Genomic DNA, 115,343 nt, shown 5'->3' with positions numbered 1-115,343 from the left:
TATTAGTTAATTGCTGTCTTTGCCTCCTTTACTGTTGTTAAAATAATCCGATAAATTTTTTCCTGTTTTAATGATCGCCAAAAACGTTCAATAAAAATATTATCTAAGGCTCGTCCCTTACCATCCATACTAATCAAGATATTATGTAGCTTTAGCATACTAATAAAATTCTCCGAGGTAAATTGTACTCCTTGATCAGTATTAAATATTTTTGGCATACCATATTTTTCTATAGCGTCTTCAAGGGCTGTTACACAAAATTCACTTTCCAAACTAATGGAGATTCGCCAACTTAGAATATAACGACTATACCAGTCAATAATAGCTACTAAATATACGAACCCTTGGCTCAGTCTTATATACGTTATATCTGTACTCCAAACCTGGTTTGGCAATGCTATTTCTAATCCTTTTAGTAAATAAGGATATATTTTATGTGCCTGATTCCTCTTGCTTAAATTTATTTTAGGATAAACAGCTTCAAGACCCATTATCTTGTAGTAATACCAATTCCCAAATTTAATTTAGTATAAAGATGAGAAAAATAGGTTATAATGTAAAAGATAGACAAAATTAGGAATGTAATGGGTACTCATCAAAAATTAATAACAGAAGATTTATACAAACAGGCTATAGCTCAACTTGCAAGTACGAACAAAGAGAATAGGATCGCTATTAGGTTAAGAGCTATAGTAGCTGCAAAAGAGCATGGTATTGGTATGGTGTCTAAAATATTTGATATCACAACTAATACGCTAAGAAACTGGATAAAAAGCTTTGCCCAAGGCGATGATAAAAATCTTGAATATAAAAAAGGTAGGGGAAGGAAAAGCGATTTAACGGAAAGCTGCTATGAAGCAATAAACAAATGGATACAAGAAGATTGTAACATAACAATAAAAAGTATCGTCATAAAACTTAAAGAAAATTTGGGAATTAATGTAAGTAAATCGGCTGTACACAGGGCATTGCACAAGCTTAAGTTTGCGTACATTACTCCAAGACCAGTGCATTACAAACAGAATAAAGAAACTCATGAACAGTTTAAAAAAAAATTCAAGAAAAAATAACAAGCAATCCAAGAAGTTTTTTGTATTTCTTTGATGAATCGCGTTTTGGAACTCATTCTAAATTAGGTCATGGTTGGTTTCGCAAAGGTATCAGAACTCAAGTTAAAATCAAAATAGGTTTTCAGAATTTTTATGTTTACAGTGCTGTTAACCCAATAACAGGAGATGATTTTAGCTTAATGATGCCAAATGTTAATACTATGTCTTTGAACATGTTTCTTGCGGAAATGTCTAAACATATAGGCGATCAAAAAGCCATTATTGTTATGGATTGTGCTGGATGGCATAAGGCTAAGGACTTAGTGGTTCCTGCTAATATAGAAATTCTTTATTTGCCACCATATTCTCCTGAATTAAATCCTGCGGAGCGATTATGGGAACATTTAAAGTCTGAGACTATAAAGAATAAAGTATACAATACAATTGAACAATTAGAAATAGTAGTATCTTCCTCTATTAAAAATTTAAATACCTTGCTAATTCAATCTATTTGTTGCATGAATCATTTACTAAATTAAATTTGGGAATTGGTATAACGTCTAACAGCTTTACGACCTACCGAAAAACCTTGGGCTTGTAAATATTTAGCCATCCGCCGCATACCATAATATGGATGCATAGTATAGGTCTCATCAATTATTGCCATAATCTTGATATCTTGTTCACTAATACCAGTAGGTTGATAGTAATAGGTTGACCTGCTAATATCCAATAACTTACACTGTTGTACAATTGTTAACTTATTATGATTAGGCTCTATCATATTACACCTAACCTTTAATTCCAAACAATGCAGATTTTTTTTGAGCCAGTCACACTCAACGCTTAACTGACCAATTTGCTCATATAGATTCTTGATTAACCCCTGCTGATTTGGGTCAGCACTCTGTGTTTTATTCTTAAAACCTTGTACTAACAACTCAAGACCTTGTTTTTTCCAGTTACTTATCTGTGTTGCATGAACACCATACTTACTGGTTATCTGGGCTATTGTTAGCTCTCCCTTAATTGCTTCTATGACAATTTTGGCTTTCTCCTCAGCACTATATTGCCTTACTTGTTTTTTCATCTCTAGCTCTCCTTGTTTGCTAAAGAATTCTATCTCATTTTTCTTATTTTTCTGTCCAAAATATTGGAACCATTATACTATTTTCGGAAGCAATAAACAAATTTTTTAGCAACATCGCCGATTATAAATATAGGTTACGTACCTTAATAAATGATAACTTCCAAACTATTACTGTTAACCATTTCTGCAACTCTTCAGGTTAATTGAGTATATATTAAATAGTTTAAAGATTCACCACATCAATCTGATATTCTAGTGCCACTTCCTTGCCGCAAAAAGCCATAGCAATTTTGATAATTTTCTGAACATGAGAGTGTTCTTTTATTTTAGTCTCATATTTTTTTCTCATGATTTGATCTAGCCCATCTTTGGCAACAGATTCTAAAATATCAGGAGATTTACATATTTTATATTCAATAATAATAGCATTGTCACCTTTACCTATCTTGGGTAGTAGCACAATGTCCGCCCTACCGCTACCGGTTTCTCTTTCACTGTCTATTATATAGCCAAGAGATAACGTGTTAATTAAACCTAGCATAAAGCCACTATAAAATAGCTCGGCTTTTTTCTCGCCAGTTTGATGAAAACTAGTAGCGTTTAGTAATAATTCTTGCAACCTTTCTTTAAATTCTTCTATTTTACCTGCCGGCAGCAAACTAGCAAATGAATAATATAAAGAACTATCCATTTGTAACTTGTTGCTCACCCACTGCAATAATCTTGCATTATATATGTGTTTTACCTCTTTATTAGGAGCAGATAATTGATAAATATCCTCTTCTGACTCGATTACCATTGGGTTTAAATAACCACTAAATAACAATAGACTAAATAGCCCTGACCGTGTGTTAATATCACTGAAACTAATTTGTCTGGTAATAGGGGAGATAATATTTTTGCCACTAGCGAGTAGCTGAATATCTTGTTGCATTCCATCTGACAATAATGCTTTATCAACAAGACCAGTTCCCCCACTATCAAGCCAATAATGGTCAAGCTTGCCTTTATGAGCTAAACATTGCATAATCGACCATGGATTATAGATGATTTCTCCGCCAAAATTATAACCATTATACCAAGCTTTAATTTGTTCAGGATTAGTTGCTGTTGGTACTTTGGTTAATAACTCATCAACTTCTGCTTGAGTAAAACCATAGAACTTAGAATATTTTTCATCAAGCAAGCTATATTCACTAACATTATTCAAATCCGAAAATAAATTAGCTTTAGCAACTCGTAATATGCCGGTTATTACCCCTTTTTCTAAATAAGGATTAGTTTTTAAACTACTGCCAAACATCCCGCGGAATATTTTTAGTACATCATCAAATTCTTTTAATTTATCACCAAATTCAATATACGAACTATTGATCGGCGTGTCGTATTCATCGATCAATATATAAACTTTTTGACCAAAATGTTTGTACAGTACTTCACTCAAAACCCGTAAACTATCTTTTAAGTCATTTCTCTCAAGTTTCCCATCAAAATATCTCCTTAGTTTTTCTTTTTGGGCATTATTTAATAGTCCTGTATCTTCTGTTACATGATGATTTAAGTAATGATGACTTGCAAATAATTCTATAATTTGATCCTTTATACCTAGTTCTATTTCTTGATAACTACTACCTTTTACATCTTTAAGATTGAGCAAAATCACCGGAAATTGACCTTGGTACTCAGATATTACATCTGGGTACTGAGCTATTTTCAACTTCTTAAGTAACTTTTTTCTACCTGTTGCTAGTCCTAAATCTACTTCACCCCCGATAAATAGCTTGTTATTTACTCTATCTTCTGTAGGGAAAGGAACACCATTTTGATCCACCTCTATCTCAAAAAATTTCTGGAGCATGTTCATATTCAAGCTCTTACCCCAACGTCTTGGTCTGGTGATTAGGATAACCTTACCATTGTCCTCTAGTAATTCTTGAATCATTAGACTTTTATCAACAAATACATCACTATTAACAACCAAGTCATAGAACTCATCCGTACCTACTAGCATTCTTGGCGGCTTATTTTTACCTTGAATGGTACTAATATCTTTAACTGTTGTATTAAGATCAGAAAGTTTAAAGGTCATATTATTATATTATATTTGAGAATTACTATAAATATTTGCTTTAAGAAAGTGTAGCATAAATAAGCTAACAGCACCAGCAATTATCTTTTTGACAAATATCTTAAGTATCTATTGTTGATGGGTTTTGTTTTGGATATAACTAAAGGAACAATAACGCGGCTTTTAAATTGTTATTGAATAATTGGATGATTTAATTATGAGCGAAGAACTTCTGCAACGAGATTTAATCAAGAATCCTGAAAAAATAGGGACTTGGAATTTTTATAATATTGGTTCAACAACTATTAGTGCTTTAAAAAAATCTGATATAATAAGAAGTATAGATTATGGGAATGTATCAAACAAGAGAGTTGATGCCATTATCACCAAACAAAAAGAAGTTATTGCTATTGTGGAATTTAAATCACCTGAACATTTTAATACCAAGGATAAAAAAAATAATGCCATTCTGCAAGAAATTGAGGTTGCCAAAAAACTAAAAACAAAATTAATTATTGCAACTGATACCAAAGAGACGGTATGGTTTAATGTTGCTACTGGTAATACCGTGAAAACCCAAGAAGCTAATGATTTTAAATATCCTTTTGATTCTAAAGATATAAACTTACCAAAAGTTATCAATGAAATAATACAATCAATAAATGAGAAAAATGATAGAATCTTACCAAAAGAACTAGTCAATCCAACAGATTTAGCAAAACAAATATGGCAAGATGTTTGGAGTGTTAGCGGTGCAACCCCTGATAATTGCTTATACACATTTGTTGAATTATTTATATTCAAATATTTAAGTGATTTAAAAATATTGCAAGGTACTTATAATTTTTACACTTTACTTGGGATGTATGAAGAAGGCAATGAAACTAATACAGTTTTACAACATTATGCAAATATTATCAGGCCACAAATAAAAGAGCTGTTTCCTGAAAATGCTTTAGACAAGACCACCATAATAAATGGTAGCATATTTATCAGCAAAGAACAAAAAGCTGTTGATGGTTACGGAATAGTCTTTAAAAAAGTTCTACAAAAATTTAAAAATTATGGAAAACTTGAACATATTGACCATGATTTTAAAAGTAAGTTATTCGAGAGTTTTTTAAAAGAAAGTATCAGTAAAAAGAATTGGGGGCAATTCTTTACTCCGATTAAAGTTGTCCGTGCTATCAATGAAATGGCAGAAGGTGAGCTAAAAGAAGGAATGACTATTTGTGATCCAGCCTGTGGAGTGGGGAAATTTCCATTAGAATTTATAAAGAACGATCTTGATAAGCTCTTTAAAGTTGAAAACAATAAAATAATACAAAAAGTTAAAATAGTTGGTTTTGATAAGGGTTTTGATAAAGATGAGCAGAAAACCATCATTTTAGCAAAAGCCAATATGCTTATTTATTTTTGTGAACTGATAAAAGATAATATTGGATTAACTAATACCAATTCCCGAATTTAATTTAGTAAATGATTCATGCAACAAATAGATTGAATTAGCAAGGTATTTAAATTTTTAATAGAGGAAGATACTACTATTTCTAATTGTTCAATTGTATTGTATACTTTATTCTTTATAGTCTCAGACTTTAAATGTTCCCATAATCGCTCCGCAGGATTTAATTCAGGAGAATATGGTGGCAAATAAAGAATTTCTATATTAGCAGGAACCACTAAGTCCTTAGCCTTATGCCATCCAGCACAATCCATAACAACAATGGCTTTTTGATCGCCTATATGTTTAGACATTTCCGCAAGAAACATGTTCAAAGACATAGTATTAACATTTGGCATCATTAAGCTAAAATCATCTCCTGTTATTGGGTTAACAGCACTGTAAACATAAAAATTCTGAAAACCTATTTTGATTTTAACTTGAGTTCTGATACCTTTGCGAAACCAACCATGACCTAATTTAGAATGAGTTCCAAAACGCGATTCATCAAAGAAATACAAAAAACTTCTTGGATTGCTTGTTATTTTTTCTTGAATTTTTTTTTAAACTGTTCATGAGTTTCTTTATTCTGTTTGTAATGCACTGGTCTTGGAGTAATGTACGCAAACTTAAGCTTGTGCAATGCCCTGTGTACAGCCGATTTACTTACATTAATTCCCAAATTTTCTTTAAGTTTTATGACGATACTTTTTATTGTTATGTTACAATCTTCTTGTATCCATTTGTTTATTGCTTCATAGCAGCTTTCCGTTAAATCGCTTTTCCTTCCCCTACCTTTTTTATATTCAAGATTTTTATCATCGCCTTGGGCAAAGCTTTTTATCCAGTTTCTTAGCGTATTAGTTGTGATATCAAATATTTTAGACACCATACCAATACCATGCTCTTTTGCAGCTACTATAGCTCTTAACCTAATAGCGATCCTATTCTCTTTGTTCGTACTTGCAAGTTGAGCTATAGCCTGTTTGTATAAATCTTCTGTTATTAATTTTTGATGAGTACCCATTACATTCCTAATTTTATCTATCTTTTACATTATAACCTATTTTTCTCATCTTTATACTAAATTAAATTTGGGAATTGGTATTAGACAGTAATGTATCTGTACGCAAGCAAGCTCTATTGCTATCGATATGCAGATCGGGGCTTTATTATAAATCTATAATTAACGATTATGCAGAAACTGCTAATTTGCTCAATGAAATATATTTGGCTTCTGATTGTCGTTATGGGTATAGAAAAATTACAGCGGAACTCAAAGCTTCTGGTGTAGAAGTTAATAGTAAAAAAATACTTAGAATAATGCAAGATATTGGGTTGCAGGGCTTATATCAAAAGAAACAATGTAATCCTAGTATCAAGGAGAAGGCACATAAAATATATCCATATTTACTTACTGGTTTAGTGATTGACAGAGCTAATCAAGTATGGGCTACTGATATTATATATATTGCCATTGAAGGAAAGTTTATGTACTTTATTGCAACAATTGATTTATATAGTAGATATATTATAACTTATGAATTGTCGCCATATATTGAAGCTGGATTTTGTGTATCTACACTTAGAGAGGCGTTAACAAAGCACAATCCTGAGATTTTTTAATAGTGATCAAGGGGTGCAGTTTACTAGTAATGATTTTATTAAAGAGTTAAGTTCTAGAAATATAAAAATTAGTATGGATCACAAGGGGAGATGCTTTGATAATATATATGTTGAGAGGCTTTGGAGAACCTTGAAACAAGAAGCGATATATTACTATAAACCAAGTAGTATTAGGGAATTAGAAATAGTAATAAAAGATTTTGTTAGTTGGTATAATTACCAAAGACGACATCAAAGTTTACAGTATAAAATACCAGCTGAAGTGTATTATACAGTGTAAAAAAAGATATCTGTATTTTATAGATAAAAAAATTAAAAAAACGGATCATTTATGAAAATTTGGTCTAGACAAATGGGGGTAGTATAAGGAATAGATATATAATGGATTCACGATTATTCCCTTTAAAACAAGGATTTTTTGGAAATGAAATAGAACCAATCATAGAGAAGAATTATATTTGGAAAGGACGCCCCCAAAGATTAGCCATTATAAGGTATTTTGTACAATAATGTATGTGTTAAGAACCGGGATACTGTGGAGGGATTTACCAAAATGCTATGGATGTTGGTACACCATCTACCAACGCTTTAAAAGAGGCAGCGAAAAAGGAATATGGTGGAAAATCTTAATAATCTTACAACAAAGTAAAAATTATTAATTAACATAGTAATTACGGATAGCACAACCTTTAAACTATATCGACACAGTGGTGGGTTAAAAGGGGGATGCAAAGCAAAGGAAAAAGTAAAGGAGGAATGAGTACAAAATTACATCTTGCTATGACTACGTCATGGCACATAAAAAGGATTTTTAACTGCTGGCAATAGGAACGATATTGCTGTAGCAGAATAGTTAACTGCAGACATCGTTGGATGTGATGTTATCCAAGATCGTGGATATGATAGTAATAAAAATAGACCAAACCTTGAGTCTCAGAATAATATTACCGTTATCCCTGGCAGAAAAAATAGAAAAACAGAAATTGTTTATGATAGAGAAAAATACAAACTTAGAGGAGCTATTGAAAGATTCTTTGGAAAAATAAAAGAAAATTAGAGGCTTACTGTCTGATATGAAAAAGATGATCTTTCTTTCCTCTCGTTTATCGCTCTTGCTGCTATTAAATTATACCTTTGTTAACAGTATCTAGCAAGGGTGGTGTTTACGGTACTCAGTTCAGGCAATGATTATACCGAGAGTAAAGTTTGTAGCTAAAGAATTGGTACAAATAGTTGACGAGATATTATAGGTAAGTAGAAATTTAATAGATTCTAATCTGGAATATGCGAAAGAATGATAATATTGATGGTAAATAAGACAAACCTTAGCTTATGAAAAAACTGAACTGGACAATGGCTCTTTAGAAGTAGAAAAGATGATAAGTATAAGTTTGTAAGCCAGCGAATTCCATCAGGGCTATAGGGTAAATTTAAAGTGATTTATTAACTATAAGCCTGATACATGGTTGCATTCGATTGTTTGCTGTTATATATTATTTTTTTCTTGCATTATCGGGTAGGTCCATACATGTTCAGAATACGACAGTGATAGGCAATAAAGGATATGATAGTAGTACGTTTGTAGAAGCAAATAAGGGATGTGAGGTTGTTATACCACCAAAATCTAATCGTAAAGTACAACGTGAATATGATAGACATATTTATAAAGAACGGTACTTAAATTGAATGTTTCTTTGGTAAAATCAAACATTTTAGGCTTATGTTTTCTAGGTTTGATAAAGCCCCAACCACCTTTTTAGCTTTTTTAAATTTCGTTGGCTCTTTAATATGGTTACGTTAAAAATTTTGTCAACAGAACCTAATTATGGTTTTGTAAATTACATAATACATGAACATCGGGATAAGAAGTTCCAGAAGGTAAGCGTTCACGGTTTTCTGCTATTTTCTTATGATAAATAAAAAATCTGCTCGCCAAGCGTCTATTAGTGAGGAGACACTTGGCGGCGACGCGGTAATCCATAAAATGACCAATAATGGATTACTTTGTTGCTACTAAAGTAGCTCCTCGCAATGACGTTTTGTACTTTAACTTTTTTCCGTGAACGCTCACTAAATTATTTAGATATCTATTTAATCTTACAATATTTTCATTCTGTTTTATTTTACCTAATCTTCTTTAATCAAAGAGCGTATCAATGCATTAACCGCTTGTTGATGTGCAGGGTTACGAATTTTCATAAAATTTCTTGACACTTCTATACACATACGCTGGTGTTGAGTATGTACAGGTTCAACATTATCAACCTCTTCTAAACCATTATAAAAATAATCGATATTTTTTTCTAGTGCTTTAGCAATAAGAATTAGCCTGCCCATTGGTATTCTATTGACCCCCTTCTCATATTTTTGTAACTGCTGATGTGTTACTACTATTACCCTTGCAAGTTGTTGACGCGACAATCCCTTGGCAAGCCTTAGAGAATAGATTTTCTCACCTATAAATTTGTCAGCTTTTTCGATAAAGTCATTCTTTCGTGCCATAATTAACTCCCTTATGAATGAATTATTAAATTTTTGCAAATATATATTATTAACAAATGCAAAGATTACTGTCATATATTATATAACCTAGAAAGGCAACAATTAAAATAGGTTTATTGCCATATAAACTAATCCACTATCAGTAAATAGCAATATATTGTTCGTTTACATACAAGTAATACTTAATATTATTTAACTTTTATATATCATAATGATCTTATAGATACTTACCTATCTTGTAAATTATAATTTTATTTTTATTGGATTTTTTAAGCATAGTACCCTACAATTTTTGTTATATAAGTGTCACAACAGTATAAAACATCAATAGACCTCTTTCGAAACTCTACTTCTGCTGGTAATTTGTGCGTGATACCTGTACTCTGCTCCTCACGTACATTTGTGTAAATTGTAATGATCTTTTGCCCCCTTATTGTAATCAACTATTGACCCCTCTAAACCTATAAAAAAATTAGTTAATTTTAGTTAAACTTTAGATAAAATTCTCTAAAACTCTCGATAATTTTTAATTAATGCAATAGTCTGTTATCTCAATCTTTAATCTACATTCCTTCCTCCCCTAAAACTTTTATTACCAGTTTCTATGATTTGACAATGATGGGTTATCCTATCGATAATTGCCTTTGTTGCTTTAGGATTAGCAAACATATCTCCCCATTCTTCAAATCTTAAATGGGTTGTTATAATCAGCGAAGACTGTTCATATATATTTAGCAAACAGCTCAAATAATAAGAATCTAGACTCGGGTTTTATTGGCACATATCCCAGTTCATCTGTCACAATAAGGTTGAACCTCTTAACTGAATCGATGAATTTTATCTCATAGTTATGTATTCTTGCATTGAGTAATTGGCTAGCTAATTCATTTAAAGTATAGAACCTTACCCTGTAATCCTTTTCAACTGCAGTAAATGCTAAACCAATTGCTAAATGAGTCTTGCCTGTTCCAGAACCACCTATTAACATTATATTGTGGTGATTATCAACAACTTTTTGTATATCACAGTTGCTAGACACTGTTAACAAATATCTATAAATATATAGAAGAAGATATGATATATTTAAGATATATTAAGAAAAAAGGTATGATATATAATGGATTCGCGATTATTCCCTGTAAAACAAGGATTTTTTGAAAACGAAATAGAACCAATCATAGAGAAGAATTATATTTGGAAAGGACGCCTCCAAAGATTAGCCATTATAAGGTATTATGTGCAATAATGTATGTATTAAGAACTGGGATACCGTAGCAGGATTTACCAAACTATGGATGTTGGTACACCATCTACCAACGCTTTAAAAGAGGCAGCGAAAAAGGAATATGGTGGAAAATCTTAATAATCTTACAACAAAGTAAAAAATTATTAATTAACATAGTAATTACGGATAGCACAACCTTTAAACTATATCGACACAGTGGCGGGTTAAAAGGGGGATGCAAAGCAAAGGAAAAAGTAAAGGAGGAATGAGTACAAAATTATACCTTTGTTAACAGTGTCTAGCTGAGCAAAAAATTATTAGTCAATCAGGCTATTCTTATTTTCCATTTTTTGTAACGCGGTGGGTAAAAGAAGAAGGTGAAGTATATGGCTATGCTCCGGCTCATCATGTGCTACCTGATATTAAACTACTCAATAGTTTAAGACAAATTACCCTAAAAGTAGCCCAGAAACAACTAGACCCACCATTATTAGTGCCAAAAGATTGATATTACTTACCGCTTTATACTACACCTGGTAGTGTTAATTTCTACCGTAATGGTATGGCAGATAAAATAATACCACTAACTGGTATGGAAAATATCTTACCTACTGAGATAGAGCAAAATCAATGTCGTGATGCCATATATAAGGCGTTCTATATCGATATATTCAGGATGCAAAAGGAAAATAAAGAAATGACTGCCACCGAGGTACAAATTAGGACAGAGGAACAATATCGTTTAATGTCTCCAATGGTTGGTATAATCGAGAGTGAGTTGTTAAATCCGTTAATTATGGCGATATATCAGACATTGATTAAATATAACAGAGTACCAATCTTAGAGGGAACAACAAGCCAGCCTGAGATAGAGATTGAATATGTTTCACCATTATCCAGGGCCCAGAAAACATCAGCAATATCAAGCGTTGAGCAAGTATTAGGTTTCTTCCAAAGAAGTGGAATCAGTAACTTTTTTCCTGAGATTTATGATAATACCAATTCCCAAATTTAATTTAGTAAATGATTCATGCAACAAATAGATTGAATTAGCAAGGTATTTAAATTTTTAATAGAGGAAGATACTACTATTTCTAATTGTTCAATTGTATTGTATACTTTATTCTTTATAGTCTCAGACTTTAAATGTTCCCATAATCGCTCCGCAGGATTTAATTCAGGAGAATATGGTGGCAAATAAAGAATTTCTATATTAGCAGGAACCACTAAGTCCTTAGCCTTATGCCATCCAGCACAATCCATAACAATAATGGCTTTTTGATCGCCTATATGTTTAGACATTTCCGCAAGAAACATGTTCAAAGACATAGTATTAACATTTGGCATCATTAAGCTAAAATCATCTCCTGTTATTGGGTTAACAGCACTGTAAACATAAAAATTCTGAAAACCTATTTTGATTTTAACTTGAGTTCTGATACCTTTGCGAAACCAACCATGACCTAATTTAGAATGAGTTCCAAAACGCGATTCATCAAAGAAATACAAAAAACTTCTTGGATTGCTTGTTATTTTTTCTTGAATTTTTTTTAAACTGTTCATGAGTTTCTTTATTCTGTTTGTAATGCACTGGTCTTGGAGTAATGTACGCAAACTTAAGCTTGTGCAATGCCCTGTGTACAGCCGATTTACTTACATTAATTCCCAAATTTTCTTTAAGTTTTATGACGATACTTTTTATTGTTATGTTACAATCTTCTTGTATCCATTTGTTTATTGCTTCATAGCAGCTTTCCGTTAAATCGCTTTTCCTTCCCCTACCTTTTTTATATTCAAGATTTTTATCATCGCCTTGGGCAAAGCTTTTTATCCAGTTTCTTAGCGTATTAGTTGTGATATCAAATATTTTAGACACCATACCAATACCATGCTCTTTTGCAGCTACTATAGCTCTTAACCTAATAGCGATCCTATTCTCTTTGTTCGTACTTGCAAGTTGAGCTATAGCCTGTTTGTATAAATCTTCTGTTATTAATTTTTGATGAGTACCCATTACATTCCTAATTTTATCTATCTTTTACATTATAACCTATTTTTCTCATCTTTATACTAAATTAAATTTGGGAATTGGTATTACTGCCCAGCTGGTTTAAAAACTATAGGTTGGGGGCATGTGATAAAAGAGTATGAGCAACAACAAATGTCTAATGGTATATCGCGAGAACACGCTGATTATTTATTAGAGCAGGACATAGAGCAAGCTAAATATGCCATTTATCGACATTGCCGCGTACCATTAAACTACTCCCAAGAGGGAGCATTGATATCATTTGTCTTCAATTGCGGGGCTGGTGCCTTTCAAGCTTCCAGTTTAAGACAAAAGTTATTACGAGGTGAATATTTATCAGCTGCCGATGAATTCCCTAAATTGGTTTATGCCCGAGGTATTAAGCTTAAGGGTTTGGTAAGAAGGCGATTAGTAGAGAGAGAAATATTTTTACAGAACTAGATATGACAGGTAATTTTGTCGTCAAAATTAAGCGGGGGAATCCTCACATACGCTTTAGTATGCTGCGGTTTTTCGCTTAATTTTTCCTAAAACTTCCTCTGTCATATCTAGTTCTGCTATTTATGTAAGAATTTTATAAACAAACAGCATCATGCAACGAGGATGAAAAAATGAAAGCCGCAAGGATAAAAATAGAGAGAAATCAAGAACAATATCAAAATATTGTCAATTTAAGCAAGAAGAAAAATAAGCCTCAAGAAGTTGTAGTAAATGATACTATACAACAGACTCCCCTTGCCTCTGAGGTGATGCCACAAACTACGTCCCAAACTATGCCGCAAACTGTTGAGCAGGCAAGGAAACATTATGCTATTTCTTCTAGTAATAATATTGATAGCCGAAATATCATTGAAGCAAATGAGTCAATAGCTGAAAAAGTGAAAGAACTGCATCAGTTGGAAGAGATGCAACAACATCTACTCTGCAAGGAAGATAGTATAAAGCTAGAAGTGATGAACTATATGCAATTCCATATTTACCTAAAAATGGGGGATAATGTTCTTGTCTCGTGGAAAAACTGCACCCGCAGAACATTTGACCTAGCAAAGTTCAAAGGTGATTATCCTGAAATATATAGTGAATATGTCAAAGAAATTTCCCCCAGATTGTTTAGGCTTTATTAATCTTTGGGGGTATTATTAAATAAACTTTATTATTTCCACTTTTAATATTATTTTCTTTTTGCTATCATTAATAGTTGGTCTATTGATGGTAAAAAAATGATAGGGTATCCTCAAGAACAAAAAGGTTTATACAAAGAACAAACAAGTTTAAACAAAGAACAAAAAGAAGCTGTGGGGTTACTATCAATAGGAACTACCCTTGAATATTTTGATTTGATGATCTATGTTCACATGGCAGGGTTTCTTAATGAATTATTTACTCCAAAAACTGACTCACACACTACTGCTTTGTATTCTGCAACTATTTTTTGTGTAACTTACATACTTAGACCATTAGGAGCTTTAATATTTGGATGGATAGGTGATAATATAGGGCGTAAGGCAACAATTATCATCACAACTTTTATGATGTCATCTGCTTGCATTGTTATGGCTAATCTGCCTACTTATGAGCAAATAGGAAGTGTAGCGATGTGGGTAGCGATTATCTGCCGGGCTGTTCAAGGCATGTCTTCTATGGGTGAAATAGTAGGAGCAGAACTTTATTTAACGGAAATGCTTAAACCACCAATACAGTATGTAAGTGTTGGATTGATAGGGGCTTGTTCTGTCCTAGGAACATTAGGGGCTTTATCCATTTCTTTACTTGTTGTTTGTTATGGTATTAATTGGCGTATAGTATTTTGGGTGGGTGCAATAATTGCCTTTGTTGGTTCTGTTGCAAGAACAAAACTTAGAGAAACCCCAGAGTTTGCCGATGCCAAACGTCGAATAGAAAAAGTTTTTGAAAAAACTAATACCGATGTAAATATTTTACAAGATAATCCCATTTGGCAAGAAAAAGTTAATAAAAAAACTGTAATAGCTTTCTTTTTATTACAATGTGCCTTACCGGTATGTGTTTATTTGCTTTATATATATTGTGGTAATATTTTAACAACTAGCTTTGGTTACACAGTAGCCGAAATTGTTCAGCATAATTTTATTGTCTGTCTAATGGAGCTGTTAATCACCTTAATATTATGTTATTTAAGTTTATAAAGTATATCCATTATTAATCATAAGAATTATACTGCTAATATTTTCTATTTTTATGATATTCTGTCCGTATTTATTGAATAATCTTAATTCTCCTGATCAGTTATTTTTTATTCAATTCTTTATCATCTTATGGAAACAATGCTTAAACGCTGCTACTCCTATTTGTTTAAAAAGTTTTCCTATATTTAAACGTTTTACCTATGCTAGTATGACATTTTCTATATCTCGTGCTATGATATATGTTATTAGCTCTTTTGGTTTTGTCTACCTTACTGAGTGTTTTGGCAATTGGGGAATATGGTTTATTATGATCCCTATAATAATTGGTTTTGCTTATGGATTATTGCATTTTGAAAATCTGGTGAAAATCCCTAAAATCATCCACTCAGAAAACCGTATAATTTAGAGCAGGTCTGGAGTTAATAGGCAAATTTTGGTAACATAGATTTATTAATTGTTGCTCGACTATTGGTATTTCCAAGTAAAAACAAAAAGTTACAAAATATCCTATAGTTTCTTTAACTATCTTCAGTGCCTTTTCCTGTGATTTAGCTCCTAGTGTTTGTAGATTGTGAATGCGGTCAAATAATTTAATAAATACCACGTCAAACCTTTTTTGTTGAGATAATAAATACAAAGTTTCTTTGGAGCTAATCTTGCCATAAGGCTTGATTCTTGTTAGAGCTTCCACTTGGCTAGCAACTTGACTACCAAAAATTCGAGCTATCATCTCTTCAGTAAGTATTGTATCTTCGATCGTGTCATGCAATAAACTGGTAACGATCATGTCAGTCTTAAACAATATGGGAATTTCTTGGGCTGTGAATTCAGCAAACATATACGCTACTTCTATTGGATGAGAATAATAGGGGTCGCCGGATTGTCGCATTTGACTACCATGATATTTCTTAGCATAATAGATAGCTTTGGTAATTTCTTTGATATTTACTGGATGAGGTACCTTGTTGTTTAGTAAAATCAATTTATTAAGTAACTTATCAGAATAGTCACAACACTCAAACTTTGCCTGCCAATTGGCAATATCTTCCATAAATACCTAATTCATTATTTTAATGGTCAATATAGACTAAACTAAAAATTAAAATAGTTCTATTAAGTTTTGATACATTTTTTTAAAAATTGTTGTAGCTAACCTACGTAAATTTTTCATGAAACTAATTGCTGTGATTATTTTGTTACTTTATTAAAAAATAAATGATTTTCTTAACTTTTTTATTTGCACAAATTTTAATTTTCATTCATCATATTAAAATAGCTGTCAAAATGGTTTGCCATTGATTGATTTAGTATTTTGGTCTGTTCTCTAGATATTTAGGCTTACATACAAGGTTTATTGGTAAAGATTAAGGTTGTTTTAGGTCTTTAACAAGCTCATTAATATAACTAAGTACATTTGAAATATGTATATCTAGAATAAGAAAAACAGAATTAGGCTATTTAATTTTCACTAAGGGCTATTTAGAATAATGTAATATTAATTAATTTTATGAGGTAAATATTATGGATACACTTACTGAAGTTATTGAAGATTTGAATGCAGGAAAAGATGTTAAGGAAATAGATTTGTGGAGCAACGAGATAGGCAATGAGGGAGCAAAAGTACTAGCACAAGCCTTACAAAACAACAAAACTGTGACAAACATAGATTTGCAGAAGAACCAGATAGGCGATGAGGGAGCGAAGGCACTAGCACAAGTCTTACAAAACAATAACACTGTGACGAGTATAGCTTTGAATGAAAACCAGATAGGCGATGAGGGAGCGAAGGCACTAGCACAAGCTTTACAAAACAATAACAGTGTGACAACAATAGATTTGAGCAACAACCAGATAGGCTATGAGGGAGTGAAGGCACTAGCACAAGCCTTACAACACAATAAAACTGTGAAGACAATAGATTTGAACGAGAACCAGATAGGCGATGAGGGAGTGAAGGCACTAGCACAAGCCTTAGAACACAATAAAACTGTGAAGACAATAGATTTGAACGAGAACCAGATAGGCGATGAGGGAGTGAAGGCACTAGCACAAGCCTTAGAACACAATAAAACTGTGAAGACAATAGATTTGAACGAGAACCAGATAGGCGAGAAGGGAGCGAAGGACTAGCACAAGCCTTACAAAACAATAACACTGTGACGAAAATAGATTTGCATTGGAACCAGATAGGCGATGAGGGAGCGAAGACACTAGCACAAGCCTTACAAAACAATAACACTGTGACGACAATAGATTTAGGTGACAACCAGATAGGCTATGAGGGAGCAAAGGCACTAGCACAAGCCTTACAAAACAATAATACTGTGACGACTATAGATTTAGATTGCAACCAGATAGGATATAAGGGAACGAAGACACTAGCAAAAGCCTTACAAAACAATAACACTGTGACGACTATAGATTTAGATTGCAACCAGATAGGATATAAGGGAACGAAGACACTAGCAAAAGCCTTACAAAACAATAACACTGTGACGACTATAAAGTTGTCCGGGAACCAGATAGGCTATTGGGGAACGAAAGCACTAGCAAAAGCATTACAAAACAATAACAGTGTGACAATTCTAGATTTGCAGCACAACGATATAGGCGATGAGGGGGCGAAGGCACTAGCACAAGCCTTACAAAACAATAACACTGTGACAACTCTAGATTTGCAGCACAACGATATAGGCTATAAGGGAGCGAAGGCACTAGCAAGAGCCTTACAAAACAACAGTGTGACGACAATAGATTTGGGGTGGAACAAGATAGGCGATGAGGGAGCGAAGGCACTAGCACAAGCCTTACAAAACAATAACACTGTGACGAAAATAGATTTGTGGAACAACAAGATAGGCGATGAGGGAGCGAAGGCACTAGCACAAGCCTTACAAAACAATAACACTGTGACGAAAATAGATTTGCATTGGAACCAGATAGGCGATGAGGGAGCGAAGACACTAGCACAAGCCTTACAACACAATAACACTGTGACGACTATAGATTTGAACTTGAACCAGATAGGCGATGAATTACGAAATGATATATATAAACTATTAGAGAAAAACAAATTACAAGCAGAAGAATTATCTAAGAAGATCGAGCAAGGAGTAGATTCTGTACAAGAAAAATTGGTTTCTGGCGATAATATAAAAGCAGAAGAGAGGCAAGAAATTTCCAAAAGAATACAGCAAATTAAAGAAATCGTACAAAAGCAGAAATTAGAACAAAAAGAAGATGTGGATGATGCGATACTTGCTCAAATAAATAACTATAAGAATGATGTTCTGAAAGCAAGGGGTGATAAAGAAATACAACAGCTTGTTAAGGAATATAAGAATGATGTTATGCTAGTAAAATTAAAGAAAATGCAACAATCACAACAAACAGAACATAGCTCGGGAACAAAAATTATTAGTGATTATAATCTTAAGTTGTTATTGTCTAACGTAAGTAATTCCGCTGATTTGTATGAAGTGTTAGAGAGTTTGTTAATTGGAGATATTGAGCCTCTATCAGAAGGCGTTTAGGGATTTATTACAAAAACCTGAATAAATATTAAATTAGTTGTTATTATTCAGGTTTTTGTATTTATTAGAGATAGTGTTAAACTATAGCCCTCTGCCCAATTTTTTGTTGTGGATATCTAGAGCCTTAGTTAACAACACTTCTACTTCATAACTAGTATTCTCACTTTCCAACTCTGTAAAATCTATTATTATTTCGCTTGTAACGTTATCGGACTCTAGAATTTTCACCAGTTCCATCGCCCCCTTGTCAGTGATATAGTTATAGCTAATATTTATTCTGCTAATGGTTCTATTGATTTCCAAAGCTTTAACAAGCTGAACAACCCCAACATCACCAATATTATTAATAGATATATCTATTTCCTTGATAGTTTTATTGTTTGCTAAAAATTCCGCTAGTATTATTGCTCCTTGATCATCAATATTGTTACACACAAGCTCTATATTAGTCAAACTGCGATTAGTCTCTAATGCTTTGACCAACAAACTGACTTCCTCAGAACCAATATCGTTGTCGCAAAGACTTATTGATGTTATCAGTTCATTATCTTCCAAAGCTTTACCAAGTATCTTAGTTCCTTCTGCACCTATCTTGTCATCGGCAAGATATATGGAGGTTATATTATTGCTCTGCAAAACATTTTTAAGTATTTGTCCAGCAATATTAGTGATATTATTTATTTTTTCGTTTGTTGAATCATTTTCTTGTTGATTTTTAACATTGTTAGTCATAAAATTAACTCCTATTTTTGTCATAGAGAATAGACACCGAGGTTAGTTTACATTGGTGGTCCTAACCTCGGTGCTTGACCCCACCTCACGTGGCATCCTATCGCATATTCTATCATTAGTCTTATACTTATTAGCTGCCATATTATTAATCTCGTCATTGTTAATATCTTCAGTTGACACTAATGTTACCGGCACTTGTATAGTAAAGGTTGTCTTCTTGCCTTGCTGGCTGCTAATGTCAATTGCACCATTCATATCTGCAATAAATTGTTTGACTAAACTTAGACCTAATCCTAATTTTAAATTTGATGCTGAGCTTGAGTTAGACTGCAATTCCTCACCAATAGCTTTGCTAGTCGATTTAGTAAAAGTGGAGCTATCGAGACCGTTTAATTGCTCATAGATATATTTTTGCTGTTCTTCAGACATACCAATACCTGTATCATGCAGAATGAATTCTAAAACATCTTTGGCTTGCTTAGTTTCTGTAGCTTCTTCTTGTAATAGTGTGGTGCTTGCAAGAAAAATTTGGCTACTTAAGAAAACGCTACCCTCCTCAGTGAAATTAATAGCATTAGTAATTAACTGAGTTAATATCGCTTCAATTCGGTAACTATCACCAATGAGGATATTTGGGATGTCTCTATAGAAATTATTTACCAGCCTTATACCTTTATGCTTCGAGGTTAGCATTAGTCTATTAATAACATTGTCTACTAACATTTCAGGCTTGAATTTCCTAGAGATTGTGGGTAGTGGTATTAAGCTTGTGGTGGCAGTTGGAATTGGGTAGCTAGTGAAATTTGTTATATTTCTAGAATAATACATTAACTCCTTAGCAAAAGTGGTAATCTCAGCTATAGCGTTCTTTTTGTTGGGCTTTTCCTCTCCTATATGTAGCATCGTAGAAAGGGCAAAAATATTATTACAAGATTTGTTTAGGCTAATGGATATAGTTCGTATAAAGTCTTGGTGGATAAAATTAGCTAGTTCTAGATTTCTCCTAGCTTGTTGTAACTCAACAATAATATCACTACTGATATTATTTTTTTCACATGTTGTAGATTTATTTTGTTGATTTTTAATATCGGTAGGCATAGAATTAACTCCTGTTTTTCTTAGTTGGGAAATAGACACTGAGGTTAGAGAAAAATTTGGTGATTCGTATCTAACCTTAGTGCTTGACATTTACACTACGTAACGTCTACTAACAAATATCCTAGTTTTTTCCCATAGTAAAGCGGTTTTTTCACGGTTAGTAATTTTTTTATAAAAATTTTTTAGAGTAGTGTTAAACCAGAGACAGTTAGTAAAATTATTATTTACAATTGAGGGCTAAATGGCTGATAAGTAAGCCGTAAATTAGCTATTTAAACAAGCTGCCTAATGCGGTTAATTGAATAAATAGCTAATTAGCTACTTGTATTTTAAGGCAAATATGAGCCTAAAATTGTATCAGGTTTTTTTGCACCAAACAAAACCCATTACTTAGCAAAAGCAATGGTGTACTTTCATTGACTGTGACTTTTAAAACGCCATTTTTACCAATATACCGATAATTCTTATAGAATTTCTGTGATATTTATGATACAATAAGTGAGATATTTATGTACTTGAATAATGAACACTTATCATCATGACTACTACTAAAAATAAGCCGTTACCATTTTTTAACTGGGTTGGTGGTAAAAGAAAACTCACCGATCAATTGATACAATATGTTCCTGTTACCTTTAATAATTATTATGAGCCTTTTCTTGGCGGTGGGGCATTATTCTTTAAAATAAAGGATAGGTATAATGGTTCCAATATTTTGGACAGAAAAATAAGAAAAATGAGATAGAATTCTTTAGCAAACAAGGAGAGCTAGAGATGAAAAAACAAGTAAGGCAATATAGTGCTGAGGAGAAAGCCAAAATTGTCATAGAAACAATTAAGGGAGAGCTAACAATAGCCCAGATAACCAGTAAGTATGGTGTTCATGCAACACAGATAAGTAACTGGAAAAAACAAGGTCTTGAGTTGTTAGTACAAGGTTTTAAGAATAAAACACAGAGTGCTGACCCAAATCAGCAGGGGTTAATCAAGAATCTATATGAGCAAATTGGTCAGTTAAGCGTTGAGTGTGACTGGCTCAAAAAAAATCTGCATTGTTTGGAATTAAAGGTTAGGTGTAATATGATAGAGCCTAATCATAATAAGTTAACAATTGTACAACAGTGTAAGTTATTGGATATTAGCAGGTCAACCTATTACTATCAACCTACTGGTATTAGTGAACAAGATATCAAGATTATGGCAATAATTGATGAGACCTATACTATGCATCCATATTATGGTATGCGGCGGATGGCTAAATATTTACAAGCCCAAGGTTTTTCGGTAGGTCGTAAAGCTGTTAGACGTTACTACAAGATAATGGGTCTTGAAGCTGTTTATCCTAAAATAAATTTAAGCAAGAGGAATCAGGCACATAAAATATATCCTTATTTACTAAAAGGATTAGAAATAGTATTGCCAAACCAGGTTTGGAGTGCAGATATAACGTTATATAAGACTGAGCCAAGGGTTCGTATATTTAGTAGCTATTATTGACTGGTATAGTCGTTATATTCTAGGGCGTGTCATCAATTAAGTAATATTACAGAAGAAGCCAAATAAATTGCTCCCAGAAAATTCTGAGCTAGTTTATCATAACGCGTAGCAATGCCTCGAGATTGTTTAAGTTTTGCAAAGAAATTTTCAATTAAATGACGATACTTATAAAGCTCTACATCATATTCTACAGGAAATTTACGATTCTTCTTGGATGGAATTACAGGAGTGCAATTCTTATCTTTTATCTTATTCCTCATTCTTGCCTTAGCATCATAAGCCTTATCTGCAATTACGGTATCCGCTTTTGTCAAAGTTTCCATTAAAGCATCAGAACCTTGTAAATCATGCGACTGACCAGGGGTTAAATAAAAAGCTGTCGGATTTCCTAAAGCATCAACAGTTGCATGAATTTTAGTTGATAAACCACCTTTACTACGACCTATTGCTTGGTCATCTACTATGACTTTTTTTTAGCTCCGGCACTATGTTGATGTGCTCTAACAATCGTTGAATCAATCATACTATATTCATTATCTGCATCTTGTGCAAGTAGTTCAAAAACCTTCTTCCATACATCTTTTTGGCTCCAACGTGTATGTCTTGTATGAATTACTCTAAAATCTCCAAATCTTTCTGGTAAGTCTCTCCACGGTATACCAGCACGATATCTATATAATACAGCTTCTACGAATAATCTATTATCTTTGGCACTTGCTCCTACGTCTCCTTCTTTTCCAGGTAAAATATCCTTTATCCTTTCCCATTGATCATCTCTTAAAGCATATCTGCGCATTGGTCACCTTCTTATTTTTTTACCAATATCTAATTTGCCTCATCCTAATATTTATGTCAACTTAATTGATGACACGCCCTAAGTTGGCGAATCTCCATTAGTTTGGAAAGTGAATTTTATGTATGTGAATTATATCTCTATTTATCTAAATTTTTGTCTAGACAAAGGGGACCACCTTAAGGTGTCAGAAATGTTTTCTATCTGATATTAACCTGGAGTTAATTACCAGCTACAATGCTGTAAAAAAGAATCCAACAGCAGTGAGCGATTTATTTGCCACCCATAAAGAACATCACTCGAGAAAATATTATTACCGCGTACAAAAACGTAATGACAGCAATGACCCAACTAGCATAACTGCTAGGTTTCTCTATTTAAATAAATATTCTTTCATGGGTATGTATCGAGTTAATAAGAGTGGTAAGCTTTGTTTGTCCTTTTCTTCTAAGAAATATGATAGTGCTAATATGGATAAGAAGCTACAACAATGTAGCAACTTTCTAGGTGATGCCTCAATTTACGTCAGCGATTTTTCATTTATCGAACCTAAGGAAAATGATTTTGTGTATTTTGACCCACCTTATTACCAAGCCGGGGAGAGATTTTACACTAGGTTACCCTTTGACCAGAATGAACAAATTAGGCTAAGAGATTTTGTTAAAGAACTAACTAGCAAAGGTGTAAAACTAATGATTTCTAATAGCAATACTGACTTTATCAGAGAAATATACCAAGATTTCACCATAAATACTATTGACGCCAAATATGCCCTAACCGGACAGAAGAAAATCACTAGAGAGCTTGTAATTACTAATTATGCGAGATAATCAGTAATTACACACTTTACATTGCCCTTGCGTTTTGCACATATTTAAGCTCTCTTATTTGTTGTTTGGTTCCTCTATCTTTCGTTGTCGTGCTTCATTTTCCCTTTGTTGCGTTTCAATATTATCAGCAATTTTTGTTTGAGAAGTTACTGTATCTTCTGGCAACATTAGGTTTTGTATAGCTTTTTCCATAAACTCTTTAACTTCAGCCTGATCACTCTCTGTAGAATCATATATTTTTGTTGATCTTATATCTTTAAGACCTAAAGCCTGCATTATTCCCTCTTTATTTGCTCCAGCTTTACGTATTAAACTACCGTATGTTCTCCTTAAATCATGAATTCTTAAATTATCAATACCAGCCAATTGACAAATTCTCTTCCACGCTCTTTTAGGCTCTTGTAAATGAGTACTGCTATCATTTCCAGGAAATACCCATATTGATTCAGTATGATTGTCCTTTTGCCTTCTTTCCAATATGGTTATGGCATCTTTCACTAAATAAACTTTTGTTGCCTGGTCACGTAGATACCATTCCCTATTTTCAAAATTAATATCCTGCCATCTCATAGATAAAACCTCACCTTTCCTAGCTCTAGTGAATAACAGCATTAAGAAAAAATCTGCCATTTTCCTATTGGGTTCGGCATTAATCACCTCAAAAAACTTTGACATTGCTTCTTTAGTACCGATAAATCTTCTCCTGATTTCTTTTTTATGTACTTCAATATTTCGTGTTGGATTCTTTTCTATAGCTTTGTTAGTAAAATGAAATAAAGGGTTTGTCATATGGTGTTACCTACTTAATTATGTTGTTGGTGTCAGTAGTGTTTTTGTCAAAAATATTATTGGCTTTATTCATAAATTCTCTAACAGGATCAATAGTTAATCGTGCATAAATTAACGTTGACTTAGGGCTTTTATGGTTGAGAGCTTTACCAATTACATACTGACTTGCTCCAGCAATAGCCATCCAACTTCCCATAGTTCTACGAAGATCATGTAACTTAAAATCTTTAAGACCAGCTTTTTCCCTAATCCTGTTCCACGCTCTTTTTGGGTCTTCTAGGTGTCCACTTTTACTATCATGATCACTTGGAAATACCCAAGGACATTGGGGATCACGTTGCTCATTTCTTGCCTTTAAGATTTCCATTGCTTTTTTTGATAAAGGTAGTAAATGAGATTCACCATTTTTAGTCTCAATACCAGGTATGTCCCATGTTTCATCAGTTAAATTGATATTATCCCAACACATTGCCAAAACATTACTTCTCCTAGCTGCACTATACAAATGCATAAGAATAACATCTTGTATTATTTGAGGTTCTTCTTTTAAAGCCTCAAGAAAACGTTCTTTCTCTTCAGGAAGTAAATACCTATCCCTTGACTTTTCCGGATGTTTTTTAATAGCAGTTATCGGATTGTTTGCTAATATCTTACATTCAAAGGCTCTATTAAATATTCCTTTGAATCTCTGAACACATTTATTAGCCATAATTTTCTTGCCATCTTTGGTAAGGTCATTAAAAATCTTTTGTACATCATCTCTATTTATGGTAGATAGTTTTTTGGTATAGAGATGATGTGCTTGCCTATCAATATCAGCAACAACGTTCTTCCAACGCTTTATTTGGTGTTTGGCGTAATCTTCAATATATTTATTATCAAAAAATTCTTTAAAGGTCATTTCCTGTTGTTCTTGTTTTTCCTCTTGTAACTCTTGAATTTTGGACAAAGTAGGATTTATCCCTTTGACAAGCTGATTTTTTAACTCTGCCGCTTTTGTTCTTGCTTCCGCAACAGAAATATCATCAGGCAAAGGATGTAGTTTATTAGGAAAAGAGCCTAGTCTAATTTTATAAGCTGTACCATTAATTGTTTTGCTTAGAAAAAAACTCTTAGTTCCTAAATATGATACATTCAGGACTAGCCCCTTTTCTTTGGTATCAACATAAACATGTTGAACAATTTTAGGGCAGATAATTTTGCCATTACCATCTTTTTCTGCTTTAGGTGGAATAATTTTTTCTATAAATTCTTTAGTAAAGTTCAGTGAATTAGTTGCCATAGATACCCCTTAAATTATATTTATTAGGTAATAAAACTAACCTAGCTTAGTCTAATTATCTTAAAGTTAGTTAAATAATTAATTAATTTTATACTAATCATAATTAAATTATTACCGCTGATAGAAATGCTTTGCAAGAATTAATTTATAATAATGAGAATTAAAATAAGGAAGTATTTAAAAGTGGTATTTTGACAACTTGAATTATATTTTTAGTAATTAAACTAGGTTAGGCAATTATTTTAAAATGGCAAAAAATCAACTTTAGATTGACTCAGTGTATTATTGACGATAGAAATAATTAACTATTATTTGCTAAATATTTCAATAAATAAAGTACTAAAAAATACTAATTTTGTATGTGCATGATATGTGTTTTTTTGTCAAAATAACCTACAAAATTATTGTAAATTGACAGATAATGCAATTTCTTATACTATTAAAGTTTAATCTAATTAATCGGAGGGAACACTATGAGTATCAGGCTTTTAACAAAAATATTGCTAATGAGTCTTGGCGGGAGTGACGGGACTCGAACCCGCGACCTTCTGCGTGACAGGCAGACGCTCTAACCAACTGAGCTACACCCCCTTTATTAATATCTATGGCATATAGACAGCAATATATATAAAGTCAACTCTTCTGTCAAGAACTCATCAGGCATTGCCTAAAAACAGTTGACAAGATATCTGAAGGTTTTTAAAAATAATAATTAGTACAAACAATTTAACCTCTTAAAACTTGTTTTACAATTTCAGGTTCCTTTTGAATAATCTTAAGAAGTACCTTTGCTGCACCAGTTGGTGATCTATGCCCTTGTTCTCAATTACGTAGTGTTGCAATGCTAACTCCAAATGCTGTAGCAAATTGTTTCTGAGTTAGTTTGAGGTGATATCTTGCCTCATGTATACTACTCATAAATGAAGGGTTGCAAAGATAGGAGAGATATTATAGAGTATATGAGATTATGAGCAAGAATGTATTGACAGAAGACCAAAGAGAAAAGTTGAAGGAACGTTATAAGACAGAATGAGACGGAAGGATACGTGATCGTATTAAGACAGTTTTGATGTATGACGATGGGTATAATAATGTAGAGATTGCTAAGGTACTACTCCTGAGCCACGAAGCGATAAGAAAACATATTGTTGATTATCAAAAAGCCAATAAGCTTAATACCACAATGGAGGTAGCACAAGCAAATTAAATGATGTTGAGCAGGCAGAATTAGTGAATCACCTAGAAGCAAATAATTATGTTTATGCTAAAGATATCATGCATCACATTGAGAACAAATATGGTGTGACATATACGATAACGGGAGTAACAAAATTACTATACAAACTGGGGTTTGTTTACAAGAAGCCGAAAGTAGTACCAGCTAAGCTGGATTTTGACAAGCAAGAATTATTTAAGTTAAATTACAGTTTACTAGGGTATGTCGTCACGAGATTGTGATTGCATAATTTTATGTGATTTGTTATTATAATTGTAGTAATAAAAATAGGCGATAAGAAGCAATGAGTTTAGCACATAGAAGACATGATATAAGCGATGAGCTTTGGAATAAGATAGAAAGTAATTTACCTGGTCAGAAAGGTTGTTGGGGAGGTATTGCAAGAGACAATAGAACTTTTATAAATGCAGTGATGTGGATATTTAGAACGGGAGCTCCATGGAGAGATTTGCCTCCTGATTATGGCAATTGGAAGAATGTACACAGAAGATTCTGTAGATGGCGTGATAATGGGATATGGGAGAATTTGCTAAATATTTTTATAAATGCTCCTGATTTTGAATGGTTAATGATAGATTCTACATTTGTAAAAATTCACAAAGCAGGACTTGGAGCGAAAGGCGGGAATCAAACGGTTAGTCGCACAAAAGGGGGCTCAATACAAAGGTACATATGGCCGTGGATGCGTATGGTATGCCGGTCAGAATTATTGTTACAGAAGGTTCCAGAAATGATTGTACTCAAGCTTGTGAGTTAATCCAGAATATGGAGGCACAACATCTTATGGCTGATAAAGCTTACGATACAAACGCCATAATAGAATCGGCTGTGAATGCAAACATAATTCCGTAATACCATCAAAAAGAAACATGAAGATTCAAAGAGAGATAGATAAATATCTATATAAGCTAAGGCACATTATTGAAAATACATTTCAAAAATTTAAAGAATGGCGTGGTATAGCAACAAGATATGCTAAAAATACAAAATCATACATGGCGGGTCTTTGTTTAAGGGCTTTACTAATGTGGGCTCAAATCTCGTGACGACATACCCTAAAAGGGAATCTCAGAGATAAGGAAGCCATATATTTTATGGACGGTGTTCATCCTCAGTATCAAGCAAAGGCAAGGTGCGGTTGGATAAGAAAGAACCAAGATAAGACCTTACCAACATTCAGTGGCTGGAGAAGAAAGCACATGATTGGTGCTATTAACCTAGTTAATTTACAGTTAGTAAGCACAGAGAGTCCCAAAATAAATGGGGAGCAGATAGTTGATTTCCTACAGAGATTGGAAGAGGAGAATAGTGACAAGGAAAAAATATATTTAATCTGTGATAATGCTAGTTACCACAAATCCAAGAAAGTGAAATAGTATAATGGTTCCAATATTTTGGACAGAAAAATAAGAAAAATGAGATAGAATTCTTTAGCAAACAAGGAGAGCTAGAGATGAAAAAACAAGTAAGGCAATATAGTGCTGAGGAGAAAGCCAAAATTGTCATAGAAGCAATTAAGGGAGAGCTAACAATAGCCCAGATAACCAGTAAGTATGGTGTTCATGCAACACAGATAAGTAACTGGAAAAAACAAGGTCTTGAGTTGTTAGTACAAGGTTTTAAGAATAAAACACAGAGTGCTGACCCAAATCAGCAGGGGTTAATCAAGAATCTATATGAGCAAATTGGTCAGTTAAGCGTTGAGTGTGACTGGCTCAAAAAAAATCTGCATTGTTTGGAATTAAAGGTTAGGTGTAATATGATAGAGCCTAATCATAATAAGTTAACAATTGTACAACAGTGTAAGTTATTGGATATTAGCAGGTCAACCTATTACTATCAACCTACTGGTATTAGTGAACAAGATATCAAGATTATGGCAATAATTGATGAGACCTATACTATGCATCCATATTATGGTATGCGGCGGATGGCTAAATATTTACAAGCCCAAGGTTTTTCGGTAGGTCGTAAAGCTGTTAGACGTTACTACAAGATAATGGGTCTTGAAGCTGTTTATCCTAAAATAAATTTAAGCAAGAGGAATCAGGCACATAAAATATATCCTTATTTACTAAAAGGATTAGAAATAGCATTGCCAAACCAGGTTTGGAGTACAGATATAACGTATATAAGACTGAGCCAAGGGTTCGTATATTTAGTAGCTATTATTGACTGGTATAGTCGTTATATTCTAAGTTGGCGAATCTCCATTAGTTTGGAAAGTGAATTTTATGTATGTGAATTATATCTCTATTTATCTAAATTTTTGTCTAGACAAAGGGGACCACCTTACACACTCAACGCTTAACTGACCAATTTGCTCATATAGATTCTTGATTAACCCCTGCTGATTTGGGTCAGCACTCTGTGTTTTATTCTTAAAACCTTGTACTAACAACTCAAGACCTTGTTTTTTCCAGTTACTTATCTGTGTTGCATGAACACCATACCTACTGGTTATCTGGGCTATTGTTAGCTCTCCCTTAATTGCTTCTATGACAATTTTGCCTTTCTCCTCAGCACTATATTGCCTTACTTGTTTTTTCATCTCTAGCTCTCCTTGTTTGCTAAAGAATTCTATCTCATTTTTCTTATTTTTCTGTCCAAAATATTGGAACCATTATATCAATACCAATATCGGGTATAATATTAGTTCATCTCATTAACTTGTAATTTAGATTTCTCTAAGTATTTTAATATTTCTTCATGTAACTTAGTCCATTTGATTTGTTTTTTCATAAAAGGCATAAATTCTTTCTTCCATACTTTTATGTATTGCTGAGAATATTCTTGTTCGAATTTTTGGAATTCAGAAGAAATATTTTCTTTAAACATAGCTATTAAATTTGAAACCTCAGTAATTTTATGAGCTTCTAAAGATTCCAAAGATAAAATGTCTTGTTGTAAAATATCTATTTTATTTAATATATTGCTCTTAAATGTACCATATAGCAAGCTCATGTCATACCTTAAATCGGAATTATAATATATTTCCATTTTATATATTAGACTATTGAACGCTTTGCGTGATACCTCTTGTTCATAATTTGTAAGGGATGTTAATAAATATTTATAGTCTTTTTCATTTAAATCATGTGGTTTAACAAGCATATGAATTTTGGAGTATAAATTGTTAAATTCACTATAAATACTATCTCGATACTTATCTATAAGCTTAGGAAATACATCTTGTTGTTCAAGTTTTAAAGGTAAATCCTTCCTAATTTCTATTGGGAGATTATGTATCGAAAACTGATATACTACCCACATAAAACTCTCATCAAATTCATTTGAATAATTGATACGATCATCAGGCAAAACTATCTTACCCTCTTTATCATTCCAAGGTCGTATCTTATAAAAAAATCTATTCAGTCTTTCTTTTAATTTTAGAATATCTGTGTTTTTATCTCCCATTTTATATAATACTTTATCCATTAAACGTTTAGCCTCGTTGGATTCTATTCTATTATTTATATGAAGACCTATATTATTTCTTTCCAATAACTCCCAATCAAATAATCTATGCGGATCAACTTTACGTAGCACATAACTGTCAAATGCTTTACTGTACAATATTGTTCCTATTTCAGAATGACTAAATATCATATCTTTTCTTATTTTAAAACGTTTCATAAGATATAGGAGCAATTCTTTTACAGATTCCATTTGCTGTTGTGAAAACAATTCACGCCCAGTATTCACTATTTCTATGCCGATAGAATAATTATTTAAAGCAGTTAATTCTTCAAATCGTTCACCCATTTTAATTTTAGCATAACTAATACCAGCATGGTATGCTCGCTTTTCTAAAGGAACCGTTAACGTAATACTGCCATCCTTATCTACAATAAAATGAGCAGACAGACCTATTTTGTTTAGCAATTCTTTTGTATCTTTTAATGTTGATATACCAGTATGGTGAACTATAACCATTGATACTTTTTTACCTTCTCTGTCACCATAATTTGCAACTGGCACAGGGGCTAGGAAAAGTAAGTTTTTCTTTTGCAATACAGGAAGTTCTCTTTGTAAATGAGCAAAATCATTTTGAAAGCTTACAATATCAGGATGTGACTTAGATAAAGCACCAACTTTTTTATGGGAACACCCAACATTTAACAATGCAACTATTATAACAAGATAGTATCTTGAAAAAATCTTAAAAGCTTTATTGGTCATACAAATATAAAATCACTAAATAAAATATATTAAAAAATTAAGTACTTATCTTTCATTTTAGATTATTCAATGGTAAATTCAAGGGATTAATTAGTATCACCGTAATTCAGGGCGATTTAAAAGTTACACTATAACTTTTAAACTACTATGGTTGCATCTAATATAAAATAATTATAGAAATGCAAACAATTTAATGCTATAAGTAAGCGGTGCTATGGTCATATGATTTGGAGAGGTGGCCGAGAGGCTGAAGGCGACGGTTTGCTAAACCGTTATACGGGTAACCGTATCGAGGGTTCGAATCCCTCTCTCTCCGCCATTCGGCACAATTTGCTACTTTTTGCATTTCTGTGAATGGAAAAGCCAGAACGTAATGCAGCTTACAGCCCTCGAGTGTTAGGTTCGAAAACATAAAATTTAATAATTCCCTTTTTTCAACAATTGTCGAACCTTTAAAAGTTTCGTGAGGATAAGAAGCTAGAGTTATTAGCATTGTAGCTGTATCAGTAAATTTATCGTCTGCTTCATATAATACGAATAAGCATCAGCACTCTTATGATGAATATTTAAGAAATAATCATACTTATAATGATAGAATATACTTTTAAATAGACTATTTTTATTAAGGATACCGTCAGAGTCAGGCTGACATACTGAATTATCTTCATCTACAATCAGAGTTTCTTCAGTAACAAGAGGTAAAGGTACGTTTATTTTCTGGTGATTTGGTATAAGGTAACTTTTTATTATTAGAGTTAATAGATGCATAAAATGCCATAGAGACTAAATTCGCTAACTTTTCTTCTTGTTCTAAAATCTCAGGTAACACTTTCCAATATGATATAGTTATCAACTTATTTGAACTATTATATGTAAATGGTTCAGAAACAAAAGATTTTAAATACTCAACTACTTTGTTATCTATTTTAAAGTACAACTCATTTCTTGCAACTATTCCTATTATTACTCCATCTTTATATATACCATAACTACCAAACATTGCACGAGTAGTGATTTGACCAAAAGGGGCTAGTATATCTTTAATATATTCAATAAATTCATTACTTTTCATAATTAACCTATCGGTTGTTCTGTACGAGAAATTACCACAAGATATTATACGAACTTTACTACACTGCAATCGATTATCCCTTATTTTATATAGCTAAGTCGAATAAGTTCTGATATTGTTGTTATAAGTTTAGATTGCTTCATCGCTACTAAACTATCTCCACTAATAGACAAAGGAGTTATCTAGAATCTTAACGAGTTAGCTATATTCCAATGCATAGTATCATTTGAGTATAATTGGTAATTGAGATTAAAACAATGCAACTTTTCAATTTAACAGGCAAAACAGCCCTCATTACAGGAGCAAGTAGTGGTCTTGGAGAGCAATTCTCTCGCCTTCTTTCTAGCGTAGGAGTACGAATCATATTGGCTAGTAGAAGACTAGATAAACTGCAAATTTTAGCCTCTGAGCTTAGCAATGCTATTGCCCTAGAAATGGATGTGGCAGATAAGAACTCTGTCCAAAGAGCCTTTAATATATTAAAACAACAAGGAGAACTCATAGATATCTGCATTAATAATGCCGGAATTGCAAAACCTACACCAATCTTTACATCATGTGAACTAGATGATTTCGAGTCTATTATGCAAACCAATGTACTGGGAATTTGGTACGTTACCAAGAAAGTTGCTAATCACATGAGAAACCATGGAATCCATGGGAGTATTATCAATATTAGTAGTGTCAATGGAGCCAACCGTTTAAGCGAAAATATCGCTGGTTATTGTGCATCTAAAGCATCTGTTATCCAAATGACAAAGTCATTAGTCGGAGAGTTGGCAAAAGCCTATATCCGGATTAATTGTATTATACCTGGTATATTTCATACACCGCTTACAGATTACAAATTAAATACAGAAGAAAAACGTAAAGCAATAGCAGAACTTACACCTCTAAATTTTATAGCGGAACCTAGTGACCTTGACGGTGCAATTTTATACCTTGCCTCAAACAAAGCATCTTGCTATGTTACAGGCTCATGTATTACCGTTGATGGTGGCGTTTCCTGGGGAGGCAAGTAACACTAACAACTATCTTTGACTTATGCAGAAAGTCTAGGTGTATAGTTCCATGGGGTGGTGGTTAGGGTTAATAATAAATTTATTTGGATCAGATGTCCATGTTTTCATGATAAATTCATAAGGAATTAAACCTTTAAGAGCTTTAAGTTTTCTTGCCTAAAACGTTTCTTATCACTTGGCAATAACTTATTTTGTTCCCATTCTTGATAAATTTTATAAAAATTATCTACTAAATAATAAACAGTTGTGATACATTTATTCATGTTGAGAGTATATTTTTTTGAATAATTCTTATATACCTCAACACTTCCTTACTTACAACCCTTATCATTCCTATACTCTCATTGATAGTATAGCTGCACGCGTTCAACATTCATTTTTAAATCCAATGCTTGAAATCATTTTTGGGAGAATTTTAACCGCACTACTTTCAAGTTCTATCATAATATTGCTGTTGGGATGATGTCTTTAGCATTTTGGGTGCTATCTTAGGTACTTCATTGTTTATGTTCACATGACGTTTTAACTTATTTTGAATTTGCTTTAATTCATCATGCATTATAACGTCACTTGCCTCAGGGGGCATAATGGTTTGTGATATATTAATATTACATCCTTTATTTTTTGCTACTTCCTGCATCATTGATTCATATTGACCTTTTGTTACAGGAATAGTGTAAATATTTTTTCCCCTTTGTATATAGCCTATAGCATCTTTATCATCACCGGTAAACTTTAATGATAATGGGTTGGTTATTTCTACTAGTTTTCCTTGCTCGTTATAGTGAGTAGTAAAATACAGTGCCTTCGAGACCTCAATATTCTCACCTTTCTCGTTTTGCACTGGAAATGAAAGATGCACGGCTGTACCAGATGGTTTGATGGCTAATGGCAAATTAATATTGCGATAATTGCTAATCTCTGTTTCCGTTACTCCATCTTCTAAAATTACTTTAGTAGAGGTTTTAACCTTAGTTTCTGTTAATTTAAATAATTCTTCATCTTTGACTTTAATAACCCTTGACCTGGTGTCAGTGGTATTGTCTATTGGTGGCTGATTGCTCCAAGTTAACGGTTTGAAATTATTAGCCTGATGGATTTTTGCATAGCTTTGCACTTCATCATTCATTGCTTGAGTCACAGTACTCTTTGTAATAGAGTTAGCCCAGGTTTTTTGTATTAATTCGTTATTATTTTCTACAAATTCTTTAAATTGCTGAGAATTAATAGCAAGATTAGCCCCTGAGATTGCTGTAATATTTGCTTCAGTAAGGATGTTTTTTAATGTTGTTTGTTGCTTAGCAATAATTTCTTGCCTAAAAGCTAATGTTACCAAATCTACTTTAATCGGGGCTACTATGGCTGGGACTATTTCAGATGGAGCTACTTTGTAGGGTTCAGTAGTTTGAGCTTCAGTAGTTGTTGTTATCGCACCACTAATATGCATAACATCTAGTGCTTTTTTAGATATTGTTACAGATAGATCAGTTCTTTCTAAAGTAGAGTTTGTTAGTGCTTTTTTTTGCTCTTTTACTATTTGAGCTATTTCTTTAATTAACAGTACTTCTTGAGTTTTATTACCTAAAATATATTCAATATAGTTTCCCTCAGTTTTCTTCTTCAATTCTAGTCTTTTCCTTTGGTCGATTATATTGCTAAAATAATCGAAGTGTTCTTGAACTAATTTTTTTAATTCTGGCTTGTTAATTTTTCCTTTTTTTACTAAAAGACCGAGTTTAATTTGTAACCCATATTCTTTTAATGATTGTTGTCTCTTTTGCATAGTTTCTTTAAGAGCATCTTTAATATCAGTAATCTTTATATTTTCTGGAGATATATTGTTAAATTTTTGGCTCATTGCCATTTTTGCCCAATTTGCTAGGGCTTTATCACTATAATATTTTGATAATTCAACGAAGCTATGGTCAATAGTATTGTTTAAATCAACTTGTGCAGTATCAAGTAAACCTTTTACAAATAAATCATTATACTTTTGGGTACTTGGAAATTCTCTAAAATGATTAGTTGGTCCTAGTAAGGGTAGATGTCTAGACCAAGAATGTGGACGTATCTCATCATCTAATTGGTCAAAACTTCCAGCAAAATCTAACCTAACTAGTCTAGGAGGAATAGTAGAATTGTTAGTATCTCTTACAACTCCTATATTACCTGTATGAATATCAAAATCGCCTATTAATAAGCTAGTTGGAGCTATTTTATCAAAATCGCTATAATGCAGTTCTTCAAAAGCTTTAGTTAAAGTACTAGATAGTAATTCTCTTGTTCCCATAAAAAGCGGTCTTCCTCCGTCTTTTCGCAACCAACCGCCAGGCTTAGTTTTTTTAGACATGTGGTTATCCATGTCAACATACATGTCTCCACTGTAATTCTTAAAAAATTCAGATTGCACATATACTTCAGAACCATCATTTTGCAGACCTCCTGCTTGATCTACTTTCGTGGTAAGATGAGTAGGTACAATGAGCGAAACTTTGGCTCCATGCTCTGGATTTGTTGCTTGAAAAATTTGGGAACCCAAAAACTCTGATATATTTTTTTCAGGCTTATTCTCCTTTTTAACCATAGACAGAACATTATCTTGACTGCTATATATCCCACCTAACTCTCCAGCTTCATTAGCCCCAAATTCCTTTCTTTTATAATATTGCAAATTGGTAAATTCTGACATTTTTTTACCCTATTTAGTTAACCTGAATTTGATATAACCAGCTATTGCAAATTCTGTTATATCTATAAATATAACAGATTTTTATGCTCCACTAATAGCTATTTTCATTATTTTTGCGGTATTGCTTATTTTTTTCATTAAACTCTTGCAAATTTTCTTATGATAATAAAAATCTGCTCGCCAAGCGTCATTGCGAGACCTACGGTCTCCTCACAATGACGTTTTATACTTTAACTTTTTTTCGTGAACGCTCACTCTCATATACCAAGAAAGTTTAAAAAATCTCGCAATTCTTGACGAGCAGCTACATGAGATATACTAAGTGTTTTACCATGATTAGCTGTTGTTAAGTCAAGTAATGTTAGCCCTTGTAAAAATAATTCCCGAAAAATTACTCTTTCACTAAAACCTGGAGCAATCTTAAAGCTAATTCTTTTTGCTAATTGTTCAAGAGCAGCTCCCACTTTTCTTTTATTTAATGCATCCAAGTTGCTTAATCGATTACGCATAACAATCCAGTTAATTGTCTCGCCATTACGATTAGCTTTCTGCATCTTTTGCTCCCAAATCATTTGACTATAGATTGATGGGGCAATAATTGACAAATTGTCAGCGTTAACTTTGGCTAATACATCAAAATCAAGAAAACTGTCGTTAATTGGGGTAATTACCGTATCAGCATAAGAATGGGCTAATCTAGATAAGAAAGAGTAGCTTCCTGGCGTATCGATTACTAGATAATCAGCATTTTTTGTCTGTTCAATTATCTGTTCAAACCTAGTTCTTTCGTCCTCTTCTTTAAGTGCAACGACTTGTTCTTGACTTTCAGTCAAATGAAAATGCTGAGAAGTTTTAACCGTATGGTCCGGGTTTTTAAAATTGTAATCATCTCTGTTCTTTAAATAATTTGTTAAAGACCCCTGACGTGAATCAGTATCAATACTAGCCACCGTATAACCATTATACAATAAACCGGTAATTAGATGCATGGAGCAGGTACTTTTACCAGCTCCACCTTTTTCAGCCCCAAGTACAAAAACACGATTTGTTTGATTATTTTTCATAGTGATATTGAATAAATTGATTAAGAAGTCTTACACCATAACCTACTGCTCCTCTAGGACCAAGGGGATTACCTTTTTTATTATAGGCAACACCGGCAATATCAAGATGTGCCCAAACCATACCTTCTTTAATAAAATTCCCTATAAACTGAGCTGCTGTACAACTACCAGCGGCTCCAGGGATGTTACCAATATTAGCAAGATCAGCAATGTCTGACTTTATCATCTCATCAAAATCTTTATGTAGAGGCATACGCCATAATTTTTCATTAACTTTATTGCCAACATCTATTAGCTTACCAGCTAATTCATCATTATTGCTAAAGCACCCAGCATAAGTTTTACCAAGAGAGACAACAATAGCTCCAGTAAGGGTAGCCAGATCGATTACACATTGAGGCTTAAACTTTTCTTGAGTATACCAAATTGCATCAGCCAAGACTAACCGACCTTCTGCATCAGTATTATCCACCACCACTGTTTTTTTGGACATAGTGGTTACTACATCTCCTGGTCGTTGAGCATTGCCTGAAGGCATATTTTCTACCAGACCAACAACCCCGACCACATTAACTTGTGCATTACGACTAGCCAAAGCCATGATTGCTCCAACTACTGCAGCTGAACCGGCCATATCATATTTCATATCTCCCATATTGGCTGCTGGTTTAATAGAAATTCCACCACTATCAAAAGTAACCCCTTTACCAACAAAAGCGACAGGTGGGGTATCATCATCCAAGCCATTATATTGCATTACTACAAGTTTGGATTCATTTTGTGAACCTTGTCCAACACCAAGTAAAGCTCCCATACCAAGATTTTTCATTTCTCTTTCACCGATAATGATAATTTCAACTCCTAGCGGTTCAAGATGTTCTAATATTTTTTCAGAGTAAGATTGAGGAGTTTTTATATTGGCTGGTTCATTTATCATATCTCTGACAAAAAATACTGCCTCAGCTAATGATCTTTTATCATTAAACAATTCCTCTGCTTTAGACTGATCATCTATAGAAATCTCAAGAGAGTCTACAACAAATTTTTCTCCTTCACTTTGAGTAGTTTTGTATTTATCAAATCTATATGAAGCAAGCAAACAGCCGCTAGCTATAAGAGAAGCAACAATAGCTGGTTGATGTTGTCCGATATTATGAGAAATTTTTATACCAATAGTGCTAATTTTATGGCAAGTGCTACAGGATAAGATTTTTGCCCCAAGCTCTTCAATGCAAGAGGTTGTTAATTTTGTTTCATCACCAATGCCAACTATGATTAAATATCTTATCTCCCCATCCTTACCTATAGAGTTAACAATTTTAATTTGTCCAAATTTTCCAGTAAATAGTAGTTTATTTTGAATAGTTTTAGAAATTAAACCATGATGTTGTTGATCAAGTAGTAATAAATTACTGTCTAATTTCAGCTGTTCACTAATAAACACTATAGTTGCTTGATTATTTGATAATTCCTTACTGATAAAGTTAATGTTATTGAGCATAAATTCCTCTTATAATTTAATGGTCTAATTCTATTGATGTATATTTACTTTGCAACTATAAAAATCCTACAGCTAAAAAGAGATTACTCAAGTTTTTGTAGTATACTACAAAATTCTTTTTCACTAAGTGAAAAAATGATAAAATCTAATTGTTAATCTTGTATAAGAGTTTGTCCACAAAATAAAATCAAGGTTATGATGAAGTGAATAAAGTATTATGTTAAGCGTTCACGGAAAAAAGTTAAAGTACAAGACGTCTATTAAGTTACTTATTTTTTAAACATTATCTCCTGTAACTCGCACTATATTTGCCCCACAGTTACTTAATTTTTTTTCCAATGTTTGATATCCACGGTCTAAGTGGTAGATTCGACGTATTTTTGTTGTATCATTGGCGGCAAGTCCAGCTAATACTAGAGATACAGATGCTCTGAGGTCGCTTGCCATAACTTCAGCTCCCGTCAGAAAAGGTACTCCGTGTATTATAGCACTATTTCCTTTAATTATTATATTTGCCCCCATTCGGCATAATTCAGGAACATGCATAAAACGGTTTTCAAAAATATTTTCGGTGATGGTAGAAGAACCGCTGCAAAGGGTCATAAGACTCATAAACTGAGCTTGAGAATCTGTTGCAAAACCTGGATATGGACTTGTATGAATATCCACAGGATTTAATCTATCTACGTAAGAAACTCGTAAACCATTATCAATAGGCTCAACTTTTATACCAGCTTCAACAAGTTTTAATACTATATTTTCAACAATATTGCCGTTAATTCCATAAATATTTAAACTGCCTTTAGTAATGGCAGCAGCCATCATGTAGGTACCAGCTTCAATACGATCCGGCATGATCGAATAGTTGGTATGTTTTAAATAAGATTTACCAATAATTGTTATTTCACTTGTACCAATTCCATTTATTTCTGCCCCCATTTTGTTAAGGCAATGGCATAGATCAACAATTTCTGGTTCTCTAGCACAGTTAAATAATATCGTTTCTCCTTCAGCCAAAGTAGCTGCCATTATGGCGTTAATTGTTGCTCCAACAGATATTTTTTTAAAAACAAAATGTGTAGCTTTTAATCTACCTTTGATTGTAGCATTAATATAACCATGATCAACATCAATATTTGCTCCCATAGCTTGCAGAACTGCTATATGTAGATCTACTTGCCGAGCCCCTATAGCACATCCCCCAGGTAAAGAAACTTTAGCTTTAGAGAATCTAGAGAGTAATGGTCCAAGAACCCAAATAGAAGCACGCATTTTACGTACTATATCATATGGGGCAGTAAAATTATTAATATTGCTACTATCGATATCTATGCTCAAGTAATCTTGATGATCAGTTACCGTAACAACACTGCCTAAATTCTCAAGTAATTTTTTCATTGTGAGAATATCGGTAAGTTTTGGAATATTATTAATGCTAAGGTTATCCGCAAGCAATGCAGCTGTCATAATAGGTAATGCCGCATTTTTAGCTCCACTAATGCTAATATTACCTTCAAGGGGGATACCACCTTTAATTATTAAACTGTCCATAGGAATTCCTTATATAGTAGCCTAAAATTCGATATAACAAGTTATATCGAATTCAGGGGTAGAAGTCAATCAGGTTTAAAACGGTATAGCAATCTGCATTTAAATAAAAAATTTATAGAACTTATCCGCACACCGTCATTGTGAGGAACTACTTTAGTAGCATTGATGCAATCCAAAAAATAGACTTCTTTCGAAACTAGCTTATGTGCAAGGATTTGTAGGAGGCACTTCACCTCGAACCGCGGCGTACTCAAATGTACGTGAGGAGTAGAGTACCGGTATCACGCACAAATTACCAGCGAAGTAGAGTTTTGCAAGAGGTCTAGTGAACTCTTACAATCCTACCGCCCCTTATCTTTATTAGAGTGTTTTGTGTTATAAGGGGTAGTATCGGGTTTAATAGTGTTGCATACAGATATATCATCTTTCTTTAGAACTTTTATTAGACGGTGATATAGTTTAGAACCCACTGTTTCTGTGCTATGAAATTTGCTTAATATTTTCTCTAATGCAGTCTTACTATTTTGCAATCCATCAGTTTTATTAGCTTTATCAATAGCTTGAATCGTCTCAACCCCATTTTGCATAAAAGCTTCTTTTTGTTCTTCAGGCGATTTAACAAATGATTCAATATATTTCCTAAGTCCTGCCCCTAACTTATTGATAGTTACAATATGTTCTGGATGGATAGTATGCTTTAGATCATTTGGAGAAGATTGTAATTTCGAATATATTTTGTTTGTACCAGCCTCAATAGTGGCAATGGTTTCAATTTGTTCAGTTGCTTCCTGCAAAGAATTATGTGGTAATTCATCTATTAACACATTCATTTTTTTAGCTTGCTGACCGAATTTATCTAAGTGAGGTTGTCCTTGATCATATTCAGCAGCATATCCTTTAGCAAGTTCTCCATGAGCATTGAGAGTGGTACCAATATTGCCTTTAAACTCACCAAAATTTTGTCCAACATCTTTTTCAGTTGGTGACAGTACATTTGTGGTATCATCATCCAAAGATACCTGTATTACTGTTTCTTGTTCTATGCCCATCTTTTTTACAGCTTTGGCAAGTTCAGAACCATATCGCGAATCAAAGCTAAAATTGAGCAGACTTTTTAAGCGATTTACTTCCTCTACAAATCCTTCCTTTGATTCACCAACAATATCAGCTATATCTGATTTAAATTTTTCTAATGGCATAAAAATATCTTTAATTAATGTTATTTATAGTCAATTCAGGAGAATTTGGGGCTAGGAGCGATGGAGCGACGCCTATAAGTAATAGGCAAGCGACGGTGACAACGCCCCCAACTTCTCATCAATTGACTACAGCTTGAGTAATTGATTGCTTCGACCATTACATGGTCTCGCAATGACGCCTGAGGTTTGTGTAATCCTCGCAATGACAGGAATGCAATTCAAGCGTCATTGCGAGAAGGCGTAAGCCTCCTAAGCAATCCAAAAACAATAGATTGCACGACCTACTTACATGATACCGCAATGACTCTTATGTAGGGTACTATATATTTTTACCTAAAACTAAATCTTTTGTTACTATTGGTTTTAATGGTACATTGATGCTGATTACAAAATATCATTATTACTTCAAATTCTTTTAAAAATTCTCTACTAACAGTAATCTTATTGCCTTTACATTGGTTGTTACCTAGCAGATTAATATATATATCGACATTTTTACATATTTCATTCGGAGTAACTTGTTTCAAATCTATCAAACTAGAATCTATCAAAATTGTGTACCCATGGGAAGTAAAAATATTTTTTTCTAAGGGAAATTTTAAGGGAAATATTTTAGCATCCTTTTGACCAAACCAGTTAGCCCAATATATACGTTTAAATTCTGGCATTTCATTATAGTCAATTGATGAGAAATTGGGGACGGTGTCGCTCAATGCTCGCCTATTACTTATAGGCGTCGCTCCATCGCTCCTAGCCCCAAATTCTCCTGAATTGACTATAGCATAAATGTCAAGTTCACCATTGCTATTTTTTATACCAATAGCGTTTAAATTTATATCAAATATGACATTAGGTTTAGGAGAGTTCAGCATTAAAATTACTGATATAATAATTATAATTAGCCCAAGAAAATGCCATTTAGTTCTCCACAAACAAAGCCATAAAAAGCCAAATAAGAAAGTAATTAAGCTAACTTGGCTTATATAACCAAAATACCATACTGATAATGGTAACGTGTTAGTAAATTTCACCGCTTCAATAATTATATTAATGAAAAAACCTATTAATTTTAGACAGTACTGGTCTATACCGAAGATCATTAAAAATACCGAGATAATAGATAATGGCATCAAAAAGAAAGACATTATTGGTATAGCAATAAGGTTCATCGGAATAGAATAAGTAGGAAATGTATAAAATTGGTTTATTACAACGGGAGCAGTAACTATACCGGCAAGGAAGCTTGAATAAATATTAGAGGCAATATAAAATTTGATTGAAGAAAAGATGCCCTTGCTTTCACCTAAGATCCATTGATTCCTTATGTAAAATTCATAACCAGCAGTTAGTGATAATACTGCGACAAAAGATAATTGGAAGCTTGGGTGAAATATATATTCTGGATTCATTGATAATATGATGAACGCCGCAATTGCTAATGACCTTAGAGGGTATGGCTTGCGTCCTATCATAACCGCATAAATAAAGATTGCTGTCATAATGAAGGCTCTGGTAGCAGCAATTTGCATGCCACTTAGTTGCAAATAACCATAGCTTCCTATTAAAGAACAAATTGCTGCAATTAACTTTATATCATAATTATAAGCAATATAGTTTGATAAATTTAACAAGAATCTGGTGGATATAAAAAACAGCATCGCTACCAATGATAAATGTAAGCCGGAAACGCAAAGTATATGGGATATACCGCTTTGTCTCATTTCTTTCATTAATTTTCGATCGATGGCTTTGCTTTCACCTAGTAATATTGCAGCGGCGAAATTACCTTTTATAGAACCAAGTATTTGAATCAGGCGGTTGTAAATATTTTTTTTAATTTTATAGACAAAACTATTAGTGTAAAGATCACTATGTGCTATAATTTTAAGGGGGGACAGTGCATAGCCAGTAGCATTAATATCCGCTAAATATGCATAAAAGCCAAAATCATAACCACCCGGCAGAATACTGCTTTGTGGTTTATAAAGCCTTGCCACTAGGCTAATATTATCGTTAATATTAATTTTTTGGGCATATTTTGCCGGCATACTTATTCTGACTTTTTGTAAAACTTGTTTAAGTTTCTGAATTTTTACTTGATATAATATAACCTGCATACCATGAGTAGTTGGTTTCATTGATTCTACTATACCGCTTACTCTTGAGATTATTGGATTGTTAATAGTACTAACATGTAAATTTGATACGCGATATTTGCCAACTAGCATACCACAAAAAAAGGCGATAATTATTCCCGAAATAAATCGCCCAAATATATTGTTTCTTAAAATTAGTAGCGATAAGGAAATTGTGAAAATAGTTAGAATAGATATAAAAGAAGGTTCCTTACTTAAGGTAAAATAAGTACCAATACCACAAATGAAACTAACAAAATACCAAAGATTGAGATGGTGATATTCTTGTTCTAAAATGCTTGTGAAAAAATTAAGAGTTAATTTATAATTTCCTAAGATCATTGCATCTAATAATAGAGTTCTTTTTAAGATATTCTGCTATTAGATGCGACGCAAGAAATCTGTGAGCGTTCACGGAAAAAAGTTAAAGTACAAGACGTCTATTAGCAAGAAGGCTTAAGCCAATAAGCAATTGTAAGTTAAAAGTATGGTATAATAGATATTGAAGTCAATGTAAATAATGGTTTATATTGACTTTAAGGGGGCAGCAATAGCCATAATAATGACTATTGTTGTGTGGGTGTGAGTGACCGTGTAGCAATTAGTTTTAATACCGAATGGATACTGGTACTCTAACCCAAACCCCCGAGACGTTTGAATAGTTTATTGGGATGCTTTTGCACGCCCGCTTACAATCGTAAACATTAAATTTTCAAAAGCTAATTATAATCCTTCTTATTCTAATTGTACAAATATCCAATCTAGGCATCAAAAAATTTTAACTCAACCTGGAGAAAATTCTAACTTAACTAAGAAAAAATTAGAAAAAAATACATATATATCTATAATATCTAGATGTGGCAAAAAAATGTTCTTGTGGACAAAATTTGCCAGAGCTTAAGCCAGCTAAGGAGCAAAGCTTTAATTTGCCGCTTGAGGTAACAGTAAGTTCAGGTGAACAAAGTTTGTCAGAGTAAAAAATATTAACAATATTAATTTTTCGAAGATATTGTTACTTATTTAGGGGGCAATTTTCATTACAATTTTTCCTTTAAAGGGGTCAATAGTTGATTATAATTTACAAAAAATTAATTTACTGAATTTATGAATGGAATATGTTTTAATTTGAAACGCTTAACCGTTCTGGCTATATAAAATTAAGTGTTTGGCAGAACAAAAAGCGAAAATTTATGAAAAAAATTGCAATCTTTTAAAAACCTCATAATTGATGATTTCTTTGTAATTTTTTAGACAAAAGATTTTCTTTGAAATTAGAACAATTTTTTATCTTTCAACGATTCCATAATGGAGGAATTTTCATTGACAGTGACATATTGACATAATAGAAGTTTAAGGATATAATGCACTCTTTCTTAATTCTTAAAAATTTCACTACTTTTTTAGGATACTTTATAAAAATAAGCAACAATGTCATCCAATATCCAGTCCAAGGCATAATATAAGGCACCCGTAGCTCAATTGGATAGAGCATATGACTACGGATCATAAGGCTGGGGGTTCGACTCCCTCCGGGTGTACCAGATACATATTAGGGTTTCAGGGTTTTTATAATTTCTCAAAAGAATTTCTATGGCTATTTTATGGCTGTTTTTTATTAAAACTTCCCAAAATTGACCTACAAAAAGGTCTATTTTCAACCGTTTTTCACGGGGAGGAAGTATGAGGGAATAATGTATTACTCTAGAAATATAGTAAATTTTGCCACCACAAGCGTAGTACCAGTACCCACAATCTATGGAAAATTTAACCCTAAAACGTTAGTAAACAATGTTATTAATAAACTAATACCAAGCTCTAAGTGTAAAGGCATAGGGTTTGCAAATAATTTCACCAATGGTATTGCAGATATAATCATTGGTGATAGTTATCGACTTGAAGCAATATTAACTCAATTAATTACGAATGCCATTAAATTCACTGAACAAGGTAGTGTTACCTTAACCACTTATTTTTTCTAAAAATAATATAAAAAGGTATTGGTGTTTCTACTTTTAGTGTAGCACGCTTTATATTTAAAGTATCTCTGTTCCCCCAATTATCTAATGGAAGGGCAGAATGATAGTTTATGAGTCCTTTATAACAATTTTCTATTGATTTATTAACTAATTGATTTCTGGTAATTGACAAATTAATTACTACTTGTTAATATCAAATATTCTTTTTAGTGTAATATTAATTATGCAGGACACTACTAACGATTTACGTAACATTATAGATAATATTAGTACTAACCTGCGTAGAAATGGCGTAGAAGCTGAAATACAGTACAGATTAAAAGACCCTTATTCTGCTTTAAAAAAGATGCTAAGAAAGAATATATCTGTGAAAGAATTAACTGACCTAATTGCCTTTAGGATTATAGTTAATAAACAATATTATTGTTATAAATTATTGCTTACTCTTTATAATATCTATCCTGTTAATATAAAGAAGACTAAAGACTATATTGTTAATCCTAAGGATAATGGTTACCGTTCTTTGCATATCGTACTTACAGCTGATATCTATAACCGTAACATAGAAATACAAATACGGACTAGAAGGATGCATGATATAGCAGAATTTGGTACCGCCAACCATGAGGAATATAAAAAGACGCAGGAAGAAAAACTAAAAAAGTTATTCTCTGAGGAAAAACTTAATACAGTTGCTATTAATACTGAGATAAATAATGCTTATGATATTTTTAACCAATTTAATTAGACTATACTCAACCTCGTTGCTTATGAGCAGGCAATTGAAAATCTTTGGCATAAATTCCAAAAGAATTTTTAAAAGATATCACAAAATTATTGATAATATTAGTTTAATTTAATGTACAATTAAACTATATAGAGAGGTATTTATGGAAGATATTGCCAATTGGCAGGCAAAGTTTGAGTGTTGTGACTATTCTGATAAGTTACTTAATAAATTGATTTTACTAAACAACAAGGTACCTCATCCAGTAAATATCAAAGAAATTACCAAAGCTATCTATTATGCTAAGAAATATCATGGTAGTCAAATGCGACAATCCGGCGACCCCTATTATTCTCATCCAATAGAAGTAGCTTACATGGTTGCTCAGTATACAACCCAAGAAATTCCCATATTGTTTAAAACTGAGATGATCATTACCAGTTTACTACATGATACTATTGAGGATACAACGCTTACCGAAGAGATGATAGCTCGAATTTTTGGTAGTCAATTTGCTAGCCAAGTGGAAGCTCTAACAAGAGTTAAGCCTTACGGCAAGATTAGCTCCAAAGAAACTTTGAATTTATTATCTTAACAAAATAGGTTTGACCTAGAAATAGCATAATGTTTCCTTGCCTGCTCAACAGTTTGGGGCATAGTTTCAGTGGTAGGAGAAGTCTGTTTTACAGTATCATTTACTACAACTTCTTGAGGCTTATTTTTCTTCTTGCTTAAATTGACAATATTTTGATATTGTTCTTGATTTCTCTCTATTTTTATCCTTGCTGCTTTCATTTCTTCATCCTCGTTGCATGATGCTGTTTGTTTATAAAATTCTTACATAAATAGCAGGGCTAGATATGACAGAGGAAGTTTTAGGAAAAATTAAGCGAAAAACCGCAGCATACTAAAGCTTATGTGAGGATTTTGAGCTTAATTTTGACGACAAAATTACCTGTCATATCTAGTTCTGTAAAAATATTTCTCTCTCTACTAATCGCCTTCTTACCAAGCCCTTAAGCTTAACACCACGAGCATAAACCCATTTGGGAAATTCATCGGCAGCTGATAAATATTCACCTCGTAATAGCTTTTGTCTTAAACTGGAAGCTTGGAAAGCACCAGCCCCGCAGTTGAAAACAAATGATATCAAGGCTCCCTCTTGAGAGTAATTGCTGTTATTGGTTGTTTGCATACTCGCGTATTGATATAAATACTTACTTTCATCATTATCAGCCTTAATTTGGATTTCCTCAAGCCTAGCACTATGACCAGTCTTTAAGGCTTTTATTTGCATGTCAATTAATTTAAGTTCATGTTCTTTGTCCTTCTTATCCTTAAGAAAATGCAAAATTTCTGGTAAAAAACTACTGAAAAATCCTAACAAGCCGGATATTAGTGCTAACATATTAATATACTCATTATTACAGTTAAATTATGTTAAAAGTCATCGTTCCACTAATGGGATCGATTACAGTTTTTAACTGTCCAGTAAAACCTACAAATTCAAAGTTAGTCTGATTTTTACCCCTACTATCCCAAGAAACCTCATTTTTACTTAATTGTGTTATTTTGTTATTTAAATTTGTTATTTGATTATTTAAACCATTAATCTCTTGTTGTTTGTAATAAATCTGATTAGTGAAGTTATTAACTTGCGTAGTTAAACTATTAATCTGTACTTGTTTTTGCTCAACTTGTCTAAGTAAATTAGCATTCTCATTTTGTTTTTGACTAACAACGTTATCTCGCGTTACTAGGTGCTGTTCTAATTCAGCTACTTTACTTAGTAAGGCTTCTGTTTCATCTTCTGCCATAATATCCGATAAATGTAAACTAGCTAGTGAGGTTAGGCTTTGGCTTAAGTCTTTACTACTCTCAAGGCTAAGGCTGCTTAGGTTGTCATCACTCTTAACATAGATGATATATTTTAGTTCTCTAATATTGCTAGGAATCCGGTTTATTAGGTTTTTCAGATTATCTCTACCAACTCGACTATCTAAGTTCCAAGGCAGGACAATATAATTACCTTCATCCTCAGAACTCATGGCTATTTTAGTGAAAGGATGTTGCTTGCCCAAATAGAAGCTTAGTGTAGCTTTAGAAAATGTTATAATTTCAGTGTCGCTGCTAGTCTCAATGTGCAGCTCTGCTTTTTCTACCTGATTCGGTATAAAAATCTTATTGCCTAAGTGAATTTATAGTCAATTCAGGAGAATTTGGTGCTAGGAGCGATGGAGTGACGCCTATAAGTTATAGGCAAGCGACGAGCGACAACGTCCCCAACTTCTCATCAATTGACTATAGCAATATCTGGTAAATGATCGCTACTACTTGCATAAACATTTTTCATGACTTTTTTAATATTTTCAATATCTTGTAACTTGTTAAATTTGACAGTAATTTTTTTTCATATAATCCCCTGTAGTATCTGTATTCCAAGGGAATTATTATACCATAAAAAATCACAATTTGCATCATATTTCGTGATATTTTTACATCGCGTTTTCACTAATATAAATTAGTATATTTTAAGATTATAGGTTAAGATTATAAAATAAATTTCTTTATAAAAACAATGCTTGCAATATTAATTATATCTGATAATTTGCACCCAATAAAATCCCGTTTAATACTGCAAGACTGCAAGCAAAGTAGTCTATCCCACTAAAACCATTAACTTTTAACATAGGTAATAGCAATGACAAATTTTAATTCGGAATATTTTAATTCATTTTTAATAGGCAATTGCTTGAATTTTAAGGGCAAAGAACAGATATTGTCTGAGATATTAAGTAATGAGAAAAACTTAAATGAATTTAGTTCATTTATACAAAAGAACTCCCATATTATAGCACTTAACTTAGAAAATTGTAATAGTGATAGTAAAAAAATTAAATTATTAATAAATTTAATAATTAATAGTCATATTACTGATCTAAATATATCAAATTTTGGCATGAATGATGTAGATGCAGAAGCGATAGCTAAAGCTTTGGAGAGCAATAAGACCCTTATTAACCTTAATTTACAGGACAATAGGATAGGGGCTACTGGTGCAAAAGCAATAGCTAACGCTTTGGAGTTCAATAAGACCCTTATTAGCCTTAATTTAAAGAACAATAATATAATGGCTGCTGGTGCAGAAGCAATAGCTAAAGCTTTGGAGTTCAATAAAACCCTTACTCATCTTAATATAGAACACAATGACATAGAGACTAAAGGAGCAGAAGCAATAGCTAAAGTTTTGGAGAGCAATGCTGCCCTTATTAGCCTTAATTTAAAGAACAATAATATAATGGCTGCTGGTGCAGAAGCAATAGCTAAAGCTTTGGAGTTCAATACTACTCTTATTAATCTTAATTTATATGGCAATAATATACATGATGTTGGTGTAGAAGCGATAGTTAAAGCTTTGGAGTTCAATACTACCCTTACTAGCCTTAATTTATATGGCAATCGTATACATGGTGCTGGTGCAAAAGAAATAGCTAAAGCTTTAGTAAAAAACTGTACCCTTACTAGCCTTAATTTAGGCGGCAATTTTATAGATGATGTTGGTGTAGAAGCAATAGCTAAAGCTTTGGAGTTCAATACTACCCTTATTAGTCTTGAGATAGCATGCAATGAAATAAATACTAAAGGAATAGAAGCAATAGCTAAGGTTTTAGATAGCAATCTTACTCTTACTAGTGTTGATCTAGGAACCAATATAGCTGTTGAAGTAAAAGAAGAGATAAACAAGAAACTGCAACGTAATAAAGAAATAAAAGATATTAGTGAAGCATTTAAACCAATCATATCTGAAATAACTCTAGATACTGATGGCACTCCGTTACTGTCTTTGGACAAAGAAGACAGTGAACAAAATAGTTGCTTGAATAAACTCAAGGGATACAGTGAAAAATATGGGGAACTCCTTTTACCTGCGTTAGAACAAAGTATAGCCCAGTCTCTATACCAAGACACAGTACATGTTCACAAAGATGGAATAGAACAATTATCGTTTACTGCCAGATCAAAGCCTCTAACAGAAATAATGCAGACAGTATTGGAACATTTAGGATTCAAGGAAGACAAGATTAATGAATTTAACTCTAAGATAGTAGAAATTATTAGGGAAGTAGAAGAAATGTTTTTAGTAGAGTTGGATATATTGAACAATAATTTGATGAACACAGACGAGATTGATGTTCAAACTAATACATTTGATCTAAAAAAGCCCCTTGAATTTTTGTGCTATCATGAATTTATTGTAGGAGAGGGATTGAAACCTTCATTTGATTCTGACATAAATGTTGAATCACTAAATGATCAACAAAAGGTTGAATTGAAAAATAACCAACAATTAACTGATTTGTATGAAAAACATCCTGAACTCAAGATGCCAGGAACTATCTTGCGTGATTTCCTTAAAAGTGACTCAACTATTTACCTTAATACTGCGAGAGAATTAAAGCAACATACTGATGAACAAACTTTTAAACATAACCTTCAAATACAAAAATTGTTAAATGAGTTTACAATTGAGTTGAATAATATTTCTGCGATAGAATTGCAAGAAAGCTCATTAGCACCTAAACAAAAAGTAAGTCTTGAGGCTCCTTTAGCACAGCATTCTGATAGTCATCTACCAAATATTAGCGAACATACGTCAATCGGCTTAGCTACAGATGACCTGACACCGATTTTAGGAGATAGTTCGTATCATACTACAGATACTGGTTGCATATCGTAACAACAGCCAGCATGGCAAATATATGCTTATCCAATGGTTGGGGTACACCAACCATTGGATAAGCAATGGATTGAAATAACCGGGAATACCAAAAGCCATCAACAATAAATCTTGGTTTTTTAATCAATGTTTGTTAAATTGAAACAATAAAGCTTAATTAGTAACTCATGTATGGATCTACCCAACAATGCAAAAAAAAAATAAAAGGTTTTTTAACATCATCTAAATTAAAAAAACTTGCTAAAGAACAAAAAATGATAATAAGAGAAAGTAAAATTACAGCAAAGTCAGTAACGAAAGCTACTCTTCTTGCATCTGTTAAAGATGAAGGAACCTTATTGGAACTGATGGCATCTTTATTTGAGCAGGATGATATAGATATCACCAAACAATCTCTTCATGCTAAAATAAATCAACCCGCTGTAGGATTTATGAAAGCAGTTTTTGACAAATTATGCGAATTGTTAATAGGAAATTTAGCAAATACCATATCTACTAAATTTAAGGATATATTAATAGTGGATTCTAGTGAAATAAAGCTAAACCTCTATAATAAATTGATATAACGATGTTCAAACTTTTTTACGTATTTTTTAAATTATTTTTAATATTAGGGCTAATAGCTATTAGTGCTTGTATATATTTGTTGTATAATTACTCTAAGGATTTACCGGACTACTCACAACTTGCCGATTATCATCCACCATCGGTAACAAGAGTGTATGCCCAAAATGGAAAATTAATGGAGGAATATGCTTTAGAACGTAGAGTTTTTGTACCTATTAGTAGTGTGCCACGCTCTCTTATAGAGGCTTTTATTTCAGCTGAAGATAAGAATTTCTTTGAACATTCAGGAGTTGATATTATAAGCATAATCAGAGCAGCAATACTAAATATTTCTAATATTGTACACCACCGTAGAGTGGAAGGAGGGTCAACTATTACCCAGCAAGTAGTCAAGAATTTTTTATTAACCTCCGAGGTATCGATAGAACGTAAGATTAAAGAGGCGATTTTATCCTATATGGTCTCAAAAACCTTTACTAAAGATCAAATTTTGGAGCTATATCTTAATCAAACATTTTTTGGTAGGGGAGCCTACGGAGTTGCCATGGCTGCTCAAAATTATTTTAATAAATCTATTGACGATTTAACTCTTGCTGAATCAGCTTTTATTGCTGGGTTACCAAAAGCTCCATCAAATTTTAACCCGGAAAAAAATTATGCCAGGGTAAAAGAGCGTAGAGATTATGTCATTATGAGAATGTTGGAAGATGGTTATATAACGAAAGAAATAGCAAAAGAGGCAATAGATACGGCAATTATTTTACAAAAGCGGGATCGTAGCGAAACCGTTACCGCTGGTTATTATGCTGAGCAAGTACGGGAAGAAGTTATTCGCCGAATTGGCAGTAAAGAATATTTTTATACTGGAGGCTTAACAGTCATTACCTCACTTGATGCTAATATGCAGCAAGCTGCAGAGAATGCTCTTAGAAAAGGTATAAGAGAATATGACAGAAAACATGGTTTTAGAGGAGTTATCACTAATATAGATATAAATAACTGGCAAGATAATTTAAATAAACTAACAAAGCCACCAGCCATTCTAGAATACCAATTGGCAGTAGTATTAAATGTTTCATATAATCAAGCGGAAATTGGTCTTTGCGACTTGAGTAAGTCCAAAATAGCTTTATCAGAAATGAAATGGGCAAAAAATAACCTTAAATCTGCAAAAACTCTTTTGCAGAAAGGTGATGTTATAGTAGTCGAAAAAGTAAATGCTAATTACTCTTTAAGGCAAATTCCTACTGTTAATGGGGCTATTATGGTGATGAATCCTACAACAGGGCAGGTGCTTGCAAGTGTTGGTGGGTATGATTTTGCGGTTAGTAAATTTGATCGTGTTACCCAGGCTTTACGACAACCAGGGTCACTCAGTAAAACTTTCGTTTATCTGGCTGCTTTAGAAAATGCCATCCAGCCAAATAGAATTTTTGAAGATGGTCCAGTAGAGGTTCCACAAGGTCCTGGTATGCCAGTTTGGCGACCAAAAAATTATAAAGGGGATTTTTTGGGTTTAATTACTATGCGTACAGGTCTTGAGAAATCGCGAAACCTTATTACTGTCAGGGTAGCACAATCTATAGGACTAAACAAAGTTGCTGAAATAATCAAGCGATTCGGCATTAATAATGAGCCAAAGAGATTTTATTCTATGGTGCTTGGTTCGCTCGAAACCACGTTAAAAAAAATGATAACTGCTTATGCAATAATTGCCAATTCAGGGAAAAAAGTCACCCCACATTTTGTCGAACTCATTAAAGATCGTAACGGTAAAATAATTTATCGTAGAGACAATAGAGAATGTGAAAATTGTAGTGTATCTGATTCCCAGCTTACTGATAACGTATCACAGCCTATCTTGTCTCAACCAGATTGTCGAATGATTACCGATGAGGCAAGTGATTATCAGATTGTCTCATTTCTTACTGGAGCAGTTGAAAGAGGCACCGCAATGGCTGCAAAAAAACTTGGTAAGATTATAGCTGGTAAAAGCGGTACCACCAATGAGAGTATGGATACTTGGTTTATTGGTTTTACTCCCAAAATAATTGTTGGAACATATATTGGCTATGATACACCAAAAACACTTGGAAAAACTTCCACAGGGTCAAGTGTTGCCTTGCCGATATTTGTTGACTTTATGGAAAAGGCATATTCTGATATCCCTTCACTGGCGTTTAAAATACCAGAATCGATTAAATTATTACCAGTAAATCCACAAACCGGTAAAATTACCTCTTCTGGTAGTATTATGGAAGCATTTAAAACTCATGATATACAGATATTAGATTATCAACAAGAGACCCAAGATAATGATGATTTCCATAATAGCTCACCTGAAAAAGATAATTCTCAGGAGGTATATTAGGCTCTGTGGACAAGATTTGTCTAGACAACGGATAATACTATGATACTATTTCAATTATTGCCTGACAGTAACATTTGAGTACTCATTTATTAAATGGAGGTATTCACTAACTGAACGTAATGAATTGGAAGTAATATCAATGTGTCAATATTAGATAAAACTTTTACAGGAATAAAGAAGGTAATTAAATGTCTTATATTGAGTTGTTTTTATGTTAATATACTCTATGTTTCTGTAGTATTAGGTAAACCTCCACATGAATATTTATCAAATGCTTTTAAAAGCGTGCTTAAAAATTTTGAGGAAAACCCTAGAATGCTCATTCCTGGCGGTTCTATGCTATTAATAAATTACGATAAAAGCAAGTCGATTAGTCAAGATACCGAACCTATAGAGCAAATACCACAGCCATTTGTTAATACGCCACCTGCATCAGCAACCGTAAATGTATCTCCAAATAATTTATTAAGAGACTCCTGTGATAATTGCGGAACAGACTTAAGTGATCAAAACACAGATTCTCTTGTTGAAAGGAATGATGTCCCCCATATTTATAAGGAAGTAAACTTAACTATTCATGACAATTGTAAGGTAATAGACTTAGATTATAACACAGATTCTCTTGTTGAGATTAATGATAATTCTGATAATAGTTCGTTAATGGGCTTTAGTGATCATGACACAGATTCTTTTGTTGAGATTAGTGATAATTCTGATAATTTGTTCACATCATTAGATTCTACCAATACCCCAAGAGATTCAGTGATTAGCCAAGATACTGAATATGTAATACCAATTGATAGCCATTCGAATGTTAATACGATGTCACCTCCAGTGGAAGGAGCAGTTCAAGAAGAGCCAATCGTTCAAAAAAGAGCTTCTGTTCTAGTAGCAGCAGGAAGGGCAGATGGAGATGTAAGAGCAGGAATAGTAGGAGAAACAGGAAAAACAGGAGAAGCGGATGTAGATGGAGATGCAAGAACAGGAGGAATAGGAGGAGTGCCACCACCAGAAACAGTTGTTTCAGAAGTAAAAGCTACTCCAGAAGGAGAAGCTACTCCAGAAGGAGAAGCTTCTCCAGAAGTAAAAGCTACTCCAGAAGGAGAAGCTTCTCCAGAAGTAAAAGCTACTCCAGAAGTAAAAGCTACTCCAGAAGTAAAAGCTACTCCAGAAGTAAAAGATACTCCAGAAGTAAAAGATACTCCAGAAGTAAAAGATACTCCAGAAGTAAAAGATACTCCAGAAGGAGAAGCTGCATCTCCACAACCAGAAGTAGCTGTGATTACAACAACTAACACCGATGACATAGCGCTATTACAAAAAGAAATAATAAGAAATATTGCCTTAGCGGTAAATGAAATAGTTATATTGTCTTATGAATTTGCAAATTCAACTATTGATTTAAGATTGGCTAATTTAAGGTACTTAAACAATCTTACCGTCCTTAGCTCTGGCGATGACGTTAATATTGTTCCTAAAAATTTGTGGATTAGTGGCACGATTGGTAAAGCTAAGTATAATGGTAAAAGCATGTTAAATGGGTATACGGGCAAAATTAGTGCGGTAACTATTGGTGAGGATATAGAGTTGCCAAGTGGTAGCATTATTGGGGGAGCTTATAACTATGTTCTCTCGAATTTTAAATATAAGAATCGTATTAACAAAATTGTTGTACATACCCATGTAATGTCGATATATGGTCAAACTAATTTGTCGAAAAAAGTAATATTACAGGGTTTTCTTTCTCTTGCTTTGGGTAATGTTTCTACAAAATTATCAGCGTATAATCAGCTAGTTAAAGCTAAATTTGCTGATACTTCATATAGTAGCAAAGCAATAATTGCTTATAATTCAAGGATTAGCAGAGTATTAATTGTCCCATATATTGGGTTTAAATATGGAAGATATAATATTGCTAGATATAATGCAAGTTTTAAAACACAAAGCCTATTAGTTGCAGCTAGTAATGGCAGAAGAACTTCTGGGCTTATAGGGTTTGGAGTAATTATGCCAATGAATGTTAATAATACTAGCCAGATGGTTCCTGGGCTATATATGGAAGTCGAAAAGTTTTTGCATAACAAACAAAAAAATCTGCATATGCGGATAGAGTTAGATCGATCTAACAATAGGGAGGAAGTATTATTACTTGAAGAAGCGGCTAAATACCAGTATAAAATTGGCGGAACTATTACTATAAAATGTCAACTAGCAGAAATTATGGCAGCATATGAATATTTAGTTTTTAATAATAAATATTCCCAACATCAAGGTTCGCTAAAATTAAAATTATTGTTCTAAGATTAGTAACAGAAGGGGGTACATATAAGAATTTACCGTTTTTTAAAAGAATTCACTTTTGATTATATGAAGGTTGCACCTCAGATATTTAATAGCAAGGTAGTCTAATTATAGGGCTTTGTAATCCACGCATAAATTCTTCTGCGTTTAAGATTTTTCTTCCTTCTTGCTGTAATTTCTGGATGATCAAAGTACCTTTACCACAAGCTACCCCCAAAACACTATTATCATTAACTACGGTACCAGGTGGCAAATTAATATCCAAATCGTTATAATACGCTTCTAGAATCTTTATAACTTTACCTCTATATTCAAAATATACACCAGGCCAAGGATTCATACCTCGAATTTTACAATCTATTTTGTAGGCAGTCTCACACCAATCTATCTTCCCTTCTTCTTTCTTAAGTTTATGAGCATAAGTTACCCCATTCTTATCCTGGATAATTTTTGGTAAATTATCAATATTATCTAAGGTTTTAATCAATAAATCTGCTCCTATTTTTGCACATTGGTCATGCAAAATTGGTAAAGTTATTCTAGGAGAAAGTGACAATGAATGCTGCAATATAATATCACCAGTATCCAGCCCTTCATCCATCTGCATTATACATACAGAAGTTTCTAAATCACCTTCTATAATAGTACGCTGTAATGGAGCGGCCCCCCTATGACGCGGCAAACTTGACGGATGAATATTAAGACATCCATATTTTTTAGCTTGTAGGATAACTGTTGGTATTAAAAACCCATAAGCAACTACCACTATTATATCCGCCTCAATTGAATTAATTAAATGGGTTATCTCTTCGGTTCTCAAGGTCTTAGGAGTATAAGTTGCAATATTATATTCTGATGCCAAGAGATGTACAGGCGATGCTACCTCATTTAGCCCTCTCCCTTTAGATTTTGCAGCTTGAGTAAATACGCCAACCACCTGGTGGTCGTTGTTGTTAATTAACTCCCTAAGAGCAGGCACGGCAAATTCTGGCGTACCCATAAAAATTACTTTCATAAATTATTATTTTTTAGCTTTTTTAATTTACGTAATGCTATATCCTTTTTTATATTACTCAAATAATCAACTAACAACTTACCGTCTAAATGATCCATCTCATGTTGAATAACCCTAGCAAGCCAACCATCAGCTTTTAATTCTTGCTGTCTATTATTATAATCTAAGAATCTTATACTTATAGATTCAGACCTTGCTATCTCAATTTGCTGTTCCGGTAAAGATAAACACCCTTCTAATGCTACAACTAACTCTTTAGATTTATCTATTATTTCTGGGTCTACAATAAATAACGGATAAAAACCCTCCACTCTTTCTGTATCATCACTATTCTGTAAGTCAACCACTAATATACGCTTAACTATTCCGATCTGAATTGCTGCAAGTCCTACCCCATGATCATGATACATGGTTTCAACCATATCATCCATCAACTTTCTTATAGTATCATTGACTGTGCCTACGGGCAAAGATTTTTGTTTTAATCTTGAATCCGGAGCAGTCACAATAGGTAACACAGACATAATTTTTAAACCACATAATTAGTTATAGTCAATTCAGAAAAATTTGGGGCTAGGAGTGATGCCTATAAGTAATAGGCGAGCGACGAGTAACGACGTCACCAATTTCTCATCAATCGACTATATCACGACCTCTTTCTTCAGAATAGCATATTTTATCATTTTTTGCATCTCTGCAAAGCTTGACAATTATAAAAAATATTCTTTGCTAAATCTATTCCAATTGTGTTACATTTCAGCTATAGCTTTTCAGAATTTAGGAAAACCATTGATGGGATTATTTTTTGATTATTAATTGTTTCCTAATAATCTAAAATTATAGTATAACTTACAAAAAATTTAAGTGAATATGTTTAATATTACTGCAAAAAATAAACAACTAGATAGAGCTAAGGTATCTAGTATTTTTTGTAAACTAGGACAAAAAGAAAAGAAAAAAAAGACTAAAATCAGTGAATTATTAATTGACTTTCATGAAAATGGTCTTCTATTAATGATGCTTTTCTTTGCCATACCAATTGCAATTCCTTTACCGTATCCTCCGGGTTTTACTACTATAGTAGGGATACCATTAATCATTTTATCTATGCAGATGTTGCTTGGTTTTAGACAGGTTTTTTTACCATCTAAAATTAACAATTATCAAATTAGCAATGATATACTTATCAATATAAGTAACAAGATTGTGCCAAAAATTAAATTGGTAGAAAGATATATACGACCAAGATATAGTTTTGCATCTTCTATATATTGCGAACAATTTATTGGTTTAATATCGTTGATTTGTGCTATTACCATATCAATACCTTTACCTTTAACCAATGCTGTGCCTGCACTTGGTATTACTATAATGACATTAGGTCTTTTAAATCGAGATGGATTAACTATATTTTTGGGGTTTATAGTCTCTATAGTTGGTCTTATTATAGCTGTTATAGCAATTGCTGCTAGCTGGATTAGCATAAAATATTTATTTAATCTATTTTTCTAACGTTATTCTTCTAATGAAACAAAAATTATATCAAGGATCAAGTAAAGTTCTTTATCAGTCACAAGAAGATTTTGCTTTTATTATGTCCTTTACTGACAAAATTACTTTAGAAAATGGTGAGATTTTTGATATTTCAGGTAAAGGGGTGCTGAATAATAATATTTCATCCTTTATAATGAGTAAGCTCGATATGGTGGGGATAGAGAACCATTTAATTGAAAAAATGAATATGCGTGAACAATTAATACAGTCTGTGGATATTTTCCCCATTCAAATATTGATTTCTACAGTAGCATGTGGCAGGTTTGTAAAAGAGTTCTCTATGGAAGAAGGATATGTATTCGATCACCCAATTATCGATTTCAGAGTTAGAAGTAGAGAATTAAAGCATCCTATAATTAATGAACATCAAATACTGAATTTTGGTTGGTTAAATAAGCAAGAAATTGATGCAGTGAAACATCAGACCATCAGAATACATGATTTTTTAAGTGGATTATTTGCAGGTATTGGAATAAGACTTGTTGAATGCAGACTAGAATTTGGTAGAGTGTTCAATGGTGAAGAATTTATGGTAATGTTGGCAGATGAAATCAGCCCTGATAATTGTCGTTTATGGAATATGAGTAATAATGAGAAGCTTGGAGCAGAAATGATTGCCACTGATCCAGAAAAAGCTATTAAATCTTATCAGGCAATAGCTGAATTATTAAAAGATAAAACTTATAGCTAATCCTATATTCAAAGATAATTAGTATTAGTTCCCTCTACTAAATGTAAATTATCAATAGACTTCTTTAGCAACTTAAACAACATTTATGTGATTTTATCAATGCCTACAATCTTGCAAAAAGACTTAAAGCTTTTAAAGGTTTAACTCCTTATGAATTTATCTTTTTGAGTCCACTATAACCTCTTTGATTTATATTAGGTTCTAATATGATAGTGCAAATTTCTTTAGGCGGAAAATTAATTAAAAATGTTTACGATCCCACCTGTTTCATTTTGTTTTTCTTGATAGCATAGCTAATCAGCTCATCAATAATATTGTTTTGTATGCCACTTGCAATATCCTTCTCATTTTTTTTCTGAATTTCCTGGTTTTTTTTCTTATCAATTTTCTTTGATTTTATATAAGCAAAATACGCCTTATCTTTTGACTGAAAAACTGGAGTATTGGAGCCAATATTAGTCCGGAAAATTGCTGATAATAATTCTACTGGTAGCTGATGATTATTATGAATTTCAGACCTAGAAAAAGCTGTAGATTGGCTAGTAATAACTTTCAAAAATTCTTTATTCTTAGTTGGGGTGTACTCTTTAGCAATAGTTTCTATGGTTTTTAAATTTAGACCTTTTAAATATTGTTCATTCCATAGTTTTTGCACTTGCTCTTTAACTACCGAGAATTCTTGCACTTTGCTTGGTTGAATAGACTTAATCTCAACCAATATAAAAGCTCCTTTTTCAGTTAATTCTATTGGATATGATAATTCCCCTTCTGCAAGATCGAAAATACTGTCTGCATTTTGGGCAATATCAATTTTATTAACTGCTAAACCCTGATAACTTATAGACTCTAAATTTTGTATAGGCAATTCATATTTCCCAGCAATTTCTATTAAACTTGAGCCAGATGCAACGTCATCTTCTAGATTTTTAATCATTAATAGTTTCAATTCTTCTGCTTTTTGTTGTTGCAGTAATTCATTAACTTGTTTTTTGACCTCGCTAAACTTTTTATTAGCAAATTCTTCTTTGTTGTCCTGATAAAAATTTAATAACTCCTTATCATTATTATGAATTTTTTGGCATAACATTTCACTTGATATTTTTACATAAGACAAATTACGTTTTTCCGGTACTTCAAACAATGTTAGGTTATTTTGGTATAAATCTTCTAATTGCGATGTGGTTGGAGGAGTTATTACTAAGTCTTTAGATTGACGTTGTAGATCAATTTGTACAAGTTCTACATCTCTTGTTTCAGCTATGTAATCTACAATATTTTTGACCATTATCTTTGGTGTAGGAAATGATTCTATAAAAATACTAATTAGAAGATTCTTTAAAGTATGTTCTTTAATGTCAGACAAATAATCTTCTTCATTAATGTAAGAATTTTTTAAAAAACCTTTAAATCGCTCTATGTCAAATAGACCTTGTTCATTTTTAAAATTAGGATTTTCCTTAATTAACTCGATCACAGTATCATCAGTTAAATCTAAATTATAATAGCTAACTAAATAGTTGATAATACGGTTATTGATAAGTTTTTTAATAATAAAATTATCAATATTTAACTGTTTTATATCTTCTTCACTAAGATTTGTGCCACTTTGTCTTTGAATAGCCCGAATTTGTTCGGCTTTTTCTTTTAGAAAATCTTCTTGACTAATATTATTTGCATCAGAAAAGGTAATCAAATCAAAATTATTGCTAGTATGTAATACATCTTTAATTCCCCATCCAACAAAGGCGAAGGCAATTACGCCAAGTAGAATACGCATTACAAAACTATCAGCAGCGTTTCTAATATTATTTAACATAAATATAAAATTTTTCTTCTTTAAGTGTTTATAATACACTAAAATAGTTCGTCCACTAATATCTGCAAGTAATTTTTATGAAAAAACTTATTATTGTTAATTGGAAAATGCATATGAGCTTAGATGAGGCATTTAAATTTTGTACTAAGCTTACAGAACAACAGTATAATAATCAGCTTATTATAGCTCCTCCTGTTCCTTATCTTGCTTATCTATCTGACAAATTCAAATTTTTAGAGTTTTGTGGACAAAATGTCAGTCGATTTGTAGGGCAGGGGAGTTACACTGGAGAATATTCTAGCTTACTATTAAAACTGAGTAAAATTAATTACTCTATTGTTGGTCATAGTGAACGAAGAAATTTCTTACAAGAATCTAATGCATTAATAAGACAAAAAGCAGAAAATTGTTTGGAGTCTCAAGTCACCCCTATTATTTGTATTGGAGAGGATTTAGCTATACGACAAAACAATAATTATAAAGATTTTTTATTAAAGCAGTTAGAGGAATCTTTACCAAATATAGTAGGTGAACAAAATTTAATAGTAGCATATGAACCAATTTGGGCTATAGGAACAGGAATTACTCCTGGACAAGAACAATTAACAGAAATATTTGATGCTCTTAATTATTATCTCAAGCAAAGGCAAGTTGCAAATAATATCAGCTTAGTATATGGTGGATCTGTAAATTTAGATAATATAGAAAAGATATTAAGTATACAGAATATTGATGGGGTTATGGTTGGCAAATCCTCACTTGATTATCAAATGCTAGTTCAAATGTTAAATTATAGGGTTTTTAAAAAATGATAAATATATTACTTTTTGTTCATATTGTGATAGCAATATTGCTAATTATTGTAATTTTGATGCAAAAGACTGGTAGTGATGGATTAAGTGGTATTGGTGGTGGTAATGGGACTATGGGTGTTGTTGCAGGTCGGACGGTGGTTAATTTCTTGACTAGAACTACGGTAGTACTTGCCACGTTATTTATGATTAACGCTGTTATTCTGGCTAATCTGTCTTCTAAGAAGAATTCGGGAATAATTAAGAAAATAGAGCAAGTTGATGATAAGCAACAAGAATCTAGCTTGCCTATTGCGAAATAGAATTTAAGGAGCCACTGTACTTATGCAAAAAATAATTGACTTACATAATATCAAAATTGGCAATGCTCTACCATTTATTTTGATTGCTGGTCCATGCCAAATAGAAACTCTAGATCATGCACTATTTATGGCAGACAAGCTTGTGACTCTTACGGCTAAACTTAACATACCATTTATTTACAAATCATCATTTGACAAAGCAAATAGAACTTCAATTAATGGTCTTCGTGGTAGTGGGCTTGACAAAGGGCTAGAAATTTTGTATAAGGTAAAATCAACCTTTAATTGTCACATTCTTACCGATGTTCATACAGAGGGTCAATGTGCCAGGGTTGCTGAAATTGTTGATATAATCCAAATTCCCGCTTTTTTATGTAGACAAACAGATTTATTGCGGGCTGCCGCACTGACCAATAAGGTAGTTAATGTGAAAAAAGGACAATTTCTTGCTCCTTGGGATATGAAGAATGTCCATGCTAAGCTGGAAAGCTTTGGGGCTAAGAATATCATGCTTACCGAGCGGGGAGTATGTTTTGGTTACAACACATTAGTATCAGATATGCGTAGTTTGCCAATTATGGCAGAAACTGGAGCTCCAGTAATTTTCGATGCAACCCATTCGGTTCAGCAGCCAGGTGGTATAGGCAATAGTAGTGGTGGCGAGAGGAAATATGTTGAAATACTGGCAAGAGCAGCTGTTAGCGTTGGAGTCGCTGGTGTTTTTATGGAAGTTCATCAAGAGCCAGATAATGCTCCAAGTGACGGCCCTTGTATGATTAAGCTGTCTGATTTAGAACCTATATTATCTAGATTGAAGAGATATGATGATATAACTAAAACGTCTACATAATACTAACTATAGAATCGTGAGTGTTCACGGAAAAAAGGTTAAAGTACAAGACGTCATTGCGAGAATGCGTAGCCAACGAAGCAATCTATTCCTGGTCACTTTTTGGATTGCCGCGTTGCCGCAATTCGGTTCCTCGTAATGACGCTTGGTGAGCATATTTTTTATTCATCATAAGAAAGCAAAAAAACCGTGAACGCTCACAATCCGGTTAACTATACTATCTGACTTATACCAAAAACCATAAATATAAATATTATCTCATCGGCTGCTTCTTTTAGATAATCGAAACGACCAGAAGAACCTTTATGCCCTGAATCCATATTAGTTTTTAGCAATAATATGTTATTATCTGTTTTTGTTGCTCGAATCTTTGCTGCCCATTTAGCTGCTTCCCAATACCCAACTCTAGGGTCAGAAATTCCAGCCGTGATAAATAGACTCGGGTAGTTTTGAGCTTTTATATTATCATACGGAGAATAAGACTTAATATAGTTAAAATAATCTAGCTCTTTAGGATTGCCCCACTCCTTAAATTCACTAGGGGTTAATGGCAGTTCTTCATCGAGCATAGTATTTAATACGTCAACAAAAGGCACATGGGCAAGGGCTGCTTTAAATAATTCTGGTTGTTCATTAATGACCGCTCCAATTAACATCCCTCCTGCACTTCCTCCACAAATTACTATATTACCCTGGCTAGTATATTTTTCTTTAATTAACTGTTTAGCAGAAACAATAAAGTCATCAAAAGTTCTTTTTTTATTGAGGAATTTAGCAGCTTGATACCAATCATGCCCAAGATCGTCTCCACCTCTAATATGAGCAAGAGCATAAACAAACCCACGATCTACAAGAGAAATAGCGGTATTCCTAAAGGATACTGGTATGCTGATACCATATGAACCATAACCATATAAATATAAAGGATTCTTCCCATCCTTGTTAAATAATGATTTTTTATATAATAAGGTAATTGGTACTTTAACCCCATCATTATCAGCAAATATTCTTTCCACCATATATTCTTCAGGATTAAAGCCACTTGGTATTTCCTGTACTTTCAATATTGATAGTTGCTCACTGTTAAAATCATAACTATAAGTGGTGTTCGGTCTAGCAAGCGAAGAATAATTTACTCGAATATCATCTTCATCAAAATTAGTAGAGAAGGCTGAAGCAGTAAAAGCAGCATCCGGGAAATGAATAATTTTTTCATTCTGCTCTTTAAGATGCTTTATTTTAATAACTGGTAATCCTTGATCACGATAATTAACTATTAAATAATTGTTAGTAATATTAAAACTAGCTAAATATTTAGTTGGGTCTTCTGGTATATAATTATTTTCCCATAAATCATTTTGAAAATTACGCACATTTACTAACACTATGCGAAAGTTTTTTGCCCCTTCATTGGTATTAATATAAAAATTATCACCATTATGCTCAACATCATAAAAAACTCCTCCCTTTAGAGGTCTAAGAAGCTTAGGCTCAAAGCTATGATCCCACATTGCTAGAACATATGTTTCATTTGCATCATGACCAGATACATCAACGAAAATATATTGTCGACTGGATGACTTACTAACGTTCAACTGATATAATGGATCTGTTATATGATGTACTAACTTATCATCGGAAATTGCATGATCTATGAAGTGAATCATTAATTTATCATGACGAAAATTCTCATTAATCGGCATATAAAAGAACCCTTTCAGATATTCATGCCAAATTATAGTGCGACTCACATTATGTATTTCATCTGGTAAATATTCTTTGGTCTTTAAATTATAGACTTTAATTGTATATTTTTCATCCCCGGTAAAATCAACACTATAAGCTAGTAGCATATGATCGGGAGAGATTGATACTAGACCTAGATCAGTAAATTTATTATCTTTAGCAATAACATTGATATCTAATATAATTTCTTCCGGAGCATCTATTGACCCAATTTTTCGGCAATATATAGGATATTCAGCATTTTCTTCAGTTCTGGTATAATAATAGTAATTATCTTTTTTTACGTAAGTTGACTGATCAGCAAGTTTAATTCTGCCCTTTAACTCCTCAAATATTTTATCTTTTTCTTTTTGTAATGGCTCAAAAAATTGCTCGGAATATTTATTTTCTGCCTGTAAATATTCTATGATTTTTTTATCGCTAACATTAGGCCATTCGATATCTCTAAGCCAGTTATATTGATCTGTAAATTTTTTACCGTGCAATGTAAAACTGTAATCGATCTTATCGGCTATAGGTGGCTGCATTTTGCCCTCATTTAGTGCTTATTATTATAAAAGTAATTAACGATATAATTACGACTAATAGACTTGTTGATTGATTATGCAAAGATTTTATCTTACGTAAAGCATTTTTTTCTACTCTTTTCAAAACAGGGTATTCCGCCCCTAGTCTATCATTAAAATCGTGTCCCACTAAGTGATATTTGTAATAAATACGACGAAAATTATTTTCAACAAACTGAAATAAATCTAAATTTATGTTAGCAGTTGAACGTCTAGAAATCTTTTTATTAAAAACCACACTAAGCAATATACCTATTATTATTATTACTATTTGCTTTACTATATCCAACCAATTTATATCAAGTGTTTCAACAGGATAAGATGACCATACTAATTTTAAGCCTTGCTCTAAAAAGAAATTAGTTGCCAATACAAATGATAGCATGACCAATAAGCTGACTTTGCTCAAAATATTCACTATAGGGTAAAAGTCCTTAGTCAGAGATTTGTATTTAACCGTAGAAAATAAAGCCGCACATGTTATAATTTTTAATAGGAAAATAGCATAATAATTAATATCCTGATTCAAAACATTGGTCACAATAATTTTGCTAACAAAACTAGCAAGAGGAGGTAAGGCTATAATGAATAATACACTAATTATTAAACTACCAAGCAATAAAGGGTTTCTCCATGAGTAAAGCCCTTTTATCTCAGAGCAATTTTCTACATTACCTTTATCTATTAATATAGCAACATATAGACCAAATAAAGCTTTATACAATATATGGACAAAAAGAAAAACTATGATTCCTAAATTTGCTTGTTGAGATTTTGTGCCAATGGCAATCACCATAAATCCAAGCTGAGAAACAGTAAGATAACAGACTAATCTCTTGATGTTATCTTCTATACAAGCATAAACCCCACCATATATAATCATTAATAATCCAAAGAATTTAAGTATTTCTAAACCACTAAATAATTTAAGAAGTATAATGATCGATATTTTACTAGTAAAGCTGGTTAAATATATCATCCCTGAAGTTGAGGCAAATGGATAACAATTAACAATCCATCCGGAAAAAGGTATGCTCGCTACATTAATTAAGCAACCACTAAGTATTAGAACATAAAAGATAAAAGAAGCATCTCTGTTCTCTATCAATTGGCTAAGAGAAATAATTTGTATGTTAGAACTATTGGTGATTATATAACTAATCCCTATTAAGATAAGACTACCACTTATAAGATGTGTAAGGAAATACTGTCTTGCCGCCCTAATACTATTTTTACAATTACCGTAAAAAATTAACAAAGTGGCACATATCATCATCATTTCTAGAGCAACAAACATCGAGATAAAATCCCCAGCAAATAAACAGATCAAGGAAGAGGCTGAGTATAAACTACCTATCAATACCTCAAATTTCCTGTTTTGGCTAATGGCATATAGGTTAGTCACCAACGTTATCACCATAAAAGCAAGTGCTATTAATTTATTTTCATTACTAAAATTAATAATAAAACTATTATTATATAGATTAATTACCGCCTCATTTTGGCTGTTAATTAATAATATACCAGCAACTATTGGATAGATTATTGAGGTAATATAAAATGTCTTTCTAAATTTAAAATAGAGAAACAGGATAAACAAAAGAATAAGTAAGGTAGGGTAAATCATCATTAATTCTAATTATTGTTTTATAAGGATTATAGCTAACCAGGATAAATATTTATTGTAAATTGTCATTTCCGCGTAGTTGTTGTCCAATAAATGTGGATTGCCGACCTACTTGCGTGGTCTCACAATGACGTATACGTTTTAGCTATATGATTATAAATTACTAGTTTGTTATGGAATTCTTTATACAATATTATATATTCTTAGTATCGTTATAAATATTTTTAGTAAAATATGCGAATTTTTCATGGTATTTTGTAGGGGTAAAATCAATTATTTCATAATTAGCGATATTATTAATGTAAAATGGATCTTCTTTTATTATACTATCAACTTGCTTCTTGTCCTTAATATTTGCAAGAATAATACCTCCTGTTCTAGGATTTTTACGACCTGATACAATAAAGCAACCTTTAGAATAATAATTATCTAGAAATTTTATGTGACTTGCAATAAACTTTTCAACAACAGCAAGATTTGTTTTGTAAGTAATATTTATAATAAACATTTAATATCCTCTCCTCACTTAATTCCTCAGGTTACAAAGTGACCACAATAAAATATGGGCATATCAATTACCTCAATTTTTCTTCTCTCCATTCTAGCTCTGCAGAAGCAATAAAAATTTAAACCAAATTTATTTAAATTTTTATTGCTAACATAGTTGATCCATTTTAATCGTTTTTTTGATTGCTTCGTCGCCACTAAAGTGGCTCCTCGCAATTACACTGATCTAAATACTAATCGGATTTATAACGTTGCAAATTCAAGTTAATTCACTATAAGTCTATTAATAACTCTTCAAATTGTTGATTATTGGAATATTCTAGAGTAATCTTGTCTTTTATTTGGTTTTTAAACCAGGTAATTTGTCTTTTTGCATATTGCCTGGTTTTAATTTGTGCTAGATTTAAGGCAGTTTGTAAAGTAATTTCATTATTTAGATAAGATAATATTTCTCGCAGACCAATGGTTTTTATTGCAGAAGATATTATATCGGGAAAGTTTTCTTTAATTAGAGCTATTTCTTCAATTGCTCCTTCATTAAATATTTTTTCTAACCTAGTATTACATGTTTGATAAAGAAATTCCCGCTCCGGATTTAGAAAAATTACTTTAAAGTCAAATTCTGGAAGAATGGGTATATTCTGTGTAGCTTGGAAAGTAAATATAGATTGCTTGGTTTGCATAAATACTTCATAGGCTCTTATAACCCTCTGACTATCATGCTTATTTAATTTCTGGCTAGCCAATACATCAAGCTCTTTTAGTTGATTAAAGAATTGACATGAGCCAATCTTAGAGTGCAACTCTCTAACATATTGCCTAATCTCTGGAGATATTGTCGGTATTTCATTATAACCAAAAAGCAGTGAATTAATATATAACCCCGTACCACCAACAATTATTGGTAGCTTACCTCTATTACGGATGTCTGTAATTTTCTCAAGAGCATGATTTACATATTGTATTACTGAAAATTCTTGATCTACGGATAAAAAGTTATAAAGATGATAGGGTATCTCGTCTCGGTATATTGGTGATGGTGAAGCAGTAATAATAGGGATATGCTTATATATCTGCATAGAGTCGCTGTTAACTATCTCGCCATCATATATTTTGGCTAAATAATGTGCCAAATAAGACTTACCACTAGCAGTAGGTCCACATATAACTAACATTTTCTTTTTTTGCATTAAATGTATATACTCAACAATAAAAAATCAACAATGCACAAATAAGATAAAAAAATTATACCATGAAAAAAATAATAGGTCTAGATGTATGACAAGACCGGCGTTCCTAATTGCTTTTTTTACAACAACTGTTCGTTATTATGATTATGCTCTTTTTGGGCTATCAGCAACTATTTTATCCAAAAACTTTTTACCATTAGGATCAAATGATCAACAAATATTATTATTTTTTGCTATATTTAGTATAGCTGTAATAGCTCGTCCTATCGGCTCGATCATTTTTGGTTTTATTAGTGATAAATATGGTAGAATTGTCTCAGTGAGAATTTCGGTATTTTTAGCCACTATCTCGACAATTCTTATAGGGTTAACTCCTAATTTTGATAAAATTGGTATAGTAGCGACAATAATTTTAATATTTTGTCGTATGACATTTTTAATGAGTTTAGCAGGAGAAAGTGATGCAATAAAAATTTATGTTGTAGAAAAAGTGGGTAAGGCAAGCAAAAATTGTGCTAGTGGTATTGTATCATTTTGTAGTCAGGTTGGAGCATTGCTTGCGGCAGCAATTTACCATTTTTCTACAGAGTTTGAGTCAATTGCTTATTTATGGCGAGCGAATTTTATTATTGGTGGAATTTTTGGCTTAATTATTATATTCTTGAGGCATTATTTTCATGAAAGCGAAGAATTTTTAAAATCTAGAAAAGATCACAAATCTGCTGATTATAACTTTTTTTATTTGGCAAAGATTATCAAAAATTTGCCTAGCAAATTTATTTTAGCAATATTAATCAGTGGTTGTATAGGGGGTATTTACCATTTTCTCATTTATTTTTGGGGAGTCTTTGCTGTAAAAAGTGCATTGGTTATGAATAGCCATCAATCTCAAATTATCAATATAGTTTTAATAAGCATTTATGCTAGTATGTCGGTGTTGTCTGGTTTTTTAGCCGATAGGTTTTATCCTAAAAAACAAATTATCATCTCACTATCATTAAGTTTGTTAGTGATAATTATTGTCCAATTGCTATTATATATAAAAATCTCGATAATTTACTTTCCGGTAATACTTATCGGACTTGCTCCATTTTACGTAGTGCCATTACAAATTATTGTCCAATCTATGTTTGTAACTAATATTAGGGCTAGAATGTGTAGCCTATCTCATTCACTTGGTGGAATGATACTTTCATCGACAACGCCATTTTTTTGTATGTTATTATGGCAATATTTTAATTCAATATACTTAGTGCTAGGATTTTTTATGTTATTATTACTAATATTGTTCAGTACAGTAATTTATCTGTATAGTGCAAGAGTTGTAACAAATTACCAAACAGAAGGAGAGAATTTTGCCAAAAAAACATAACCTAATAAATTATGACTATAATGCCTATAGCACTGTAAGAAGGCTAATAGTTGACCATATAAGACCATATCTAAAACAGATTGGGATAGCAGTATTGTTTATGGTAGTTAACGCTTGCTGTAATGCTTATATTGTTGAATTAGTCCAACCAACCATTGACCAAATATTTTTAACACATCATCGTCAAATGTTATTATTTTTACCGTTAATGGTAGTACTAACATTTACTATTAAAGGTATTGCTGAATATTATTCAAGTTATTTAATTAAATTTGTTGGTCAGAGAATTTTAACTGATTTGCAAATTAAAATGTATGAACATTTATTATTTGCTGATATTCTATTTATTCAGTCTCAATCATCGGGGCGTTTAATATCACGTTTTACTAACGATATTTCGATGATGCGTGGTGCAGTATCGAATATACTGGTATGTTGTGCCAAACATTTTTTAACAGTACTAGGTCTGATCATAGTGATGTTTAGGTTAGAACCTAAGCTATCTTGTATTGTATTTATGGCATTTCCAGCAGCAATTTATCCAACACAACAATTAGGACGGAAAATTCGCAAAATATCCGGTCAAGCTCAAGAGGAATTAGCTAATTATACTTCAAGGTTAGATGAGACTTTTGGGTCAATTAAAATTGTTAAGTCTTTCTTAGGAGAGAAAATTGAAAGCAATCGAGCTTTATTGATTTCCAGCAATATTTTACGTTTTCTAAAAAAAACTGCCAAATTGGATGCACTGATCTCACCGCTTATGGAAATATTAAGTGGTATAACAGTTGGTGGGCTTATTTGGTATGGTGGATTGTTAGTCATAGAAGGAGAGACTACTCCAGGAGCGCTTTTTGCTTTTATTACAGCCTTTATCACAGCGTATAGACCTTTTAAGAGTTTGGTGTCTTTAAATATCAACCTACAAGAGGGAATTGCTGCGACAAGAAGAATATTTAATATTCTAGATACTGAGCCTGTTATTAAAGATAGTGTAAATGCTCTAACTGTTCCGTTAGTTAATCCATCAGTAGTTTTTAACAATGTCGAGCTAAAATTTAATAATAAAGTAGCTTTAAAGCATCTGAATTTACAATTAATGCAAGGAAAGACTACAGCTGTTATAGGACGTTCTGGTAGCGGCAAAACTTCATTAGCTAATTTATTAGTAAGATTTTATAACCCAACTAGCGGGCAAATTTTAATTGATGATTACGATATTAAAGATATAAAAATTGACTCTTTAAGACGGCAAATCTCTTTAGTAACGCAAGATACTACATTATTTGACACTAGCGTTGCAGAAAATATTGCTTATGGTAACCCAGATGCCACTCGCAGTGAAATTATTACTGCGGCAAAATATGCTGATGCTGATGAGTTTATTTCACAGCTCCCATTCGGTTATGATACGATGATTGGTAATCAAGGTTCAACGCTTTCAGGTGGGCAGCGTCAACGTTTAGCGATAGCTAGAGCCTTTTTGAAGCCAGCAGCAATTTTAGTTTGGGATGAGGCAACAAGTTCGTTAGACCAAAATTCTGAGCGATTAATTTTAAATTCTTTAGTAAATCTTCGTAAAGGTAAGACTACCTTAATTGTCACCCATCGTTTATCGAGTATTAAGGATGTTGATCACATAGTTGTTATGAAATCTGGTATGATATTTGAGCAAGGAACTCACTCACAGCTTATAGAAAATAAAGCCGAATATTATAAATTATATCATAAAGAATTAGAAGAGGGGGAGAAGTGATAAGGTTAATATAGAAAAACAAATATACTACTATGATTTTAAGATTGAGATTGTGGTTAAGTTATTTAATATAAAGTTTATAAAAATTGATTTACAAATGTACAAATTTTCTTTCATTGATTTATTTGCTGGGATCGGAGGATTTAGGATTGCGTTGCAGTCAATAGGTGGAAAGTGTCTTTTTTCATGCGAAATAAATGAACATTGCCAAAAAATGTATCAAGAAAATTTTGGTGAAATTCTAGCTGGAGATATCAAAACAATAGATCCAAATGATATACCGGAGTGTGATGTTTTATGTGCGGGATTTCCTTGCCAACCCTTTAGTATTTCAGGTAAAAAAATGGGATTAAAAGATGAACGTGCAAGTGTAATTGAATCGATATTTAATATTGTAAATCATTCAAAGCCTAAAGTTGTGATGCTAGAAAATGTGAAGCATTTATTACATCATAACAATGGTGAAACGTTGCAACACATCGTATCAAACCTTAATAAGATAGGCTATAATATTTCTTACAATATACTAAATGCAAAAAATTTTGGAGTTCCACAAAATAGAGAAAGATTAATTATTATTACAAGTTTAAATGGTAAGTTTGATTTTTCTAAGCTTAAAAAACAAAAAACTATAAAAATTCATGATATTTTGGATCAAGAAGGGGATTTTGAATTTCTAGAATCAGATGAATATAAAATTATAGAGAATCCAACTAGACAACAAAGTGGTTTAATATTTTGTGGATATAGGAATAAAAAGATAAGAAATAAAGGAGTTAGGGAGGGAACTGAGCATTTATCTATAGTTCACAAACAACCAAACAGAATATATTCAATTGAAGGTACGCACCCAACATTATCATCGCAAGAAACTTCGGGGCGTTATTGGATATTACTTAATAATGGACGTGTAAGAAAACTAACAATAAATGAGTGTTTTAAAATTATGGGATTTCCTGAAGACTATAAACTAAAATCTTCAATATCTGAGTTATATAAACAAGTCGGAAATTCTGTATGTATTCCAAAGGTAAGAATTATAGGAGAAGCCATAGTTGAACAATTACTGTGATTTATTGAGTTTATTATGGAATATGGAAAAGAATTAGCTACTTTCTTGGAAAAAGTTTCAGTTGAGTCTGACTTCTTTATAGAAGATAGTATTAAAAGTAGATTGGATATTATATTAGATAATTCAGAGCGTAGTAAGGGGGTGCTAACAGTTCTCATTACAAGTGTAGTATACAAGTATTTCCATCCTTCTCAAGATGTTAGGTACCATCAATCAAATATGCAAAATGGATATTCTGGTAGAAGCTTTGATACAAAATATGTTACTCCATTTTTAAGAAAATATGAATTTCCATCAATGTCTGAAAGTGGTTGGCTAACTCGTTCTCTTGAACAACCTTATCCATATATATTAGACTACAAGGGAAAAATATCACCAAAAGAAGTCGCCGAAGCTTTTTTATTAATTCTTAATGAATTAGAAGTTAATAAATATTCAGCAGAGGTAACTCTTAAGTATATTTTTAAGCAACTTTTAATTCAACGGGAAAAGAAGCGGGTTAATCTAGTTCGTCCAACGGAGATAACAATTGCTAATGCAATTTATATTCTTGAAAAGCATTTTTCGTATAAATATAAAGATGGTTTTGGAGCAAGTAGGTTGCCAGTATTAGCAATTTATGCAATATATAAATGTTTTATTGATGAGGTTAAAAGATTTAATTCATGTAAATTGGCTCACCTTGAAAGTCATACATCGTCTGATCTACAAAGTGGTGCTGTAGGGGATATTGAAGTATTTGATAAAAACAACCAAGTTTTTGAAGGTATAGAGGTTAAGTGGAATAGGTTAATCACTAAAGAAACCGTACAAATTGCATTTGACAAATTTCGGATTACTAAAATTCAAAGATATTACATTTTATCAAATTTAAGGTTAACCGCATAAGAATCTGATGCTATTAATGATATAATTCAAAAAATTAAAATCTTACATGGCTGTCAGGTTATCGTTAATGGGGTTATTGATACAATAAAATACTATTTACGTTTATTACAGGATACGTCAAATTTTGTAGACAAATATGTTTCGTTAGTAGAGGTTGATAGAGCTATTAAATACGAGCATAAAATACGTTGGAATGAAATTTTTAATGAGGTTATGGTAGGTGGGATAATTTTAGGTGAATAAATAGACCTCTTGCATAACCTAACCTAATTGGTAATTTTGTTGTCAAAACTCGTATCCGTTCCTCACGTACCTCTTAGTACGCTGCGGTACTCGACTTCGTTTTTCCTAAAAATGCCTCAATTATCTTTAGGTTATGCAAGAGGTCTAATATATAATCACTCAATATCTTACCACCTCTAATTGTAGTTCAATATTTTCTCTTGCTAACTCCTGTAAATAAATAAAATTTTATATTATTAAATGTCTCTTCTATCTTTGCAACCCTTCATTTATTAGTAGTATATCAAAGATAATCAAGAGGAAACAGTTTTAGGTAGAAGCAAAGGTGGTTTTAGTACTAAAATTCATGCCCTCGTTGATGCACTGGGTACCTGTAGGAGCTAATACTGCAATTTTCTTTTGAGTATTTCTTCTAAAGTAAGTTAATAACGTGGATTTTCCTGTTCCTGCTTTACCAGTAATAAAAATATTCCTGCTATTTAATTCCATGAAATTAAGAGATTTGACAAATTGCTCATTCAACTCAATGTTTTTAGTATTACTTAGCACATCATAAGGTGGTCCCCTTTGTCTAGACAAAAATTTAGATAAATAGAGATATAATTCACAAAAATTAAATTGTTGTTTTTATACAATATTTTTTTCAAAATATACACATTCTGGAGTTTTATAATCCAAAGTTTGATGCATCCTTTGTCTATTATAAAAGTCCATATATTCGTTAATTGCTGTCTTTGCCTCCTTTACTGTTGTTAAAATAATCCGATAAATTTTTTCCTGTTTTAATGATCGCCAAAAACGTTCAATAAAAATATTATCTAAGGCTCGTCCCTTACCATCCATACTAATCAAGATATTATGTAGCTTTAGCATACTAATAAAATTCTCCGAGGTAAATTGTACTCCTTGATCAGTATTAAATATTTTTGGCATACCATATTTTTCTATAGCGTCTTCAAGGGCTGTTACACAAAATTCACTTTCCAAACTAATGGAGATTCGCCAACTTAGAATATAACGACTATACCAGTCAATAATAGCTACTAAATATACGAACCCTTGGCTCAGTCTTATATACGTTATATCTGCACTCCAAACCTGGTTTGGCAATACTATTTCTAATCCTTTTAGTAAATAAGGATATATTTTATGTGCCTGATTCCTCTTGCTTAAATTTATTTTAGGATAAACAGCTTCAAGACCCATTATCTTGTAGTAACGTCTAACAGCTTTACGACCTACCGAAAAACCTTGGGCTTGTAAATATTTAGCCATCCGCCGCATACCATAATATGGATGCATAGTATAGGTCTCATCAATTATTGCCATAATCTTGATATCTTGTTCACTAATACCAGTAGGTTGGTAGTAATAGGTTGACCTGCTAATATCCAATAACTTACACTGTTGTACAATTGTTAACTTATTATGATTAGGCTCTATCATATTACACCTAACCTTTAATTCCAAACAATGCAGATTTTTTTTTGAGCCAGTCACACTCAACGCTTAACTGACCAATTTTCTCATATAGATTCTTGATTAACCCCTGCTGATTTGGGTCAGCACTCTGTGTTTTATTCTTAAAACCTTGTACTAACAACTCAAGACCTTGTTTTTTCCAGTTACTTATCTGTGTTGCATGAACACCATACTTACTGGTTATCTGGGCTATTGTTAGCTCTCCCTTAATTGCTTCTATGACAATTTTGCCTTTCTCCTCAGCACTATATTGCCTTACTTGTTTTTTCATCTCTAGCTCTCCTTGTTTGCTAAAGAATTCTATCTCATTTTTCTTATTTTTCTGTCCAAAATATTGGAACCATTATATCAGTTCATTATAGATTCTTTCTCAAAATTATTATTTTGCTCATAATCTCTCCCGCAAATATAATTTCATACCTTCGTGACTAGCGATAAAGCCTAATTTTTCATAGAAATACTTTGCTTTTGAACGCTTTTTATTTGTTGTAAGTTGAATAAGAGAAACATCATTATCTTTAGCATATAAGATAGTTTGAGCAAACATCCACTGACCTATTTTCTGACCTCTATGTTTTTCATCAACCCTTACGGCTTCTATCTGCATGCGAGTACTACCGATAAACGTTAGCGAGGGTATAATAGTGAGATGACATGTACCGATTATCTCGCTTATCTTTTCTACAACCATCAAATATTGGTTTGGATCGCTATCAATCTTATGAAACGCTTTTATGTAACATTTATCCAACTCTGTACTTTTAGATTCACGCGTTTGTCCTAAGTCATCCTCAAGCAATAGTTCTATAATACGAGGTAAATCCTCTATTTTTGCTTTTCTATGTGTTAAATTCATAACTCCTTCCTTAAATATTTAGTATAGAATTAGATCAGCATAGTAGCAAGCAACAAATAGATAATAAATTATCAACTATTACCAATCAATTAATCGAAAAATTACAACAAATACATAATGACAACAAAATTAATGAGCTAACCAATTTCAAAAGACGAGAAGAAATAGTTGCTTGCCTAAGAAGTATAATACTCGATAAACCATTAAGTAAAGATGTTCGAGAATATATTTTGTCTGATAGTTTTAGTCAAACTAACTTATCTCGGAGAAGAAAGCATTAGCTTAATCTCTCTTCCTAATGAAGTGTTAAACAAAATTTTTTCGTACTTAAAACTCTCTAATGTTGAACATAGTGTGCTGATGATCAGACTACACCACTGCTAGGAGAAGAACCTACAGAGTAAATGCATTTGCTTCGTCAGCTACGCCTTCTCGTAATGACGCTTACTTTAGTTATTGTAGGCAGCCTCCTAAAACTAATTCGGGTTAGCTATAAGTGATACTCTTGTTATGATCAAACCTTAACTGGCATAATCACAAAAACGTCTTTAGGATTCTGAAGCGTTTTCAATAACATTGGCGATGATGCATCCAAAAAATATAGGTCAACTTGGTTTGCTTTAGTAGCATTTAACACAGCATTGAGTGCGTCAGTAAGATATTTAGGGTTAAAACCTATAGACAAAGTATCTTCATGATCAAAAACGTATAAATTATTTTCATCTAGTGAATGTGGTATAGTTTCTTTAGCTGCTCCCCTTGCTTCTCCTGAAGCTGTGATTTCAAGCATATCTCTTGATAAAGTTAATTTTATTGCTTGAAATTTATCTATAGTTATTGTTGCTACTCTATCTATAACATCAGCTAGCAATTTGGTATTAATAGTAAGTTTATAGTTATTATCTACTGGGATAAATCCTTGGTAATCCGGGAAAGTTCCATCAATCAGTTTTGATACCATCATAATATCATTGCAAACAAATTTAATTCTATTCACACTTAGAAAAATTTCTACCTCTAACTGAATATTTTTGGGGTCTTTTAATATTTTGACGATTTCCTCGAGAGTTTTTTTAGATAAAATAACACCAAACTTGCTAACCTTATCGACTATTTCTACTACTGACACTGATAATCTATGTCCATCGGTGCTAGCCATACAACATTCTTCATCTTTTACGTAAAAATAAACGCCATTAAGATTATAGCGAGTTTCATCAAGGGACACCGAAAACAGGGTGCCATCGATCATCTTAACAAAATCACGACAAGCTATTTTAAAAATAGCTTCAACATTAATATCATCTAATGCAGGGAATTGATCCGCAGGTAAAGTTAGCAGATTAAAAGCACAATTCTTTCCTAAAATTTCAAGCTGATCGGTTTCATTGGATACACTGAGTACTATATCATTATCAGCTATCTTTTTTACTATGTCATTTAATGTTTTAGTAGATACCGTTATTTCTCCCTCTCTTATTACTTGAGCTGCTATTTTCTGGCTTAAATATATTTCCATATTAGTAGTTATTAACTCTAGTTTCCCATCCTTCGATGATAATTTAATATGACTAAGTTCGGCAACTACATTACGTTTTTCTACTACTGAATTAGCAAAGCTCAAAGCATGAGTTAGGGTTTTTGTCTCAACTATAATCTTTAATTTGTTATTATTCATATATTTAATTTCCTCTTAACAGATCATTTATCGATACCTTACTCCTAGTTCCGGCATCTACCTGCTTAACGATTACGGCACAATATAAACTTGGTTTTCCTGAATCAGCAGGCAAGCTGCCAGGTACTACAACTGAATAGGCTGGAACTTTACCATAAATTATTTTGCCACTTTCTCTATCTACTATCTTCGTAGAAGCACCAATAAATACTCCCATACTAATTACGCTTCCCTCTTCTACTAAAACTCCTTCTGCTATTTCTGATCTTGCACCTATAAAACAATTATCTTCGATTATTACCGGATTATTTTGGATTGGTTCTAACACACCACCAATACCTGTTCCACCGGAAATATGACAATTCTTACCTATTTGGGCACATGAGCCTATAGTAGCCCAGGTATCAACCATTGTTCCCTCTCCTATATATGCCCCTATATTAATAAAAGAAGGCATAACAACAACGTTTTTTGCTAAATAGACCCCTGTTCTAATAATTGCTCCGGGAACAATACGACAGCCATCTGTTTGAAATAATTCTGTACTATAATCTGTAGAAAATTTGGGGGCAATTTTATCATACCACCTCATGCAATCTCCAGAGTAAATTTGTGAATCAGTTAGCATCATATGTAATAAAATAGCTTTTTTTACCCAATGATTAACTTGCCAATCAGCTCCTTCTTTCTTACAAACCCTGATTACCCCTTGATTCAAACCATTAATAATATCCTGCAATATTTGTTTGGCGTAATTAGTTTTTTCTGAATCTTTGGTTAATTTATCGCGTATTTGCCAAAATTCTTCTATAGTATTAATATGTTTTTGCATAAGGTTCTTGCTAAAAGGTAAAAAAAAATCATAATTTACTTTATTTTTAAGTCAACCTAATATACTTAAATATTTTGAGTACATAAATTAGAGCATGTAAATGAGTATTTCCTGCCCAAGTTGTAACACTAACTTTATAGTGTCGAAAGAACAAATAGGTATGACCGGTAGGAAGGTCAAATGTTCACAATGCAACCATATCTGGTATCAAAAATCAGAGCATGAAAAGCAACAACCACCAATTATATCAGATCATCATACAGCAAAAAGTGCTAGCACTAATGAAAATAATAAAATATTTTTAACCCAAGGTACTAATTTGCCAGCTTTATTACCACCAAAAATTCCCCAACATTCAAATATTTTACCTATCTTATTGTTTAGCGTAATTATTCTTTTATTATTATTGTTATTTCAAGAAAAACTTAACATACCAGCTCTGTATAAAGAAAATGATAATATCCTAACTATAGGAAACATCCATGTTGAACAAAATAAAGAAATAGGACAAATTAAAGTTTCCTACCAGATAACCAATAACTCCGACCATGATGTGACCATACCATTAATTAGAGTTAGACTGTTAGATAAAAAATATGTAACGGTAAAATCTTATATAATGCATCACAAAAATATCAAACTCCTACCTAAACAACATATTGATATCGCTACGAATCTTGATGTAGTGCCTCGTTCCAGTGAGTTATTAAATATTATGCTTGGTAATGGTTTGGATCTTATATTACATTAGACTTCTTTCGAAAGAAAATTTATAATATAGTCAATTCAGGAGAATTTAGGGCTAGGAGTCTGTCGGAAATAATTATACAATATAAGCTAGAAAAAAAATGAATAAACAAATTATATACCCCAAACTAGTTCCTAGGATTTTTGCTTCTTGTCTAGATTCATTTTTGTTGTCAATTTTTACAACGCCAATCACTTCCTTTATTTTATCTAGACTATCTTTATTATTTTTTAAAGCTAATATGGCTGACATACTAATAATGGGTAGCAGAAAACCGGAATTACTCCAAAACATAACTGCTAGTGGTATTTTTACATTATTTATTTTAATGCTTATCATTAACTTTGCTCTAGTATCAACATATTTTATTGGTTTTTGGATTTATTGCGGAGCCACACCTGGAAAACTTATTATGCATATGAAAATAGTAGATGCAATAACTCTTGAAAAACCTAGTAAATGCCAATTAGTTAAAAGATTTTGTGGATATGTATTAGTGCTAGTTGGTATTTGGTTTATACTATTTTCTAAACAACGCCAAGCTTTACATGACAAAATTGCTGGAACTGTAGTTATTAAGAATTAAAAAAATACTATAATTAATTACTCACCTTACGCATGGCATTTAAAAGCCATAGGGAAAATAGTCTGGCGTCATTACGAGGAGATCGTAAAGGTCAACGAAGTAATCCAGAAAGTGATCAAAAATGGATTGCTTCGCCCATTACATGGTCTCGCAATGACGTTTTGTACTTTTCCGGAATTTTTAAATTGTCATGGGGTTTATGTGTAAGGTAAGTTAATAAGTTGTTTTAACAACTTTTAAAGTAGTGAAGGTATGTTTATGAATAAATTAAATGAAATAGATCAGTTGGTTTATCTTCTCTCTAAACTACCTGGTCTTGGTCAAAGATCAGCAAGGCGTATAGTCTTACATCTTTTACAAGAAAAAGATGTTAGGCTAAAAAGTCTAATTTCAGTTCTTTGTTGTGTAGATAGTAATGTTGTCAAATGTAATATTTGTGGTAACATAGATTCTCATCATATTTGCAGAGTATGTTCATCTGATGATCGCAACGAATCTATCATAGCAATTGTTGAGACAGTGACAGAATTATGGGCAATAGAGCGTAGTGGTATTTTTAAAGGGCATTATCATGTACTAGGGCATAATTTATCAACTTCTAATGGTCACAACCCCAAAGCACTAAGACTACCGGAATTATTAGCTAGATGCCAGGATAAGAACATTAATGAAATAATTATTGCAACTAATTCTACTTTAGAAGGTCAAACTACCGCTTATTTCATTACTGAATATTTCAAAAATTCCACCATCAAAATATCAAGACTAGCTAGTGGCATTCCAATAGGCGGAGAACTGGACTATTTGGATGAAGGAACTCTATCTGCTGCAATAACATTAAGACAGCCTTTTGACTAATTTACTAAAAGTTATTTATTTTATCAAAATACTTGATATTATACATAAAGTATTAGTTGTATAGTTTGATAATTTCTATTAATGAATTGTCAAAGGTTACTACATTAAATTGTTTATATATGCTGTAAAGTGCTTATTTAAGCAGTTTAATCTTTTCTTAGTTATTTCATATTTCACCTTACATATACTGCTTTGGTCTTAAGAATTGAATTTCGTTTGAGATGGTGAGTCCATACTAACCACTATAAGATATGTGAGTATGCAAATTCATGATAAAATGAAAAAGTAATTCTTGAAAACAAAGTAATATATAATTATTTTAAATAAAATAAGCATATGTTCCAACTTATTTGGGCTATTTTAGTTATATTTTTGATTCCTGTATTTTTTTATATTTGTAGGTATAGGATGTTTTCATGGTTCAGTTTAAAGAGTAATTCAAAAACTAAAATATTAGAATTAGAACAAAAATTATCAGAACAAGATAATATTTTAAATCACGTGACTCACGAAATTAGGACTTCAATACATGGAGGAAGTAGTATAGCACAATTTTTATATGAGAATTGGGATAAAATGGATGAGCAAGAGCATGTAAAGTATGTTGGTATAATAGCTAAGAATAGTCAGCATATTATAAAGTTAATTAATGACTTACTAGACCTATCTAAGTTTAGTACCGGGAGGATGAAGTTTAATTTTGCTGCTATGGATCTATTAGATTCTATAAAAAATATTGTACAACAACTTACAGAATTAAATGTATTTAATGATCAAGTAAATATTATTCTTATTAATCATAGTATTACGAAAGCAATGATTAATGGAGATGCAATTAGAATTAACCAATTATTAAATAATTTATTTAATAATGCCCTTAAATACACTAAAGAAGGATTAATTGTGGCAATAATTAATTTAAAGAATTATGAAAATAATCCTTATTGGTGTTTTAGCTTAATCGATACAGGTATAGGAATTCCAGACTCAGAGCTTGAAACTGTTTTTGAAATATTTACTTGTAGCTCACGAACTAATGATAATTTTATTGGTACTGGCATTGGTTTATCTATTTGCCAGGAAATTATACTAGCTCATAAGGGGCATATTTCTGTTGAAAATAACCGTAGAAAAGGAACAAAGGTAGAATTTATGATTCCTGTATACGATGAAAAAGAGGTGCAAAATGATGACAAAGTATAATATTATAAAAATATTTACTATACTTTTTGTTGATGATGAACCAATTTGCCATGACGCAATAAATTTAGTGCTACGTCATGAACAAAAATATAAAATTATCAATGCTTGTACCGGACAAGAAGCAGTTGATTTATTTAAAATATATGCTAATAAAATAGATATAATATTTCTTGATATTTCTCTTCCTGATATGACAGGTTATGAAGTACATAAACAGATCAGAAGTAACAAAAATCTTGCCCATATTCCTATAATTTTTCAAAGTGGTTTGTCTAGCAATCATAAGGAAATACAAGGGTTCTTACAAGAACAAGCGACATATATAATCCATAAACCTTATAAAAACGAAGAACTGCTTGAAACTATAAGGAAGTTCCATAAAGCATACGCATTAAGTTAATGAAATAGGGTTTAATAATCCTAGGTGTTTTTAGGGTTGATAATTATAGCACCCTACATTTTCACGACAGAATAAAAAATATAGGGGCTATAATAAAAATTACATTTAAAAATTAAGAATTTATGGTGAAATTGAAAAACCGTGAATGCTCAAGTTTGATTAGCTATTGATCCTAAAACAAGTTCAGGATGGCTCATAATAATAACCTTAACGAGAATATAATCGATTGTCTGAATTAAAATTTGATGAAAAGCAGCTGTTTCTGCTTAGTAGAATCAAGAATTTTGCTAAACAAATTGAAGATAAGTCATTTTTGAGGTTCTTTAATAGCAGTTTATTAGCAAAACAAGGTATCTATTTATATGGTAATGTAGGTAATGGCAAAACTGTATTAATGCAACATTTTTTTCAAATATTGCAAATTAAGAAATTAATGATCCATTACCAGAATTTGATGCAATCGGTACATAAAGATATTTATCAGTTACAAGACAAATCAAAGTCTAAAAATAATATTATAAAAAGCATTGCGACAAATTATGCAAAACAAGCAGCAGTAATATGTATCGACGAGTTTGAAATTAAAGATATAGCTGATGCTATGATAATAGGACCGCTACTTCTTGAACTGATAAAATGTAAGGTATTTATCTTCATTACCAGTAATACCAAACCAGAAGATTTGTATAAAGATGGTTTACAAAGAAATTCTTTTCTGCCAATAATTAAAGAGATTTATCAAAGGTTTGAAGTCATGTACTTAGATAGTGATCATGATTATCGATTAGATAAAATTATGCAAACGGCTAGCAGACGCATAATATATCCAATTAATGAACATAATAAATTGGAGATACAGCAACTTATTGGCAAGTTAAATCATAATAACCAGCTAGTTCCTAAGGATATTGCTGTTTTCGGACGGAAAATATCTTTTAACATGGCTGGTGAGAAAATATTAGTGACCGATTTTGAAGAGCTATTTGTAAGAGAATTAGGTTATGTTGATTATGTAGATATTTGTCAAAAATTTTCTATTATAATAGTAGAAAATATTCGTATAATAAGTTCTGATAATACAGATTTAGCTGTTAGGTTTATCAATTTTGTTGATAATGCTTATTTTTATAAGGTGGTACTATTCATGACTTTACAAGATGAGCCAGTAAAAATATATCAGAATGGTTTGCGTAGTAATGAATTTAAGAGAACTATTTCAAGGTTACATGAAATGAATAGTGGTAGTTATGTCAATTAAAAACGGTAAATTTATTACGTTTGAAGGTGGGGAAGGGTGTGGTAAATCTACCCAGAGTGATATGCTACACCAGTATTTATTATCACAAAATATCCGGGCAGATTTAACACATGAAGTGGGCGGAACTATTGCAGCTGAGAAAATGCGTGACATTTTAGTTTATCAAGATTTATTACCTATGTCAGAATTGCTGCAAGTTATGGCGGCACGTTACGAACATGTTCATAAAAGGATTATTCCTAAACTCAATTCTGGGGTCTCAGTTATTTGTGATAGGTTTGTGGATTCTACGGCTTGTTATCAAGGGCAAGAGGTAGGTACTGATTTAGTTTATGACCTTCATAAATCTCTAATATCACCTGTAATGCCTGATATTACCTTTTTTATTGATATAGAGCCAAATATTGCTTTAGCAAGGGCGTGGGCAAGAGGTAATAATAATAAATTTGAAAGTAAGAATATTGAATTTCATCAAAAAGTCTATGATAAATTTCAATATATATCAGATAAATTTCCAGATAGAATAGTAAAAATAAACGCTGCAGATCTTAGTGCAAACGAAATTCATGATATAATTGTAGTGATGCTCACACGAAAGCTTGAAAAAACTATATAATTTTGTCACGTAACTAATTTTGTTAATAGAGAAATATGCTAATTTTCATTGACTTTATTGTCATAGAGCTTTAAAAGTGCTAGTGCAGCTTCACCATATATGAAATATAGCCTCTATCTTTAGGTAATTCTTTGTGTAATAATAATGTTACCATTCAAAAATATTTTTTCTAAAATACAGGAAATCATTTGGCCAATAGAGAGGGAGGAGTTGAAACTTTTTCTACCTATGGCATTAATGATGCTCTGTGTTCTTTTTAATTTTGGGGCTCTGAGGTCTGTTAAAGACGGATTAGTTGTGCCATCAATGGGAGCGGAGGTTATCAGCTTTTTAAAACTTTGGCTTGTTTTGCCATCTTCTATATTATTCGCTGTATTATATGTAAAGCTCAGTAATCACATCCGTTTTGAATATATTTTTTATATAATAATTTCAAGCTTTTTGTTGTTTTTTCTGATATTTGCCTATGTCATTTATCCTAATCAGGAGTTTTATCATCCAAATACTGAGCAGATAGAACATTTAGTATCTTTGTATCCTAATTTTCGGTGGTTTATCAAGATAATGGGTAAGTGGAGTTACGCTATCATGTATGTTTGTGCAGAATTATGGAGTGCCGTAATTATTAACCTAATGTTTTGGCAATTTGCTAATAATATTTTTGATACAAATAATGCAAAACGTTTTTATCCAATTTTAGGAATGGTAGGCAATGTTGGCTTAATTGTAGCTGGTAATGTATTAGTAGCTTTCTCAAATGTACAAGAGATATCAGATACCCAAATGATAATAGATGAAGATTTACAATATAATTCAGAACTAATGTTACAACCAATTATGTCTATAATAGTATTTGCCGGTATAATTTCAATGTTGTTATTTAGGTTAATTAATTATCTGATTTTGCATGATAAGGGATTAATGGCTGATTTTAAAGTAACTCAAATACAGGCAAAAACCTCTTTACCACTTCTGGATAGTATCAGGCTAATTATTAGCTCAAAATATGTTGGACGCATTGCTTTATTGATAATTTGTTATGGAGCACTAACTAATATAGTGGAAGGTCCGTGGAAAGCTAAAGTAAGAGAGCTTAATCCCAATACGTTAGATTATATAAACTTTATGGGCAGGTTTAATATTTGGATGGGAATTTCCTGCGTGACTTTTATGGTAGTTGGCAGTAATGTGATTAGGAAATTTACTTGGTTAGTTTCAGCATTATTAACACCTTTGATGTTTTCGATAACTGGTTTAATGTTTTTCATTTTTGTTATTTTCTCAGAAGATATAGGTTGTGGTATTAAAGACTTTAATCCAATTTATGCTGCTGTAATTATTGGAGGGATACAAAATATTTTAAGTAAATCAACTAAATATTCGTTATTTGATTCAACAAAGGAAATGGCATATATTCCTTTATCATTAGAACTTCGAACAAAAGGTAAAGCTGCTGCTGAGGTTATTAGTACCAAATTTGGTAAGTCTCTAGGAGCTTTTATTCAGTCTTTTATATTCATAATAGTGCCTACTGCCACATGTGATTCAATAGTAGTTTATTTACTAATAATGTTTATTATGATAGTTATTTTATGGTTTTGGGATATAGTGCAGTTAAACCGTGAATATGTAAAATTATGTAATTAGCCTAAATTCGTGATAATAATAAGCAATATTAGACTTCTTGTAAAAATAATGAAAACAGCTATTAGTGTAGTATAAAAATCTGTTATATTTGTAGATATAATAGATTTTGGAATAACTTGTCATATCGAATTCAGATTAATTAGCATGCGAAAAACGTTAATATATATATCAGTGATAATTGCTGCAACCCTTTTGATTTATACTGTCTCATGGTTTGTAATTATTAGTTCTGTCGCTGGTAAGATTAATCAACAATATAGTAACCGTTACATCGCTGCTAATACTATAGATAGTGAACAAAAATATTTTGTTAAATTTAATAAAATTGCCAGCTATGGTTTTCCATTTAAAATTGCCTTTCAAATAGTTGGTTGGCATGAAGAGGGAGAAACTAGTGTAGTTGAATTTCATACTCCGATTTATATAGGTTATGACTTACTAAAACAAGCTTGCTTTATTACCTATTCTGGTAACGCAACAGGTCGTTATAAGCCTATTCAATTGGGATTTGGTACAAAATTTGAAAGTGATAATTATTCTTTTATAGCAAAAATTCCTTTAAGTTTGAAGTTATTTAAGATTTTTACACAAAAAAAAGATCCGTTTGAAATTATAAATTTTGTCGAGAAGTTGGAATTAAGATCTGACAAAAGCAAAATCTTTGATTTAGTTGACCAACAGAAGCTATATGATCAAGATCATACAGCTATTTCATTTTCACTAGACAAGAAAAAATATTATACTGATCTAGAAGATTTTAAAAATAATATACCGCAAAAATTAAATATTAGTTATTCAACCAATATCTTAGAAAGTAATATTATCAACAGAAGGATACCAGCCGGTCTTTTATTATATAGATTTGCTTGGCCAATGCCTTTTAATTTTGAAGGTAAGTTTTATATAAAAACAAATAAATCTATATATAGTGAATTTGCTAACGATTTAGAAATAAAAATGATATCCAGCAAATTTTCAAGCAATGTCCAAGACTCTTTGACTAGCTTCTTCTATCAAAATAAAGAGGAAGAAGGTAATCGTGCTAGCCACCTTAAGGTTGAATCAACAATTGATTTGAAATCAGGATTTTCCGATAATATATTAAATTCTATCCAGTATTTATTGCCGTATATATCAGCATTGCCTAACAATTTATCTTTAATGGAAGAGTTAGAGTATGTTAACAATAATAAAGATAAATTCAATTTAACTGAATTAGAAAATCATCAATATATTTTTGATTTAGATGTAAATTTTTTTGCTAGAACAAACGATGTAATGAGAGCTCAAATACATAACCTTAGTTTATTTTCTAATAATACTGGATTTCGCTTGTCAAGTGAGTGCAAGCTAAATTCATTTGGGAAATTTGATATTAATGGACTTGTTGTCGTCAATAATTATTTAAAGGTAACTGATATTATAACTAATTACTTGTTAAATTTAGGTAGGTTCAAAACATTTTCTGAAGATAGTCGTATTGTATACAAAGAGGGGATTAATTATTTTCTAAAAACCGTATCAGATCATCCTGACTCTAACTCAGGGGACATAAGTTTTGAGTATAAATTAGATTCCAATAATATAAAAAAAGGAAAAATAGGCACAGTTGATTTTGATAAGTTTTTACCATTATATTATCTAGCATTATACAAAAAAGCCTCCGAAAAAATACGGGTTGGTGATAGTATAACAAAAAGGATACAAGAGCTAGTGCCTGATTTCAATGAACATCAAAAATTATTAAAACAATTAATGATTCAACCTTTTTTGGAGATTGATAATGATCATAAGAAGGAAATTATACAATAGACTTGTATGTGAAAGATTTCTAATTCTGTAAAATTATATGCGAGTAGTTAATGTAATGTTAAATAAAGGGCTTGGCGGGGTTGAGCAAGCTTCAATTGATTATGTTTCCATGTTATTGGAACATCAATGTGAGGTAATGTGTATTTTTGCTAATAAGGCAGAGAGTGAAGCAAATCTTTTACCTTATATTAAAGATATAGAATTTCATAAAATTTCTCGCATAGGATCACGAGACCCTATTGCCATACTAAAGATACGTAAATTAATACAAAGTTTTAAGGCTGATATTATTATAGCCCACTCAAACCATGCCGGATTTATTGCTGGTTGGGCTGCAAAAAAACTAGTTCCTAGTATCGGTGTATCACATGGTTATAGTATCAAAGGTATTAAATATACAGATTCGATAATTTGCGTTACCGAACATATGAAAAATGAGTTACGAAAAAAAATATTGAAGCCAATATTTGTATTACCCAATATTACTTATATTGCAAATAATCTTACTATTGATTTTCAGTATTCTATGAATAAGATTCCTGTTATAGGTATCTTAGGACGTTTGCACCTTGATAAAGGAATAAATACTTTACTACAAGCTGTTAAAATACTCAAATCACAAGGTATAATGGTTCAGTTGCTTATCGGTGGAGATGGTGAAGAGAAAGAAAATTTACAAAAACTAGCTTACCAGTTATCAATTGAAAAACAAATTAAATGGTTAGGGTGGATTAACGATAAAACTAAATTTTTTTCTGAGATTGATATTTTTTGTCTTCCTAGTATAAAAGAATCTTTTGGTATTGTACTTTTGGAAGCAATGGCTAATTTGAAACCTATAGTATCTACTGATAGTTGCGGAGCTAGGGAAATTTTGTCACATGAAAACGATAGTGTAATTGTACCAATTAACGATGCAGAAAAATTAGCGGAATCTATAATTTTTCTTATTAATAATCCTGAGATTGTTAAAAAATATATAGAAGGTGCATATAAAAAAGTTCAAAATTTGTATACACCAGCAATAGTAGGAAAAAAACTATATAAAATTCTTACCGATATTACAACATTTCCCGTTAGCTAAAATTTTGTTATAGTCAATTCAGGGGAATTTGGGGCTAGGAACGATGGAGCGACGCCTATAAGTAATAGGCGAGCGACGAGTGACGACGTCACCAACTTCCCATCAATTGACTATAGTATAGCTAACTAGACAAAGGAGTTACCTAGAACCTTAACGGTGTTATAGTAACGAAAACTTAATTAATAAGTGAGTATAAATTGGACACTATAAAAATAATACATAAAGACTTAAGCAAAGAACTTTCTGCGTTAAATAAGCTTATTTTAACCCACCTAGCTACTAAAGAGGAGCTAGTTAGTGTAATAGGTAAATATTTGCTGGAATTTGGTGGAAAGAGAATCAGACCGTTACTAACAATTTTAACTAGTAAAATGTTTGGTTATGTAGGAGAGGATAACATAAAGCTTGCTGCGGCTGTAGAGTTTATTCATGCAGCAACTTTACTGCATGACGATGTAGTAGATGAAAGTACCATGAGAAGATCCAAACCTACTGCTAACGTTATCTGGAATAGCAAGGCTAGTATTTTAGTAGGAGACTTCTTATTTAGCCAATCATTTCAGCTAATGGTTGATACAAAATCTATTAAAGCAATGAAATCTTTATCAAGAGCTTCAGCAATTATATCAGAAGGAGAGGTTTCGCAACTGGTAAAATTGAATCAGCGGAGAATTATTGACGAAACAGAATATAATGAAATAATTATGGCTAAAACTGCAGAATTATTTGGTGTATCTTGTGAAGCAGGAGCAATTATTTCTAATCAATCTAATGAAACTTGTGAAATCTTACAAAAATTTGGTAGATATTTAGGCAATATTTTTCAAATCATTGATGATTTATTTGACTATTTGGGGGATAGTCGTGATATTGGCAAGAATATAGGTGATGATTTTTTAGAAGGGAAAATAACTCTACCACTAATTTTCCTATATAAGAAGCTTGATGATAAGTGGCAGTTAAAAATTCAAGAAATGATTAAGGCAGATAATAGAACTGAAAGTGAGTTTAAACTAATACGAGATTTGATGATAGAACATTGTATTAAGCAGCAAATTATCGACTATTTAGCAGCTATTAACAATGAAGCTAGTAATTTATTAAAGCAAATCCCCATACAAAATATTTATAAAGATCACTTAGCTTCCTTACTAGAATTTACTTTAAATAGGTCTTATTAATAATAAATATAGCCCCAAGCGTCATATATATGCAAAATATTCCAACTGATATTGAACATCTTTCTGAATTAGAGGTAAAAAATTTACTAAAACACCTGGCAAATAAGATAAGAGAATATAATAACGCCTATTACCAAGAAGATGCTCCTCTAATTTCTGATGCTGAGTATGATCAATTATTTAATTTAAATCTTGAACTTGAAAAAAAATTTCCTCATCTGGTACTGGCAAATAGTCCGACTAAACAAATTGGTAGTTCTGTAGCAGAGAAATTTTCGAAAGTAACACATATCAATCCGATGTTTTCGCTTAGTAATGCTTTTGATAGTGAAGATGTATCAGAGTTTATCAATAGAATAAAGAATTTTCTACGACTTGATAATTTTCCGGCTATTTTTTGCGAACCTAAAATAGATGGTTTGTCTTTTTCTGCTACCTATGAGGATGGAATACTTACCAAAGCTGCGACAAGAGGTGATGGTTTTATTGGAGAAGATATAACGGAAAATATCAAGACTATCAAGAATTTTCCTCATGCAATAGTTGCAACATCAGGAATTTTGGAAGTAAGAGGCGAAGTTTATATTAATAAGCAGGATTTTCTATTATTAAATCAAGCTCAAGAATTATCCAAAAAAGATAAATTTGCTAACCCGCGTAACGCGGCTGCTGGGTCATTAAGACAGTTAGACCCAAACGTTACAGCTATTAGACCTCTAGGATATTTTGTTTATGCTGTGGGGAGTAGCAGTAGCAAAATAGCTGATTCTCAAGATATTTTATTAGATAAGTTAAAAGAGTTAGGATTCATCGTCAATAATATAGGGAAATTAGCTTGTTCTGAAGATGAGATGAAATCTTTCTATGAATATTTGAATTCATCTAGAGAAGAATTACCTTATGAAATTGATGGTGTTGTATATAAACTAAATGATTTTGCTTTGCAGCAAAGAATGGGCTTTATTGCAAGAAGTCCAAGATTTGCTATTGCTCATAAATTTCCGGCGATTATTGGTCAAACTAAACTAATTAACATTACTCTACAAGTAGGTAGAACCGGTGTATTAACTCCAGTTGCTGAGTTAGAGCCGCTTTCTATTGGTGGAGTTAGGGTATCACGAGCTACCTTACATAATTATCAAGAAATTATCAGAAAAGACATACGGATCAATGATTATGTATTTTTGCAGAGAGCTGGTGATGTCATACCACAAATTACTGCTGTAGATTTTACCAAACGCTCTAGTGAATCGCTAAAAATCGATATGCCGAAGCTTTGCCCATCTTGTGGCTCTCAGTTACATTATAATCAAGAAACTATAATTATTCGTTGTGATAATGGTTTAAATTGTCCGGCTCAGAATTATGAACGAATTTGCCATTTTACATCTAAAAATGCTTTAGATATAGATGGTTTGGGGAAAAAGCAAATAGAATTTTTGCTGGAAAAATCTTTAATAGAAAATCCTGTGGATATTTTTTATTTACAAAATAATAATGAAAAAAACTTAGTCAAGCTTGAAAATATGGTAGGATGGGGGCGAAAATCTGTAGAAAACCTATTTGCCAATATTGACAAAGCCAAAACCGTTTCCCTAAATAGATTCATTTATTCCCTAGGAATCAGACATATTGGTGAACAAACCGCCAAATTACTTGCTCGAGAATTTCAGAATTATAATAATTTCATAACAGCTATGGAATCTTTGTTAAAAGGTGAACAGCCAATTTACCAAAGGTTAAATGATCTGGAAGGAATAGGCGATAAGATTTTGCTAGATATTATCGACTTTTTTGATATTAAAGAAAATTTACAAACTATTCAGCAACTGAGTAAAATTCTAAATATTCAAGACCATAATCAACAAACAACTAAAACTGCATTATCTGGCAAAATTGTGGTATATACTGGTTCCTTACTAACTCTCTCAAGAGCAGAAGCCAAATCTCAGGCAGAAAAATTAGGAGCTAAAGTAGCCAGTAGCGTTTCGTCTACCACTGATTTAGTAGTGGCAGGTAGCGATGCTGGTAGTAAACTCAAGAAAGCTAAAGAGCTGGGGATTAAAATTATTGATGAAGATGAGTGGCAAGAGTTAGTACTCTTAAGTCACACTCAAATATTTTGAAGAAAACAATTCAAAATATTGCTGGATTTAAACATATTAATGGATTATCATTGTTCATATTTAACTCATTATTAAATAATTATTACATATGCAAATAACAGGTAAGGCTACTAACAAAAAAACACCAATTCAAGAATTTGCCTCTTTTATCTTTGTAATATTTTTGGCACTGATGATAAGATTTTTTGTGATGGAAAATTTCTTTGTGCCAACAGGTTCAATGAAAGCGACAGTGCTGGAAAATGATTATATTTTCTCAACAAAATATTCTTACGGATATAGTAATTATTCTCTTCCTTTCAGCCCTAATATTTTTAACGATAGAATATTAGCATCACAACCACAAAGAGGGGATATAGTAGTTTTTCGTCCACCAAATAATATGGATATTCGATATATAAAAAGATTAATTGGGCTACCTGGAGATAAAATACAATTAATCAATGATGTAGTATATATAAATGATAAAGCTATAGATCGTACTGAAGTTGGGACATATACAAGTGAAGAAGGAAGAAGTTACATAAAATATAAGGAAATATTACCTAACGGCGTAAATTATTTTTCTTATAAATTAAAACAAAATGATCGTTTGTTAGCAAATCAATATGGTAATACAGAAATCTTTTATGTACCAGAAGGAAAATATTTCTTTCTTGGTGATAACAGAGATGAATCAAATGATAGTAGGATAGAACTAGGATTTGTTCCATTCAAAAACTTTATTGCCAAAGGACAATTTATTTATTTTTCGACAAAAGAAAAATTATGGCAAAGTGATATTGGGATAATTAATCAAATATTCCGTGTTGGTACTTGGTTGGCGTCTATTAGATTTAACAGACTATTTACTTCTCTTTATACAGATAAAATACAAAATGATCACAAATAAAGAATCAGCACTCTCTACTCCGGAAAAACTTGAGCAAGATATAGGATATAATTTTAATAATAAAGATTTCTTACTGGAAGCATTAAGCCACCCTTCTCTAAAACAGCATACCGTAAAGCATGGAGTCCAAAAGAATTACGAACGTTTAGAATTACTTGGTGATACAATAATTAATTTTGTTATTACTGAAATTCTATTTAAAAATTTCTCTACTTATGATGAGGGGAAATTAGCAAAAATTAGAGCTTATCTAGTCTGTAAAGAATTACTTTGTAAGGTAGCTGCCAAGATCAATTTGTCAGACTATATTATTATGACTTACGGCGAAGAGCTATTAGGAGGAAGACGAAATCCTAATAATATCGAAAATACTATGGAGGCATTAATTGCTGCCATTTATCTTGATAGTAATATTGATACCGTAAAAAAAATAATATATGATTTATGGTATGAATTTATAGATATTATTGATTTAGCTGATTATGATCCTAAAAGTACTCTTCAGGAATTAGCCCAAAAAAAGGGAAGTGAAAAGCCGGTATATCAAGTGATTAAAAGAGAAGGATCCCCTCATGCCGCCATCTTCACTGTATTAGTGCAGATGGATGAATATCAACAAACTGGTACTGGTCATTCAGTTAAGGAAGCAGAAAAAGTCGCTGCTCGTAAATTAATGAATTACCTCAACAATTTATAAGTTGTAAGGCTAGTCCATGGAAATATTTCAAAAGACAATATCCATATCTATCATTGGAAAACCAAATGCTGGTAAATCATCATTATTAAACAAACTTATTGGACAAAAAATATCGATAGTTACTCCTAAAGTTCAAACTACCCGCTCTATTATAACCGGAATAGTTACCATAAAAGATACACAGCTGATAATACTAGATACACCGGGTATATTTGAACCAAAGAAACAGCTGGAAAAAGCAATGGTACGGTGTGCATGGTCAAGTTTACATGGTGTAGATTTAGTATTATTGATCATAGATAGTACGAAACCTATTGATCAATTTACTTTGCAAATACTCAAAAAATTGCAAACTCTTAAAATAAATTTAATATTCTTATTAAACAAAATTGATATTCCTTCTGAATATCTAGAAGAAATAGAAAATACTCTAAATTCTCAGTTCGTAGATAGTTATATATTAAAGCTATCCGTTTTATCCGGCAAAAATGTCAATAAATTACTCAATTATATCCAAAGCCAAGCTAAAGAATCGCCTTGGCTATATGAAGAGGATGATGTTACTAATCTGCCTATGCGATTTTTAGCAGCTGAGATAACTAGGGAACAATTATTTTTGAATCTCCACCAAGAATTACCTTACAATTTAACCGTCCAAACTGAAATGTGGCAGGAAAATAACGATAAATCTATCAAAATTCATCAAGTAATAGTTGTTTCAAGAGACTCTTATAAGACTATTATTTTAGGAAAAAATGGTTGTAAAATTAAAGAAATAGGTTCTAAGGCAAGAATGGAAATGCAGATATCTTTTGATTGTAAAATTCATCTTTTTCTTTTTGTAAAAGTACGTGAACTTTGGCAAGATGACCCAAACTCATATAGCCATATGCGATTACAACAGACTTGAATATGAATTTTAAAGATATAGGAATAATAATTGGCAAAAAACCATTAAAAGAAAATTCGGCTATTATTACAGTTTTTACTAAAAATCATGGCTTATATTCTGGGGTAATACGAGAAACATCTAGAAAGTCTGGCACTATAAATCAGCAAGGTAATATTGTTGATTTTTTTTGGCAAGCTAGATTACATGAACATATAGGAATGGCTAAATGTGAATTAATAAAATCTTACACTGGTCTTTTAATAACTAATAAAATTAAGCTATATGCCTTTAATTCAATTATTAGCTTGATTAAAATAGCATTTCATGAAAGAGAAAATCACAATAATTTTTTCCCAATCTTTGTAAAATATTTAAACAACCTAGCAAATAATTTTATTTTTGAAGAGTATATTAGGTTTGAATTAGCCATACTCCAAGAATCGGGATATGGTCTTGAGTTGGATAAATGTACAGTAACAGGTAGCCAGGAGAATCTGAAATATGTCTCACCAAAATCTGGAAAAGCAGTCTGTTTATCAGAAGGGCTGAAATATCAAGACAGGCTTTTAATATTACCACAATTCTTAACCTCCACTAAGTATGAAATTACTAATAATGATAAAAAACAAGCTTTTAATTTAACTACATATTTTTTTAACCGATATTTCTTTCACAACAACCAAAAACTACATGCTCGAGATAATTTTATACAATGTGTACTATATGATTAATTGTGAGTGTTCACAACCTAGTTTAATTCATTAAATTCTACTTTAGCAAATAATTTTGTTTGAAGTGTCAATAATTCTGAATGATTATTTGAACTTTCTTCTGCCAATTTATTAGCTTTAGTTAAAAGGTCTAAGTCTCTAGCTAGATCAGCAAAAAAGAATCTTATCTCACCACTTTGCTTTGTTCCTAATATTTCTCCGCTACCTCTTAACAGTAAATCCTGCTCAGCTATATAAAAGCCATCATTACTATTTCTCATCACTTCAAATCTAGATTTTGCAAGTATAGTTAATTTTTGAGGATCATATAGAAGAATACAATGAGATTGTAACATTCCACGTCCAACTCTACCTCTTATCTGATGTAATTGAGCTAAACCAAACTGCTCGGCATTCTCTATGACGATTAAGGTGGCATCTGGGACATCAATACCCACTTCAATTACAGTTGTTGCAATAAGAATTTTAATATTACCATTCTTAAATTGTTGCATAATCGCATCTTTTTGTTCATTTTTCATTTTGCCGTGTATAGTAGTTGTAATGTTAGGGTAGGCGGTTTCAATGGTAATGAATCTGGTATTAACGTCAGTCAGCCCAGTAGACCTCTTGCAAAACTCTACTTCTGCTGGTAATTTGGACAATGATGCGGTACTCGAATCCTCACGTACATTAGAGTACGCTGCGGTTCTGCGTTCCGCGTCTCCTTCAAATTCCTCAGCATAAGCGAGTTTTGCAAGAGGTCTAGTGTTTTTTTCCTGGGTTACTAACTCTTCATTAGTTTGATCGATAAGGGGGCATATCCAGTAAATTTTTTCTCCAGATGTTAGTTTTTTATCCAAAACGGAAATTACATTATTTAGTTTTGTTTTGGGTAAGATGCTAGTAATAATTGGTAGTCGATTTTTTGGCTTACTGGTTAATTTAGAAATATCCATATCTCCAAACATAGTCAAAGTAAGGCTTCTAGGAATAGGGGTGGCTGTCATTACTAAAACATCTGGATATGAAGCTTTATTAATTAAATCGAGCCGTTGTTGTACACCAAATTTATGTTGCTCATCAATGACAATATAACCTAGATTTTTAAAAATTACTTTTTCTTGAAATAATGCATGAGTGCCAATTAATATATCAATATCTCCGTTTTCTAGCTCTGATAATAGCTTATTGCGTTCTTTGCTAGATATTTTTCCAGTAAGTAAACCAATCTTTATTCCGCTTTCACTTAAGGCTTTAACAAAGAATTGGTAATGTTGATTTGCTAATAAATCAGTAGGAGCCATTAGTGCAGCTTGAAATTTATGATATACTACATTGACTATTGTTAATAAAGCTACCAGGGTCTTGCCAGACCCTACATCACCTTGCAGTAAACGCATCATTTCTGTAGGAGATAATTGATCTTTTTCAATTTCTTCAATGACTTTTTTTTGGTCATATGTTAGTTCAAATCCTAATATTTTAAGTATTGATTGTTGTAGCTGAACGGATTTAGTAAATGAATTACCTTGTTTTAATTTTGTTTGTTGACGGAGATGTTGTAATGATAGCTGGTTAGCAAATAGTTCTCTTGCTGCTAATCGTCTTAAGGATTGAGTTTGTAATTTAGTATCATGAACTTGGTATAAATGCATGATTTTTAAATCATTTAATAAAGATTCAATATAATCCTTTATTTCTTGAAAATTTTTAGGGATACTGTTACACTCTCTTTCAAGCAAATCAATAGCCTTTATTATATAGGAATAAAGTTGCTTATTAATTATTCCATAAGTTAAAGGATAAATTGATTGTATAGAGTTGGTAAGTTTTTTATCAAAAATAAATATTGGGTGAGATATTTGAGCTAAGCTAGAGAATATTTGTACCTTGCCTTCAATTATTTGCTTACTACCTATCGTAAGTTTATTTAGCAAAAAATAAGGTGGTCTATTAAAAAATATCAGTAGAATAGAACCAGTCTCATTAGATACTAAGATTTTTAAAGGCTGCTTTCTGCTTTTGGGAACAAGAATTTCTTCAATTGTTACTTCCGCTTGAATTAACTGTCCATTTTTCAGTAAAGATAAATTGGGCGAAATTGTTTTAACTTGATAAGAAGTAGGGCGGTAAAATAGCAAATCTCTTAAATTGATGATCCCCAATCTTTTAAGTCCATCAATTATATTATCACTAACGTTAATATGTGATTTAATTGGTAGGAAAAAAAACTTACTGATAGTTAACATGTTTTATTACTATATAGTTTTGTCTTTTTAATGTCATACCTGGGAAAGCAGGTATCCAGATTCCCGCTTCGGTGCGGAATCTTAGTGCATAAAAATATCGATATCGTTCCAGCCTATCAGATCTAAATTAGCTCTAATAGGTAAGAATTTAAAAATTTGTTTTGCAAGGTCTAGCCTATTTTCGGCTAATAATCTATCTTGTAAGATAGAACGTAGCTGATGTAAATAAAGGACATCTTTGGCAGCATATTCTTTTTGTTCTTCCGTAAGCTCATTTCTTCCCCAATAGGAAGATTGTTGTTGTTTAGAAATTTGCACTGAAAGCAATTCGCGACATAAATCTTTTAAGCCATGGGAATCAGTGTAGGTTCTAACCAATTTAGAAGATATTTTGGTACAGAAGATATTCTCTAAATCAATTTCAAGATATTTCTTTATTGCGGCTAAATCAAATCGAGCATAGTGAAATATTTTACACCGATTTTTATCAAGTAATAATTTTTTTAAATTAGGTGCTGCATAGTTCTTGTCAATAAAGTTTACTAGATAAGCATCACCATCACCATTACTCATTTGCAAAAGACATAATCTATCCCTATGCACTTTTAATCCCATCGTTTCTGTATCGATTGCTAAGTCTCCAGCAATATTAAAATTTTCTGGAATATCATTGTAAAAAACTATAGTACTAATAATAACCTCCTAATCTTTTATATTGCTTACCACATATTTTACGGTAAATACCTGTTCTGTTGGAGAAGCCACTCCTAGAACTCTTCTAGCTTCTTGGTCAAGCATATCCTTGTCTAGAGATTCTGGTCTAAGTAGTTTTACTTTATGTTCAAGTTCAACACGTTCTGCCCTTAAAGTTTCTAGCTCACTATAGGCTTTTTCCAGTCGTTGATTTAATGTAAAATAAGCAATAATTCCCCTATTACCATAAATAGAATGGAAAATAAAATAAGCTAATAGTAAAGAAAGCAAAACATTAAATATTATAATTTTGGATCTTTTAACTAAATCAATAAGATATTGATAATTCATAATATTTTAATAATAAAAATAATATTGGGGCGGTGAGAATTATGCTGTCGAATCGGTCTAAAACGCCTCCATGACCTGGTATTATAGTGCCACTATCTTTAATAGCAAATTTGCGTTTGAAATATGAAATAAATAAATCGCTCATTTGTGCTATTAGTGCTAAACAAAAAGCTGCTATAATTAAGTGCCGTTTGTTTAACAAATAGTAAGTTGGCAAATCAAACCCTGGCAGCAAACTCAATAAAAATGCCGCAACCCCGCTAGCTAATACTCCTGTGATTAATCCACTCCAAGTTTTGTTAGGACTAATCTTGGGAGCAAGTTTAATACCGCCTATATTTTTCCCGCCAATCATAGCAAATATATCAACTGACCATATTATAGTAAAATAGAGTAATAATAGCCACCGATTTTTATCTTCAGTAGCAATTATTACTAAAGATATAATAGGAATGGGAATAATAATCAACCCAAATAATCCATAAAGAAAGGACGATTTGGTTATTGATGGTTTGGTCATCTGATACCATTCATATAACATACCTACGGCAATTAATAACATCAATATATAAAATAACGACTTGATAGATATTATCGATATAATAAATACCGGTCCTATTACTAAGGCTGATAATACTCTCATGAATATATTAGACTTTTTCTTACCTGCCACCAAAAGTCCTCTTCCTTTTTGAGTAATCATCTAACGCTTCTAATAAATCTTGTTTGTCAAAGTCAGGCCAGTATTTAGGTGAAAAATATAGTTCAGCATATGCGATTTGCCATAATAATAAATTGCTGATTCTATATACCCCACCAGTGCGAATTAATAAATCTACATCTGGCATTTCTGGATCATACAGATAATTAATAAACTCATGTTCACCAATATTTGTTTTACCAGAATCGATAATTTTCTGACAGGCATCAACAATTTCTGCTCGCCCGCCATAGCTAAAAGCAAGACAAAGAGTTATTTTATTATTATGTTTTGTTAATTCCATAGCATCATGAATTTGTTTTTGTAACACAGAATCCAACAAATCCAATTTACCGATAATTTTTATTTTAACCCCATTCTTGTGCAGTGCCTCAGTCTCATTTTTTAGATAATAACGTAATAATTTCAATAAAAATGTGACCTCAGTCTTTGATCTACGCCAATTCTCTAATGAAAAAGTATAAAGTGTAACGTAAGGTATATTAAGTTCTATAAAATTTGCTAATAATTTTTTTACTTTATCAGCACCTACTCTATGTCCTTCAAATTTAGGTAGGTCTTTCCCTAATGTCCACCTAGCATTACCATCCATGATGATAGCTAAATGATTTACTTTGTTGATTGTACTCATATTTACTTTTGTATTATATAGCTAATCTTGGTAAGTTTTTAAATGTTATCCCTATTTTGGTGCAGGAATCTCTATATCTCGCAATTGTCGAAAGTTAGAAGAAGATGTGGGTTTTAGATATCTTTTCTGTCATTGCGAGACCACGCAAGTAGGTCGTGGCAATCCATCTTTGGTTACTTTTATGGATTGCTTCGTCGACCTGCGGTCTTCCTCGCAATGACGTTACCCCATATACGACTTTTAAACTACCAGGTCTAAAACCGCTGCTTCTTCTAACTTTCAATAGTTATGCTCTAGACCCCTACCTTCGCAGGGGTGACAGCTGCCCTTGTGTCATTCCCGCTTCGGTGCGGAATCTATAGATATCGCACCGAAACAGGGACGACACTATAGTCAATTGATGGCTAAAACTTTCTCGGGTTAGCTATAGGTAGTGAAATTTCAACCAATAACCCGCCTAAAGCTTTACTATCCTGTAATGATATTGTCCCACTATGATCAATAATTATTTCTTTAGTAATAGCAAGACCAAGTCCAACATTCCCTGAATTATTAAGTGAACGGGACTTATCTGAACGGTAAAATGCTTTAAATACTAATAATTTCTCTTCGTCCTTTATGCCAATTCCATTATCTTCAATCTTTATTATTACATTAGTAGAGGTAGAGCATATAGTAATTTTTATTTTTGTAGAATATTTTATCGCATTATTTATTACATTAGATATTGCACGTTCAAAGTTGCTAGGCTTAATTTGTGTGTATACTGTTTGCCCTATCGTAATTAACTCAATATTGGCAGACCATTTATTTGTAACATTTAACATCCAAGAAGATAATTCGATTATTTGAGCTTCTTCTCCATTTTCTCCTCTAGCAAAATCAAGATATGATTTTATCATTTGCTCCATAGCAACTATATCTTCCCTAAGACCTTCTGTTTCCTCAGATTTGTTCATTAGCTCTAATTGTAACTTCATTCTAGTTAACGGAGTACATAAATCATGTGAAATCATAGCAAGCATTCTAGTTCTTTTGCTAATTTGCTTTTCAATGAGTTCTTTCATTTTAAGAAAAGCAATACCAGCCTTTCTTATCTCTTTTGCCCCAGAAGGTTTAAATGTTTGTAATTTGGTGATTCCTTGCCCAAATTGATCAGCCGCATCTGCCAGAATTAAAATGGATTTAATTTGGTTTTTAGAGAAGATTAAGGAAACAGAAAGTAGTAAAATGGTTAAGAAGATTAACCACAAGACAAAAATATAGGCAGTTGGATTCATCAACAATTTTGCTGGGAAAGTTATTTGTATTAAACCATCGGTTAATTGAAGTAGTACTTCAATTCTTCCTGAATCATTAAGCTTTACTATATTATTTTTATTAATTTTTACGTTAATAATATTTTTAAAAATCTCTAATTCTTCACTAATTCTAGGTTGCGTGGATGGCAAGGTTAATTTTGGATAAAACTGATATGACAAATTTAAATAATTTGTCGCTATGGTATTTTTTTCTAATAAATTATTATCGTCTTTTTCAAGCAGGGAAATAATCTCATTAGCAATAATATTACTAGTATAGTAAGAAACATTATACCAGTGACGATCATAGAACAAAAACACTGCTAGAATTTGTCCTATTAATGTCGGAACAATGATAATGAGTACAAATCTAGCCAGTAATGTTTGTGGAATAATTTTATGTATAGATAGCATATCCGCTATTCCGAATGGTTTTTAAATATTTTGGTTCTTTAGGATCATCTTCTATCTTACTCCTTATTCTGACAATTTGTACGTCGATAGAACGAGGGCTGAGTCCTCCCATTATTTTTGATAACTCATCACGTTTCATTTCTTGTCCGATGTGGGTTAATAGTACTTCTAGTAGTTTTGTCTCTGTAGAGCTTAATGGTACCAGTTGATTATTTTTTATAAATTCCTTTGATTCGAAATTATAATAATTATTGCCTAACCGTTTGATTTTATCTTGTTTTTTATAATTATTATAGCTATTTAATAGATTGTTGATTCTTAATAATAATTCTTTCGGTTCAAAAGGTTTAGTTAAATAATCTGATGCCCCGGCTTTTAAGCCCTTGATACGATCATTTGGTTCTGACAATGCAGTTAGCATAACAATTGGTACAAGGTCTTTGGTAGCTCTTATAGTTTTAGCAAAATCAAGTCCTGTAACATTTGGTAACATGACGTCCAAAATAATTAAGTCATAAATAGAAGATTTTAATAATTCCTCAGCTCCTTCGACAGAATGTGTTGTTGATACTAAAAAGCCGTTTTTATACAAAAACCGTTTTAAAAGTTTCTGTATTCTAGTATCATCATCAACTACAAGAATGTGGGGTTTTGAGCTTTGCATAAATAAATTTTAGGTAATAAAAATTACTATAGTTTAATAGTAGAATATTAACAATGACAATAATACAAGAAAATATACTAACTGAAAAGCCGTTTAAAAATCTTAATCAATTATCAGGTTATATTTGGATTAATGGTAGATTTATTGCTTGGCAGGAAGCCAAGATACATGCTCTTACTCATAGTTTGCATTATTCTGGTGGAGTTTTTGAAGGAGAAAAAGCCTATAATGGTAAAATTTTTAAATTAGAAGAACATACACAACGTTTGATAGAGTCAGCAAAAAGTCTAAGCATAGAGGTGCCATATAGTTTTGAAAATATTATAGAAGCTCACCAGCTACTTATAACAAAAAATAATATTAAAGATGCGTATATTCGCCCATTAATTTGGTTTGGTAGTGAATCTCTTAATCTGACTAATGTAAACTTATCGGTTAATCTATTAATCGCTGCTGTTCCATCAACTCTTAGACCTTCTGGAGCCTTAAGTCTGCATATTGCTCGTTGGCGAAAATGTCATCCAAACTCATTGCCCCCACAATGTAAATCATCAGGACATTATAATATGATGATAGTATGCCAGAAAGAAGCTAAGTCTCTGGGGTACGATGATGCAATTTTATTAGATTGGCGGGGATATGTTGCTGAATGTAGTACGGCAAATATCTTCTTTGTTAAAGATGATCAATTATTCACTCCGATAGCTGATAGTTTTTTAAATGGTATAACGCGTCAAACAATTATAAAACTTGCTAATGATTTAAATATCAAGGTTATAGAAGATTATATAACTCCAGATAGGGTAGGGGAGTTTAATGAATGTTTTATGACTGGTACAGCTGTAGAAGTTAAGGGGATTAAATCGATTAACCTTGGTGAGCGAAATGTCATCTTTGAAGATAGTAAAATTACTAATTTGCTAAAAAAAGAATATAATGACTTAGTGTACAAATAAATAGTGATATACTGAGGTTATGTAAAGTACTTTCGTCTATTAGCGAAGAGTAGCTTGGCAATACCGTCATTGCAAGCGAACGTATGTGAGTAAAGCAATCCACAAAAATGATTAAAGATTAAATGGATTGCTTCGTCGCTACTAAAGTAGCTCCTCGCAATGACTAATTATAAACGTAGTCGTCATTGCGAGACCACATAGTGGTCGAAGCAATCCATTTTGGTCACTTTTTTGGATTGCCACGTTACCGCAAAGCGGCTCCTCGCAATGACGGAATGTTGTAAGTTAGCTCCTCGCTAATAGACGATTAGGGGCGAATAAAAATAATATGAATTTAACAGGTGTTTATGGAAAATAATATATTCAAAGGAGTCATTACAGCTATGATAACTCCTTTTAAGGAAAATAAATTAGATTTTGCTTCTGTGGAAAAGATAGTGAATTATCAAATTGCTAATAAAGTTGATGGGATAGTGGTTGCTGGTTCTACTGGTGAGGGGCCTAGTTTAACTTTGCAGGAATATCAGTCTTTATTACAAGCGGTTATCGAAATTACTAACAAACGTATACCAGTAATAGCTGGTTGTTCAGCCATGACTACTAGCACCGCCGTAGATATGGTACAAATATGTACAAAAATTGCCGTTGATGGATTTATGTGTAGTATTCCTTCTTATGTAAAGCCAACTCAAGAGGGAATATATTGGCATTTTGAGACTATCCATAATGCCAGTAATTTACCAATAATGCTATATTCAGTACCTAGTAGAACTTTGGCAGACTTTTCAGATGATACGATAATTAAGCTCAGTAAACTACCGCGTATTGTAGCCCTTAAAGATGCTGGTAACGATTTAGAACGCCCATTACGAATTAGGTCTATGGTTAAAGATTTTAGCTTATTATGTGGTAATGATGAATTAGCTTTATCTTACAATGCTCATTCGGGGGTAGGGTGTGTTTCTGTTGCATCTAATATCACGCCTAGTTTGTGCAAGAAATTACAGGATAATTGTCGTGATGGTAATTATCAGGAAGCTCTGCAAATTCAGCAACAATTATTACCTATATATAAAGCATTATTTGCAGAATCCAATCCGATACCGGTAAAATATGCTGCGGCAAGATTGGGGTTATGTGACAATGAATTAAGGCTTCCTTTAACTTCAGCTAGTGTAGCCACCGAGGAAAAAATAAATAAAGCTATGGAATATGTCGGAATATAAAAAAGTAATAGCACAAAATAAGAAGGCATATTTCAATTACTTTATTGAAGAAAAAATTGAAGCTGGCATAATATTGACTGGTAGTGAAGTTAAATCATTGCGTCAAGGAAAAGCCAGTATAGAAGATAGTCATGCAGAAAATTCAGCAAATGAAGTGTTTTTGTATAATTGTCATATTGCGGAATATGAAAAAGCTAATAGGTTTAATCACTCGACTAGAAGGACACGTAAGTTGCTCCTTAATTCGAGTGAGATAAAAAAAATAATTGGTAAGATTCGTTTAAAGGGTTATACTCTCGTAGCTCTTACTTTATATTTTAATAAGAAAAATAAAGTAAAAGTTGAGTTAGGAATCGCAAAAGGTAAAAAACTACATGATAAAAGACAGACAATTAAAGAACAAGATTGGAAAAGGGATCAAGGGCGAATTATGCGGGTGAAGTGCTAACCATCATAAATGGATTAGATTGCTTCGTCTAAGAAAAAATTAACGAATGGTAAATTAATGACAATAACTGCTGAATACCTAATTGAAAGAAAGCAAAATAAGACGAAATTAATGCTTTGGAAGCTAGCAACAATTTTTATGTTTATAGTTTTAATTGTGGTGATGATTAAGCAATTTGATTTGACAAAATCTGAATATATAACTACTAATAGTAAATATATAGCTGCTATTTCAATAGAAGATATCATTTTTGAAGATACAAAACGTGATACAAGATTGGAAAAAATCATTGATGATGATCAGATTAGTGCTTTAGTGGTTAATGTCAATTCTCCTGGTGGAACTGTTGTTGGTTCAGAGAAAATTTATAATATACTCAGGAAAATATCTGCAGAAAAGCCGGTAGTGGTTGTTATGGGTACATTGGCAGCCAGCGGCGGATATTTGATATCCTTAGGAGGTGATTACATAATTAGTCATAATGGGACAATTACCGGCTCAATTGGTGTAATTCTTCAAACTCTAGAAGTCACAGATTTAGCAAAAACTTTAGGTATTACCTTTAATAATTTTAAATCCGGAGAATTAAAGGCGGTTCCTAATCCTACTGAAAAAGTCACAGAAGCTGTTCGTCAGGCAATAATGTCGAATGTACTAGATACTTATGATTATTTCATTGAACTAGTGGCTTTAAGAAGGAATATACCAATTGATCAAGTTAGAGAACTAGCTGATGGGCGGATATATTCTGGTCGCCAAGCTTTAAAGCTAAAGCTTGTTGATGCTGTGGGGTCACAGGATGATGCGATTAAATGGTTACAGGAAGTTAAAAAAATCGATAAGGATTTGAAAGTAAAAGAATTTAAAATAAAACCTAAACCAAAATTCCTTGAGATTATAATGGAAGATTTTGATAGTATTTTACCAAGTTTTTTCAAAAATAAATTTCAAGGATTGGGGGCAATCTTTTGATTTATGGCAAAAAAATCTGACTTAGTAAATAAAATATCGGAGGAACTTAATTATCTCGCTAAGGAGGATATAAAAGATTCGGTAGATTTGGTTTTGGATTATTTACAATCTAGCTTAGCTGAGCAAAACCGTATTGAAATTAGAGGGTTTGGCAGTTTCTCAGTTAGGCAGCGGAAATTTTCAAATAGTGAGCAATCATATAAAACCGTCTATTATCGTATGCCTAAAAATTATGGTAACATATAGGGTCTTAAATTTACTCTTCATCCCCATCTTTTATTAAAATCAATTTATTGCAAGATTTTTAGTGGAGAAGATGATAAAATAGCATTAGTTATCAATATAGAATAAGAGGTTGTATTATATGTTTTTATCAAAATTTCTTGACCCTAAAAATGATTTTTGTTTTCGCCAAATTTTTGGCACTGAAAAGAACAAGGATATACTTGTTCATTTTTTAAATGATATTCTCAAATGTAAAGGAAATGAAAAAATAATTGAGGTGACGTTTTTACCAACTATCCAAGACCCTGATATTGCTATTTACAGAAAGTCTATAGTTGATGTGTTATGTAAAGATCAACATGGTAATCAATTCATCGTAGAGATGCAGATAAGTAAGCATCCAGGATTTGAGAAAAGAGCCCAATATTATGCGGCTAAAGCATATTCTAGGCAAATACTCAAAGAGGATGAAAACCATAAAAAGTTGGCAGTATACGCTAAATTAAAAGGAGTAATATTTTTAGCAATAGCAGATTTTGTGATGTTTGACGATAAAAAACATTGGAAGTCAGAGCATCGTCTTTTAGATACAGAAAGCTACGCCAATGATTTAAAAGATTTTTACTTTGTTTTTTTAGAACTCAAGAAATTTAATAAAATTATCTCTAATCTAGAGACTACAGAGGAAAAGTGGATGTATTTTTTCAAACATGCAGGAGATAGTACATTAACATTAGCCGAAATAGAGCAGTTAATAGGTAAGGATAAAATTATTAGAAGAGCCTTTGAGGCAGTAGATCAAGCAAGCTGGTCAGAAGCGGAGCTTAACACCTATGAGGAAAGAACAAAAGCCTATTTTGATAATTTAGCGGTAGAACAGCAACAAATTGAAGATGCTGAAGCTAAAGGGGAAGCTAGAGGGGAAGCTAGAGGGGAAGCTAGAGGGGAAGCTAGAGGGGAAGCTATAGGAAAAGCTGAAGGTATTAAAGAAAGTACTATAGCAATGGCAAAAAAAATGCTGAAAGAAAGCTATCCCATAGAAGTTATAAGTAAATTAACCGAACTAACCATTGAAGAAATAGAGAAGTTATAGCTAACCCGTTAATGTTTTCGATAGTTTCTTTGTCTCTATTAGTTAGGAATCTTCCTGTGATAACTATAGTCAATTCAGGAGAATTTGGAGCTAGGAGCGATGAGTGATATGTCCCCAACTTCTCCTCTCGTTCTATTTGCAAGACATCCTATCGTCTTTATTGTTTATTTTTTATAATTATGTGTAGTTATGACTTTAGAAGAATTTCACCAAAAATATAATTATGCTCAATCAACCAAGATGATGCAACAATATTTAGACATCAAATTTGCTAATCTTGATTGTCTTCTATTGTTTAGGATGGGTGATTTTTATGAAATGTTTTTTGAGGATGCAATTCTTGCCAGTCAAGTTTTAGGTATTGCTTTGACTAAAAGAGGTTCTAATGGTGATTGTGAGATTGCTATGTGTGGTGTCCCTCATCATGCTCTTGAGACCTATTTGAATAAATTAATTGAAGAGAATTACAAAGTTGCTATTTGCGATCAATTAGAGACACCCGAAGAGGCAAAAAAACGTGATGGTTATAAGGCTGTAGTACATAGGGATGTAACGCGTATCATCACCCCAGGTACTATTACTGAGGAATCTTTAATTGATGTTTGTGAGCCTAATTATTTGGCAAGTTTAGTTTTGTTAAAAAACAAAGCGTCAATTTGTTACGTAGATATTTCTACTGTGGAAATTTCAGTTATTGAGATTCCGCAAAATGAGATTATCAATGAACTATCGCGTCTTAAGCCGAAAGAGATTTTACTTAGTGAAAATTTGAGGGGGCATCAATTAGCTAGTAATATTAATAACCAATTGCATTTTCGTATCTCATATCAAGTTGATAGTTTTTTTGCTAGTAAGAAATGTCATAAAATTATCTTAGATTTTTATAAAATTAATGATCTAAAAGCTATAGGTGAAGTATCTGAATGTCAAATAAGTAGTATTGGTAGTGTTTTAGAATATTTATCTTTGACCCAAAAGCAAAATATACCTTCTCTACCTTTACCTCGGTTGGTTAATTATCATAATTTTATGATAATTGATTCGGCAACTCGGCGGAATTTGGAAATTACCAGTAATTTATTAGGAAAAACCAAAGGCAGTGTCCTTGCTACTATTGATCATACCGTTACTAAAGCTGCCAGCCGTCTATTATATCACTTTTTATCTACACCACTAATAGATATTGATCAAATAAATTCTCGACAAAATATAACAGAGTTTTTTTATAAAAATATTGCCATAGTAGGAAATATTAAAAAATTACTCAAGAAAACTGGAGATTTAGAACGTTGTTTATCTAGAATTATGATGAATCGCGGCTCAGGACGAGATTTGCTAAATATTAAATATACGTTAAATGCTGCACTGGAAATAAAGGGTGAATTTATTGCTCATTACGGGCTAAATCTGCCAGATTATATAGAGAACTTAATCAAACCATTATCTGGCAATGAACAATTATATTCTTTAATAGACCAGGCAATTAGAGAGGATGCACCAAATAATATCAATGAAGGCGGTATAATAAATCATCATTATCACCCTAAACTACAAGAATTATATGATCTAATTAATAATGGCAAATCACATATAGAGAAGCTAAAGAATCTATATCGTCTTGATACTGGCATTGAAACTCTCAAAATATCACATAATAATGTGCTTGGGTTGTTTATTGAAATTACCCTAAGACATAGTGATAAGATGGTAGACACAAAATTTATTCATCGTCAAACAACTTCTAATGCTAGTCGATATACTACTATTGAATTACAAAAATTAGAAAGCGATATGGTTAATAGCAAAAGTTTAGCAATTAGTCTTGAACTGGAATTATATAATAAAATATGCCAGCAAGTTATTGATAATACCGTATTTCTGCGATTACTTAGCTGTTCTTTGAGTCAGCTTGATGTATTCTGTAATTTTGCTTATATTGCCGATGAATATAATTATGTTAGACCAGTTTTAACGAACGATTTAACTTTTGAAGTTATCAAGGGACGTCATCCAGTTGTTGAACAAAGCCTATTAACCGATAAAAAGAGCTTTATTGACAATAATTGTACTTTATCCGAAGCTAATAGAATTTGGTTAATTACTGGACCTAATATGGCTGGTAAAAGTACTTTTTTGCGGCAGAATGCCCTAATAGCCATATTAGCACAAATTGGTAGTTTTGTACCAGCGACAAGTGCCAAGATAGGAGTGGTAGACAAGATATTCAGTAGAATAGGGGCAGGGGACGATTTACAGGCAGGACAGTCGACTTTTATGGTAGAAATGCTAGAGACATCAGCTATTTTAGCACAATCTACTAAAAATTCCTTAGTGATACTAGATGAGGTTGGGCGTGGAACTTCGACATATGATGGCGTATCAATTGCTTGGTCAGTGCTTGAATATATTCATGATAATCTCAAATGCCGATGTTTATTTGCTACGCATTATCATGAATTAACCAGTATGAGTAATTTTTTGCCAAGCCTAAAAAATTATACAGTTGCTATTGAGGAATTAGGAAAAGAAATATTATTTTTGCATAATATTATAGAAGGGGCGGCTGATAAATCTTATGGAATTCATGTAGCCTACTTAGCGGGGCTACCAAAATCTGTTATAATTAGGGCGAATGACATTTTAGCAAAATTAGAAAAAAGTGCAACGTACAAAAATAAGCATATATTAAATACCGAATCAAACAATTTAAGTCTATTTAATTTGCCAGTAGAAAGTAAAAAAGAAATGAAATTCAATAAGTTAGAAAAAGAAATTAATACAATCGATCCTGATCAACTCTCCCCTAAGCAAGCTTTAGAGTTAGTCTATAAGTTAAAAGGATTGATTATTGAGTAAATGCCTATGATGACGTATAGATACACCAAGACTATATGGATTGCTTCGTCGTGCGGTTTCCGCACTCCTCGCAATGACGTTTGGGGGGCATATACGTCATTGCGAGACCATGTAATGGTCGAAGCAATCCATAAAAGTAACCAAAGATGGATAAAATAAAATCCGTTCAACGCGGCATATGAATTTGTATGTCATTAGAACAATTAACTTTAATTAGTTAATACCAATGGAAATGTTTTTTAAAGAATATGTAAATTTTAAAAAATATGTAAAAGATGGTAATTTTTTAGATCTTGCAGACAAAACATGGATATCAAATTACCCTGATAATTTAAAAGAATTAGTTTTATTTTTAGGAAATAACCCCAATATCACAGCACTTAGCCTAAAACTTGATTATCGAGTAGTAGATTCTACAACATGTCATAAATTCTTAGCAAGCAGTCCTGTTATAAAAAAGACTCCTCAGACAATAGACTATTTGTTTAATAGTATTAGTGGTTTAGATATAAACCAAACCTGGAGAGAGCAAAAAGCATTTACTGTAGCAGAAGACATCTACATTGCCGCAACCGCATATGGTAAAGGTAAAACTGCTTGTATCCAAGGAGTATTGGAAGATATTGTTAATAGTGTAACTGAAATAAATAAAGATTTTTATAATGAATTTATTAAATTGCAAGAACAAAATTTAGAAGAAGAGAGAGCAAGAACTTCTATCACAGAAAACAATATTCAGGAATTTATTGGCGTATTAGCTAAGAAGTTAATAAATTTTGTTGAAGACAAACCAGTATTACAATAACGCCTTGCAGACCTTGATTTCGTCACGATAGATATGGAAAAACCACAATATATTAGCATAGAACAGCAAGAGTTTTTAGCACAGATTAATACAGCATTTGCAGAAATCAAAAAATACTTACCTAATTATAATAGAAAAATACCAACATCTGATGAATATGATCTTATAATCAAAATGTTAGAAAAACATCCTCTTATAGAAAAGTTTGCAAAAGACCACTATAAATTGCAAGAACTCGCATTACAGCTAGAAGATGATATATCTGCCCATATATCAGTTGAGGGGTACCAACAACCATTGGATGACCAAGATGTTGTTGAAATAATTGGGGATGAAGGATACTAATAATAATTGTCATACCTGCGAAAGCAGGGAGTTTAGATTCCCGCCATTGCTAAGAATGACAAATTAAGGGTAAAGATGTCATTGCTATGAGGTGTAGCAATCCATATTCATTAGAAAGGATTGCTTCGTCGAGCTACGCCTTCTTGCAATGACGTTTTGTACTTTAACTTTTTTCCGTGAACACTCACCCTAATACCAAATTCTCCTGAATTGACTATAGCATAGAAGAAGAGCTGTTAATAGTGCTTGTTTTAAGAATAGCGATAAGGGATGAGGTGTATACTCAAATCATTTGAGTATACATGGTAGAAAATATAAAAATAATGAAAACAGCTATTAGTGGAGCATAAAAATCTGTTATATTATAGATATAGTCAATTAACTTGAATTGGCAATGTTATAAATCCGATTAGTATTTAGCCTTAGCGTCATGGCTCAGAGCCACTTTAGTGGTGACGAAGCAATCCAAAAAACGATTAAAATGGATTGCTTCGTCGGCTTACGCCTTCTCGCAATGACAGCGGTGCTTATTCGGCACTAATTCAGGTTAATTGACTATATAACTAGATTTTACACTTTTTAATAAGGTTACCCTACATGTCAATAGCACTAGAACCTAAATGTTCAGTAAATGGCAAAATTTGGCAGCAGCGATTAGTCAACGAGGATGCTATTCTAGAGCTTTGTCGTTCTGTAGGAATTAGTGATTTTTTAGCTAGGGTTCTATCTCCCCGTCTAGAGAATTTGGTGCAAGTTACTGATTTTCTATCACCTAAACTTAAGAACCTACTGCCAGATCCTTTTCATTTACTTGATATGCACAAGGCGGTAGATAGAACTATAGAAGCCATTATAAATAAACAAAAAATCTGCATATTTGCTGATTATGATGTTGATGGGGCTACTTCTTCATCATTGCTTAAGAATCTATTTAGGGATTTGGGGAAAAATGTTGATATTTACGTTCCAGACCGAATTGCTGAAGGATATGGACCAACTCCAGCTGCTATGCAAAAAATTAAGGATAATGGAACTAAGCTGCTTATTACTGTAGATTGCGGAGCAATGGCACATGAGGCTCTGAAACATGCAGCACTAGTAGGGCTTGATGTGATAGTGATCGATCATCACATTAGTAGTGATATATTACCTGAGGCTGTTGCCGTTGTTAATCCGAATCGTATTGATGAAACCAGCGATTATAAGTATCTGGCTGCTGTAGGAGTATCATTTTTATTTGCTACTGCCTTATTATCTGATTTAAAAAAACAAAATTTCTTTGCCAATCACAATGATATTAGTGGTAGGGATGATATTACTATACCTAACTTAATGCAGTATTTAGATTTAGTTGCTCTTGGTACGGTATGCGATGTAATGAAGCTTGTTCACTTAAATCGTGCTTTTGTTACTCAAGGATTAAAAATCCTTCAGCAAAGAAAAAATTTAGGTATGACAACCTTATGCGATATTGCTGGCTTAAATGAAAAACCAAACTGTTATCATTTGGGATTTGTCTTGGGACCTAGGATTAATGCTGGTGGAAGAGTTGGTAAATCATCATTAGGGGCTAATCTTTTATCTACCGAATGTCCAATAGAAGCAAATAGATTAGCACAGGAGTTGGAGAAACATAATAATGAGCGGAAAGTAATAGAACTGATAATGATAGAAGAAGCTACTCAAATAGCTTTAACTCAGGAAAATGATAGCTCATTATTTATAATTGGTAAAGGATGGCATCCAGGTGTAATCGGTATTGTCGCTGGAAGATTAAAGGAAAAATTTAATAAACCGGTGTCAGTTATAGCTTTAAATGATGGAATAGGTAAGGCTTCTTGCCGTTCTATCAAAAATGTTGATTTTGGTAGTAAAATTATCAACGCCAAGACTAAAGAGTTAATTGTGGTTGGCGGGGGGCATTCAATGGCTGCTGGATTTACAGTATTAGAAGAAAAATTACTAGAGTTGCAAGAATTCTTAAATCACGCCTTTAAGAGTGATATGAATAATCAGAATGATCTTATAGGCGAAGAATATGATGCTGAGCTCACTACTAGTAGTGTAAATTTGCTATTAATGGATGAGCTAAGTAAACTTGAGCCATTTGGTCAGGGAAATCCTGAACCAATATTTAAATTCTCTAACCTTTTTGTTTTGAAGGCTGACATAGTTGGTGGTAAACATATAAAATGTTTGCTAGCCCCTTCTAAGGAAGCGTTTGGCTCTAAAGCCCTTGCTGCTATCGCTTTTAATGCCGTGTCTAGTCCAATAGAGAATATATTGCTTAATGTTAAGTCTTATAATATTTCCGTGATTGGGTCATTAAAAGTCAATAGCTGGCAAGAACGTCATACTATACAATTACAAATAAAGGACTTGATAATATGATTTTTTTAATTATATTCAAAATATGCAACCCAGGCGTCATTGCGAGACCATGTAATGGTCGAAGCAATCCAAGAAAGCGATTAGAACAATCAATATATATGTAAGTTTTTTATGTCAAAATCTAAACAAGTAAAATCACAGACCACTGTTTCTGTTGAAACAACAAACGATCTTGCTACAGTTCAAGAGCATTATCAAGATTATCCTTATCCTTATAGAGATCCTGAAGAGGAAACAAAAAGGTTACTGGCAGTTAGTGGTGAATTTTTGGGGGAATTAAATCATTATTTATATCGAGGTAAAAAAGATTTTAACTCAGGTTTTCGAGTATTAATTGCTGGCGGTGGTACTGGTGATTCTACTATATATATGGCAGAGCAGCTAAAAAATAAAAATGCCGAAGTAGTATATTTAGATTTTAGTAAGCCAAGCATGGAGATCGCACAAAAACGTGCCGAGAAACGCGGTCTTACCAATATTAAATGGGTATATGATTCTATCTTAAATATCCCAAAGCTTAATTTAGGCAAGTTTGATTATATTAATTGTACAGGAGTATTGCACCATTTAAAAAGCCCTCCCGATGGTTTAAAGATTTTAAAAGATTCTCTAACTGATCATGGAGCAATGGGTGTAATGGTTTATGCTAAATATGGTCGTACAGGGCTATATCAGGTGCAAGATATTATGAAAATGGTAAATCAGGGGGTTAGTAATAGGGTAGAGGAAATAATGAATGCCAAAGCTGTTATGGCTGGCTTCCCTGCAACTAATTGGTATATACGTGGACAAGAGCTATTAAGAGACCATGTTGTTTTTGGCGATATAGGTTTATATGATCTGTTCTTGCATAAACAAGATAGGGCTTATTCCATTCCTGAGTTATACGAATTTATCCATAATGCAGGTTTAAATTTTGTCGAATTTTCTGATGTTAGCGAAAAATTAGCTCTAAGAATTGAGAATTATATTAGTGATTTCTCTCTTCTGCAGAAAATTAAAAGGATGGATATAATAACTCAACAAGCAATTTGTGAATTAATTGTTGGCAATATCATTAAACATAGTTTTTTTGCTTCTAATGCAAAAGATACCATTGCTACTCTTGATAATTTGGATAATGTACCATATTTTTATGGTATTGCGGGTATTGCTAAACAAATTTATGATCATATGGAAGCTAGTACTTTGATAGCTGGCAATGTCATTAATTTTACGTTAAATACTTCGTGGTTAAAAAATATCAATATTGCTATACCAGTTTCTAACTATACTAAATATGTTTTTAAACAAATGATAGATGGTGGTAAAAGCCTGCAGGAGATATTTGATTTAATTAGAGAAGAA

General features: G+C 32.3%; 111 protein-coding genes, 3 tRNA genes and 7 pseudogenes (1 of these 121 running past the window's edge). 71 read left to right on the top strand and 50 right to left on the bottom strand.

Translation table 11 applies throughout. The features are described from left to right. Positions 1–2 precede the first annotated feature (2 nt). Positions 3–491, bottom strand: coding sequence for an IS3 family transposase (locus ACFELY_RS06490; RefSeq protein ID WP_375333968.1), 489 nt, complete (start codon positions 489–491; stop codon positions 3–5). Between the two features lie 93 nt (positions 492–584). Here ACFELY_RS06490 and ACFELY_RS06485 point away from each other — a divergent pair, with 93 nt between their 5' ends. Together ACFELY_RS06485 and ACFELY_RS06480 are read left to right on the top strand one after the other, a co-directional pair. Beyond that, the gene (locus ACFELY_RS06485; protein WP_341758975.1) at positions 585–1,070 is read left to right on the top strand and encodes a helix-turn-helix domain-containing protein; all 486 of its coding nucleotides are present in this window, start codon (positions 585–587) and stop codon (positions 1,068–1,070) included. A 20-nt stretch (positions 1,071–1,090) separates the two neighbouring features. Then, positions 1,091–1,588, top strand: coding sequence for an IS630 family transposase (locus ACFELY_RS06480; protein ID WP_375333967.1), 498 nt, complete (start codon positions 1,091–1,093; stop codon positions 1,586–1,588). On the opposite strand, the gene ACFELY_RS06475 is transcribed toward ACFELY_RS06480, so the two are convergent. Both ACFELY_RS06475 and ACFELY_RS06470 read right to left on the bottom strand, forming a co-directional pair. Further along, complete coding sequence (locus tag ACFELY_RS06475; protein WP_375333966.1) at positions 1,585–2,139, bottom strand: IS3 family transposase; 555 nt, start codon at positions 2,137–2,139, stop codon at positions 1,585–1,587. The two genes, ACFELY_RS06480 and ACFELY_RS06475, sit on opposite strands and share 4 nt — an antisense overlap. Before the next feature lie 223 nt (positions 2,140–2,362). Then, positions 2,363–4,228: an AAA family ATPase gene (locus tag ACFELY_RS06470; RefSeq protein WP_375333965.1), complete on the bottom strand. Its 1,866-nt coding sequence runs from the start codon at positions 4,226–4,228 to the stop codon at positions 2,363–2,365. Between the two features lie 196 nt (positions 4,229–4,424). On the opposite strand from ACFELY_RS06470, the gene ACFELY_RS06465 reads away from it, so the two are divergent. Further along, positions 4,425–5,678: an N-6 DNA methylase gene (locus tag ACFELY_RS06465; protein ID WP_375333964.1), complete on the top strand. Its 1,254-nt coding sequence runs from the start codon at positions 4,425–4,427 to the stop codon at positions 5,676–5,678. On the opposite strand, the gene ACFELY_RS06460 is transcribed toward ACFELY_RS06465, so the two are convergent. Both ACFELY_RS06460 and ACFELY_RS06455 read right to left on the bottom strand, forming a co-directional pair. Next, positions 5,675–6,172, bottom strand: coding sequence for an IS630 family transposase (locus tag ACFELY_RS06460; protein WP_375329725.1), 498 nt, complete (start codon positions 6,170–6,172; stop codon positions 5,675–5,677). The genes ACFELY_RS06465 and ACFELY_RS06460 overlap by 4 nt on opposite strands. A gap of 20 nt (positions 6,173–6,192) precedes the next feature. Beyond that, a complete protein-coding gene (locus ACFELY_RS06455; protein ID WP_341758975.1) occupies positions 6,193–6,678 on the bottom strand; it encodes a helix-turn-helix domain-containing protein in 486 nt (161 codons plus the stop codon). Between the two features lie 83 nt (positions 6,679–6,761). Between ACFELY_RS06455 and ACFELY_RS06450 the strand changes: the two are divergent. From ACFELY_RS06450 to ACFELY_RS06430, 5 genes and pseudogenes are all read left to right on the top strand, one after another. Then, positions 6,762–7,557: pseudogene (locus ACFELY_RS06450) on the top strand (IS3 family transposase); the annotation flags it as partial. A 178-nt stretch (positions 7,558–7,735) separates the two neighbouring features. Next, positions 7,736–7,936 carry a transposase gene (locus ACFELY_RS06445; RefSeq protein WP_375333963.1) on the top strand — a complete coding sequence of 67 codons (201 nt, stop codon included), beginning with the start codon at positions 7,736–7,738 and terminating at the stop codon, positions 7,934–7,936. Positions 7,937–8,142: 206 nt separating this feature from the next. After that, a complete protein-coding gene (locus ACFELY_RS06440; protein ID WP_375334161.1) occupies positions 8,143–8,334 on the top strand; it encodes a transposase in 192 nt (63 codons plus the stop codon). 419 nt (positions 8,335–8,753) lie between these two features. Continuing rightward, entirely contained in the window at positions 8,754–8,963 is a 210-nt protein-coding gene (locus ACFELY_RS06435; RefSeq protein ID WP_375333962.1) for a hypothetical protein, read from the top strand. 102 nt (positions 8,964–9,065) lie between these two features. Further along, positions 9,066–9,197: a hypothetical protein gene (locus ACFELY_RS06430; RefSeq protein WP_375333961.1), complete on the top strand. Its 132-nt coding sequence runs from the start codon at positions 9,066–9,068 to the stop codon at positions 9,195–9,197. A 207-nt stretch (positions 9,198–9,404) separates the two neighbouring features. Here ACFELY_RS06430 and ACFELY_RS06425 read toward each other — a convergent pair whose 3' ends face one another. The 3 genes from ACFELY_RS06425 to ACFELY_RS06410 all read right to left on the bottom strand — a co-directional run bounded on the left by ACFELY_RS06425 (position 9,405) and on the right by ACFELY_RS06410 (position 10,818). Further along, positions 9,405–9,779, bottom strand: a complete 375-nt coding sequence (locus ACFELY_RS06425; protein WP_341759292.1) for a helix-turn-helix domain-containing protein — start codon at positions 9,777–9,779, stop codon at positions 9,405–9,407. Positions 9,780–10,337: 558 nt separating this feature from the next. Next, the gene (locus ACFELY_RS06415; RefSeq protein ID WP_375330416.1) at positions 10,338–10,517 is read right to left on the bottom strand and encodes an ATP-binding protein; all 180 of its coding nucleotides are present in this window, start codon (positions 10,515–10,517) and stop codon (positions 10,338–10,340) included. After that, entirely contained in the window at positions 10,501–10,818 is a 318-nt protein-coding gene (locus ACFELY_RS06410) for an ATP-binding protein (protein WP_341759289.1), read from the bottom strand. The genes ACFELY_RS06415 and ACFELY_RS06410 overlap by 17 nt, the downstream gene beginning before the upstream one ends. A 499-nt stretch (positions 10,819–11,317) precedes the next feature. Here ACFELY_RS06410 and ACFELY_RS06405 point away from each other — a divergent pair. Further along, positions 11,318–12,019: pseudogene (locus tag ACFELY_RS06405) on the top strand (portal protein). On the opposite strand, the gene ACFELY_RS06400 reads toward ACFELY_RS06405, so the two are convergent. Both ACFELY_RS06400 and ACFELY_RS06395 read right to left on the bottom strand, forming a co-directional pair. Continuing rightward, a complete protein-coding gene (locus ACFELY_RS06400; RefSeq protein ID WP_375333960.1) occupies positions 12,016–12,567 on the bottom strand; it encodes an IS630 family transposase in 552 nt (183 codons plus the stop codon). The pseudogene ACFELY_RS06405 and the gene ACFELY_RS06400 overlap by 4 nt on opposite strands. Next, on the bottom strand, positions 12,500–13,018 hold the full coding sequence (locus ACFELY_RS06395; protein WP_375329726.1) for a helix-turn-helix domain-containing protein: 519 nt from the start codon (positions 13,016–13,018) through the stop codon (positions 12,500–12,502). The genes ACFELY_RS06400 and ACFELY_RS06395 overlap by 68 nt, the downstream gene beginning before the upstream one ends. Positions 13,019–13,078: 60 nt before the next feature. On the opposite strand from ACFELY_RS06395, the gene ACFELY_RS06390 reads away from it, so the two are divergent. The 4 genes from ACFELY_RS06390 (at position 13,079) to ACFELY_RS06375 (ending at position 15,604) form a co-directional block, all read left to right on the top strand. Then, a complete protein-coding gene (locus ACFELY_RS06390; protein ID WP_375334160.1) occupies positions 13,079–13,474 on the top strand; it encodes a lysozyme in 396 nt (131 codons plus the stop codon). A 170-nt stretch (positions 13,475–13,644) separates the two neighbouring features. After that, on the top strand, positions 13,645–14,157 hold the full coding sequence (locus ACFELY_RS06385) for a hypothetical protein (RefSeq protein WP_375333959.1): 513 nt from the start codon (positions 13,645–13,647) through the stop codon (positions 14,155–14,157). A gap of 96 nt (positions 14,158–14,253) precedes the next feature. Continuing rightward, the gene (locus ACFELY_RS06380) at positions 14,254–15,198 is read left to right on the top strand and encodes an MFS transporter (protein WP_375333958.1); all 945 of its coding nucleotides are present in this window, start codon (positions 14,254–14,256) and stop codon (positions 15,196–15,198) included. Between the two features lie 52 nt (positions 15,199–15,250). Then, positions 15,251–15,604 carry a hypothetical protein gene (locus ACFELY_RS06375; protein ID WP_375333957.1) on the top strand — a complete coding sequence of 118 codons (354 nt, stop codon included), beginning with the start codon at positions 15,251–15,253 and terminating at the stop codon, positions 15,602–15,604. Here ACFELY_RS06375 and ACFELY_RS06370 read toward each other — a convergent pair. Further along, entirely contained in the window at positions 15,584–16,249 is a 666-nt protein-coding gene (locus tag ACFELY_RS06370; RefSeq protein ID WP_375333956.1) for an HD domain-containing protein, read from the bottom strand. The genes ACFELY_RS06375 and ACFELY_RS06370 overlap by 21 nt on opposite strands. A gap of 470 nt (positions 16,250–16,719) precedes the next feature. Between ACFELY_RS06370 and ACFELY_RS06365 the strand changes: the two genes are divergently transcribed. The 3 genes and pseudogenes from ACFELY_RS06365 (at position 16,720) to ACFELY_RS06355 (ending at position 18,731) form a co-directional block, all read left to right on the top strand. Beyond that, on the top strand, positions 16,720–17,328 hold the full coding sequence (locus ACFELY_RS06365; protein ID WP_375333955.1) for a hypothetical protein: 609 nt from the start codon (positions 16,720–16,722) through the stop codon (positions 17,326–17,328). Positions 17,329–17,351: 23 nt separating this feature from the next. Further along, positions 17,352–17,657, top strand: a pseudogene (locus ACFELY_RS06360) (hypothetical protein); the annotation flags it as partial. A 33-nt stretch (positions 17,658–17,690) separates the two neighbouring features. Continuing rightward, positions 17,691–18,731, top strand: coding sequence for a hypothetical protein (locus tag ACFELY_RS06355; protein WP_375334159.1), 1,041 nt, complete (start codon positions 17,691–17,693; stop codon positions 18,729–18,731). 81 nt (positions 18,732–18,812) lie between these two features. On the opposite strand, the gene ACFELY_RS06350 is transcribed toward ACFELY_RS06355, so the two are convergent. Beyond that, the gene (locus ACFELY_RS06350) at positions 18,813–19,463 is read right to left on the bottom strand and encodes a hypothetical protein (RefSeq protein WP_375333954.1); all 651 of its coding nucleotides are present in this window, start codon (positions 19,461–19,463) and stop codon (positions 18,813–18,815) included. 42 nt (positions 19,464–19,505) lie between these two features. Further along, positions 19,506–20,651, bottom strand: coding sequence for a sensor histidine kinase (locus ACFELY_RS06345; RefSeq protein ID WP_375333953.1), 1,146 nt, complete (start codon positions 20,649–20,651; stop codon positions 19,506–19,508). 448 nt (positions 20,652–21,099) lie between these two features. On the opposite strand from ACFELY_RS06345, the gene ACFELY_RS06340 reads away from it, so the two are divergent. Together ACFELY_RS06340 and ACFELY_RS06335 are read left to right on the top strand one after the other, a co-directional pair. Further along, entirely contained in the window at positions 21,100–21,306 is a 207-nt protein-coding gene (locus ACFELY_RS06340) for a DNA adenine methylase (RefSeq protein ID WP_375333952.1), read from the top strand. A 29-nt stretch (positions 21,307–21,335) separates the two neighbouring features. Continuing rightward, on the top strand, positions 21,336–22,058 hold the full coding sequence (locus ACFELY_RS06335; protein WP_375333951.1) for an IS3 family transposase: 723 nt from the start codon (positions 21,336–21,338) through the stop codon (positions 22,056–22,058). Positions 22,059–22,090: 32 nt separating this feature from the next. Here ACFELY_RS06335 and ACFELY_RS06330 read toward each other — a convergent pair. Further along, positions 22,091–22,854 (bottom strand): IS5 family transposase gene (locus ACFELY_RS06330; RefSeq protein ID WP_375329714.1). Its coding sequence is split into 2 segments (ribosomal slippage): positions 22,091–22,519 and positions 22,522–22,854, totalling 762 coding nucleotides; the frame shifts between segments, so codons are not numbered across the junction. Positions 22,855–23,048: 194 nt separating this feature from the next. Between ACFELY_RS06330 and ACFELY_RS06325 the strand changes: the two are divergent. After that, a pseudogene (locus ACFELY_RS06325) lies at positions 23,049–23,681 on the top strand (DNA adenine methylase); the annotation flags it as partial. A gap of 54 nt (positions 23,682–23,735) precedes the next feature. On the opposite strand, the gene ACFELY_RS06320 reads toward ACFELY_RS06325, so the two are convergent. The 4 genes and pseudogenes from ACFELY_RS06320 to ACFELY_RS06305 all read right to left on the bottom strand — a co-directional run. Continuing rightward, entirely contained in the window at positions 23,736–24,470 is a 735-nt protein-coding gene (locus tag ACFELY_RS06320; RefSeq protein WP_375333950.1) for a site-specific integrase, read from the bottom strand. Positions 24,471–24,480: 10 nt separating this feature from the next. Next, entirely contained in the window at positions 24,481–25,752 is a 1,272-nt protein-coding gene (locus ACFELY_RS06315; RefSeq protein ID WP_375333949.1) for a tyrosine-type recombinase/integrase, read from the bottom strand. A gap of 514 nt (positions 25,753–26,266) precedes the next feature. Then, positions 26,267–26,343, bottom strand: a tRNA-Asp gene (locus ACFELY_RS06310). A gap of 135 nt (positions 26,344–26,478) precedes the next feature. After that, a pseudogene (locus tag ACFELY_RS06305) lies at positions 26,479–26,661 on the bottom strand (helix-turn-helix domain-containing protein); the annotation flags it as partial. Positions 26,662–26,982: 321 nt separating this feature from the next. On the opposite strand from ACFELY_RS06305, the gene ACFELY_RS06300 reads away from it, so the two are divergent. The 4 genes and pseudogenes from ACFELY_RS06300 (at position 26,983) to ACFELY_RS06285 (ending at position 29,300) form a co-directional block, all read left to right on the top strand. Continuing rightward, on the top strand, positions 26,983–27,210 hold the full coding sequence (locus tag ACFELY_RS06300) for a helix-turn-helix domain-containing protein (protein WP_375333948.1): 228 nt from the start codon (positions 26,983–26,985) through the stop codon (positions 27,208–27,210). 62 nt (positions 27,211–27,272) lie between these two features. After that, positions 27,273–28,035, top strand: a pseudogene (locus ACFELY_RS06295) (IS5 family transposase). Between the two features lie 48 nt (positions 28,036–28,083). Beyond that, positions 28,084–28,365 (top strand): transposase, encoded by a 282-nt coding sequence (locus ACFELY_RS06290; protein ID WP_375333947.1) that lies wholly within the window; start codon positions 28,084–28,086, stop codon positions 28,363–28,365. 77 nt (positions 28,366–28,442) lie between these two features. Further along, entirely contained in the window at positions 28,443–29,300 is an 858-nt protein-coding gene (locus ACFELY_RS06285; RefSeq protein ID WP_375333946.1) for an IS3 family transposase, read from the top strand. On the opposite strand, the gene ACFELY_RS06280 is transcribed toward ACFELY_RS06285, so the two are convergent. Together ACFELY_RS06280 and ACFELY_RS06275 are read right to left on the bottom strand one after the other, a co-directional pair. Beyond that, entirely contained in the window at positions 29,247–29,540 is a 294-nt protein-coding gene (locus ACFELY_RS06280; protein WP_375333945.1) for a transposase, read from the bottom strand. The two genes, ACFELY_RS06285 and ACFELY_RS06280, sit on opposite strands and share 54 nt — an antisense overlap. 101 nt (positions 29,541–29,641) lie before the next feature. Next, positions 29,642–31,174 carry an N-acetylmuramoyl-L-alanine amidase gene (locus ACFELY_RS06275; protein ID WP_375333944.1) on the bottom strand — a complete coding sequence of 511 codons (1,533 nt, stop codon included), beginning with the start codon at positions 31,172–31,174 and terminating at the stop codon, positions 29,642–29,644. A 229-nt stretch (positions 31,175–31,403) separates the two neighbouring features. Between ACFELY_RS06275 and ACFELY_RS06270 the strand changes: the two genes are divergently transcribed. Beyond that, positions 31,404–31,493, top strand: a tRNA-Ser gene (locus tag ACFELY_RS06270). Between the two features lie 366 nt (positions 31,494–31,859). On the opposite strand, the gene ACFELY_RS06265 is transcribed toward ACFELY_RS06270, so the two are convergent. After that, positions 31,860–32,246: a TfoX/Sxy family protein gene (locus ACFELY_RS06265; RefSeq protein ID WP_375333943.1), complete on the bottom strand. Its 387-nt coding sequence runs from the start codon at positions 32,244–32,246 to the stop codon at positions 31,860–31,862. Positions 32,247–32,503: 257 nt separating this feature from the next. Here ACFELY_RS06265 and ACFELY_RS06260 point away from each other — a divergent pair, with 257 nt between their 5' ends. Beyond that, positions 32,504–33,268 carry an SDR family NAD(P)-dependent oxidoreductase gene (locus ACFELY_RS06260; RefSeq protein WP_375333942.1) on the top strand — a complete coding sequence of 255 codons (765 nt, stop codon included), beginning with the start codon at positions 32,504–32,506 and terminating at the stop codon, positions 33,266–33,268. Positions 33,269–33,393: 125 nt separating this feature from the next. Here the strand turns inward: ACFELY_RS06260 and ACFELY_RS06255 are convergent, their stop codons facing one another. From ACFELY_RS06255 to ACFELY_RS06225, 7 genes are all read right to left on the bottom strand, one after another. After that, positions 33,394–33,531, bottom strand: a complete 138-nt coding sequence (locus ACFELY_RS06255) for a hypothetical protein (protein WP_341759178.1) — start codon at positions 33,529–33,531, stop codon at positions 33,394–33,396. A gap of 167 nt (positions 33,532–33,698) precedes the next feature. Continuing rightward, positions 33,699–35,957: a Sca4 family protein gene (locus tag ACFELY_RS06250; RefSeq protein WP_375333941.1), complete on the bottom strand. Its 2,259-nt coding sequence runs from the start codon at positions 35,955–35,957 to the stop codon at positions 33,699–33,701. A 257-nt stretch (positions 35,958–36,214) separates the two neighbouring features. Further along, positions 36,215–37,021, bottom strand: coding sequence for a division plane positioning ATPase MipZ (locus tag ACFELY_RS06245; protein ID WP_375333940.1), 807 nt, complete (start codon positions 37,019–37,021; stop codon positions 36,215–36,217). Continuing rightward, on the bottom strand, positions 37,011–38,522 hold the full coding sequence (locus ACFELY_RS06240) for a leucyl aminopeptidase (RefSeq protein ID WP_375333939.1): 1,512 nt from the start codon (positions 38,520–38,522) through the stop codon (positions 37,011–37,013). The genes ACFELY_RS06245 and ACFELY_RS06240 overlap by 11 nt, the downstream gene beginning before the upstream one ends. 276 nt (positions 38,523–38,798) lie before the next feature. After that, positions 38,799–40,073 (bottom strand): UDP-N-acetylglucosamine 1-carboxyvinyltransferase, encoded by a 1,275-nt coding sequence (gene murA / locus ACFELY_RS06235; RefSeq protein ID WP_375333938.1) that lies wholly within the window; start codon positions 40,071–40,073, stop codon positions 38,799–38,801. 341 nt (positions 40,074–40,414) lie between these two features. Beyond that, the gene (locus ACFELY_RS06230) at positions 40,415–41,272 is read right to left on the bottom strand and encodes a hypothetical protein (RefSeq protein ID WP_375333937.1); all 858 of its coding nucleotides are present in this window, start codon (positions 41,270–41,272) and stop codon (positions 40,415–40,417) included. Between the two features lie 329 nt (positions 41,273–41,601). Continuing rightward, a complete protein-coding gene (locus ACFELY_RS06225; RefSeq protein WP_375333936.1) occupies positions 41,602–43,749 on the bottom strand; it encodes a ComEC/Rec2 family competence protein in 2,148 nt (715 codons plus the stop codon). Positions 43,750–44,871: 1,122 nt separating this feature from the next. Here ACFELY_RS06225 and ACFELY_RS06220 point away from each other — a divergent pair. The 4 genes from ACFELY_RS06220 (at position 44,872) to ACFELY_RS06205 (ending at position 46,705) form a co-directional block, all read left to right on the top strand. Then, positions 44,872–44,948 (top strand) — tRNA-Arg (locus ACFELY_RS06220). 150 nt (positions 44,949–45,098) lie between these two features. Continuing rightward, positions 45,099–45,386, top strand: coding sequence for a hypothetical protein (locus ACFELY_RS06215; RefSeq protein WP_375333935.1), 288 nt, complete (start codon positions 45,099–45,101; stop codon positions 45,384–45,386). 220 nt (positions 45,387–45,606) lie between these two features. Beyond that, positions 45,607–46,131 carry a bifunctional (p)ppGpp synthetase/guanosine-3',5'-bis(diphosphate) 3'-pyrophosphohydrolase gene (locus ACFELY_RS06210; RefSeq protein WP_375333934.1) on the top strand — a complete coding sequence of 175 codons (525 nt, stop codon included), beginning with the start codon at positions 45,607–45,609 and terminating at the stop codon, positions 46,129–46,131. A gap of 142 nt (positions 46,132–46,273) precedes the next feature. After that, positions 46,274–46,705, top strand: coding sequence for an HD domain-containing protein (locus ACFELY_RS06205; protein WP_375333933.1), 432 nt, complete (start codon positions 46,274–46,276; stop codon positions 46,703–46,705). Here ACFELY_RS06205 and ACFELY_RS06200 read toward each other — a convergent pair. From ACFELY_RS06200 to ACFELY_RS06190, 3 genes are all read right to left on the bottom strand, one after another. Further along, positions 46,702–46,905, bottom strand: a complete 204-nt coding sequence (locus ACFELY_RS06200; RefSeq protein ID WP_341759169.1) for a hypothetical protein — start codon at positions 46,903–46,905, stop codon at positions 46,702–46,704. The two genes, ACFELY_RS06205 and ACFELY_RS06200, sit on opposite strands and share 4 nt — an antisense overlap. A gap of 169 nt (positions 46,906–47,074) precedes the next feature. After that, positions 47,075–47,518: a lysozyme gene (locus tag ACFELY_RS06195; RefSeq protein ID WP_375333932.1), complete on the bottom strand. Its 444-nt coding sequence runs from the start codon at positions 47,516–47,518 to the stop codon at positions 47,075–47,077. A gap of 22 nt (positions 47,519–47,540) precedes the next feature. Beyond that, positions 47,541–48,191 carry a hypothetical protein gene (locus tag ACFELY_RS06190; protein WP_375333931.1) on the bottom strand — a complete coding sequence of 217 codons (651 nt, stop codon included), beginning with the start codon at positions 48,189–48,191 and terminating at the stop codon, positions 47,541–47,543. A gap of 620 nt (positions 48,192–48,811) precedes the next feature. Here ACFELY_RS06190 and ACFELY_RS06180 point away from each other — a divergent pair. The 4 genes from ACFELY_RS06180 (at position 48,812) to ACFELY_RS06165 (ending at position 56,087) form a co-directional block, all read left to right on the top strand. Continuing rightward, on the top strand, positions 48,812–50,848 hold the full coding sequence (locus ACFELY_RS06180; RefSeq protein WP_375333930.1) for a hypothetical protein: 2,037 nt from the start codon (positions 48,812–48,814) through the stop codon (positions 50,846–50,848). Positions 50,849–51,015: 167 nt separating this feature from the next. Continuing rightward, on the top strand, positions 51,016–51,414 hold the full coding sequence (locus ACFELY_RS06175; protein ID WP_375333929.1) for a hypothetical protein: 399 nt from the start codon (positions 51,016–51,018) through the stop codon (positions 51,412–51,414). A gap of 2 nt (positions 51,415–51,416) precedes the next feature. Beyond that, entirely contained in the window at positions 51,417–53,786 is a 2,370-nt protein-coding gene (locus ACFELY_RS06170; protein ID WP_375333928.1) for a penicillin-binding protein 1A, read from the top strand. Between the two features lie 141 nt (positions 53,787–53,927). Then, a complete protein-coding gene (locus tag ACFELY_RS06165; RefSeq protein WP_375333927.1) occupies positions 53,928–56,087 on the top strand; it encodes an autotransporter domain-containing protein in 2,160 nt (719 codons plus the stop codon). Between the two features lie 88 nt (positions 56,088–56,175). Here the strand turns inward: ACFELY_RS06165 and fmt are convergent, their stop codons facing one another. Further along, the gene (gene fmt, locus ACFELY_RS06160) at positions 56,176–57,102 is read right to left on the bottom strand and encodes a methionyl-tRNA formyltransferase (protein WP_375333926.1); all 927 of its coding nucleotides are present in this window, start codon (positions 57,100–57,102) and stop codon (positions 56,176–56,178) included. Next, entirely contained in the window at positions 57,099–57,626 is a 528-nt protein-coding gene (gene def, locus ACFELY_RS06155; RefSeq protein ID WP_341759160.1) for a peptide deformylase, read from the bottom strand. Before def ends, fmt begins: the two co-directional genes overlap by 4 nt. Positions 57,627–57,684: 58 nt before the next feature. Here def and ACFELY_RS06150 point away from each other — a divergent pair, with 58 nt between their 5' ends. Genes ACFELY_RS06150 through ACFELY_RS06140 form a run of 3 tightly spaced genes read left to right on the top strand, consistent with a single transcriptional unit; the run spans position 57,685 to position 59,347 of the window. Next, positions 57,685–57,918, top strand: a complete 234-nt coding sequence (locus tag ACFELY_RS06150) for a hypothetical protein (protein ID WP_341759159.1) — start codon at positions 57,685–57,687, stop codon at positions 57,916–57,918. A gap of 54 nt (positions 57,919–57,972) precedes the next feature. Continuing rightward, complete coding sequence (locus ACFELY_RS06145) at positions 57,973–58,614, top strand: exopolysaccharide biosynthesis protein (RefSeq protein WP_341759158.1); 642 nt, start codon at positions 57,973–57,975, stop codon at positions 58,612–58,614. A 13-nt stretch (positions 58,615–58,627) separates the two neighbouring features. Further along, positions 58,628–59,347, top strand: a complete 720-nt coding sequence (locus ACFELY_RS06140) for a phosphoribosylaminoimidazolesuccinocarboxamide synthase (RefSeq protein ID WP_375329836.1) — start codon at positions 58,628–58,630, stop codon at positions 59,345–59,347. A 250-nt stretch (positions 59,348–59,597) separates the two neighbouring features. Here the strand turns inward: ACFELY_RS06140 and ACFELY_RS06135 are convergent, their stop codons facing one another. Then, a complete protein-coding gene (locus tag ACFELY_RS06135) occupies positions 59,598–61,163 on the bottom strand; it encodes a peptidylprolyl isomerase (protein WP_375333925.1) in 1,566 nt (521 codons plus the stop codon). A gap of 77 nt (positions 61,164–61,240) precedes the next feature. On the opposite strand from ACFELY_RS06135, the gene ACFELY_RS06130 reads away from it, so the two are divergent. The 3 genes from ACFELY_RS06130 to kdsA are packed head-to-tail and all read left to right on the top strand — an operon-like array spanning position 61,241 to position 63,127. Then, positions 61,241–61,975: a triose-phosphate isomerase gene (locus ACFELY_RS06130; RefSeq protein WP_094648919.1), complete on the top strand. Its 735-nt coding sequence runs from the start codon at positions 61,241–61,243 to the stop codon at positions 61,973–61,975. Next, the gene (gene secG, locus ACFELY_RS06125; RefSeq protein WP_094648920.1) at positions 61,972–62,277 is read left to right on the top strand and encodes a preprotein translocase subunit SecG; all 306 of its coding nucleotides are present in this window, start codon (positions 61,972–61,974) and stop codon (positions 62,275–62,277) included. Before ACFELY_RS06130 ends, secG begins: the two co-directional genes overlap by 4 nt. A 22-nt stretch (positions 62,278–62,299) precedes the next feature. After that, positions 62,300–63,127, top strand: a complete 828-nt coding sequence (kdsA, locus tag ACFELY_RS06120) for a 3-deoxy-8-phosphooctulonate synthase (protein WP_375333924.1) — start codon at positions 62,300–62,302, stop codon at positions 63,125–63,127. Between the two features lie 212 nt (positions 63,128–63,339). Here kdsA and ACFELY_RS06115 read toward each other — a convergent pair whose 3' ends face one another. From ACFELY_RS06115 to miaA, 4 genes are all read right to left on the bottom strand, one after another. Further along, positions 63,340–65,400 carry a S9 family peptidase gene (locus tag ACFELY_RS06115; RefSeq protein WP_375333923.1) on the bottom strand — a complete coding sequence of 687 codons (2,061 nt, stop codon included), beginning with the start codon at positions 65,398–65,400 and terminating at the stop codon, positions 63,340–63,342. Between the two features lie 7 nt (positions 65,401–65,407). Next, positions 65,408–67,069 (bottom strand): proton-conducting transporter membrane subunit, encoded by a 1,662-nt coding sequence (locus ACFELY_RS06110; RefSeq protein ID WP_375333922.1) that lies wholly within the window; start codon positions 67,067–67,069, stop codon positions 65,408–65,410. Positions 67,070–67,259: 190 nt separating this feature from the next. Next, positions 67,260–67,574, bottom strand: a complete 315-nt coding sequence (locus tag ACFELY_RS06105; RefSeq protein ID WP_375329829.1) for a YciI family protein — start codon at positions 67,572–67,574, stop codon at positions 67,260–67,262. A gap of 271 nt (positions 67,575–67,845) precedes the next feature. Continuing rightward, a complete protein-coding gene (gene miaA, locus ACFELY_RS06100) occupies positions 67,846–68,763 on the bottom strand; it encodes a tRNA (adenosine(37)-N6)-dimethylallyltransferase MiaA (protein ID WP_375333921.1) in 918 nt (305 codons plus the stop codon). Positions 68,764–68,851: 88 nt separating this feature from the next. Here miaA and ACFELY_RS06095 point away from each other — a divergent pair, with 88 nt between their 5' ends. The 5 genes and pseudogenes from ACFELY_RS06095 to ACFELY_RS06075 form a co-directional block, all read left to right on the top strand. Beyond that, positions 68,852–70,135 (top strand): MFS transporter, encoded by a 1,284-nt coding sequence (locus ACFELY_RS06095; protein WP_341759150.1) that lies wholly within the window; start codon positions 68,852–68,854, stop codon positions 70,133–70,135. Then, entirely contained in the window at positions 70,119–71,891 is a 1,773-nt protein-coding gene (locus ACFELY_RS06090; RefSeq protein ID WP_375333920.1) for an ABC transporter ATP-binding protein, read from the top strand. The genes ACFELY_RS06095 and ACFELY_RS06090 overlap by 17 nt, the downstream gene beginning before the upstream one ends. 52 nt (positions 71,892–71,943) lie before the next feature. Continuing rightward, a complete protein-coding gene (locus ACFELY_RS06085) occupies positions 71,944–72,963 on the top strand; it encodes a DNA cytosine methyltransferase (RefSeq protein WP_375333919.1) in 1,020 nt (339 codons plus the stop codon). A 15-nt stretch (positions 72,964–72,978) separates the two neighbouring features. After that, complete coding sequence (locus ACFELY_RS06080) at positions 72,979–73,851, top strand: hypothetical protein (RefSeq protein WP_375333918.1); 873 nt, start codon at positions 72,979–72,981, stop codon at positions 73,849–73,851. 522 nt (positions 73,852–74,373) lie between these two features. After that, positions 74,374–74,463, top strand: a pseudogene (locus ACFELY_RS06075) (IS5/IS1182 family transposase); the annotation flags it as partial. A gap of 258 nt (positions 74,464–74,721) precedes the next feature. On the opposite strand, the gene ACFELY_RS06070 reads toward ACFELY_RS06075, so the two are convergent. The 5 genes from ACFELY_RS06070 to dapD all read right to left on the bottom strand — a co-directional run bounded on the left by ACFELY_RS06070 (position 74,722) and on the right by dapD (position 78,942). Next, on the bottom strand, positions 74,722–75,540 hold the full coding sequence (locus tag ACFELY_RS06070) for an IS3 family transposase (RefSeq protein WP_341758831.1): 819 nt from the start codon (positions 75,538–75,540) through the stop codon (positions 74,722–74,724). 7 nt (positions 75,541–75,547) lie between these two features. Beyond that, positions 75,548–75,847: a transposase gene (locus ACFELY_RS06065; protein WP_375333457.1), complete on the bottom strand. Its 300-nt coding sequence runs from the start codon at positions 75,845–75,847 to the stop codon at positions 75,548–75,550. A gap of 117 nt (positions 75,848–75,964) precedes the next feature. After that, on the bottom strand, positions 75,965–76,432 hold the full coding sequence (locus ACFELY_RS06060) for a GNAT family N-acetyltransferase (protein WP_375333917.1): 468 nt from the start codon (positions 76,430–76,432) through the stop codon (positions 75,965–75,967). 514 nt (positions 76,433–76,946) lie between these two features. Next, on the bottom strand, positions 76,947–78,110 hold the full coding sequence (gene dnaN / locus ACFELY_RS06055; protein ID WP_341759145.1) for a DNA polymerase III subunit beta: 1,164 nt from the start codon (positions 78,108–78,110) through the stop codon (positions 76,947–76,949). A gap of 4 nt (positions 78,111–78,114) precedes the next feature. Then, positions 78,115–78,942 carry a 2,3,4,5-tetrahydropyridine-2,6-dicarboxylate N-succinyltransferase gene (gene dapD / locus ACFELY_RS06050; RefSeq protein WP_341759144.1) on the bottom strand — a complete coding sequence of 276 codons (828 nt, stop codon included), beginning with the start codon at positions 78,940–78,942 and terminating at the stop codon, positions 78,115–78,117. Positions 78,943–79,042: 100 nt separating this feature from the next. Between dapD and ACFELY_RS06045 the strand changes: the two genes are divergently transcribed. From ACFELY_RS06045 to recO, 16 genes are all read left to right on the top strand, one after another. Further along, on the top strand, positions 79,043–79,693 hold the full coding sequence (locus ACFELY_RS06045) for an MJ0042-type zinc finger domain-containing protein (RefSeq protein ID WP_341759143.1): 651 nt from the start codon (positions 79,043–79,045) through the stop codon (positions 79,691–79,693). A 97-nt stretch (positions 79,694–79,790) separates the two neighbouring features. After that, complete coding sequence (locus tag ACFELY_RS06040) at positions 79,791–80,276, top strand: RDD family protein (protein ID WP_375333916.1); 486 nt, start codon at positions 79,791–79,793, stop codon at positions 80,274–80,276. Between the two features lie 258 nt (positions 80,277–80,534). Beyond that, positions 80,535–81,134 (top strand): recombination mediator RecR, encoded by a 600-nt coding sequence (recR, locus tag ACFELY_RS06035; RefSeq protein WP_341759141.1) that lies wholly within the window; start codon positions 80,535–80,537, stop codon positions 81,132–81,134. 408 nt (positions 81,135–81,542) lie between these two features. Then, the gene (locus ACFELY_RS06030; RefSeq protein ID WP_341759140.1) at positions 81,543–82,337 is read left to right on the top strand and encodes a sensor histidine kinase; all 795 of its coding nucleotides are present in this window, start codon (positions 81,543–81,545) and stop codon (positions 82,335–82,337) included. After that, positions 82,321–82,737: a response regulator gene (locus ACFELY_RS06025; RefSeq protein WP_375333915.1), complete on the top strand. Its 417-nt coding sequence runs from the start codon at positions 82,321–82,323 to the stop codon at positions 82,735–82,737. The genes ACFELY_RS06030 and ACFELY_RS06025 overlap by 17 nt, the downstream gene beginning before the upstream one ends. A 226-nt stretch (positions 82,738–82,963) precedes the next feature. Further along, a complete protein-coding gene (zapE, locus tag ACFELY_RS06020) occupies positions 82,964–83,995 on the top strand; it encodes a cell division protein ZapE (protein WP_375333914.1) in 1,032 nt (343 codons plus the stop codon). After that, positions 83,985–84,611 carry a dTMP kinase gene (gene tmk, locus ACFELY_RS06015; protein WP_375333913.1) on the top strand — a complete coding sequence of 209 codons (627 nt, stop codon included), beginning with the start codon at positions 83,985–83,987 and terminating at the stop codon, positions 84,609–84,611. Before zapE ends, tmk begins: the two co-directional genes overlap by 11 nt. Positions 84,612–84,755: 144 nt before the next feature. Next, positions 84,756–86,258, top strand: coding sequence for an Npt1/Npt2 family nucleotide transporter (locus tag ACFELY_RS06010; RefSeq protein WP_094649192.1), 1,503 nt, complete (start codon positions 84,756–84,758; stop codon positions 86,256–86,258). 144 nt (positions 86,259–86,402) lie between these two features. Further along, positions 86,403–88,070 (top strand): hypothetical protein, encoded by a 1,668-nt coding sequence (locus tag ACFELY_RS06005; protein WP_375333912.1) that lies wholly within the window; start codon positions 86,403–86,405, stop codon positions 88,068–88,070. A gap of 37 nt (positions 88,071–88,107) precedes the next feature. Continuing rightward, positions 88,108–89,154, top strand: a complete 1,047-nt coding sequence (locus ACFELY_RS06000) for a glycosyltransferase family 4 protein (protein WP_375333911.1) — start codon at positions 88,108–88,110, stop codon at positions 89,152–89,154. A 197-nt stretch (positions 89,155–89,351) separates the two neighbouring features. Continuing rightward, complete coding sequence (locus ACFELY_RS05990) at positions 89,352–90,335, top strand: polyprenyl synthetase family protein (protein WP_341759134.1); 984 nt, start codon at positions 89,352–89,354, stop codon at positions 90,333–90,335. Between the two features lie 29 nt (positions 90,336–90,364). Then, positions 90,365–92,461 carry an NAD-dependent DNA ligase LigA gene (gene ligA / locus ACFELY_RS05985; protein WP_375333910.1) on the top strand — a complete coding sequence of 699 codons (2,097 nt, stop codon included), beginning with the start codon at positions 90,365–90,367 and terminating at the stop codon, positions 92,459–92,461. An 88-nt stretch (positions 92,462–92,549) separates the two neighbouring features. Then, a complete protein-coding gene (gene lepB / locus ACFELY_RS05980; RefSeq protein ID WP_375329814.1) occupies positions 92,550–93,353 on the top strand; it encodes a signal peptidase I in 804 nt (267 codons plus the stop codon). Beyond that, positions 93,340–94,050 (top strand): ribonuclease III, encoded by a 711-nt coding sequence (rnc, locus tag ACFELY_RS05975; RefSeq protein WP_375333909.1) that lies wholly within the window; start codon positions 93,340–93,342, stop codon positions 94,048–94,050. The genes lepB and rnc overlap by 14 nt, the downstream gene beginning before the upstream one ends. A 16-nt stretch (positions 94,051–94,066) precedes the next feature. Continuing rightward, on the top strand, positions 94,067–94,960 hold the full coding sequence (gene era / locus ACFELY_RS05970; RefSeq protein ID WP_341759130.1) for a GTPase Era: 894 nt from the start codon (positions 94,067–94,069) through the stop codon (positions 94,958–94,960). Positions 94,961–94,962: 2 nt separating this feature from the next. Beyond that, the gene (recO, locus tag ACFELY_RS05965) at positions 94,963–95,673 is read left to right on the top strand and encodes a DNA repair protein RecO (RefSeq protein WP_341759129.1); all 711 of its coding nucleotides are present in this window, start codon (positions 94,963–94,965) and stop codon (positions 95,671–95,673) included. 17 nt (positions 95,674–95,690) lie between these two features. On the opposite strand, the gene ACFELY_RS05960 is transcribed toward recO, so the two are convergent. From ACFELY_RS05960 to ACFELY_RS05930, 7 genes are all read right to left on the bottom strand, one after another. After that, positions 95,691–97,904, bottom strand: a complete 2,214-nt coding sequence (locus tag ACFELY_RS05960) for an ATP-dependent DNA helicase RecG (protein ID WP_375333908.1) — start codon at positions 97,902–97,904, stop codon at positions 95,691–95,693. An 81-nt stretch (positions 97,905–97,985) separates the two neighbouring features. Then, positions 97,986–98,597: a ribonuclease D gene (locus tag ACFELY_RS05955; RefSeq protein ID WP_341759876.1), complete on the bottom strand. Its 612-nt coding sequence runs from the start codon at positions 98,595–98,597 to the stop codon at positions 97,986–97,988. Between the two features lie 9 nt (positions 98,598–98,606). Further along, positions 98,607–98,948: an FtsB family cell division protein gene (locus ACFELY_RS05950; RefSeq protein WP_094649264.1), complete on the bottom strand. Its 342-nt coding sequence runs from the start codon at positions 98,946–98,948 to the stop codon at positions 98,607–98,609. After that, on the bottom strand, positions 98,926–99,651 hold the full coding sequence (locus ACFELY_RS05945) for a phosphatidate cytidylyltransferase (RefSeq protein ID WP_094649263.1): 726 nt from the start codon (positions 99,649–99,651) through the stop codon (positions 98,926–98,928). Before ACFELY_RS05945 ends, ACFELY_RS05950 begins: the two co-directional genes overlap by 23 nt. Continuing rightward, positions 99,611–100,300, bottom strand: a complete 690-nt coding sequence (gene uppS, locus ACFELY_RS05940) for a polyprenyl diphosphate synthase (protein ID WP_192866928.1) — start codon at positions 100,298–100,300, stop codon at positions 99,611–99,613. The genes ACFELY_RS05945 and uppS overlap by 41 nt, the downstream gene beginning before the upstream one ends. A 404-nt stretch (positions 100,301–100,704) precedes the next feature. Beyond that, on the bottom strand, positions 100,705–102,015 hold the full coding sequence (locus tag ACFELY_RS05935) for a sensor histidine kinase (protein WP_375333907.1): 1,311 nt from the start codon (positions 102,013–102,015) through the stop codon (positions 100,705–100,707). After that, a complete protein-coding gene (locus tag ACFELY_RS05930) occupies positions 101,999–102,679 on the bottom strand; it encodes a response regulator transcription factor (protein WP_375333906.1) in 681 nt (226 codons plus the stop codon). Before ACFELY_RS05930 ends, ACFELY_RS05935 begins: the two co-directional genes overlap by 17 nt. A gap of 53 nt (positions 102,680–102,732) precedes the next feature. Between ACFELY_RS05930 and ACFELY_RS05925 the strand changes: the two genes are divergently transcribed. From ACFELY_RS05925 to ACFELY_RS05875, 11 genes are all read left to right on the top strand, one after another. Next, entirely contained in the window at positions 102,733–103,635 is a 903-nt protein-coding gene (locus ACFELY_RS05925; protein WP_375333905.1) for a branched-chain amino acid transaminase, read from the top strand. A 347-nt stretch (positions 103,636–103,982) separates the two neighbouring features. Further along, the gene (gene dapA / locus ACFELY_RS05920) at positions 103,983–104,861 is read left to right on the top strand and encodes a 4-hydroxy-tetrahydrodipicolinate synthase (protein WP_375333904.1); all 879 of its coding nucleotides are present in this window, start codon (positions 103,983–103,985) and stop codon (positions 104,859–104,861) included. Next, positions 104,848–105,309 (top strand): SsrA-binding protein SmpB, encoded by a 462-nt coding sequence (gene smpB, locus ACFELY_RS05915; protein WP_094649536.1) that lies wholly within the window; start codon positions 104,848–104,850, stop codon positions 105,307–105,309. The genes dapA and smpB overlap by 14 nt, the downstream gene beginning before the upstream one ends. Positions 105,310–105,366: 57 nt before the next feature. After that, positions 105,367–106,281: a signal peptide peptidase SppA gene (gene sppA / locus ACFELY_RS05910; RefSeq protein WP_375333903.1), complete on the top strand. Its 915-nt coding sequence runs from the start codon at positions 105,367–105,369 to the stop codon at positions 106,279–106,281. Between the two features lie 3 nt (positions 106,282–106,284). After that, positions 106,285–106,527: an HU family DNA-binding protein gene (locus ACFELY_RS05905; RefSeq protein ID WP_094649538.1), complete on the top strand. Its 243-nt coding sequence runs from the start codon at positions 106,285–106,287 to the stop codon at positions 106,525–106,527. Positions 106,528–106,645: 118 nt separating this feature from the next. Further along, positions 106,646–107,599 carry an Rpn family recombination-promoting nuclease/putative transposase gene (locus ACFELY_RS05900; protein WP_375333902.1) on the top strand — a complete coding sequence of 318 codons (954 nt, stop codon included), beginning with the start codon at positions 106,646–106,648 and terminating at the stop codon, positions 107,597–107,599. A gap of 189 nt (positions 107,600–107,788) precedes the next feature. Continuing rightward, on the top strand, positions 107,789–110,455 hold the full coding sequence (mutS, locus tag ACFELY_RS05895) for a DNA mismatch repair protein MutS (RefSeq protein WP_375333901.1): 2,667 nt from the start codon (positions 107,789–107,791) through the stop codon (positions 110,453–110,455). Between the two features lie 226 nt (positions 110,456–110,681). Then, the gene (locus ACFELY_RS05890; protein WP_375333900.1) at positions 110,682–111,260 is read left to right on the top strand and encodes a hypothetical protein; all 579 of its coding nucleotides are present in this window, start codon (positions 110,682–110,684) and stop codon (positions 111,258–111,260) included. 33 nt (positions 111,261–111,293) lie between these two features. Next, the gene (locus ACFELY_RS05885; RefSeq protein ID WP_375333899.1) at positions 111,294–111,605 is read left to right on the top strand and encodes a hypothetical protein; all 312 of its coding nucleotides are present in this window, start codon (positions 111,294–111,296) and stop codon (positions 111,603–111,605) included. Positions 111,606–112,202: 597 nt separating this feature from the next. After that, on the top strand, positions 112,203–113,996 hold the full coding sequence (gene recJ / locus ACFELY_RS05880; protein WP_375333898.1) for a single-stranded-DNA-specific exonuclease RecJ: 1,794 nt from the start codon (positions 112,203–112,205) through the stop codon (positions 113,994–113,996). A gap of 111 nt (positions 113,997–114,107) precedes the next feature. Continuing rightward, on the top strand, positions 114,108–115,343 hold the 5' portion of the coding sequence (locus tag ACFELY_RS05875; RefSeq protein WP_375333897.1) for a class I SAM-dependent methyltransferase. Its footprint extends 114 nt past the window's final position; only the first 1,236 of its 1,350 coding nucleotides appear in the window; it begins with the start codon at positions 114,108–114,110; the stop codon falls past the right edge of the window.

The organism is Candidatus Tisiphia endosymbiont of Xenochironomus xenolabis, assembly GCF_964264705.1.
GTDB lineage: Bacteria > Pseudomonadota > Alphaproteobacteria > Rickettsiales > Rickettsiaceae > Tisiphia.
The sequence above is the reverse complement of the archived record's forward strand: the minus strand, read 5'-3'. Positions and strand labels throughout refer to the sequence as shown.

What these genes read in the sequence shown, in the direction of transcription:
- ACFELY_RS06345 (WP_375333953.1), bottom strand. Translation starts at nt 20,651, where the DNA reads ATGTCAAGCACTAAGGTTAGATACGAATCACCAAATTTTTCTCTAACC.
- ACFELY_RS06000 (WP_375333911.1), top strand. Translation starts at nt 88,108, where the DNA reads ATGCGAGTAGTTAATGTAATGTTAAATAAAGGGCTTGGCGGGGTTGAG.
- ligA (WP_375333910.1), top strand. Translation starts at nt 90,365, where the DNA reads ATGCAAAATATTCCAACTGATATTGAACATCTTTCTGAATTAGAGGTA.
- ACFELY_RS05960 (WP_375333908.1), bottom strand. Translation starts at nt 97,904, where the DNA reads ATGTTAACTATCAGTAAGTTTTTTTTCCTACCAATTAAATCACATATT.
- era (WP_341759130.1), top strand. Translation starts at nt 94,067, where the DNA reads ATGGAAATATTTCAAAAGACAATATCCATATCTATCATTGGAAAACCA.
- ACFELY_RS05925 (WP_375333905.1), top strand. Translation starts at nt 102,733, where the DNA reads ATGACAATAATACAAGAAAATATACTAACTGAAAAGCCGTTTAAAAAT.
- ACFELY_RS06250 (WP_375333941.1), bottom strand. Translation starts at nt 35,957, where the DNA reads ATGTCAGAATTTACCAATTTGCAATATTATAAAAGAAAGGAATTTGGG.
- ACFELY_RS06380 (WP_375333958.1), top strand. Translation starts at nt 14,254, where the DNA reads ATGATAGGGTATCCTCAAGAACAAAAAGGTTTATACAAAGAACAAACA.
- ACFELY_RS06385 (WP_375333959.1), top strand. Translation starts at nt 13,645, where the DNA reads ATGAAAGCCGCAAGGATAAAAATAGAGAGAAATCAAGAACAATATCAA.
- recO (WP_341759129.1), top strand. Translation starts at nt 94,963, where the DNA reads ATGAATTTTAAAGATATAGGAATAATAATTGGCAAAAAACCATTAAAA.
- smpB (WP_094649536.1), top strand. Translation starts at nt 104,848, where the DNA reads ATGTCGGAATATAAAAAAGTAATAGCACAAAATAAGAAGGCATATTTC.
- ACFELY_RS06140 (WP_375329836.1), top strand. Translation starts at nt 58,628, where the DNA reads ATGAAACAAAAATTATATCAAGGATCAAGTAAAGTTCTTTATCAGTCA.
- ACFELY_RS05935 (WP_375333907.1), bottom strand. Translation starts at nt 102,015, where the DNA reads ATGCTATCTATACATAAAATTATTCCACAAACATTACTGGCTAGATTT.
- ACFELY_RS06340 (WP_375333952.1), top strand. Translation starts at nt 21,100, where the DNA reads ATGACTACTACTAAAAATAAGCCGTTACCATTTTTTAACTGGGTTGGT.
- tmk (WP_375333913.1), top strand. Translation starts at nt 83,985, where the DNA reads ATGTCAATTAAAAACGGTAAATTTATTACGTTTGAAGGTGGGGAAGGG.
- ACFELY_RS06455 (WP_341758975.1), bottom strand. Translation starts at nt 6,678, where the DNA reads ATGGGTACTCATCAAAAATTAATAACAGAAGATTTATACAAACAGGCT.
- dapD (WP_341759144.1), bottom strand. Translation starts at nt 78,942, where the DNA reads ATGCAAAAACATATTAATACTATAGAAGAATTTTGGCAAATACGCGAT.
- ACFELY_RS06170 (WP_375333928.1), top strand. Translation starts at nt 51,417, where the DNA reads ATGTTCAAACTTTTTTACGTATTTTTTAAATTATTTTTAATATTAGGG.
- ACFELY_RS06045 (WP_341759143.1), top strand. Translation starts at nt 79,043, where the DNA reads ATGAGTATTTCCTGCCCAAGTTGTAACACTAACTTTATAGTGTCGAAA.
- ACFELY_RS06240 (WP_375333939.1), bottom strand. Translation starts at nt 38,522, where the DNA reads ATGCTCAATAACATTAACTTTATCAGTAAGGAATTATCAAATAATCAA.
- ACFELY_RS06005 (WP_375333912.1), top strand. Translation starts at nt 86,403, where the DNA reads ATGCGAAAAACGTTAATATATATATCAGTGATAATTGCTGCAACCCTT.
- ACFELY_RS06195 (WP_375333932.1), bottom strand. Translation starts at nt 47,518, where the DNA reads ATGTTAGCACTAATATCCGGCTTGTTAGGATTTTTCAGTAGTTTTTTA.
- def (WP_341759160.1), bottom strand. Translation starts at nt 57,626, where the DNA reads ATGTCTGTGTTACCTATTGTGACTGCTCCGGATTCAAGATTAAAACAA.
- ACFELY_RS06225 (WP_375333936.1), bottom strand. Translation starts at nt 43,749, where the DNA reads ATGATCTTAGGAAATTATAAATTAACTCTTAATTTTTTCACAAGCATT.
- ACFELY_RS06255 (WP_341759178.1), bottom strand. Translation starts at nt 33,531, where the DNA reads ATGAATAAATGTATCACAACTGTTTATTATTTAGTAGATAATTTTTAT.
- ACFELY_RS06335 (WP_375333951.1), top strand. Translation starts at nt 21,336, where the DNA reads ATGAAAAAACAAGTAAGGCAATATAGTGCTGAGGAGAAAGCCAAAATT.
- ACFELY_RS06465 (WP_375333964.1), top strand. Translation starts at nt 4,425, where the DNA reads ATGAGCGAAGAACTTCTGCAACGAGATTTAATCAAGAATCCTGAAAAA.
- ACFELY_RS06400 (WP_375333960.1), bottom strand. Translation starts at nt 12,567, where the DNA reads ATGAACAGTTTAAAAAAAATTCAAGAAAAAATAACAAGCAATCCAAGA.
- ACFELY_RS06490 (WP_375333968.1), bottom strand. Translation starts at nt 491, where the DNA reads ATGGGTCTTGAAGCTGTTTATCCTAAAATAAATTTAAGCAAGAGGAAT.
- ACFELY_RS06060 (WP_375333917.1), bottom strand. Translation starts at nt 76,432, where the DNA reads ATGAATTTAACACATAGAAAAGCAAAAATAGAGGATTTACCTCGTATT.
- ACFELY_RS06245 (WP_375333940.1), bottom strand. Translation starts at nt 37,021, where the DNA reads ATGAAAAATAATCAAACAAATCGTGTTTTTGTACTTGGGGCTGAAAAA.
- ACFELY_RS06175 (WP_375333929.1), top strand. Translation starts at nt 51,016, where the DNA reads ATGTATGGATCTACCCAACAATGCAAAAAAAAAATAAAAGGTTTTTTA.
- ACFELY_RS06115 (WP_375333923.1), bottom strand. Translation starts at nt 65,400, where the DNA reads ATGCAGCCACCTATAGCCGATAAGATCGATTACAGTTTTACATTGCAC.
- ACFELY_RS05890 (WP_375333900.1), top strand. Translation starts at nt 110,682, where the DNA reads ATGGAAATGTTTTTTAAAGAATATGTAAATTTTAAAAAATATGTAAAA.
- ACFELY_RS06265 (WP_375333943.1), bottom strand. Translation starts at nt 32,246, where the DNA reads ATGAAAAGTAATGAATTTATTGAATATATTAAAGATATACTAGCCCCT.
- ACFELY_RS06080 (WP_375333918.1), top strand. Translation starts at nt 72,979, where the DNA reads ATGGAATATGGAAAAGAATTAGCTACTTTCTTGGAAAAAGTTTCAGTT.
- ACFELY_RS06205 (WP_375333933.1), top strand. Translation starts at nt 46,274, where the DNA reads ATGGAAGATATTGCCAATTGGCAGGCAAAGTTTGAGTGTTGTGACTAT.
- ACFELY_RS06135 (WP_375333925.1), bottom strand. Translation starts at nt 61,163, where the DNA reads ATGTTAAATAATATTAGAAACGCTGCTGATAGTTTTGTAATGCGTATT.
- murA (WP_375333938.1), bottom strand. Translation starts at nt 40,073, where the DNA reads ATGGACAGTTTAATAATTAAAGGTGGTATCCCCCTTGAAGGTAATATT.
- ACFELY_RS06070 (WP_341758831.1), bottom strand. Translation starts at nt 75,540, where the DNA reads ATGATAGAGCCTAATCATAATAAGTTAACAATTGTACAACAGTGTAAG.
- recR (WP_341759141.1), top strand. Translation starts at nt 80,535, where the DNA reads ATGAATAAATTAAATGAAATAGATCAGTTGGTTTATCTTCTCTCTAAA.
- ACFELY_RS06065 (WP_375333457.1), bottom strand. Translation starts at nt 75,847, where the DNA reads ATGAAAAAACAAGTAAGGCAATATAGTGCTGAGGAGAAAGGCAAAATT.
- ACFELY_RS06285 (WP_375333946.1), top strand. Translation starts at nt 28,443, where the DNA reads ATGAAAAAACAAGTAAGGCAATATAGTGCTGAGGAGAAAGCCAAAATT.
- ACFELY_RS06315 (WP_375333949.1), bottom strand. Translation starts at nt 25,752, where the DNA reads ATGGCAACTAATTCACTGAACTTTACTAAAGAATTTATAGAAAAAATT.
- ACFELY_RS05930 (WP_375333906.1), bottom strand. Translation starts at nt 102,679, where the DNA reads ATGCAAAGCTCAAAACCCCACATTCTTGTAGTTGATGATGATACTAGA.
- ACFELY_RS06280 (WP_375333945.1), bottom strand. Translation starts at nt 29,540, where the DNA reads ATGAAAAAACAAGTAAGGCAATATAGTGCTGAGGAGAAAGGCAAAATT.
- ACFELY_RS06230 (WP_375333937.1), bottom strand. Translation starts at nt 41,272, where the DNA reads ATGCCATTAGAAAAATTTAAATCAGATATAGCTGATATTGTTGGTGAA.
- ACFELY_RS06010 (WP_094649192.1), top strand. Translation starts at nt 84,756, where the DNA reads ATGTTACCATTCAAAAATATTTTTTCTAAAATACAGGAAATCATTTGG.
- sppA (WP_375333903.1), top strand. Translation starts at nt 105,367, where the DNA reads ATGACAATAACTGCTGAATACCTAATTGAAAGAAAGCAAAATAAGACG.
- ACFELY_RS06145 (WP_341759158.1), top strand. Translation starts at nt 57,973, where the DNA reads ATGTTTAATATTACTGCAAAAAATAAACAACTAGATAGAGCTAAGGTA.
- ACFELY_RS05950 (WP_094649264.1), bottom strand. Translation starts at nt 98,948, where the DNA reads ATGAATTATCAATATCTTATTGATTTAGTTAAAAGATCCAAAATTATA.
- kdsA (WP_375333924.1), top strand. Translation starts at nt 62,300, where the DNA reads ATGCAAAAAATAATTGACTTACATAATATCAAAATTGGCAATGCTCTA.
- secG (WP_094648920.1), top strand. Translation starts at nt 61,972, where the DNA reads ATGATAAATATATTACTTTTTGTTCATATTGTGATAGCAATATTGCTA.
- ACFELY_RS06110 (WP_375333922.1), bottom strand. Translation starts at nt 67,069, where the DNA reads ATGATGATTTACCCTACCTTACTTATTCTTTTGTTTATCCTGTTTCTC.
- fmt (WP_375333926.1), bottom strand. Translation starts at nt 57,102, where the DNA reads ATGAAAGTAATTTTTATGGGTACGCCAGAATTTGCCGTGCCTGCTCTT.
- ACFELY_RS06375 (WP_375333957.1), top strand. Translation starts at nt 15,251, where the DNA reads ATGATATTCTGTCCGTATTTATTGAATAATCTTAATTCTCCTGATCAG.
- ACFELY_RS05900 (WP_375333902.1), top strand. Translation starts at nt 106,646, where the DNA reads ATGTTTTTATCAAAATTTCTTGACCCTAAAAATGATTTTTGTTTTCGC.
- ACFELY_RS06130 (WP_094648919.1), top strand. Translation starts at nt 61,241, where the DNA reads ATGAAAAAACTTATTATTGTTAATTGGAAAATGCATATGAGCTTAGAT.
- miaA (WP_375333921.1), bottom strand. Translation starts at nt 68,763, where the DNA reads ATGCAAAAAAAGAAAATGTTAGTTATATGTGGACCTACTGCTAGTGGT.
- ACFELY_RS06040 (WP_375333916.1), top strand. Translation starts at nt 79,791, where the DNA reads ATGAATAAACAAATTATATACCCCAAACTAGTTCCTAGGATTTTTGCT.
- ACFELY_RS06320 (WP_375333950.1), bottom strand. Translation starts at nt 24,470, where the DNA reads ATGACAAACCCTTTATTTCATTTTACTAACAAAGCTATAGAAAAGAAT.
- dapA (WP_375333904.1), top strand. Translation starts at nt 103,983, where the DNA reads ATGGAAAATAATATATTCAAAGGAGTCATTACAGCTATGATAACTCCT.
- ACFELY_RS06275 (WP_375333944.1), bottom strand. Translation starts at nt 31,174, where the DNA reads ATGACCAATAAAGCTTTTAAGATTTTTTCAAGATACTATCTTGTTATA.
- dnaN (WP_341759145.1), bottom strand. Translation starts at nt 78,110, where the DNA reads ATGAATAATAACAAATTAAAGATTATAGTTGAGACAAAAACCCTAACT.
- ACFELY_RS06025 (WP_375333915.1), top strand. Translation starts at nt 82,321, where the DNA reads ATGATGACAAAGTATAATATTATAAAAATATTTACTATACTTTTTGTT.
- ACFELY_RS06395 (WP_375329726.1), bottom strand. Translation starts at nt 13,018, where the DNA reads ATGGGTACTCATCAAAAATTAATAACAGAAGATTTATACAAACAGGCT.
- mutS (WP_375333901.1), top strand. Translation starts at nt 107,789, where the DNA reads ATGACTTTAGAAGAATTTCACCAAAAATATAATTATGCTCAATCAACC.
- ACFELY_RS06470 (WP_375333965.1), bottom strand. Translation starts at nt 4,228, where the DNA reads ATGACCTTTAAACTTTCTGATCTTAATACAACAGTTAAAGATATTAGT.
- ACFELY_RS05905 (WP_094649538.1), top strand. Translation starts at nt 106,285, where the DNA reads ATGGCAAAAAAATCTGACTTAGTAAATAAAATATCGGAGGAACTTAAT.
- ACFELY_RS06105 (WP_375329829.1), bottom strand. Translation starts at nt 67,574, where the DNA reads ATGTTTATTATAAATATTACTTACAAAACAAATCTTGCTGTTGTTGAA.
- ACFELY_RS06260 (WP_375333942.1), top strand. Translation starts at nt 32,504, where the DNA reads ATGCAACTTTTCAATTTAACAGGCAAAACAGCCCTCATTACAGGAGCA.
- ACFELY_RS06180 (WP_375333930.1), top strand. Translation starts at nt 48,812, where the DNA reads ATGACAAATTTTAATTCGGAATATTTTAATTCATTTTTAATAGGCAAT.
- ACFELY_RS06095 (WP_341759150.1), top strand. Translation starts at nt 68,852, where the DNA reads ATGACAAGACCGGCGTTCCTAATTGCTTTTTTTACAACAACTGTTCGT.
- ACFELY_RS06150 (WP_341759159.1), top strand. Translation starts at nt 57,685, where the DNA reads ATGCCTATAAGTAATAGGCGAGCGACGAGTAACGACGTCACCAATTTC.
- ACFELY_RS06365 (WP_375333955.1), top strand. Translation starts at nt 16,720, where the DNA reads ATGGATACACTTACTGAAGTTATTGAAGATTTGAATGCAGGAAAAGAT.
- ACFELY_RS06370 (WP_375333956.1), bottom strand. Translation starts at nt 16,249, where the DNA reads ATGGAAGATATTGCCAATTGGCAGGCAAAGTTTGAGTGTTGTGACTAT.
- ACFELY_RS06290 (WP_375333947.1), top strand. Translation starts at nt 28,084, where the DNA reads ATGGACGGTGTTCATCCTCAGTATCAAGCAAAGGCAAGGTGCGGTTGG.
- ACFELY_RS06210 (WP_375333934.1), top strand. Translation starts at nt 45,607, where the DNA reads ATGCAGGACACTACTAACGATTTACGTAACATTATAGATAATATTAGT.
- ACFELY_RS06485 (WP_341758975.1), top strand. Translation starts at nt 585, where the DNA reads ATGGGTACTCATCAAAAATTAATAACAGAAGATTTATACAAACAGGCT.
- recJ (WP_375333898.1), top strand. Translation starts at nt 112,203, where the DNA reads ATGTCAATAGCACTAGAACCTAAATGTTCAGTAAATGGCAAAATTTGG.
- ACFELY_RS06430 (WP_375333961.1), top strand. Translation starts at nt 9,066, where the DNA reads ATGGTTACGTTAAAAATTTTGTCAACAGAACCTAATTATGGTTTTGTA.
- ACFELY_RS06475 (WP_375333966.1), bottom strand. Translation starts at nt 2,139, where the DNA reads ATGAAAAAACAAGTAAGGCAATATAGTGCTGAGGAGAAAGCCAAAATT.
- ACFELY_RS05945 (WP_094649263.1), bottom strand. Translation starts at nt 99,651, where the DNA reads ATGATTACTCAAAAAGGAAGAGGACTTTTGGTGGCAGGTAAGAAAAAG.
- ACFELY_RS06425 (WP_341759292.1), bottom strand. Translation starts at nt 9,779, where the DNA reads ATGGCACGAAAGAATGACTTTATCGAAAAAGCTGACAAATTTATAGGT.
- rnc (WP_375333909.1), top strand. Translation starts at nt 93,340, where the DNA reads ATGATCACAAATAAAGAATCAGCACTCTCTACTCCGGAAAAACTTGAG.
- ACFELY_RS05885 (WP_375333899.1), top strand. Translation starts at nt 111,294, where the DNA reads ATGGAAAAACCACAATATATTAGCATAGAACAGCAAGAGTTTTTAGCA.
- ACFELY_RS06030 (WP_341759140.1), top strand. Translation starts at nt 81,543, where the DNA reads ATGTTTTCATGGTTCAGTTTAAAGAGTAATTCAAAAACTAAAATATTA.
- lepB (WP_375329814.1), top strand. Translation starts at nt 92,550, where the DNA reads ATGCAAATAACAGGTAAGGCTACTAACAAAAAAACACCAATTCAAGAA.
- uppS (WP_192866928.1), bottom strand. Translation starts at nt 100,300, where the DNA reads ATGAGTACAATCAACAAAGTAAATCATTTAGCTATCATCATGGATGGT.
- ACFELY_RS06350 (WP_375333954.1), bottom strand. Translation starts at nt 19,463, where the DNA reads ATGACTAACAATGTTAAAAATCAACAAGAAAATGATTCAACAAACGAA.
- ACFELY_RS06215 (WP_375333935.1), top strand. Translation starts at nt 45,099, where the DNA reads ATGTATTACTCTAGAAATATAGTAAATTTTGCCACCACAAGCGTAGTA.
- ACFELY_RS06200 (WP_341759169.1), bottom strand. Translation starts at nt 46,905, where the DNA reads ATGAAAGCAGCAAGGATAAAAATAGAGAGAAATCAAGAACAATATCAA.